The sequence below is a fragment of the Streptomyces longisporoflavus genome (assembly GCF_014649775.1).
In the GTDB taxonomy this organism is placed as follows: domain Bacteria; phylum Actinomycetota; class Actinomycetes; order Streptomycetales; family Streptomycetaceae; genus Streptomyces; species Streptomyces longisporoflavus.
In genome coordinates this window covers 170,648-284,221 of sequence record NZ_BMTR01000010.1, presented here as the reverse complement: position 1 = coordinate 284,221, position 113,574 = coordinate 170,648, and the positions used below count along the sequence as shown (strand labels likewise).

Here is a 113,574-nt window from a genome sequence, read left to right as displayed (position 1 = left end):
GCGGTGCGTCCGGGTTCCAGTCGGCCTTGGACCAGTAGAGGCGCTTGGGCTCCAGGAAGACGACCGGATCGTCGGAGGCGATGGAGGCCCGCAGCAGGCCATAGGCGTCGGCGACCGTGGCGGGCGTGACGACATGGAGCCCCGGAGTCGCCATGTAGTACGCCTCGGAGGAGTCGCTGTGGTGCTCGACGCCGCCGATGCCGCCGCCGTAGGGCACACGCACCGTGATGGGCAGCGGCATCGCGCCCTGCGTGCGGTTGCGCATCCGTGCCACGTGGGAGATCAGCTGCTCGAAGGCGGGGTAGGCGAAGGCGTCGAACTGCATCTCGACGACGGGCCGCAGCCCGTACATCGCCATGCCGACGGCCGTACCCAGGATGCCCGCCTCGGCGAGCGGCGTGTCCGTGCAGCGGTCCTCGCCGAACTCCTTGGTGAGTCCGTCGGTCACCCGGAAGACTCCGCCCAGCACCCCGACGTCCTCTCCGAGGACGTGCACGGTGGGGTCCTCGGCCAAGGAGTCACGCAGCGCGCGCCCGAGCGCCTGCGCCATGGTGGCCGGTTTGGCTGCCTTCTTGGCGGCTCGTTCCGCCGCGACCGTGCTCATCGCCCGCTCTCCTCGCCGTCCGCGCCGCCCGCGCCTTCTGCACCCTCTTCGGCCGACGCCTCCAGCTCGGCCCGCAACTGAGCCGCCTGCTCGCGCAGTTGACTGGTCTGCTCGGCGTACACATGGCCGAAGAGGTCCATGGGGTCGAGGTCGGGGTCCCTGTTCATGCGTTCACGCAGATCGGCCGCCATGGCCTCGGCGTCGTAGCGGACCGCCCGCGTCCGGTCCTCGTCCAGGAGCCCGCGCTCGGTCAGCTCTCGTTCCAGGAGAAGGATCGGGTCGTGGTCGCGCCAGGCCTCGACCTCGGCGTCCCCGCGGTAGCGCGTGGCGTCATCGGCGTTCGTGTGGGCTTCCATGCGGTACGTCACCGCTTCGACGAGTGTGGGGCCGCCGCCCTCACGCGCGCGGGACACCGCTTCGCTCAGCACCTCGTGCACCGCGGCCGCGTCGTTGCCGTCCACCAGACGTCCCGGCATTCCGTACCCCACTGCCTTGTGGGCCAGGGACGGGGCGGCCGTCTGCTTGTCGAGCGGCACGGAGATCGCGAAGCCGTTGTTCTGCACCAGGAACACGACGGGCGCCCGCCAGACGGCCGCGAAGTTCAGCGCCTCGTGGAAGTCGCCCTCGCTGGTGCCGCCGTCGCCGACCATGGCGAGCGCCACCACGTCGTCACCCTTCAGGCGGGCGGCGTGCGCGAGCCCCACGGCGTGCGGGAGCTGGGTCGCCAGAGGGGTGCACAGGGGCGCTATGCGGTGCTCGCGCGGGTCGTAACCGGTGTGCCAGTCGCCACGCAGCAGGGTCAGCGCCTGGACGGGGTCGAGGCCGCGGGCGACCGCGGCGAGCGTGTCGCGGTAGCTGGGGAAGAGCCAGTCCCGGTCCTGGAGGACCAGCGCGGCGGCCACCTCGCACGCCTCCTGGCCGGTGCTCGAGGGGTAGACGGCCAGCCTGCCCTGCTTCGTCAGGGCCGTGGCCTGCGTGTTGTACCGCCGGCCGCGCACCAGCTGTGCGTACAGGCGGCCCAGGAGCTCCTCGTCGGCCTTGCCCGCGGCTTCCGTGCCCAGGACGCGGTACGGCTCCGCGTCGGGCAGCAGCGGCGCGGGATCCGTCCTGAGCTGCCATGCGGGTGGCGGGGTGGGCCGGTAGACGCCCCGCTGCTCCATGACCGTCATGTCGGCACCTCCATGTGGAAGCGGTCTCCTCGTGGGAGCGGCAAGGAGGCGCACTGATGTGAGACGCCTCACCTACCGATTGTTCGGTCGCCGGCACATTTTGGCTACAGGCACCTCCAGGCTGTGGACAAACGGTTCTCCACAGCCTGGGATGGATGCAGTACGTCCATGGTAGGGAGGCGGGGGGACATGGCATCTGAACGAATGGCCGACGGGCGGGACGGCGACCGGCCGGAGAGCCGGGACGGTGATCGGCCGGAGAGCCGGTCCGGCGACCGCCAGGAGGGCCTGCCCCGGCCGCTGGACCCCATCGACCGCGACATCCTGCACATCCTGCACGCGGACGGACGCGCGTCGATACGGTCCGTGGCCGAGCGCGTCCATGTCTCGCGGGCCAACGCGTACGCGCGCATCAACCGGCTCATCGACGACGGCGTGATCCGCGGCTTCGGGGCCCGAATAAACCATGAACGCGCAGGTCAGGGCGCTTCCGCGTACATCACGCTGAAGATCGTCCAGAACACCTGGCGCACGGTGCGGGAGCATCTGCGTGCCCTGCCCGGCGCCTCCCACATCGCGCTGGTCAGCGGCGACTTCGACGTACTTCTCCTGGTGCACACGCCGGACAACCGCGCGCTGCGCGAGCTGGTCCTCACCCGGCTCCAGTCCATCCCCGAAGTGCTCAGCACGCGTACGTTGCTGGTCTTCGAGGAGGACGACCTCGATCCGGACAGCTGACCGTCAGCTCCCGCTGCGCAGCCCGGCGAAGGCCAGCTGGACGACGGCGTCGGCGACCTGCGCGCCCGACGAGGCGCCGCGCGCGTCCGGCCGGTACCACTCCACGATGGAGTTGATCATCCCGAAGAGCAGTCGGGTGGCGAGGCGCAGTTCGACGTCCGAGCGCAGGTCGCCGTCGGCCACGGCCTCCTTCAGGAGATCGGCCACCTGCTGGTCGAACTCCCTGCGCCGCTCCATGGCCCACCGCTCGGTGTCCGTGTTGCCGCGCACGCGAAGGAGCAGCGTCACATAGGGCAGTTCGGCGATCAGCACCTCGACGGTGCGGCGTGTGACGTGCTCCAGGCGCTGCACGGCGGTGCCCACGCGCGCGTGCTCCTCGGCGAGGATCCCGAAGAGCCCGTCGAGCGCACGGCTCACGGCCCGGCGAAGCAGCTCCTCCTTGCCCGTGACGTGGTGGTAGATCGAGGACTTGGAGATGCCGGCCGCCTTGGAGAGGTGCTCCATGGAGGTGCCGTCGTAACCGCGTTCGTTGAAGACCCGGACCGCCACCGCCAGGAGGCTCTCCGGGGTGTAGGTGTCACGCCTGGTGGTGGTCATGTGTAGAGGTCCTCTCGCGCTGCCGCGCGGCGAAGCGCCTGAGACGGTGCGTAGCGGCCGGTGGGGTACTCCTGGTGCAGGCGTTCCAGGATGTCGGCGGCCCAGCGCACGTTGAGCGCGTCGCCCCATTCGAGCGGGCCACGCGGGTAGTTGACGCCGAGGCGCATCGCCGTGTCGATGTCCTCCCTGCCGGCGACACCGCGCGCCACGGCGTCCTGCGCGAAGTCGACGAGCATGGCGACGGTCCGGGCCACGATCATCCCCGGCACATCGGCGATGACGCTGACCTGTTTGCCCAGCGCCTGGAAGAGGCCCACGGCCTCGCGGAGCTGGTCCTCGCTCACCGCCACGGAGGGGGCCAGGGCGATCCTGGTCGCGGAACGGTAGTCCAGCGCGAGATCGAACTGGATCGCCGCCGTCTCGGCGCCGTCAGCGGCGCGACCGTCGGCCAGATGCATTCTTGCGCCGCTGGGCAGTTCGATCCAGCCGGGCCGCTCGGGGTCGGCGGGCTCCTTGTACGCGACGTCGATCCCGGCTTCGTCGATCAGTCCGAGAAGGTCGTGCGCCTGGAACTGGTCTCCATGCACCGTGACGGACGCCGGGGCCGGCGCGGGCGCCGCTGTCTGCGGCTCGGGACACGACGCGTCGTCCCCGTACGCGTACCAGCCCTGCCCGGACTTGCGGCCGAGGCGTCGTGCTTCGACGAGGCGGCGCTGGGCGAGTGACGGCGTGAACTTGGGGCCCTGGAAGAAGGACTCCCACACGGAGCGGGTGACCGCTTCGTTCACGTCCTGGCCGATGAGGTCGGTCAGTTCGAAGGGGCCCATCTTGAAGCCGCCGGATTCACGCAGGACGGCGTCGATGGTGGCCGGGTCCGCGACCCGCTCCTCGTGGAGGCGCAACGCCTCGGCGTAGAAGGGCCGGGCGATCCGGTTGACGATGAAACCGGGGGTGTCCGCGCTGCGCACCGGCGTCTTGCCCCAGGCCCGTGCCGTCTCGTACGCGCGCGTGGCGGCCGTTTCGTCGGTCGCGAAGCCGCTGACGACCTCGACGAGGGGGAGGAGCGGCGCGGGGTTGAAGAAGTGCAGGCCGACGAACCGTCCGGGCTTCTTGAGCGTGCCCGCGATGGCGGTGACGGAAAGGGAGGACGTGTTGGTGGCGAGGAGACAGTCCTCGCCGACGATCTCTTCCAGCTCTTCGAAGAGGCGCTGTTTGACGGGTAGTTGTTCCAGGATCGCCTCGATGACGAGTCCGCACCCGGCAAGCTCGGCGAGGCCGTCGACCGGGGCGAGCCCGGCCCGGGCGGCGGACCGGGCGTCGGCCGTGAGCCTGCCCTTCTCGACGAGACGGTCCAGGCGGGTGCCGATGGCGGCGGCCGCGGTCTTCGCCTGCCCCTCCACGGCGTCGTACAGCCGCACGGGGTGGCCCGCCAGCAGGGCGACCTGGGCGATGCCCTGCCCCATGGTGCCGGTGCCGACCACGGCAACGGGGCTGCTGAGCTCGAGTGCTGTCATGCTCGCGATCCTCCCGCACGAGGTGTCCGCCGGAGGGTGCGGGGTGTCCGGCGAGAAGTTGTCCACAGGTTCGGCGGACCCTCTTGTCCCGACCGATCGTTCGGTTACTCTAGCTCTGTCCGTCTGTTCCTGCCCACTGCCCTGCCCAGCTCGCCGGCTCGACGAAGAGCCGGCTCGACGAGGAGTTGGTCCGATATGGCCGCCGAACTCACCGCGCACCAGCTGATCGCCACGCACCGGCCCACACTCGACCAGGCGCTGGAGACGATCCGCACGCGCGCGTACTGGTCGCCGCACCCCGAGCACCCCAAGGCCTATGGAGAGAACGGCAGTCTGAGCCTGCCCGAGGGCAAGGCCGCCTTCGACGCCCTCCTGGGCAGCCGCTTCGACCTCGATCAGCCGGGCACGGACGACTGGACGGGCTCGGAGGTCTCGCCGTACGGCCCGGAGCTGGGCATCACGTACCCCCACCCGGACATCGACACGCTGCTGCCCGCGATGCGCGCCGGAATGCGCGCCTGGCGCGACGCGGGTGCGGAAGTGCGGGCGATGGTCTGTCTGGAGATCCTGTCGCGCATCAGCGTCCGCACGCACGAGATGGCCCACGCGGTCATGCACACCAGCGGCCAGGCCTTCATGATGGCCTTCCAGGCGGGTGGACCGCACGCCCAGGACCGCGGGCTCGAAGCGGTGGCGTACGCGTACGTGGAGCAGTCCCGCACACCCGACGCAGCCGACTGGTCCAAGCCCCAGGGCAAGCGCGACCCGCTCGGCCTGAACAAGCGCTTCACGCCCGTGGCACGCGGCGTCGCTCTCCTGATCGGCTGCAACACCTTCCCGACGTGGAACGGCTATCCGGGCCTCTTCGCCTCCCTGGCCACCGGCAACCCCGTCCTGGTCAAGCCCCACCCGCGCGCGGTACTGCCGCTCGCGCTGACGGTGCGCATCGCGCGCGAGGCGCTCAGCGACGCGGGCTTCGACCCGAACCTGGTGTGCCTGGCCGCCGAGCGGGCGGACGAGGGCATCGCCAAGACCCTCGCCGTCCGCCCCGAGATCAAGATCATCGACTACACGGGCTCGACGGCCTTCGGTGACTGGCTGGAGGCCAACGCCCGCCAGGCGCAGGTCTACACGGAGAAGGCCGGCGTGAACACGGTCGTCGTCGACTCGACGGACAACTACAAGGGAATGCTGGCCAACCTGGCCTTCTCCCTGTCGCTGTACAGCGGCCAGATGTGCACGACCCCGCAGAACCTCCTGATCCCCCGCGACGGCATCACCACGGACGCCGGCGCCAAGTCGTACGACGACGTGGTGTCCGACCTCGCCGCCTCGGTGAACGGCCTGCTCGGGGACGACGCGCGGGCGAACGGCATCCTCGGTGCCCTGGTGAACCCGGACGTGAAGGCCCGCCTGGAGGCCGCGGCCGGACTCGGTGAAGTGGCCCTCCCGTCGCGGGAGATCAGCAACCCGGAGTTTCCCGGCGCCGTGGTCCGCACCCCGGTGATCGTCAAGCTGGACGGCGCGAAGCCGGACGCCGAGGCCGTCTATCTGAACGAGTGCTTCGGTCCCGTGTCCTTCGCCGTCGCGGTCGACTCGTCCGCGGACGCCGTGGAGTTGCTCCGCCGCACGGTGCGCGACAAGGGAGCGATGACGGTCGGCGCGTACACGACGTCGGACGAGGTGTCCGGCGCCGTGGAGGAGACCTGCCTGGAGGAGTGCGCCCAGCTCTCCTTGAACCTCACGGGCGGCGTCTATGTGAACCAGACGGCCGCGTTCTCGGACTTCCACGGCTCGGGCGGCAACCCCGCGGCGAACGCCGCACTGTGCGACGGCGCCTTCGTGGCCAACCGCTTCCGCGTGGTGGAGGTGCGCAGGGACGCCTGACGTCCGCCGGAAGGGTTCAGGCCTCCGCGCCCGGAGGCCTGCCCGCGGACCAGTGGAAGAGCGTCATCCCGACGCTGGTGGCCAGGTTGTAGCTGGAGACCTGGGGCCGCATCGGCAGCGATACCAGGTGGTCGGCGCGCTCGCGCAGCGGCGCGGACAGGCCGCTGCGCTCGGAGCCGAAGGCCAGGACGGCGTCGTCCGGCAGCTTGAGGCCCCGGATGTCATCGCCCTCCGCGTCGAGGGCGAACACCGGCCCGGGCGGCAGTTCGGAGACGTCCATCCGCTCGACCGCGGTGGCGAAATGCAGGCCGGCGCCACCGCGTACGACCGTGGGGTGCCACGGGTCGAGCGTGCCGGTCGTGACGACCCCCGTCGCCCCGAACCCCGCGGCGAGCCGGATCACGGCCCCCGCGTTGCCCAGATTGCGGGGGTCGTCGAGAACGACGACCGGTGCGGTCCTTGGCATGCGGGCCAGCGCATCGAGGTTGGCCGTACGAGAAGGGCGTACCGCGAGAGCGGCCACCCCCGTGGGGTGCAGACGCGGCACGAGGTCGCGCAGGGTGCCGTCGGCGACCTGCACGAGGAGCTCGTCGAGGCCGTCCTTCACGTCCGGCGCGAGGTCGTCGGCGAGGGCGAGGACGGCGGTCTTGTCGCTGGTCAGCGCCGAGGGGATCCGCGCTCCGAAACGCAGCGCGTGCTTGATGGCGTGGAAACCGTCGAGCAGCACGGAGGAATCGGCGAGCCCTCGCCAGGCACGCACGGCATCGTCCGAATCCCGCTGGTGCGTCCCGTTCATCCCGCGTACGTCCCGTTCATGAAGGGAAGCCTACGCGCGCGTGCTCGGTGGATTCCCTGGCCGGTTCCGCCTCCTGTGCGCGCTGCCCCGGTCCCGTCCGGCCGCGCGTGAACCGCGCGAACAGCGCTCCACGCGCGCGTGCCGCCCATCCACCGAGGCGCCGCAGGAACGACGTCGGCAGGAACACCGCGTCGGCCGCGATCATCGCGAGCGAGAAGAACGGCAGGCCGAGTATGACGGCGATGACCGCGTGCTCGAAGATCATGGCGGCAAGCAGGACGTTCTTGACCCGCCTGTTGAAGAGGGTGAAGGGAAAGGCGACCTGCACGGCGACCGTCCCGTACGTCACCAGCATCACCATGAGGCCGTGCGAGGCGAGCAGGTCGGAGAGCGCGGGCCAGGGAGAGAAGTAGTCCAGACGCAGCGGGTAGTAGATGGCCGTGCCGTCCTGCCAGCGGCTGCCCTGGATCTTGTACCAGCCTGCCGTCGCGTAGATCAGACACGCCTCGACCATGATCACCAGCAGCGCCGCGTTGTGCGCGAGCTTCACGGTCACGTCGAGCAGCTTGCGTGCCTCGCCGTCGGGCGCGCGCCGTCCGACCGCCCACCACAGGCCGTGCGTCAGCCACAGCCCCCAGAAGACCAGCAACCAGCCTCCGCTGAGCTCCCCCATGAACGTCACCACGGCGAGGCCGAGCCCGAGGACCCACCACAGCACGGGCCCGACCTTGTCGACCGGCTCCAGCGCCTTGTCGACCGGCTCCAGCGCCTTTTCCTGCCGCGCCGGTGCTCTACGCGCGCGTGCCGCACGCCGGGCGTCGAGCGACCAGACCTGGCCGCACCGCGTGAACACCAGATAGGTGGCCATCAGGTGGATGACGTTGTCGCCGCCGTCCCCCATGAAGATGGAGCGGTTCTGCAGCGAGAGCACGCCGATCATGAAGAGCACGGACATCGTGCGCGTGCGCCAGCCGAGCATCAGCAGGGCGCTGCTCAGGACGGCGAGCGCGTAGACGACCTCGAACCAGATGCGTCCGTCGGACCACATCAGGGCCGTGAAGGCGTCGTTCTCGGCGATGAGCTGCCGGGCCATGTCCCAGCTCCACGGGCTGTCGGGCCCGTACAGCTCGTGGCGGTGGGGGAGTTCGCGCAGCAGGAAGAGCAGCCAGGTGGCGGCGAATCCGATACGGACCACCGCGGTCTGGTAGGGGCCGAGGGCGGACGCGGAGACCCGTTCGATGCCGCGCCCGAGCAGGGAGCCGAAGCGGTTCATCGAGCATCCCCCTCGGGCTTCGAAGCCTTGCCCGGGGGCATGTCCTCGGGCGTCACGGACCACCACGGCAGCTGGCGGAACACCGGTTTGCTGCTGACTTTCTCGTCGCTCCACTCCGGGGGCGGCACGTTCGTGGTCCTGGAGCGGACCTGGACGCGTTCGATGGTCGCTCCGGGGCCCACTGCTTCCTCGCGCTCGACGCGCATCACCACGATGCGCCGGATGTAGTTCTCCGAGAGCTGTCCGCGCAGGCCGCGGGGACGATTCTGCGAGTCGTGCGCGCCGACGTAGAAGTCCCAGGCCCTGCGCAGTTCGTTCTGCTGCGTGTGGCTGGGCAGCAGATTGCCGTCGATGGCGGCGCCGTCGAGCGCGGAGAGGTCGTACCAGCCGGTGGTCCGGTTGGTACCGCCGGCGGTACGGATCTGGGCGCGGGCCTGCACCGCGATGTTCTGCTGCATCGGATTGGGCGCGAAGAGCTTCCAGTTCTGCTCGAACTCGGGATAGACCCAGTCGTCGATGGCCTGTCCGTGCTGCTTGGTCACGGTGTTCGAGGGGGCGACGTGGAGGAAGAGCATCCCGACGTGGACACAGGCCGTGACGGCGATGAGCACCAGCGCGAGCACGCCCGCCACCTGACAGCGCGGGGAGAGGGCGGCGATGCCGCCGCGGGGCGGGGACGCGGGCGCGGCCGGGACGCCGGTGGTGGCCGGCGGGGTGCCGGGAACAGCTCCGGGGATGGCGTCGGAGGGCGCGGACACGGCCCCAATCGGTGAGGGAGGGGGCACGACGCCCGAGGGCGTCGGGGACGCGGCGCCGGAGGATGGGGGCGGCGACTCGTTGGCGTTGTTGTCGTTCGCGTCCATTCCGCCCCGATTCCCGTTCCCGCACGGTGATGCGCCCGTCGGCCGACCCGTCACAGGAGCCTCTGCCGCCCGCTTCGCACCGGAACGGTACTCATGCCTGCGCGCCAGGCACAGCGTCCGTGAAGTTATCCACAGGGTTGACACCCTATGGCGCCGAGCCGCACCATTGAACTCGACGAACCGAACGATCGGTCGGTAGCTAGCTAAAGGTCGAGGGGGACCGCGATGGCGACAGCAGCCGAGCATCAGACGGCCCGGTCCGAGGCGGACCAGGCAGCGGCCGACGCCGCACGTACAGCAGCGCACACGGCGGCCTTCGACGCCGCGGTCGCGGCCGACGAGCGCATCGAGCCGCGCGACTGGATGCCCGACGCCTATCGCGCCTCACTGGTCAGGCAGATAGCGCAGCACGCCCACTCCGAGATCATCGGCATGCAGCCGGAGGCCAACTGGATCACGCGCGCCCCGTCCCTGCGGCGCAAGGCGATCCTGATGGCCAAGGTGCAGGACGAGGCCGGCCACGGCCTGTATCTGTACAGCGCCGCCGAGACCCTGGGCGCCAGCCGTGACGAGCTGCTCGACAAGCTGCACTCGGGCCGCCAGAAGTACTCGTCGATCTTCAATTACCCGACGCTGACCTGGGCCGACGTCGGCGCGATCGGCTGGCTGGTGGACGGCGCCGCGATCACGAACCAGGTCCCCCTCTGCCGCTGTTCGTACGGGCCCTACGCCCGCGCGATGGTCCGCGTCTGCAAGGAGGAGTCGTTCCACCAGCGCCAGGGGTACGAATCGCTGCTCGCCCTCAGCCGGGGCACCGAAGCGCAGCACGCGATGGCACAGGACGCGGTGGACCGCTGGTGGTGGCCGTCCCTGATGATGTTCGGCCCGCCAGACGACGAGTCGTCGCACTCGGAACAGTCGATGACCTGGAAGATCAAGCGCCACTCGAACGACGAGCTGCGCCAGCGCTTCGTGGACATCTGCGTCCCCCAGGCCGAGTCCCTCGGCCTGACGCTCCCCGACCCGGACCTCGTGTGGAACGAAGAGCGGGGACATCACGACTTCGGCGCGATCGACTGGACGGAGTTCTGGGCGGTCCTCAAGGGCAACGGCCCCTGCAACGAACAGCGGATCACCCAGCGCAGGAACGCGCACGAGGAAGGCGCGTGGGTGCGCGAGGCAGCGGCGGCGTTCGCCGCCAAGCACGGGGAGGCGAAGGCATGAGCAGCTCGACCGAGTGGCCGCTGTGGGAGGTGTTCGTGCGCTCCCGCCGCGGGCTCTCCCACACCCACGCAGGCAGCCTGCACGCCCCGGACGCGGAGATGGCCCTGCGCAACGCCCGCGATCTGTACACCCGCCGGAGCGAGGGCGTCTCGATCTGGGTCGTGCCGTCCGCGCAGATCACCGCCTCCTCGCCGGACGAGAAGGACTCCTTCTTCGAACCGGCGGGCGACAAGCCCTACCGCCACCCGACGTTCTACGACATCCCGGAGGGGGTGAAGCACCTGTGAGCACGCCACTGACCCCGACGGCCCCGACAGCCACAGCCACCGCCCTCGCCCTGGGCGATGACGCACTGGTGCTCTCGCACCGGCTGGGGGAGTGGGCGGGCCACGCGCCCGTCCTCGAGGAAGAGGTCGCCCTCGCGAACATCGCCCTCGACCTGCTCGGCCAGGCACGCGTCCTGCTCTCCCTGGCCGGGGACGAGGACGAGCTGGCCTACCTCCGCGAGGAGCGCGCCTTCCGCAACCTCCAGCTGGTCGAGCAGCCGAACGGCGACTTCGCCCGCACCATCGCCCGCCAGCTCTACTTCTCCACCTACCAGAACCTGTTGTACGGGCAGCTGGCGAGCGGCGACGGCACGTTCGCCCCGCTGGCGGCGAAGGCGGTCAAGGAAGTCGCCTACCACCAGGATCACGCGGAGCAGTGGACGCTGCGGCTCGGTGACGGGACCGCGGAGAGCCACGAGCGCATGCAGCGCGGGCTCGACGCGCTCTGGCGATTCACCGGAGAGATGTTCCAGCCGGTGGGGGGCCTCGACGGCGCGGACGGCACCGGGGGCGTCGTCTGGCCGGCGCTGCGCGAGAGCTGGACGGCCTCGGTGTCCGCCGTCATCGAGAAGGCGACCCTGACCGTGCCCACCGGCCCGCAGGAAGGGGCCTGGGCCGCGGGCGCGGGCCGCCAGGGCCTGCACACCGAGTCCTTCGGGCGGATGCTCGCGGAGATGCAGCATCTGCACCGCAGCCATCCGGGGGCGTCATGGTGACCACCGCGCTCGAGGAGGAGCTCCTTGCCCTCGCCGGTTCCGTGCCCGACCCGGAGCTGCCGGTCATCACGCTCGCCGAGCTCGGGGTCCTGCGCGGGCTCCGGGTCCGCGGCATCGGCAAGGTCGACGTCGAGCTGACCCCCACCTACACCGGCTGTCCGGCCATAGAGACCATGACCGCCGACATCGAGCAGGTGCTGCGCGAGCGTGGCATGGCGGAGGTCTCCGTGCGCACCGTGCTCTCCCCCGCCTGGTCGACGGACGACATCAGCGCCGAGGGCCGGCGCAAGCTGGCGGAGTTCGGCATCGCACCTCCGCGCCCGCACAGCGTCGACGGCCCCGGCACCGGCGGACCGATACCGCTGACCCTCTCGGTCCGCTGCCCGCACTGCGGCTCGACCGACACCGAACTGCTCAGCCGCTTCTCCTCGACGGCCTGCAAGGCCCTGCGCCGGTGCGTCTCCTGCCGTGAACCGTTCGACCACTTCAAGGAGTTGTGATGGCCCGCTTCCACCAGCTGCGGGTAGCGGCCGTCGAGCAGCTCACCGACGACTCCGTGACGCTGACCTTCGAGGTGCCGCCGGCCCTGCGCGAGGAGTTCCGGTACGCACCGGGGCAGCACCTCGCCGTGCGCCGCTTCGTCGACGGCACCGAGATCCGGCGTACGTACTCGATCTGCGCGCCCGCGCCCCACCCCGAGCGCCCTTCGGAGCCGGCGACGCTGCGGGTCGGCGTGCGCTTCGTCGAGGGGGGTGCCTTCTCGACGTACGCCCTGAAGGAGGTCGCCGTCGGTGACGAGCTCGAGGTGATGACCCCGGCCGGGCGCTTCACGCTCGAACCGGCACCCGGACGCTATGCGGCGGTGGTCGGAGGCAGTGGGATCACGCCGGTGCTCTCCATAGTGACGACGCTCCTGGAGCGCGACCCGAGCGCCACGTTCTGCCTCGTCCGGAGCGACCGCACCGCAGCGTCGACGATGTTCCTGGAGGAGGTCGCCGACCTCAAGGACCGCTGGCCCGAGCGGTTCCAGCTGGTCACGGTGCTCTCCCGTGAGGAACAGCAGTCGGGGCTCGACTCCGGACGGCTCGACGAGGAGCGGCTCGGCCGGCTGCTGCCGGCGCTGCTGCCCGTCGACGAGGTGGCGGGCTGGTTCCTGTGCGGCCCCTTCGGTCTGGTGCAGGGCGCGGAGAAGGCTCTGCGGCGCCTGGGCGTACCCCGCGAGCGGGTCCACGAGGAGATCTTCCACATAGACGACGGCCTCGCGTCGCCGACACCCGTCACCGCGTCGCCCGCCCCCGCGAACAGCACCGTGACGGCCACGCTCGACGGCCGCTCCGGCACCTGGCCGGTGCGGGACGGGGAGTCCCTCCTCGACACCGTGCTGCGCAACCGCGCGGACGCGCCGTACGCCTGCAAGGGCGGTGTGTGCGGGACCTGCCGGGCTTTCCGGGTCTCCGGCGAGGTGCGGATGAACCGCAACTTCGCGCTGGAGCCGGAGGAGACGGAGGCGGGGTACGTGCTCGCGTGCCAGTCCCATCCGGCCACGGCCACAGTGGAGCTGGACTTCGACCGCTGAGACGAGGGCCGGCCCGCCCACCCCGCCGCTGTTCTCCGCCCGCCGCTGTTCACCGCCCAGTCACTGTTCCCTTCCCGTAGAACCTGTTCTATCTTGACGGCCCGTCAGAAACTGCGGCGGACAGGGACAGGGACAACACGTCGGGCCGGGTGCACGGGAGGACGAGCAGTGGACTTCACCTTCACCGAGGAACAGCAGGCGGCCGTCGAGGCGGCGAAGGCGCTCTTCGCCTCCGTCGCCCCCGACGCAGTGCCGAGCCCCGCCCTCGTACCGGGCGCCGTCGCCGAGGACTTCGACCGCGCGCTGTGGGCCAAGCTGGCCGGAGCCGACCTGCTGAGCCTGCTTCTCGACCCCGAGTACGGCGGCGCGGACCTGGACGCCATCGCGCTCTGCCTGGTCCTGCGCGAGTCGGCGAGGAAGCTCGCCCGCGTCCCGCTCCTGGAGAGCAGCGCGGCCGCGTATGCCGTGCAGACGTACGGCAGCCCGGAATTGCAGCAGCGGATCCTGCCGAAGGCCGCCCGCGGAGAGCTCGTCCTGACCGTCGCGGCGAACGGACGCAGCGGACACGACCCCGCCGAACTAGCCGTCACCGCACGGCAGGACGGCGACGGCTGGCTGCTCGACGGCACGCAGACCGCAGTCCCCTGGGCGCAGAACGCCGACCACATCGTCGTACCCGCCCACACGTCCGCGGGTCGGTCCATCCTCGCCCTGGTCCCCCGCGTGTACGAGGGCCTTGGCATCGCCGATCAGGTGTCCACGAGCGGTGAGCGACTCGGCGAGCTCAGCCTGAGTTCCGTACGGATCGGCGGCTCCGACGTCATCGACGCCGACGGCGCTTGGGAGTGGCTGCGCGATCTGCTCACCACCGGGACCTGCGCCCTCGCGCTCGGCCTCGGCGAGGCGGTACTGAGCATGACCAGCGAATACACCGGAAAACGTGAGCAGTTCGGCTTCCCGGTCGCCACTTTCCAGGCCGTGGCGGTGCAGGCGGCCGACCGCTACATCGACCTGCGCGCGATGGAGGTCACCCTCTGGCAGGCCGCCTGGCGCATCAGTACCGGTGCGAGCGGCGCGCTGCCCGCCACGGGAGATGTGGCCGTCGCCAAGATCTGGGCGTCGGACGGCGTACGCAGGGTCGTGCAGACCGCCCAGCACCTGCACGGCGGCTTCGGCTCCGACACCGACTATCCCCTGCACCGCTATCACGCGTGGGCCAAGCATCTCGAGCTGTCCCTCGGCCCGGCAGCGGCCCACGAAGCGACCCTCGGCGACCTGCTCGCCGCCCACCCACTCGGCTGAGGAGACCACAGAGGCTGGGGAGACCGCAGAGGCCGAGGCACCGCCAAGAACGATCAGCCCCAAGCCCTGACAACCCTGACGACTCCGACGGGACTAACGGGACTAGACCACAGTGCCCGGCTGGCCCTTGTCGTCGACGACGGGACGGCCCGCCGCCTCCCAGCTCTGCATGCCGCCGTCGACGTTCACCGCGTCGATCCCCTGCTGTACGAGATACATGGTGACCTGCGCCGAACGCCCGCCGACCCGGCAGATGACATTGACCTTGCCGTCCTGCGGGGCGGCTTCGGTCAGCTCACCGAAACGCGCGACGAACTCGCTCATCGGGATGTGCAACGCACCTGCGGCGTGGCCCGCCTGCCATTCCTCGTCCTCACGGACGTCGAGGAGAAAGTCGCCGCTTGCGAGGTCGTCGACACCGACCGTGGGCACCTGGGATCCGAAAGCCATGCCCCGACGCTACCCGACGGCCCGAGAGATCAACTACGAGGTCAGCCGCGCGAGCTCGGCCTCGCGCTCGGTGACCTGCGCGAGCAGCTGCTCGGCGATCTCGTCCAGGAGCTGGTCCGGATCGTCCGGCGCCATCCGCAGCATCGCGCCGATCGCCCCTTCCTCCAGCTCCCGGGCGACCACGGTCAGGAGCTCCTTGCGCTGGGAGAGCCACTCCAGGCGGGCGTAGAGCTCTTCGCTCTTGCTCGGCCACTGCTGCTCGGTCACGGGCCCGGCGGCCCACTCCTCGGACAGCTCCCGGAGCACGGCCTCGTCACCACGGGCGTAGGCGGCGTTCACCCGCGTGATGAATTCGTCCCTGCGGCTGCGCTCCTTGTCGTCCTGGGCCAGGTCGGGGTGCGACTTGCGGACGAGCTCGCGGTAGAGCTTGCGGGCTTCGTCGCTGGGCCGCACCCGCTGCGGCGGCCGTACGGACTGATCCGTCAGCATCGCGGCCGCCTCCGGATAGAGCCCGTCGCCGTTCATCCAGCCGTGGAACAGCTCCTCGACACCCGGCATCGGCATGACCCGCGCCCGCGCCTCGTCCGCCTTGCGCCGGTCCTCCGGGTCGCCGCTGCGGGCCGCGAGGGCCTCGGCGATCTCCGCGTCCAGTTCGTCGAGGCGCGCGTACATCGGGCCGAGCTTCTGGTGATGGAGCCGGGAGAAGTTCTCCACCTCGACCCGGAACGTCTCGACGGCGATCTCGTACTCGATCAGCGCCTGCTCGGCCGCCCGGACCGCCTTCTCGAGCCGGTCCTCGGGCCGCGCGGCACCGCTCTGCCCCGCCGCCCCGTCAGTAGCTTCGCGACCAGCGGTCACGGGATCAGGATCAGGCGTCTGGGGCTGCGTCGGCTCGGCTTCCGGGGTCGTCACCCGTCCAGCGTAGGCCACCGCGACACGGCCCCGACCTCATGCCATCGCCGCCCGCCAGCAGAGCTCCGTCCTCCTGCCATTTCCCGACGCCGGCCAAGCCCCAACCTCAAACCACCCCCACCGCCGGCAGAGAGCCCCAACCCCAAGCCATCCCCACCGCGACCACACCCACGGCCCCCACAGCTCCCACAGCCCCCACAGCCCCCACAGCCCCCACAGCTCCAGCTCCCCCTCCCTCCCCCCTACACCCCCACCTCCGCCCCCACCCGCCCCTCCTTGACCGCGCGCACCAGTTCCTCGTGGTCCGCCTCCGTCCGGTCCGCGTACGTCACCGCGAACGCCGCTATCGCCGTGTCCAGCTCGTCGTTCTTCCCGACGTACCCCGCGATCAGCCGCGGATCGGCGCTGTGCGCGTGCGCGCGGGCCAGCAGAGCGCCGGTCATCCGGCCGTAGTCGTCGATCTGGTCGGCGGCAAGGGCGGCCGGGTCCACGCTGCCCTTGCGGTTCCTGAACTGCCGTACCTGGAAAGCCCGTCCGGCCACCGTCGTCCACCCAAGGAGGAAGTCGCTGACTACCTGCATCCGCTTCTGACCGAGGACGACGCGGTGTCCCTCATGCGCGACGTCCGGCACCTCGAAGCCCACCCCGGGCAGATGCGGGAGCAGTACGGAGGGTCGCGCCTCCTTGACCTGGAGCACCAGCGGCTCGCCCCGGTGGTCGAGCAGCAGTACGACATAGGACCGCAGACCCACGCTGCCCGTGCCCACGACGCGAAACGCCACGTCCTGGATCGCGTACCGCGCGATCAGCGGCAGCCGGTCCTCGGACAGCGTGCCCACGTACTCCTCGAGCGCGCCGGCGACCCCGGCAGCCTCCTCGTCCGGTATCCGCCGCAGCACCGGCGGCGCGTCGACGAAGCGCCGCCGCACCGCGCCGCCGTCCTCGTCCTCGACGCGCTCGGTCGACTTGGCGGCGAACCGGGCGCTCGTGTTGTGCCGGGCCTTCTCGGAGACGCTCTCCAGGGTGCCGAGCAGATCCCGCGCGTCCGTGTGCGAGACCAACTCCTCGTCCGCGATGGCGTTCCAGGCGTCGAGCGCGGGCAGCTTCGCGAGCAGCCGCATCGTGCGGCGGTAGGCCCCCACCGCGTCGAACGCCGCTTCCCTGCAGACGTCCTCGCTCGCTCCCGCCTCCCGCCCCGCGAGCACGAGGGAGGCCGCGAGCCGCTTGACGTCCCACTCCCAGGGCCCGTGCACCGTCTCGTCGAAGTCGTTCAGATCCATGACGAGTCCGCCCCGCGCGTCCCCGTACAGGCCGAAGTTCGCCGCGTGCGCGTCACCGCATATCTGGGCGCCTATCCCCGTGACGGGGGTGCGCGCGAGGTCGTACGCCATGAGGCCGGCGGCTCCGCGCAGGAAGGCGAAGGGGGAGGCGGCCATCCTGCCCACGCGGATCGGAGCCAGCTCGGGCAGCCTGCTGCGGTTGGTCTCCTGCACGGCCTCGACCGGGCCGGGGCGGCCGTCGTCCTCGGCGAACCGCTCGTGCGAGGCGCGGCTGACGCGCGAGCGCAGCGCCTTGCCCTCCCGCTTCGGCGATACGGCAGCCCCGCCGGCTCCCGAATCCGCCGCCCCCACAGACCCCGCCGACCCCGCTGACCCGGCCTGCCCGACCGACCCCGCAGTCCTCACCGCCCCCGCTGTCCCCGTCGGCCCCTGCGAGGCCCACTCCGCGAACCCCTTCACGTACGGCAACCGCGCACCGTTGATCCCCGCCATGACCTATGAACACCCCCACCGTCCAGGCCCTCGAAGGCGGTCCCCCGAAAGCCTCATCTGGCATGAAGGTACCGCCGGGCGCCGAAAGGCGTCAGAGCCTGTGGACAACCCGCGATCTGTGGACAACCCGGCGCACCGCCCCGCCGCCCGTGACATACATCACCGCGCCGAAGCACCCCTCCACACACAAGCCGCCCGCACAAGCCACCCCGCCCAAACCCCGCGCCCGAACACTCCCGGCACACCAGCCCACCAGCACAACGAAAAGCAGGCCCCCACCAGGACTTTCATCCTGGTGGAGACCCGCTCCACATGGTGCGCGAGGGGGGAGTTGAACCCCCACGCCCTTTCGGGCACTGGAACCTGAATCCAGCGCGTCTGCCTATTCCGCCACCCGCGCATGGGTGTTGTCCTCAGGCTTCTCACCACTTCGTGCGAACACCGTGTACAGAACACTTGGTGCGAACACTGTTTGGTGCGGCGCCTTCCGACATCCAGAAGATTAGCACGCTGCGGCGGGTGGATTCACATCCGTATCCGGGGGCACCTGCCCAGGTGATCCGGATGGAGAGGACCGGACCGACCGACTTCCGCCGTACACGGCGAAGCTCCGCAGTCCGGTGCGGGACACTGGTTTGAGGCCCCCTCTACGATCCCTGGTAGAGGAGCCTGAGAGGAGCCCGGAAGGATCCCCGAACCCTGGTGCGGGCATGCCTTGTGAGAGGCGACACTCATCGACTGGGCGGACAGGGGGAACCAGCCGATTTCCCGGCGCGTGGATACGATCAGTAAGCAGTACCAGGATGACTACGACGGAGGAGGTGCCCCATGGGAGTCATGAAGAAGTTCGAGCAGCGACTCGAAGGTCTCGTCAACGGCACCTTCGCCAAGGTGTTCAAGTCCGAGGTCCAGCCCGTCGAGATCGCCGGCGCCCTGCAGCGCGAGTGCGACAACAACGCGACGATCTGGAACCGCGAGCGGACCGTCGTTCCCAATGACTTCATCGTGGAGCTCAGCGCGCCCGACTTCGAGCGCCTGAGCCCCTACTCCGGACAGCTCGGCGACGAGCTCTCCGGAATGGTCCGCGAGTACGCCAAGCAGCAGCGGTACAGCTTCATGGGGCCCATCAAGGTGCACCTGGAGAAGGCCGAGGATCTGGACACCGGTCTGTACCGAGTGCGCAGCCGCACGCTCGCGTCCAGCACCTCGCAGAGCCCCGAGCGCGCCCCCGCCGGCCCCCAGGGCCCCGGCGGCGCCGGTCAGGGCCCCGCCAGACCCCCCGCGGGCGGCGCAGGCGGCGGCTATGGCTACCCGCAATCCCCTCAGCCCTCCAATGCGCCTCCCCCCATGCCCGCCGCGCCGCCCCCCGGCGGCCGTCCCGGCGGGGCCTCACCGGCACCGAGCCGCCCCCAGGGGCCCGGCGCGGGGCCCGGCGCAGGTCCTCTTCCGGGCGCGCAGGTGCGGCGTTGGATCGAGATCAACGGCAATCGCCATCAGATCTCCCGCCCGACGCTGGTGCTGGGACGCAGCACCGACGCCGATGTGCGGATCGACGACCCCGGCGTATCGCGCCGGCACTGTGAGATCCGGACCGGAACGCCCTCGACGATCCAGGATCTCGGGTCTACCAACGGCATCGTGGTAGACGGGCAGCACACCACCCGCGCTACGCTCCGCGACGGCTCGCGGATCGTCGTGGGCCAAACCACCATCGTTTACCGGCAAGCCGAAGGGTGAAGCGGGGGCAATGTCAGAGCTGACCCTGACGGTCATGCGGCTGGGTTTCCTAGCCGTTCTGTGGCTGTTCGTGATCGTGGCCGTCCAGGTCATCCGCAGCGACCTGTTCGGTACGCGCGTCACGCAGCGCGGTTCGCGCCGTGAGAACGCGCGACCGCAGCAGGCCGCACGCCAGCAACAGCAGGCGGCCGCACCACCTCCCCAGCGCCAGCAGCAGGGCGGCGGGCGGCAGCGCCGTGGCGCCCCCAGCAAGCTGGTCGTTTCCGAAGGAATCCTCGCGGGCACGACGGTCGCCCTGCAGGGCCAGACCATCTCGCTGGGCAGGGCACACGATTCGACCATCGTGCTCGACGACGACTACGCGTCAAGCAGGCATGCCAGGATCTACCCGGACCGTGACGGCCAGTGGATCGTCGAGGATCTCGGGTCCACCAACGGCACGTATCTCGACCGGACCCGACTCACCACCCCGACGCCCGTTCCGCTGGGCGCGCCGATCCGCATCGGCAAGACCGTCATCGAGCTGCGGAAGTAGTGCTACATCATGATTGAGCGCGAGCGGAGCGAGCGAACCGACGCGGTCCACACACTGGACGCCAGCGCGCTCCCGACCGGAGGGTGGGCACCGTGCGGATGTACCCGGAGCCGACGGGCGAGGTGCGCATGAGTCTGTCTTTGCGCTTCGCCGCCGGATCGCACAAAGGCATGATCCGGGAGGGGAACGAGGACTCCGGCTATGCCGGTCCGCGTCTCCTCGCGATCGCCGACGGCATGGGGGGCCAGGCCGCGGGTGAGGTGGCGAGCTCCGAGGTGATCTCGACGCTCGTCACCCTCGACGACGACGTGCCGGGATCGGACATCCTCACGTCGCTCGGCACCGCCGTGCAGCGCGCCAACGACCAGCTGCGCCTGATGGTCGAGGAGGACCCCCAGCTCGAGGGCATGGGGACCACCCTGACCGCCCTGCTGTGGACGGGTCAGCGCCTCGGTCTCGTACACGTGGGCGACTCGCGCGCCTACCTCCTGCGGGACGGCGTCCTCACCCAGATCACGCAGGACCACACCTGGGTGCAGCGTCTGGTCGACGAGGGCCGGATCACCGAGGAAGAGGCCACCACCCACCCGCAGCGCTCCCTGTTGATGCGCGCGCTGGGCAGTGGTGAGCACGTCGAACCGGACCTCTCCATCCGGGAAGTCCGCTCCGGCGACCGCTACTTGATCTGCTCGGACGGTCTCTCCGGCGTCGTCTCGCACCAGACGATGGAAGACACCCTCGCGAGCTACCAGGGCCCCCAGGAGACCGTGCAGGAGCTCATCCAGCTCGCGCTGCGCGGCGGTGGCCCCGACAACATCACGGTGATCGTCGCCGATGTCCTGGACATCGACAGCGGCGACACCCTCGCGGGACAGCTCTCCGACACCCCCGTGGTCGTCGGCGCGGTCGCCGAGAACCAGCTCCAGGCGCAGGACGACGGCGCCATGCAGACCCCCGCGGGCCGCGCGTCGGGCCTCGGCCGTCCGGTGCCGCCGCAGCCCTCCGGAGGCGGCTTCGGGCCGCCCGGCAGCGGTGACACGACGGGGTACGTCCCCGAGTCGAACTTCGGCGCGTACAGCGACGAGGACTTCGTGAAGCCCGGCGGCGGCCGCAAGTGGCTCAAGAGATCGCTCTACACAGCGCTCGCCCTGGCGGTCATCGGCGGCGGCCTGTACGGCGGTTACCGCTGGACCCAGACCCAGTACTTCGTGGGCACGAACGAAGAGAACGTCGCCCTTTACCGCGGCATCGACCAGGACCTGGCGTGGGTCAGCCTGTCGAAGGTCGAGGAGGACTACCCCAAGATCGAACTCAAGTACCTGCCGCCGTACCAGCGCAAGCAGGTCGAGGCGACCATCGCCGAGGGCAATCTCGACGACGCCAAGAGCAAGATCGAAGAGCTCAGCCTGCAGGCCTCGGCCTGCGAGAAGGCGGCCGAGCGCCGCGAGGCCGAGCGCGAGAACGCCAAGCCCGGCGAGGGCGAGGCGGGCGGCACCACCGGTCTGGCCGCCAAGGCTCCCACCGACGATCCGACGGACCCGGCCAAGCCGACCGATCCGGCGGACAAGAACGACAAGAACGACTCGGCCGACAAGAACAAGTCCAAGACCGCACCGACTCCCACACCCGGCCCCAGCCTCTCCGAGGACGAGGAGAAGCTGGTCCCACTGTGCGGTAAGCAGTAAGCAGCCGTTGGGGGCCTTTGCACGCCATGAGCAGTAGCACTACACATACGTCGACCATCGGCGCGATCGGGGCGCCGAGCAGGCGCAACACCGAGCTCGCGCTCCTCGCGTTCGCTGTCGTCATCCCGCTGTTCGCCTACATCAACGTAGGCCTCGCGATCGACGGCGAACTGCCCACAGGCATGCTCGGGTACGGGGCGGGGCTCGGTCTCCTGGCCGGTGTCTCGCACTTCGTGGTGCGCAAGTTCGCGCCGTACGCCGATCCTCTGCTGCTGCCCCTGGCGACGCTGCTCAACGGCCTCGGTCTGGTCGTCATCTGGCGCCTCGACCAGTCGGAGCGGCTGCAGCAGCTGCCCAACTTCAGCGCGGCGGCGCCGAACCAGCTCATGTACTCCGCGATCGGCATCGCCCTGTTCGTCGGCGTGCTGCTCCTGCTCAAGGACCACCGCGTCCTGCAGCGCTATACGTACATCTCGATGGTCGGCGCCATCATCCTGCTGCTGCTGCCCCTGGTCCCCGGCCTCGGCATGAACGTCTTCGGCGCCAAGATCTGGATCCGCGTCGGCGGTTTCTCCATCCAGCCCGGTGAGTTCGCGAAGATCGTCATCGCGATCTTCTTCGCGGGCTACCTCATGGTGAAGCGCGACGCCCTGGCCCTGGCCAGCCGCCGCTTCATGGGCCTGTACCTGCCGCGCGGCCGTGACCTCGGCCCCATCGTCGTCGTCTGGATCATCTCGATCCTGATCCTGGTCTTCGAGACCGACCTCGGTACCTCGCTGCTGTTCTTCGGCATGTTCGTCGTCATGCTGTACGTCGCCACGGAGCGCACCAGCTGGATCGTGTTCGGTCTGCTGATGTCCGCGGTCGGCGCGGTCGGCGTCGCCTCCTTCGAGCCGCACGTCAAGCAGCGCGTCGACGCGTGGCTCGACCCCATGCGCGAGTACACGCTGAGCCAGCAGGGCGTGGTCGGCCACTCCGAGCAGGCGATGCAGGCCCTGTGGGCCTTCGGCTCCGGCGGCACGCTCGGCACCGGTCTCGGCCAGGGCAACTCCGACCTCATCAAGTTCGCCGCCAACTCCGACTTCATCCTCGCCACGTTCGGCGAGGAGCTCGGCCTCGCCGGAATCATGGCGATCCTGCTGATCTACGGCCTGATCGTGGAGCGCGGTGTGCGCACCGCCCTCGCCGCGCGCGACCCGTTCGGCAAGCTCCTCGCGATCGGCCTGTCCGGCGCCTTCGCCATCCAGGTCTTCGTGGTCGCCGGCGGCGTCATGAGTCTGATCCCGCTGACGGGTATGACCATGCCCTTCCTCGCGTACGGCGGTTCCTCAGTGATCGCCAACTGGGCGCTGATCGGAATCCTGATCCGCATCAGCGATACCGCGCGCCGACCGGCGCCGACCCCAGCCCCGAACCCTGACGCCGAAATGACCCAGGTGGTCCGTCCGTGAACAAGCCCCTGCGCCGGATCGCGGTCTTCTGCGGGTTCCTCATCCTCGCCCTGATCGTCCGGGACAACTGGCTCCAGTACGTCCAGGCCGACACCCTGGCCAAGGACGAGAAGAACCGCCGCGTCACCATCGAGCGTTACGCCACTCCGCGCGGCGACATCGTCGTGGACGGCAAGCCGATCACCGGCTCCAAGGAGTCGGGCGACGGCAACGACCTCAAGTACCAGCGGACGTACACGAACGGCTCCATGTGGTCACCGGTCACCGGCTTCGCGTCGCAGAGCGTCGGCGCGACCCAGCTGGAGTCCATCGAGGACGGCATCCTGACCGGTAACGACGACCGTCTCTTCTTCCGCCGCAGCCTGGACATGCTGACCGGCGAGAAGAAGGAGGGCGGCAACGTCGTCACGACCCTCAACACCGCGGCGCAGAAGGCCGCGTACGACGGCCTCAGGGGCCGCGGCAAGGGTGCGGTCGCCGCGATCGACCCGTCCACGGGCGCGATCCTGGCGCTGGCCTCCGCGCCGTCGTACGACCCGTCCACCTTCGCCGGTGCCGACGGCAAGGCCTTCCAGAAGCTGGACAAGAACAAAGACAAGCCGATGCTCAACCGCGCCCTGCGCGAGACGTACCCGCCCGGCTCCACCTTCAAGGCGGTCACCGCCGCGGCGGCCCTGGAGCACGGTCTGTACGACGACATCGACGCGCCCACCAAGTCCCCGCTGCCGTGGACGATGCCCGACACCCAGACGCCGCTGCCGAACGAGGGCAACATCCCCTGCAAGAACGCCTCGCTGCGTGAGGCGCTGCGGGTGTCCTGCAACACCGTCTTCGGCAAGATCGGCTCGGACCTCGGCAAGGACAAGATGCTCGAGACGGCCGAGAAGTTCGGCTTCAACGAAGAGCAGTTCGTGCCGGTCCGCTCGAACGCCTCCGTCTTCCCCGAGAAGATGGACCGGCCGCAGACCGCGCTCTCCTCCATCGGCCAGTTCGAGACGGCCGCCACGCCGCTCCAGATGGCCATGGTCGCCTCGGCCATCGCCAACGACGGCAAGCTGATGGAGCCGTACATGGTCAGCGAGCTGCAGGCGCCGAACCTCGACGTGATCGAGAAGCACGCGCCCAAGGAGATGAGCCAGCCGCTCTCCGAGGAGAACGCGCAGAAGCTGCAGGACATGATGGAGACCGTCATCAACGACGGCACCGGCACGAACGCCAAGATCCCCGGTGTCACCGTCGGCGGCAAGACCGGTACGGCCCAGCACGGCGTCGACAACAGCGAGAACCCCTACGCCTGGTTCATCAGCTACGCCAAGACCGACTCCGGTTCGCCGGTGGCCGTCGCCGTGGTCGTCGAGGACAGCAAGGCCGGCCGCGACGACATCTCCGGTGGCGGTCTGGCCGCGCCCATCGCCAAGGACGTGATGCAGGCGGTGCTCGACAGCAAGAAGTGACCCGCGTCACGGCCTCTTCACATCAGTGCACGTTGCGATACCGGTCCTGTATCGGGTGACGGTGGCGGCCGGGTCTCGTAAGGCGAGCCGGGTACGGTATGCCCGGACAGCACACCGCCGGACCACACAAGGGTGCGGTCGGGACTGACGGAGAGGGCTGGAATAGCTATGGAAGAGCCGCGTCGCCTCGGCGGGCGGTACGAGCTGGGCCAGGTGCTCGGCCGAGGCGGGATGGCGGAGGTCTACCTCGCGCACGACACCCGGCTCGGACGCACCGTGGCGGTGAAGACGCTGCGGGTCGACCTCGCGCGCGACCCGTCGTTCCAGGCCCGGTTCCGCCGTGAGGCCCAGTCGGCCGCCTCGCTCAACCATCCTGCGATCGTCGCGGTCTATGACACCGGCGAGGACTACGTGGACGGGGTCTCCATCCCGTACATCGTGATGGAGTACGTCGACGGGTCCACCCTGCGTGAGCTGCTGCACTCCGGGCGCAAGCTGCTGCCCGAGCGCGCCATGGAGATGACCATCGGCATCCTCCAGGCCCTGGAGTACTCGCACCGCAACGGCATCGTCCACCGCGACATCAAGCCCGCGAACGTCATGCTGACGCGCAACGGCCAGGTCAAGGTCATGGACTTCGGCATCGCCCGCGCCATGGGCGACTCCGGGATGACGATGACGCAGACCGCGGCGGTCATCGGCACCGCGCAGTACCTCTCCCCGGAGCAGGCCAAGGGCGAGCAGGTCGACGCGCGCTCCGACCTCTACTCCACGGGCTGCCTGCTCTACGAGCTCCTCACCGTCCGTCCGCCCTTCGTCGGGGACTCCCCGGTGGCGGTCGCCTACCAGCACGTACGGGAAGAGCCGCAGGCCCCCAGCGTCTTCGACGGCGAGATCACGCCGGAGATGGACGCCATCGTCCTGAAGGCCCTCACCAAAGACCCGGACTACCGCTACCAGTCGGCCGACGAGATGCGCGCCGACATCGAGGCCTGCCTCGACGGCCAGCCCGTCCAGGCCACCGCTGCCATGGGCGCGGTCGGCTACGGCGGCCACCCGGAGGACCAGCAGACGGCGATGCTGCGCCCGCAGAACGGCGGCGCACAGACATCGATGATGCCGCCGGTCGGCCCGGACGACGGCTACGACGACCACTCGCGCCGCCGCCAGAAGAAGAGCAACACCTCCACGATCCTGCTGGTCCTCGCGGGTCTCCTTGTCCTGGTGGGCGCGATCCTGATCGGGAAGTGGGCGTTCACCGGGGGCGGCGGCGACGACTCGATCAAGGCCCCGAACTTCGTCGGTGAGAAGCTCGCCGACGCCAAGAAGTCCGCCAAGAACGTGGACCTCGTCCTCGACGCCTCCGAGCGCAAGCCGTGCGACAAGTACCCGGAGGGCGAGATCTGCGCCCAGGACCCGGGCGCGAACGCCACGGTCCAAAAGGGCGACACGATCAGTGTGACGGTGTCCACGGGGGCGCGGAAGGTCGCGGTGCCGAAGGTCGTCGGCCTGGACGTCGAAACCGCTACGGACAAGCTCGAGGGCGACAAGTACCAGTTCGACGTCGACATCAAGCCTGTGGAGTCCTCCGGTACGCCTGACGAGGTCCTCGACTCCGACCCGGTCTTCGGTACCGAGGTGGAGAAGGGCAGCAAGATCACCCTTGAGGTGGCCAAGGAGGCCGCCAAGTCCGTGGTCCCCGACGTCACCGGCAAGACCTGTGAAGAGGCCAAGGCCCAGCTGCAGAGCAACGACCTCGTCGGTACGTGCGAGGAAGAGGAGAACGCCGACGTCGAGGCAGGCAAGGTCTTCTCGCAGAGCCTCGCCCCGCAGACCGAGGCCGACCCCAACTCCACGGTCACGCTGAAGGTCGCCAAGGCGGCCGAGAAGGCCACCGTGCCCAACCTCGCCGGCCAGAAGCTCAAGGACGCCCGTAAGGCCATCGAGGACGCGGGCCTGACGGTCGGCAACATCACGGGCCCCCAGGAGGACGACGCCCTCGTGGTCCTCTCGCAGCCCACCGCCAACACAGAGGCCGAGCCCGGCAGCGCGGTCAACCTGACCACGGCAGGCGGGAACAACGGCAACAACAACGGCGGGGGCGACGGAGGCGGCTTCATCGAAGGCGGCATGGGCTTCTCCCGCAGCGACGAGGACTGACGCCCGGTCGGCTCCGCCGCAGTACTTACTGCGACACACAAGAAGAGCCCCGGACAGCGCCGAGCAGGCGGTGTCCGGGGCTCTTCCCGTGTGTGGTGCGAAGGGTGTGTGGCGCGGAGACTGTGTGCCGCGGTGGCTGTGTGGCGCCGAGGGTCAGTCAAGCTCCGCCGGCGGCGTGCGCTTGTTGTCGACCTTCTCGATCCGTTCCAGCTCGCCCCAGACCACGTAGCGGTAGTTGGAGGTGTAGACCGGCGTGCACGTCGTCAGGGTGATGTAGCGGCCCGGCTTCTTGGCGCCCGATTCCTTCGGGACCGGGTCCAGGACGTTCACGTTGTACTTCGAGGTCTCGGGGAGCGTCGAGTACACCTTGTAGACGTACCACTTGTCCCGCGACTCGAAGACGATCGCGTCGCCCTTCTTGATCTTGTCGATCTTGTGGAACTTCGCGCCGTGCCCGTCGCGGTGCGCGGCCAGCGTGAAGTTGCCTTCCTTGTCCTGCGGGAGCGCCGACTTGATCGGGTCCTGGTAGTAGCCCGCGACACCGTGGTTGAGCTCCTTGGCGCCGGTGCCCTTCGTCACCAGGATCTCGCCGCCGCCCATCGCGGGGACGTGGAGGAAGCCGATGCCGTCCTTGGTGTTCAGTTCCCCCGGGCCGCCCGCCCAGCGGTCGCGCACCCTGTCGCCCTGCTTGTTCGCCTCGCGGTCCGCCACGACGTTGGTCCACCACAGGGAGTAGACGACGAAGAGGCCGAGCACCAGGCCCGCGGTGATGAGGAGTTCGCCGAAGACGCTGACCGCCGTGGCGATGGGTCCGCGTCCCCGTGGCCGTGGTGTGCGGGAGGGCGCGGGCTTCTCGGCCTGCTCCTCGGACCGCTCCTCGGTCTGCTCCTCGTCGTTGTCGGTCGTGGCTGCCACTGGTTCCGCCCCGTTCTCACCGTTCTAGTTGACGAGCGCGCTCGGTTTGCCCTTGCCGCGCGGTCGTTCCTCGACCATCTTGCCCCAGACGATCATTCGATACTTACTCGTGAATTCCGGGGTGCAGGTGGTCAGTGTGATGTACCGGCCCTCTTTGGTGAAGCCCGAACCCGGAGGGACGGGACCGATCACCGAGATGTTGCTGGGCTGGGTCTGCGGCAGGATGCTCGCCATCTTGTAGACGAAGTACTTGTCCTGCGTCTCCACGATGATGGGATCGCCCGGTTCGAGCCGGTTGATGTACCGGAACGGCTCGCCATGGGTGTTGCGATGCCCGGCCACCGCGAAATTGCCCTTCTTGGCGTCCGGCATGGCCGTCTTGGTGCGGCCTTCGTTGTAGTGGCCGACCATGCCGCGGTCCAGGACCTTCGACTTGTCGATGCCCTCGGCGATCGGCACGACCACGTCGAGGCGGGGGATGTGCAGGAGCGCGAAGCCCTGGCCGGGCTCGAAGGCACCCGGCTTGCCCTTGCCCTTCGCCCACTCCTCCTGGAGGTCGCTGGCGGCGCCGTCGGCCTGCTGTTGGGCCCGGATGTTCGTCCACCACAGCTGGTAGGTCACGAAGAGCAGCATCAGGACGCCCACGGTGATGAACAGTTCACCGATGCCCCGGCTGAGCACGGCGCCCGTGGAGGGCCTGCGGGCGCGCTCGGCGCGGCGGGCCTCGACCCGGGAGAGAGGGGCGGGCGACGCTGCCGCAGGGCTTGTGGCGGCGCGTGAGGCGCCCTTCTTGGCGGCTCTGCGGCGGGCGGCCCGTCCGCCCTCCGGGGGGCGCTCCTGCTCGGGGTTCGCGTCAGTGTGCGGGGCGGTTATTCGGCGCGTGTCCGCCGTCCGCAGCCCGACCGTCTCGTCGTCGACAGGCGGCTGCGACTGGGCCCGGGCCGGGGGATGGGGCTGGACCGGGGCCCGGGACTGCTCCCGGGGGCGCGACTGGGGCTGCGCGGCCTCCGGTATCGGCTCGTACGCCGGTGCCGGCTGCTGAGGGGCGTACGCGCCGTACAACTCCTCGTACGTCGGTTCCCGCGCCCCGTACCAGTCACGGGCGTAACCCGCGGGGTCGTACCACTCCTGCTCTTGCGGCTGCTCCGGAGCCGGCCGGGGCTGTGGCTCAGGCTCTGGCTCGGCAGGCCCGCTGCGGAACCACGGCGAAGGATGCTGGCCCGGCAACGGATCGGTCAGCGGGTCGGCGAGGTGATCCACGGCCGCCTCGAACGCCCCGAGCTCCTCGGACGCCCCCGGCTCCCCGTACGACGCGTACTGGTCGTCGTACGGAAGGCCGGAGGAATCGGGCTCGGGGCGCAAGGCGGTCACGCCGAGACCCTGCCCACCACCGGGGCAAGACCGCTCGACCGTCCGACCGCCCCCGCGTCCCCGCACTCCACCAGCCAGTTGGCGAGCATGCGGTGGCCGTGCTCGGTGAGCACCGACTCGGGGTGGAACTGCACGCCCTCGACCGGCAGTTCCCGGTGGCGCAGGCCCATGATGATGCCGTCCTCCGTACGCGCGGTCACTTCCAGCTCGGCCGGAACCGTGGCCGGCTCAGCGGCGAGCGAGTGATAGCGCGTCGCGATGAACGGCGACGGAAGACCGGAGAAAACACCCTTGCCCCCGTGCACCACGGGGGACGTCTTGCCGTGCAGCAGCTCAGGAGCGCGGTCCACCACTCCGCCGTACGCCACCGCCATCGACTGCATGCCGAGGCAGACGCCGAACACGGGCACCCCGGTGCCGGCGCAGTGCCGCACCATGTCCACGCAGACGCCCGCCTGCTCGGGCGTGCCGGGGCCCGGCGAGAGCAGGACGCCGTCGAAGCCGTCCTGCGCGTGACGCAGCTCGACCTCGTCGTTGCGCACGACCTCGCACTCCGCACCCAGTTGGTAGAGGTACTGGACGAGGTTGAAGACGAAGCTGTCGTAGTTGTCGACGACGAGGATGCGGCTGGGGCGTCCATCGGGGCCGACCGGGCTCGTCGGACTCACAGGGCTCACCGCGCTCACTGGCCGTCCACCGTCACGTCGTTGAAGGGAAGCAGCGGCTCGGCCCAGGGGAACACGTACTGGAAGAGCACGTAGACCACAGCGAAGACGAGCACCAGCGAAAGCAGCGCCCTAACCCATGCGTTTCCCGGCAGATGCCGCCAGATCCAGCCGTACATGCCGTCCCTTCCGTAGCCGTACGGCACCAGACTAACGGCGCAGTGCCTCTGGTTTCCCGGCCTCCACGGGCTGGGTGGCGTCGAGGTGGGCCCAGACGATCAACCGGTGACTGTGGCCCCACTCTGGCTCACAGGTCGTAAGTGTGAGGTAACGGCCCGGACCGTCGAACCCCGACTTGCGCGGAACCGCGTCGATGACGCCGGTGTCGCCGGGCAGCGTCTTGTAGGGCTTCTTGTCGATGCGGTACGTGAACCACGTGGTGCCGTCGGTCAGCACCACGGGGTCGTTCGGGCGCAGCTTCGGGAAGTCCTTGAACGGGTCTCCGTAGGTGCGGCGGTGGCCCGCCACGGAGAAGTTGCCGCGCTGTCCGAGCTGCGCGGTCTCTCCGTAGTGACCGAGTCCCTTCTTGAGGGTCTCGGTCCCGGTGCCCTGGAGCACCGGCTTGTTCCACGTGAAACCAAACCGCGGGATGTACATGACGGCGAAGGGTTTGCCGTCCTCGTAGGGGGCGGGCTTCTTCGGAGAGGCCGTCCGCCCCGACTCCCGGTCCGTACCCGCGGGCACCGAGCCCTGCGCCCACTGGTCCTGGAGCGCGTCGATCTGGCTGTCCATGGCGTTGTCGGCCTTCACGCCCGTCCAGAACAGGACGTACACCACGAAGAGCACGATCAGCGTGCCGGCGGTGATGCACAGTTCGCTGAACGTCCTGACGAGCACTCGCACCGACACAGGCTCCCCCAGCGGCTTACTCCACGGGCGGTCTACTCCACGGGCTTGGCGTAGTGGAGATCCACTGTGCCCGAGTAGCCGGGAAGAGTCATCGCCCCGTCGTCATCGACTTTCCAGCCGAGGCCGTACGCGTTGACGTACAGCATGTAGTTCTGGATCTGCGGGGACGCGGCGAGCGCCGTCTTGAGCTTCTCCGGGTCGCCGATGGCCGTCACCTTGTACGGGGGCGAGTAGACGCGGCCCTGGAGGATCAGGGTGTTTCCCACGCAGCGGACGGCGCTGGTGGAGATGAGCCGCTGATCCATGACCTTGATGCCTTCGGCGCCGCCCTCCCAGAGCGCGTTGACCACGGCCTGGAGGTCCTGCTGGTGGATGACCAGGTCGTTGGGCTGGGGCTCGGGGTAGCCGGGGAGCTTGGCGGTGGCGTTCGGCGGGGCGTCGGCGAGGGTGACGGAGACAGCCTCGCCGCTGAGCTTCTTGGTGCCCGCGTTCTTCTCCAGGGCCTTGAGCCGCGCGTCGTCGGCCTTGGTGCCGCCGTTGTCGCGTTCGGCCAGGGACTCGACCTCGTCGCGCAGGGAACCGTTGGACTCGTCGAGCTTGCCGTTCTTGTGGCTACGCTCCTCGATCAGGTCGGAGAGCTTCAGCAAAGACGCGTCGGTGCGGATGTTCGTGCCCTTGGCGGTGTTGAAGCTGGTGAAGAAGATGAGGCCCGCGAGCGCGAAAACGGCGGCGGTGAGCAGCCGGACCGGCCGCCATCGAGGGCGTCGACCCGGACCTGTGGGGGAGTCGGCAGAATTGCTCAACGTACCCTTATCTCCTTCAGCGCCGCGGAAGCACTACGCTAACGGACGCCCGGGGGAGGGCTCAGCTCCCCGTATCGACAGGAGAGACCCTCGTGCCGAAGTCACGGATCCGCAAGAAGGCCGACGATTACACGCCGCCCCCGAAGAAGGCGACGAACATCAAGCTGACCAGCCGGAGCTGGGTGGCCCCGGTGATGCTGGCGATGTTCCTCATCGGGCTCGCCTGGATCGTCGTCTTCTACGTCACCGACGGCAAACTGCCGATCGACCCGCTGGGCAACTGGAACATCGTGGTCGGCTTCGGCTTCATCGCCGCGGGGTTCGGCGTCTCCACCCAGTGGAAGTAGTGCCGTTCCACACGCTGTGAGCGCACTGCCCACGGCGGCGGGAGCAAGCCTTGCCCTGAGTTATCCACAGCGCTATCCACACTGGGGACCGAACTGGGGAAAAGAAAGACGATCTGTGGATAACTCTCGTGACGTTGACGCCGGTGTGACTGGCAGATCGACATCCGAGCGGCTACTGGCCCCTTGTCCTTCCTGGGTAAACCCAGGTCAGTGACAAGGGGCACAGCTGTTCCACACAGCATGCACAAGATTCGGCACACGCTGTGGACAACAGTGGTCAGGGAGGCACTCCGGCCGGTCGGAGCGACCTTCAGCCGAGCTGGCCGGTCCTGATGACCACAGCCGCCAGGACCACGACCAGCACCACGGCACAGGTCCCCCACTGCACCAGCGCCCGCCGCTCGCGGGGCGCGTGCACCATCCCGTACGCGATCGCGACACCGGCGATCAGCCCGCCGACGTGCGCCTGCCAGGCGATGCCGGTCCAGGTGAAGGTGAAGAGCAGGTTCAGCGCGAGCAGCGCGATGACCGGACGCATGTCGTAGTTCAGGCGCCGCATCAGGACGGCGGTGGCGCCGAGGAGACCGAAGATCGCTCCGGAGGCCCCGAGCGAGGCGTCGCTCGCGTCGACGAGGACATAGGTGAGCGCACTGCCGGCCAGGCCGGAGAGCACGTACAGCGCGAGGTAGCGGGCGCGGCCGAGCGCGGCTTCCAGCGGGCCGCCGAGCCACCACAGACCCAGCATGTTGAACGCGATGTGCCAGATCTCCTGGTGCGCGAACATGGACGTGACCAGGCGGTACCACTGGCCTTCGGCGACGCCCTCGGTCGGAGCGTACGGGTAGGGCGGCCACTCACCGATCAGGGCGAGGTCGCCGACGAGCCGGTCGTTCACCTGGATCGCGATGAACACGAGGACGTTTATCGCGACCAGGATCTTGGTGATCAGTCGCGGGTCAGCGGTGATCGAGCCGCCCGCGATGGTGCGCGGCTGGTTGGCCGCGGGCGCGTGGCCGGTGCCCGAGCCCTCGCGCACGCACTCGGGGCAGTGGAAGCCGACCGAGGCGCTGATCATGCACTCCGGGCAGATGGGGCGTTCGCAGCGGGTGCAGCTGATGCCCGTCTCGCGGTCCGGATGCCGGTAGCAGCCGGGCAGGTTCGATGCGTCCTGTGGCCCCTGCGGGCTGCCGGGTGCCTGGTCCATGGGGTCCCCTCAATGTCCGTACGAAGGCACAGCTACGCCCACGCGCGCGAACGCACCGCCCCGCCCTTCCTTACGGATGGGCGGGGCGGTTTGGTTCCCTCGCGGGGTGCGCCGGTGTCAGGCGGCGCGGGTTTCGATGACGACCGACTCGATGATCACGTCGTTCACGGGGCGGTCCGTGCGCGGGTTGGTCGGCGTGGCAGCGATCTCGTCGACGACCTTCTGGCTCGCCGGGTCGGTGACCTCACCGAAGATGGTGTGCTTGCGGGTGAGCCAGGCCGTCGGGGAGACCGTCACGAAGAACTGGGAGCCGTTGGTGCCCGGGCCCGCGTTGGCCATGGCGAGCAGGTAGGGCTTGTCGAAGGCGAGGTCGGGGTGGAACTCGTCCTCGAACTCGTAGCCCGGACCGCCCGTGCCGTTGCCCAGCGGGTCGCCGCCCTGGATCATGAAGCCGCTGATGACGCGGTGGAAGATCGTGCCGTCGTAGAGCCGGCTCGTGGTCTTCTGCCCGGTCTCCGGGTTGACCCACTCGCGCTCGCCCTGAGCGAGCTCGACGAAGTTCTTGACCGTCTTCGGCGTGTGGTTGGGGTGCAGAAGCACCTCGATGTCGCCGCGGTTGGTCTTGAGGGTGGCGTAGAGCTGCTCGGCCACGGTCTGCCTTCCGTTGTCTTCTGTGACGTCCTGATACTCCCACGGACCGGATTGGGACGAGTAGTCACCGAGTGGGAGCGCGGCGCGACGATCCGTGGCATTGTCGGCGAAGAACTCTCCTTGTACCGATTTGATCAATTTCATGGCACCCGGATGCCCGCCCGCTCATGCCTCGGAGTCACCTGGAAGGCATGATCCTGTAAAGGGTGGAAAGGTGACATACCTATAAGCCACCGAGGAGGAGGATCCCGTGACCCGCATCGACAGCGTGCGCGCCGCGACCGGTTCGGCGAGGGACAGCGTGCGGCATGCCGCGGAGGCGGTGGCCCCCTACGCCGGCACGGCCAAGGAGCAGGCCGTCCTTTACGCGCACGAATCCCGCGCACGGCTCGCGCCCAAGGTGTCGCAGGCCGCCGAGCAGGCCCGTGCCCAGTACGGCGCTCACGTGGGGCCGCGCATCGAGCAGGCCCGTGCGCATGTGCCGCCGAAGGTCGACCACGCCGCGCACGAAGCCGCCGTCCGCACCCGCAAGGCCGCCGCACAGGCCCGCGAGGCCGCCCGGCAGGCCGCCGACTATTCGAAGCCGCGGATCGAGAGCGCCGTGGCCGCGGCCCAGCCCGTCCGTGACGAGGCGGCTGCCCGCGGATCCGCGGCGCTGTCCGCCCTGCGCGGCGAGGTCTCGCCCAAGGAGATCCGGCGGCTGGCCCGCAAGCACAACCGCCGGGCCCGCGCCGGACGCGTGGCCAAGGGCCTCATCGTCCTTGGCATCGTGACCGGGGGTGCGATCGCCGCCTGGAAGTGGTGGGACAAGCAGGCGAACCCGGACTGGCTCGTCGAGCCGCCGGCCGCGACGGAGGTGCCCGACAGCGCGCCGCTGGCTTCGGTCGACGGCACAGGTCAGGCCTCCCTCGACCCCGAGGTCCAGGCCAAGCAGGCCGAGACCGAGGCGTCGGAGCGCGACGACCTGCGCTGACCCGCGTCGGTCGGCGTCTGCGCTGACCTGCACAGAAGCGCGAACAGCAGCAAAAACACCGTAGGGCGGGACCACCTGAGAGGTGGTCCCGCCCTACGGCGTTTCTGTGGAGCCTAGGAGATTCGAACTCCTGACATCTGCCTTGCAAAGGCAGCGCTCTACCAACTGAGCTAAGGCCCCGAAAACGGGCGTACCCGACCGGAAGAACATCGCTCCGGTGGGCAACGCAGACCAGAGTACCGGGTCACCCCCCACATCTCGCAAAAGGATTGGGGGTCCCGGTGAACGACCACGCTCCGTAAGATGCTCGGCGTGGTTCGCGGCAGCGAACCACGGTTTTTTGGGGAAGCGATGGGGAGACGCAATGGACGCCGCACAACAAGAGACGACCGCGAGAGCACGAGAGCTCCAGCGGAACTGGTACGGGGAGCCGCTGGGGGCGCTCTTCCGCCGTCTCATCGATGATCTGGGCCTCAACCAGGCACGCCTCGCCGGCGTACTCGGTCTGTCCGCGCCCATGCTGTCCCAGCTGATGAGCGGGCAGCGAGCCAAGATCGGCAACCCTGCGGTCGTCCAGCGCGTCCAGCTCCTCCAGGAGCTGGCGGGCCAGGTCGCCGACGGCAGCGTGAGCGCCGCCGAGGCCACCGACCGCATGGATGAGATCAAGAAGTCCCAGGGCGGCTCCGTCCTGACCAACACCTCGCAGACGCCCTTGAGTTCGGGTGCGCCCACGGTGAAGCGTGTGGTGCGCGAGATCCAGTCACTGTTGCGCTCCGTCGCGGCGGCGGGCGACATCATCGATGCCGCGGACTCCCTCGCACCGACCCACCCGGAACTGGCAGAGTTCCTCCGGGTGTACGGCGCCGGACGCACCGCGGACGCGGTCGCCCACTACGAGGCGCACCAGAACTGAGCCGCCGGCCGGGCCACCGGGCGGCCCGGAGAGGAAGCAATGCGCGACCATGGGTGAGGTCTTCGCAGGCCGCTACGAACTGGTCGACCCGATCGGCCGTGGGGGAGTCGGAGCGGTCTGGCGCGCCTGGGACCACCGGCGGCGCCGGTATGTGGCCGCCAAGGTCCTGCAACAGAGCGACGCGCACGCGCTGCTGCGCTTCGTGCGGGAGCAGGCGCTGCGGATCGACCACCCTCATGTGCTCGCGCCCGCCAGTTGGGCCGCCGACGACGACAAGGTCCTGTTCACCATGGCCCTGGTCGCCGGCGGCTCGCTGGCCCATGTGATCGGGGATTACGGTCCGCTGCCGCCCCGCCTGGTCTGCACGCTCCTGGACCAGTTGCTCTCCGGTCTCGCCGCGGTGCACGCCGAGGGGGTCGTGCACCGTGACATCAAACCGGCCAACATTCTGCTGGAAGCGACGGGCACCGCGCGCCCGCATCTGCGGCTCTCCGACTTCGGTATCTCGATGCGGCTCGGCGAGCCGCGACTGACCGAGACAGACCGTGTGGTGGGTACGCCCGGCTACTTCGCTCCGGAGCAGATGCTGGGCGCCGACCCGGACTTCCCCGCCGATCTCTTCGCCGTCGGCCTGGTGGCCCTGTATCTCCTTGAGGGCGCCAAGCCGGACACCCAGGCCCTGATCGAGCACTTCGCCGCGCACGGCACGCCTGGAGCGCCGCAGGGTGTGCCCGAGCCGCTGTGGCAGGTCATCGCCACGCTCCTCCAGCCGGATCCGAACGCGCGGTTCAGCACCGCCACGGGCGCGCGCAAGGCGTTGCTCGCGGCCGCCGAGTTGCTGCCCGAGCCCGGACCCGACGACGTGATCGTCGAAATCTACGACCAACTGGGTCCGCTGCCACGGGGTTTCGGCCCCGAAGGCCCTCTAAAGGCCCCACCGCCGCCGGACTTCGCTCCCCCCGCCGTACCGCCCCCGCCCTTCTCTGCGCCGCAGACGGGCAGCTTCCCGCCTTCACGGCCACCGACTCCGCCGCCGCAGCAGCCACAGCCGCAGCAACAGCCGCAACCGCAAGCGCTGCCGCTGCCACAGCCGCCGGCGACACCGCCCCCGGTTCCGGCTCAGATCCCGGTGCCGGCACCGGCCCCTGCTCAGGTCCCGGTCCAGGTCCCGGCGCACGCCCTCAGCCAGTTACGGACCTACGAGCCGTCACCCTCCGTGACACCATCGGGGCATCACGTGCCCGCCGCTCCTTATCCGTACGCCGCCGAGACCCCGCAGGAGCCGCTCCAGGACCGGCCGGCTTCGCGACGGCGGAGGCAGAAACGACGAGCGGGACCGCCCGCGAAGGTGGCGATCCCGATGCTGCTGGCCGCGCTCGCCTGCTTCGCGGTGGGCTTCTGGGCCCTGGCGCAGACCTGATCAGCGCCCCGCATCAGTCCGCCCCCGCACCAGGCGCCCCGCATCAAGCCGCCCGCCTCCGCCCCACCAGCGTCCACACGCCCAGGATCATCAGCAGCAGGGTCCCGGCGCCGAACCCACCGGCGGCGATCACCTTCATGGCGCCACTGCCGCCATCACCACTGCCGCCCCCGCTTCCGTCATCGCCGCCCCCCGCTTCCGTCTCCCCCCGCTCGGCGGCATCCTCGTCCTGCCCCGTGACGCTGAACTGGTCCGCGGGCCGCGCCGCCCCCACGTACGCGGGCCCCTCCTTCGCGGTGCCGTCGACGCTCACCCGCAGCGTCAGGTCCAGCGCCCCCTCGCCGAACTGTTCCGCGACCTTCGGAGTGAGATGGACCGCGAGGTAGTACCACCCGGCGACCCGCGTCCCGGTCACGCCGTCGATCGGGGAGTAGCGATTCTCGTACGCGACGGGCGCCCTAGGGTCGAGAGCGGTCGTTTTCTGCCTGCCGTCGTAGGCCGTATCGGCTTCGTCGACGCGTGCGCGTACCGGATTGGACAGTGACAGGACGAGCGCCGCGGGGATGTACTCGTCCCCGCCCCCGCTCGCACTGCCCAGTTCGGCGCTCGCGGAGATCTGCTGCCCCCAGTCGACCGGCACCCGGTAGAAGAGCGTCTGGCCGGGCTCGATCCGGTCTCCCCAGACGCCCGTCCGCAGCGCGCGGGCGTCGTTGAAGCCCGTGCCGCCCCTGCGCTCCTTGCGCGCGCCTGCGGGAGGCGTGGGCGAGGCGGAGTTCCACGTGTCCGGCGGCGTCGTGGAGGCGCCCTTGGCCACCCCGGGCTCCGAGACGACCCGGAGTTCCGTGTCCCACGTCTCCGTACTGGATCCGGGCCGGGTGTTCCGCTCGACCACTACGTAGTACGTACCGGCCGCCTTGCACCTGTTCCCGGCGGGGCCCGCTTCCCGTACCGCCCAGGCGGTGATGGGCCGCGGGCTCTGCGACGTACCGAACCGGGCGTCCGATGAGTTGCAGTTGTTGCCGTTCGCGTCCTGTAAGGAAACCTCGACGCCGTCTCCGTAGACGACCCTGGAATCCGGGCCGGGAACGGCGGTCGCCGAGACGTACACGGTCTCCCTGGCGTCGAGTTGGAGCTGGTAGTAGACCTTCCCGCCGCGGGCGAGGGAGCTCTTGTACGTCGAGCCGGGCGAGAGTTTCGTGCTGCCCATGCTGTTCTTCGCGCCCTCGACCAGCACAGCCCGGTCGGCGAAGGCGTACGGGCTCGTGGTGTCCGCCGCGGCGGCCCCCGGCAGCGCCATCACCACGCACAGCGCCACCCCCGCGGCCGGAGTCGCCCGGCCCCTGCACAGCCGCCCCATCACGTGCCACCCCTCCCCGATGCCACAGCCGTCCCGCCCACTATGCCCCCGCGGACACTCGACAACCTTTGCTCACGCAAGGCGATGACTTGCGCACGCAAATCCAACGGGTGTGGAGCCCGGCGGGAAGGAAGAGATCCGGACAGCACAGGGCCCCGGCCGCAGAAGCGACCGGGGCCCTGTAAAGAGACTGTTGTCAGTACTCACGAACCCGTGGGCACGGAGTCAGTCGCCTCCGTCCACAGATCCTGCTCGGCGCGATCCGCCTGGATCTGGCGGTACACGAGGAGCCCGCCGATGGCGGCCAGTGCGACCAGGAGAAGCTTCTTCACCGCGCGACCTCGTCTTTCTTGACGTAAGGGACCTCTGGCGCCCGACTATACACACCGATCGATATCGATCGGTGACCTGGATCCACCCCAACTCCCGCCCCGAACACAGCAGTCGAATCGGGCATCGGCGCCCCTTCGCCGCCTCACGGCCCGCTGAGACGTTCGACGCTCCTGACCTCACCCGAGCCTCTCCCGGGCGCCTCAGGGGCCTTTTAAGGCCATTCGGGTGGTGTTCATCTGAACATCGCCGCGCCACGAGCGTCGGTCCCCCACTCTCGGCCCCACATACACATCATGAGGAAAGTACGCAAATCGCCCAACCCGAAAGTGAGAAGCCATGACCGGCTCCAAGGCCATGAAGCTGTGGACCACGCTCATCACCGCCTTCCTCGCGTTCTTCGCCACGCTGGGATTCACCACGACGGCAGCGGCGGCCACGCCGGTGCAGCAGGCCACGGAAACATGCAAGAGCGCGCCGACCATGACGGCTCCGCTGGCGGCCTACTGGGCAGCAGCGTACGAACGGTCCCTGCCGCCCACGATGAAGCAGCGCATCCGCGCCGAGGCACACGGATCATCGCCCAGCTGCCGCCACCTCCCCTCGGACGACACGGAGACGGCGATCGAGGCCGAGGCCCATCCGAGCAGACTCGCCGCAGAGCCGTAGTCACGACCCCGGCCGACCCGGCCGCAGCTCCCCGGAGCACCGCGGAGCGCCCCGCAGACATACGAAGAAGACCCCCGGCCGATACGGGCCGGGGGTCTTCTTCGTATCTGTGGGGCTAACAGGATTTGAACCTGTGGCCTCATCCTTATCAGGTCGATCACGGCCATCTTCAACCACGCCAAACCCTAAGGTGCCAAGGGGCGGCCTTCCGCTGAGGTACGGCCTTGGTCGGCAGTGTTCGCGCTTGTTGGTGTCATCCGCTGATGTCAGAAAGGCGGGTGCTCTTGACAACTCAGCCAAACGTCATCCGGCGGTTCGAAGGCTTCGAGCCTCTCCGCCTCTTCGCGGCAACGCTTCACAGCAGTCGGTTCCTCCGGGAGCTTTTCCCCTCGAAGATGTGCGCCTATGCACTCACCGGCATCGTCCACCGCGTGCCAAACGGGGTGTCCGGGGCCTTCGTTGAGATGTTCCCAGTACCACATGATCTGCGTCGCACCCCTTAGTCGGGCACGCAGCTCTGCCGAGGCAAGCACGAAGGCATAGGTGTCGATCGTGTGGATGTGGCGGCGAAGCTCTGCAACAGACTCCGGGGTCTCGTAGTAGGGGCCGGGGTCGGTCGTCAGGTCGGCCTTCATGTGGTGAATGGAGATCAAGGCTTGCCGAATCTCTCGGGTCGCCTCTTCCTGCCGAGCCTGAAGCCGCTCCGCTTCAAGGCCTTGGCGGTTCTGCCGGTTCGTCCACAACGTGGTCCAAGTGCTTCCGCCTAGGCCCAAGACGACACCGAAGAGCCCGATCAACGCCTCTTGCACAGCTCCCCCTGTACTTGAACGATCGACACCGCTCATGCTGCCAGATGCCGCACGTGGTCGACGGAGCATCTTCGGGCGGTGACAGCTACGGCTTGGGAAGCTCGGTGACAAAGGTCCCGATGCCCGGCTGCATCTGCGCGAGTCCAGCTTCCCGTAGCTCGGTGAGGACGCGCCGGGCCGTCATCTGCGCGATGCCGAACTCGTCCTGGATCGCGAGCACGCCCGGCAGCTGGCTCCCCGGCGGGTACTCCCCATCGGCAATCCGCTGCTCGAAGAGCGCGTACACCTGCTTCCATCGCGGGATGTCCGGCTTCCAATCCATGATCCGAAACTAGGCAGTACAGGCCTGATCAGCGAGACGAGATTGCCTGACTGGCCTAGCTACCCTAGCTAGCTAGTACTACGCTGCGTGAACGCACAGCACCCTGCGATCGCGCGAACGACCCAGGGGCGTGGACGACTGGGATGGAGTCGACGTGGACGAGGGTACGCAGGACCAGAACGCCCCGGACAGCCCGAACACGGCCACGATGGCGCCGGTCATCTACGGCTACTGCTCTTGGCACCGCGGCTATAGCGCCGATACCCGCGTCATCAACGTGCAGGAGCAGGGCTCCGGACCGGGCGGCGTGCAGTTCGCCTGCGTCCCCTGCCGCGAAGAGTACGAGCTGGTCCCCTACGCCGACCAGCCATGACTGAGGCCTGGCGGCCGAAGCCGCCACCCGCACGGGAACTCAACGCATGGCAGTACCTCGGCTGGTACTGCTGCTGGTGCGGCGAGCTTCTTGGGGAAGGAGCCAGGTCGGCCGGCCGCGCTGAAGGAAACGCCGATGCGCACGACTTGTCTATCGAGGTGTATGAGTGCGGCCCACACTGCCCGAAGCGCCCGACGCGGGGCGAACCCGAGTAGCCAATCCTTGGACCGTCGTACCGCGAGTCACCTTTGGGTCACATCACCCGCCGCGCGGCTTGAAGGCCCCTGACCGGGCAAACCAGACAGGGGCCTCCGCCGTAGCGCTATGGCACGGGCGTGCTTGGGCATGGGTGCCGTCGCGAGTCGGCTACTCCACGAGCGTCCTTTGCGCTCGACGCTCAAGCGTCGGGGCCAACGCACGCACGATGATCAGCACGCAGACAACCACAGCGAGCCGGGTGCTCTGCTCCAGGATGCTAGAGACCGTGTCGCCGTTGATCACGCAAGCGAGCACAACCCCCAAGATGATCAAGGAATCGTTGCGACTGTCAGTGGAGCGTGCGAAGGTACCAAGCGGGTGGTTGCCCGGTAGCGGGAAGCCACCAAGAGCCGGGAAGGGCATGAGTCCTCCAGGGTCGAAGTTGGGGCGCGCCTGTATTCCTTCGCCAAGGGGTGGGCGCGCCCTTCCTGTTGCCTCGCCACGTTAGGGCACTGCACTGACAGATTCGCGCCCCAAGCGTGTAGCCAACTTGACCTGGGTTTCTGCGAGTTGACCTCGCGCTGTGGGCGCCGATGTGGACAAGGTCGACCATCCTGTGGGCAAGTCGGCGTTTACGCTGCGTGAGGGCTTGCCGTTCGTGCACATGCCTGTGGGCGACCTGTGGCACAGACTGTGGATAACTCTCTGTAGTGACGTGCACCACATCTGGGTTACCCGGCGGTTCGCTTGCTGTCCAACATCAACTCACTACTCACCCCAGCTCCCATCCCGTCTGCCGTCGACCCACACACCGTGGAGCGGGCGTGGTTCAGGGCGTCAAGGTGGAGCGCCCCACTGTACGAACGACCTTGACGCCCTGGGCCGCGTCTGCTCGGCTCTGCCTGGGTCGATGGCAGACGGGATGGGAGCTCCCTACGCCCGCCCCATTCGGCCGGCACTCGCAAGCGGCGCCCCCGCCATCCCGGAGCCAGAGCGCCCCCGCCGGAGGCATGTCCTTGACCGGGGCCGCCGTGGTTACGATGTTCGGCTCATGGCCCCGGCCCCTATCCATGTGTGGGCGGGCGTCGGCGCAGCCGGGGCGGAGCGGGCCGGAGGCAGGAGCGGCAGCCCCGAGCGGAGCCGGGAAGCCCGCCCGGCGGAGCGGAGCGCAGCCGGGTGCTTGATGAGGTAGAGAAACTTGTAACAGCTCAGGCATTCATGGGCTGAGGACTGGGCGTCTCGTCGGCGAGGCCGTGGTCGGCTTCTGAGGTGGCACGTTGGGCTAGCCAGCCTGAGACACGTGGTCCGCCGTTGACGGCGTTGCCTTGTAGGACAGTGCGCACATGCTGGAAGCCGTGATCCAAGTAGTAGCGCTGGAGCGGCTCGTTGGTCGTCCAGGCGTCGAGGCGAATCCACTTGGCGCCTGCTCGGTACCCGCGGGCGCTCGCCCAATCCAGCAACCGACCGCCCCAGTTCTCGCCTGCGTAGTCGCGTGACACCGTCAGCTTGTTGACGAACAACGACGGCTCCGCCAACTCCTCCTCCGTCCACAACCCCTCTTCAGCTTCAGGGGTGAGGGTGAGGGTTCCGGCAGTCTTTGTGCCGTCCCTGAGCATGAACACGGTGCCCTGCTCGATGGTCTTCAACAGCCGATCAGCGGGATAGGGACGGCTCCACTGGTCAATGCCGAGACGGCTGATCCAGGCTGCGGCCTCCTGCCGAAAGGCGAGCAGGTGGTCCAGATCTTTGGGCGTGGCGCTGGTGATCTTCACTCGGATTCGTCCCCGTCCCTGCCGGACAGGTCGCCGATCTCGTAGTTCATGCGGTTCAGGTCCCCGCGCAACGTCGTGATCGTGCACCGAATGGGGCGGTCGTGTGAGTAGCCCGTCCTGGTCCAGAGCATCACGGGTACTCCGGCGCCGACCTCCAGAAGTCGAGCCTCCTCGGGTGTCGGCATGCGCGTCGAGATCTCGTCGCGGTAGCCGATCTGCTCGATATCCACGCTCGCGAGGTAGCGCGTCGTGCCCTCGGCGATGTCGCCCGGCTCTGCCAGGCGCGGGGCTTCGGCAAGGAGCCAGTCCGGATAGTGCGTGGCCTGAGTGGACCAAGGAACGTTGTCCACGAACCGGTGGCAGAACCGCAGCACCGAGCGAGACCCTGTCTCGACCTTCAAGCGCGTCGCCACGTACTCAGGTGTAGTGGTGAGCTCGACACGGAAGGTCTGGTGAGGGTGTCGGCCGGCGTTGGTCACGTCGGTGGAGAAAGCATCCCCGTTCTGCGGGAACGTTAGATTCTCGAAGCGAGAAGCGTTGAGTTCGAACACCTCGTGCTTGCTCACCTCGTAGCCCAGACCCTGGCTGGACGTGACGAGACCCTGGCTGACCAGCAGCTTCAGTCCCGCTCGCACGGTGTTACGCGAGGCATCGAACCTTGTGGCCAGCTCGGCTTCGGAGGGCAGCCGCGAACCAGGTCCGTAGGTGCCGTTGTCGATCTCCCGACGTAGCGCGTCGGCAACCTGCTCGTACTTCGGCTGCTTGCTCATACCCCCATCATGACGCACTCGGTCAACTTGTTGGTACATGTTCGCGCGAAGTGCTTGACGACTCACGCTCGGTGGCCCACTCTCTAGGTGTCAGCTTGTACCAACAAGTTGCGCAAGAGGTCCAAAGGGCCTGAGTCCGAATGCAAGGGGACAGCTATGCCTTCCTTCAAGATCGACCTTCAGACCGCCGTCGTCTTCGTGGCGACCGCGCCGGAACCGAAGCTGGCCAACAAGAGGACCGGTGAGCGGGCCATGGACCGGGAGACGAACGCACCGCTGTCCACCGTGGGCCTGCTGATCTCGGACGAGGGGGAGGGGAACCTCTACCAGGTGACCGTCCTGGAGACGGGTCTCCCCGAGAAGGGCCTGACGCCGGGCATGCCGGTGAAGGTGGTCGGGCTCAAGGCGCGTGACTGGGAGAACGAGTTCAACGGGCAGAAGCGGCACGGGATCTCGTTCCGCGCAGCTGCGGTCATGGAGGCCTGAGTCATGGCTGATCTGGCCGTGTGGTTCGAGGCGTCGGGCGTCTTAACCGGTGCCGGTGGCGTCACGTACGCCAAGTACAGGGCGCCTCGGGTGTTCTGGGCGACGGTGGGTCTGCCGGTGGCCTGGGGCCGGTTCGCTTTCTCGTACCGGAACACGATGGATGTGTGCGGGCTGACGGTGCAGCCGTCCGGCTTGCGGGCGTTCATGTCGCGCCGGATCGCTCGCAGCGAGGTGCGCCCGGTTCCGCCCAAGATCCGCCGGGTGTGGGGCACATCGTCCGGGCTTCGGGTGACGCTGCGGCTGCCCGCCGGTCTGGAGCCTGCCGACCTGGCCTCAGCTTCCGAGCGGCTTAGGCACGCCTGGGGCGTCCACGCGGTCCACGTGATCCCGAAGAAGCCCGGCTATGTCGAGCTGCGGATGACGGGCTATGACGTGCTGCGGCGGGTGCGGATGCCGAAGAAGGCTGTACCGCACGACCTGGTGGTGCCGGTCGCGCTGCGCGATGACGGTACGGCGTACGAGCGGAACTACCGGGAGATCCCGCATGCGCTGACCCTGGGGGCGAATCAGTCGGGCAAGTCCATGTACCAGCGCAACCTGGTCAAGGGCCTGGCCCGCCTGCCTCTCGCCCTGGTCGGTATCGACTGCAAGCGCGGTGTCGAGCAGTCCCGCTACGCCCCGCGGCTCTCGGCACTGGCCACGAACCCCGACGATGCCGCCTCGCTGATTGACGTGCTGGTGGCGGAGATGGAGGACCGCTTCGACCTGCTGGCCAAGCACGCGGTCTCGGACCTGTGGGAGCTGCCCGAGGACCTGCGCCCGGCGCCCGTGGTGGTCCTGGTCGACGAGATCGCGGAACTGTTCTTGATCTCCTCGAAGAAGGATGAGGAACGCCGGGAGAGGATCGTCACCGGGCTGATCCGGCTGGCCCAGCTCTCCCGCGCGGTCGGCATCTACCTGGAGATCTGCGGCCAGCGGTTCGGCTCCGAGCTGGGCAAGGGCGCCACGATGCTCCGGGCCCAGCTCACCGGGCGCGTGGTCCACCGGGTCAACGACAAGCAAACCGCAGAAATGGGCCTGAACGACGTCGCCCCCGATTCGGTCCCGGCCGCCTGCACGATCCCCGCCGACCGGCCCGGCCAGGCCGTCGCCGCCGATGCCTCCGGCGGCTGGGGACGCATCCGTACCCCGCTGACTTCGGTCGCCGACACCGTGGCGGTCTGCCGCGAGACCGTCGACCTGATCCCGGACCTTCCGGCCCTGGAGCCCTTCCGCCCGGCCATCGCGCCCGTCCCGGCTCCGGCGATGCCGCCCATGCCGACCGAGGCCCCGGTCATTCCCTGACACCTCCGCATCACCGGTCGGCGTGACCGCCTCACGCCAGGCCCCTACCCCACCCATGCCGAAAACGGAGTGATCCTCATGCGTGACTCCACCCGCCGGGCCCTGGAGCGCTCGGCCGAGCTGACCCGCGAGAACCGGTTCGTGGAGGCGGTCGAGATCGCGGAAGCGGCGTTCCAGACCGCCGACTACGACGAACACCGAGAGATCGAAGAGTGGCTGATCGCCCACGCCACCGACTTCACCCGCGACCCGGCCGACGACGACAAGGGCGAGTGATCACCCCGTGTCGCGCTCGATCCGCCTAGACGCCGTCCTCATCCAAGCCGTGATCGCCGGAGCCCTGTCCTTCTCCCACCTGCACGACCTGGCCGAAGCCGCCGGACAGACCGGCTGGCAGGCCTGGGCCTACCCGATCAGCGTCGACCTGCTCCTCGTCGCGGCCTGGCGCCGACTGCGCGCCTCCCGTGGCGACCGTGCCGCGTGGACCTGGTTCGTGATCGCCCTGTTCGCCTCGCTCGGCGCCAACATCGCCACCGCCGGACTCCTCGACCTGGACGCCGTTCCGGCCTGGTTGCGGATCACGGTCGCTGGCTGGCCCGCGCTCGCCTTCCTGGGCGGCACGCTCTTGGTCCACACCCCCGCCGACACCGCCCCAACTCCGGCACCGCAGCCGACCGAGGAACCGGCCGCCGTCGACCCGCACCGCACTACCACCCGGCCGGACCTCGACGAGAGGCCGGAGCTGCCGGAACCCGCTGGGCTCCCGACCGCCGAACCGGCCCCCCTCCCGGAGCCGGAGCCGGAGCCGAAGCCCGACGCGGTGGCCGTTCCGCCGGCACTTCTGGACCACGCCCGAAAGATCGCCGACAACCACCGCGTGGCCACCGGCACACCGCTCCCGGTCGCCAGTCTGCGCGCCCAACTCGGGCTCCCCGCGCCCGTCGTCGACGAGATCGCTACGCACCTTCAACTCGCCTGAGCAGAAAGGAAGACCCGTCATGACCGCCTACCGGCGCTTCCGCGACATCCGCCAGTTCGGACCGGTCCAGGTCGCCAGCTTCTTCGACGGCCGGGGCCGCGAGCGCCACGCCACCGCCTGCACCGCGCCCCGCTGCGACTTCTCCACCGAGTACGACAACCGCTCGGCCGCCGAACTCGCCGCCCGCACTCACCGCTGCCCCGCCTAGGAGACCTGGTCATGGACGTCCCGCTCTGGTTTGCCCTGCTCGTCGCCGGAGTCCTCGGCATCAAGCTCGTCCGCCCGCCGTGGTGGCTGGTGGCCCTGCTCCTGCTCGGCGGCTTCCTCATCGCCGACAGCTTCCTGAGCCCCGCCGTCAACTCCCTCATCAGCTAAGGAGTACGCACCGTGTTCACCCACAAGATCCCGGTCAACGAGCAGCCGACCGGCCAGATCATCCCGCTCGGCACCGCCCCGCTGGACGGCCACCAGCACGCCCCGGCCGCCTGCTCCTGCCAGCACCCCGCCCCCGCCCCGGCGACCACGTCCGCCCGACCTGGCGTGCAGCTCACCCCCGGCTCGCTGCTCCTCCTGATCGGCGGCGGCACAGCTGCGGTCCTCGTGGTCGGCGCCGTGCTGGTCTCCATGCTCCTCGCCGTCGCGATCACCGCCGGGTCCCTGGCGATCGTCGCGCTCGTCGTCCGCTCGCTCCTCACCCACGAAAGGAAGCACTGACATGGGCATCTTCAGCCGCCGTCCCGACACCCCGGATCTGATCGAAAAGATCGAAGAGGGCAAGCGAAAGGGCTCCGAACTGAGCCGCGAGATCTACGGACGCATCACGGACGGCACCGCCACCGACCACGACATGCGCGTCTGGAACGCGGGCCGCTACCGCAAGCCCCGCTCCTAAGCAGCCTCCGGGGCGGCCTCGGTCGCCAAACTTCCGCCGCCCCGGACGCCTTCCCACCTTCCAGATCCACCGGACCCGAAAGGGAAGCCTCATCATGCCCCAGCCCGTCCAGAACATGCCCGTCTGCCGCGATTGCGGCGGCTTCACCACCGTCGCCGTCACCACCGGCACCCGCAACCGCGACGGCTCCCGCACCACGCTTCACATCGACTGCCGCACCTGCAACGGCACCGCCCGCATCGCCCTCGCGAGCGAGCAGGAGGTGAAGGCGTGATGCCTCGACGCTGGAGCCGCGGAACGGACCGCACCCTGTCCGACGGACTGGACAGCGACTATGACCGCGCCAAGCAGGTAGCCAGTGCCCACCGGCGCAATGACGCCGACCGCTCCTCGCAGCGCTCCACCGGGAAGACCTCCGGGCCGTCCTGCGACTCGGCCAGCACCCCCAAGAAGCGCGGCTGGTTCTCATGACCGACACCGCCACCATGGCGGGCCTGGACCCGGCCACCCTCGCCGACGTGCTGAGGGTGGCCGGGTCCCCGGGCTTCGACCGCATCCAAGACCAGATCAAGCGCACCGGCGGCTGCTCCGACCCGATCCACCTCCAGGGCACCACCGTCACCCGCGACCGCACCACCGGCCAAGTCCTCTACTCCTACTCGACCGATGCCGAACCGGGCGGCCGACTCCGCCTCGCCTGCGGCAACCGCCGGGCCTCGCGCTGCCCCTCCTGTGCCTGGACTTACGCCGGGGACACCTACCACCTGATCCGCGCCGGACTGGTCGGCGCCCCCGACAAAGGCACCCCGCACACCCTGCGCGAACACCCCCGCGTCTTCGCCACCCTCACCGCCCCCAGCTTCGGCCCGGTCCACAACCGGCCCGGCACCCGGCCCTGCCGCTGCGGCGCCCACCACCCCGAGAACGCCGACGAGCTGGGCACCCCGCTCGACCCCGACACATACGACTACGCGGGCTCGGTCCTGTGGAACAACCACGCCTCCGAGCTGTGGCGCTACTTCACGATCTACCTGCGCCGAGAGATCGCCGCCCGCGCCGGACTCACCCAGAAAGCCGCCAAGGAACAGTCCCGGCTCTCCTTCGGCAAGGTCGCCGAATACCAAAAGCGCGGCGCCATCCACTTCCACGCCGTCATCCGCTTCGACGGCCCCGAAGGACCCGACACCCCGCCCCCGCACTGGGCCACCCTCGCCCTGCTCACCGATGCGATCCGTGCGGCAGCTGCTCGCGCCCGCGTCGACCTGGACGCCTCCGGCGACCATCCCGCCCGTGTCCTGTGCTGGGGTGACCGGCTCGACGTCCAGCCCATCAAGGCCTTCGGCGACGGTTCCGAGATCACCGAACAGGCCGTCGCCTCCTACGTCGCCAAGTACGCCACCAAAGCCGCCGAGACCACCGGCACCGTCGACCGCCGCATCGGCAACAAAGAGGCCCTGGTCCTCCTCGATGTGCCCGACCATCCCCGGCGCCTCATCGAGGCCTGCCTCGACCTCCACCACGCCTACCCGGACCGCAAGCTCCGCGACTGGGCCCACATGCTCGGCTTCCGCGGCCACTTCTCCACCAAGTCCCGCCGCTACTCCACCACCCTCGGGGCCCTGCGCCAGGTCCGCGCCGACTACCGCGCCGCCCAACACCGCGCCGCCCTCGGCCTCCCCGACCCCGACGAGATCCCCGAGGAGACCACCCTCACCCTCGCCCACTGGACCTACGCCGGACACGGCCACACCCCCGGCGAATCTTGGCTCGCCGCCAGCATCCGCCGGGACATCGCACAGAACCGAGAGATCGCCCGCGAGGAGAAAGCCACGCTCCTCGACATGGAAGGAGCCGTCACGTGACCACCGCCGTTCCCGAGCTGCTGACCGTGCCCGACGTCATGGCGCGACTCAAGGTAGGCCGGACCAAGGTCTACGACCTGATCCGCACGCACCGCCTGGTGTCCATCAAGGTCGACGGGTGCCGACGTATCCCCGCCGATGCCGTGGGCGACTTCGTCCGTAGTCAGATCGGTGAGGCTGCCTGATGGCGAAGCGTCGGCCCAACGGCGGAGGCACGATCACCAAGCGGTCCGATGGTCGGTACCAGGGCGCTGCCTATGTGACTGACACGGACGGCAACCGGGTCCGTAAGTACGTGTACGGCCGGACGTGGGACGAGGCCAACGAGAAGCTCGGCAAGCTCCAGGATCAGGAGCGCAACGGCGTCCCTGTGCCGTCTCGCTCGTGGTCGCTCGGTGAGTGGCTGGCCTACTGGCTGGAGCACATCGTGAAGCCGGAGAAGGAGCACAACACGTACGTGAAGTACGAGTCCAAAGTGCGGCTCTACCTCCTGCCCCACCTGGGCAAGAAGTCTTTGGTCAAGCTCACTCCGGCGCAGCTTCGTGCATTCATGGGCACTCTCACGCGCGAAAAGGTCGGCGCGGCAACCCGCTTCGAGGTGCTGCGGACCCTCCGGAACGCGCTGAACCGCGCCGTTCGAGAAGAGCTCCTGACGCGCAACGTCGCGCTGCTGGTCGACATGCCCAAGGTCAGCAAGGACAAGGGCAAGGCGTGGAATGCCCGCGAGGCGATCACCTTCCTTCGAGCATCGCGGGCCCACCGCTTCTACGCGGCCTGCGTCCTAGTGCTCGTTCTCGGGCTTCGCCGCAGTGAGGTCCTGGGCCTGCGCTGGCAGGACATCGACTTCGAGGCCGGCCACTTCACACCGACCAAGCAGGTTCAGCGCGAGAAGGGCGTCGGCCTGGTCCTCAAAGACCTCAAGACCGAGTCCTCACAGGCGGTGCTGCCGCTGCCGGAGTTCTGCGCCCGCGCCCTGGAAGAGCGGCGTGCGCTGCAAGAGCTGGAACGGAAGATCGTCGGTGATGCCTGGGGGCAAGAGCCGGATCATGACGTGATCTTCTCGTCCGAGCGTGGCGGGCTTACGGACCCCGTCGGGTTCTCCCGGACGTTCAACGCCCTGGTGAAGCGGGCCGGAGTCCGCCGGATCACGGTCCGGCTTGCTCGGCACACCTGCGGCACCCTGCTGGCGTTCTTGAAGGTTCATCCCAAGGTCGCTCAGGCGATCCTTCGGCACAGTCAGATCAGCATGACCATGGACGTCTATACACACGTTGTGGGCGACGGAGAGCGGGAAGCCGTCTCGCTGCTCGCCGACCTTTTGGAAGATCCATTGATCGGCTGATGTCACCCGTAGATGTCAAAGACCCCCAACCATGATCGGTTGGGGGTCTTTGCACTGGTGGGGCTAACAGGATTTGAACCTGTGGCCTCATCCTTATCAGGGATGCGCTCTAACCAACTGAGCTATAGCCCCGCCGCGCTGCGGTGTGTCCCGCGCGCTGACCTCTGAAGATTAGCGCACGTGCGGGCCAGTCCCAAAATCGATACCTCCGTGGGCACCGCACAGGCCGGTACACGCGACAGGGCCCCGCCTGGAACAGGCGGGGCCCTGGCCGCGAAGACCCCGGCGCGGAGCGCCGGAGGGGCGGTGGAGCTCGGTTGAAGCGCTACGGGAAGAGAGTCGAGAGAAGAAGAACTACTCGTCTTCGGCCAGCGTCAGCTCGACGCCGCCCACGAAGCCCGCGGAGAGGTTGTAGATGAAGGCGCCGAGCGTCGCGAGAGCCGTGGCGAGGACCACGTCGATGACCGCGATGATCGTCGTGAACATCAGGACACGCGGCAGCGACAGGAAGGACTGCAGGTCGAAGCCGTTGGACTCGTTCGAGCCCGTGGCCTCGGAGATCGTGCCGCCCACCGTCGAGAAGACGCCCATGGCGTCCATGACCATCCACAGCACGGCGGCCGCGACGATCGTGCAGATGCCGAGCGCGATGGAGAGCAGGAAGCTGACCTTCATCACCGACCACGGGTCGGCCTTGGAGACCCGCAGCCGCGCCTTGCGCGTACGAGGCGTCGTGCGCGCCCCTGTACGCGGCCTGCGCACGGAACCCGTCTGGGACCCCTGCTGGTAGGCCTGCGGCGGGTGATACGGCTGGGACGCCTGCTGCTGCGACTGCTGAGGCTGCCGCTCCCCCGGCAGCGCCCCGGCGCCGCCCTGGGGCGCCTCGGCCTCGGCGGCGTACTTCGGTGACTGAGCCGACTGCGGCCCTCGGGTGTCGGTCACGGTTCCCCCCTGGGATCCACGGGACTCTTGCGAGTCGGGAGAATCAGTGGCGGAGCCACGGACACCGTCTGTACCGGCTTGGCCGGTTCCACTTGCTCCGGCGCCCGTGGCTCCACTCACGATGACTCTCTCCTCGCGCTACTCGGCCGTGGACTCCGTGCCCTCGTCCGTACCGGCGGCCGGCTCGCCGTCTGCCGATTCGACGACGATGTCTCCGTCGACTTCCTCAGCCTCGCGTCCGGCCTCGGCGTTACGAGCGATACCGACCACGGCATCGCGCTTGCCCAGGTTGATCAGTTGGACGCCCATGGTGTCACGGCCCGTCTCCCTGACCTCGTTGACTCGCGTACGAATCACACCGCCGCTCAGGGTGATGGCGAGGATCTCGTCGGTCTCCTCCGTCACCAGAGCACCCACGAGTTCGCCGCGGTCCTCCACGATCTTGGCGGCCTTGATGCCGAGACCGCCGCGACCCTGGACGCGGTACTCGTCGACGTTGGTCCGCTTCGCGTACCCGCCGTCGGTTGCGGTGAAGACGAAAGTACCCGGCCTGACGACATTCATCGAGAGCAGTTCGTCGCCATCGCGGAAACTCATTCCCTTGACGCCCGACGTCGCACGGCCCATGGGACGCAGCGCGTCGTCCGTCGCCGTGAACCTGATCGACTGCGCCTTCTTGCTGATGAGCAGCAGATCGTCCTCGGAGGAGACGAGTTCGGCGCCGATCAGCTCGTCGTCCTTGCCGTCGTCCGTCTCGCGGAGGTTGATGGCGATGACACCGCCGGAGCGGGGCGAGTCGTAGTCCTTGAGCGGGGTCTTCTTGACGAGGCCGCCCTTGGTGGCGAGAACCAGGTAGGGCACCGCTTCGTAGTCACGGATCGCGAGGATCTCGGCGATCTGCTCGTCCGGCTGGAAGGCCAGCAGGTTGGCGACGTGCTGGCCGCGGGCCTCGCGGCCGGCGTCGGGCAGCTCGTACGCCTTCGCGCGGTAGACGCGGCCCTTGTTCGTGAAGAACAGCAGCCAGTGGTGCGTCGTCGACACGAAGAAGTGGTCGACGATGTCGTCCTGCTTCAGCTTCGTGCCGCGCACGCCCTTGCCGCCGCGCTTCTGCGAGCGGTAGTCCTCGGTCTTGGTGCGCTTGATGTAGCCGCCGCGCGTGATGGTGACGACGATGTCCTCTTCGGCGATCAGGTCCTCCATGGACATGTCGCCGTCGAAGGGCACGAGCGCCGAGCGGCGGTCCTCGCCGAACTTGTCGACGATCGCCGCGAGCTCCTCGCTGATGATCTGGCGCTGCCGCTCGGGCGAGGCCAGGATCGCGTTGTACTCGTTGATCTTCGCCTGGAGCTCGTCGTGCTCGGCGACGATCTTCTGGCGCTCCAGGGCGGCGAGCCGGCGCAGCTGCATCTCGAGGATGGCGTTGGCCTGGATCTCGTCGATCGAGAGCAGGCCCATCAGGCCCTCGCGCGCGACGTCGACCGTCTGGCTGGCCCGGATGAGCGCGATGACCTCGTCGATGGCGTCCAGGGCCTTGAGGAGGCCGCGCAGGATGTGGGCGCGCTCCTCGGCCTTGCGCAGCCTGTACTTCGTGCGCCGGACGATGACCTCGATCTGGTGGGTGACCCAGTGCCGGATGAAGGCGTCCAGAGAGAGGGTGCGCGGCACACCGTCGACCAGGGCCAGCATGTTGGCGCTGAAGTTCGACTGGAGGTCGGTGTGCTTGTAGAGGTTGTTCAGGACGACCTTGGCGACCGCGTCCCGCTTCAGGACCACGACGAGGCGCTGGCCCGTACGCGATGACGTCTCGTCGCGGACGTCGGCGATGCCGCCGACCTTGCCGTCCTTGACCAGGTCGGCGATCTTCTGCGCGAGGTTGTCGGGGTTGGTCTGGTAGGGGAGCTCGGTGACCACCAGGCACTGGCGGTTCTGGATCTCCTCGACCGCGACGACCGCGCGCATCGTGATGGAGCCGCGGCCCGTGCGGTAGGCCTCCTCGATGCCCTTGCGGCCCACCACCAGTGCGCCGGTGGGGAAGTCGGGGCCCTTGATGCGCTCGATGAGCGCGTCGAGCAGCTCGTCGTGCGAGGCGTCGGGGTGCTCCAGGGCCCACTGCGCGCCCGCCGCGACCTCGCGGAGGTTGTGCGGCGGGATGTTCGTCGCCATGCCGACCGCGATGCCCGCCGAGCCGTTGATCAGCAGGTTCGGGAAGCGCGCCGGCAGGACCGTCGGCTCCTGGTTGCGGCCGTCGTAGTTGTCCGTGAAGTCGACGGTCTCCTCGTCGATGTCACGGACCATCTCCATGGCCAGCGGCGCCATCTTGCACTCGGTGTACCGCATGGCGGCGGCCGGGTCGTTGCCCGGGGAGCCGAAGTTGCCGTTGGAGTCGACGAGCGGCATCCGCATCGACCACGGCTGGGCCAGGCGGACCAGGGCGTCGTAGATGGAGGAGTCGCCATGCGGGTGGTAGGTGCCCATGACGTCGCCGACGACGCGGGCGCACTTGTAGAAGCCCTTCTCGGGTCGGTATCCGCCGTCGTACATCGCGTACAGGACGCGGCGGTGGACGGGCTTCAGGCCGTCCCGTACGTCGGGCAGCGCACGCGACACGATGACGGACATCGCGTAGTCGAGGTAGGAGCGCTGCATCTCCGTCTCGAGCCCGACGGGCTCGACACGCATGCCCACGCCGGGGACGGCGGGCTCCTCTTCGGGCATCACAGGGGTGTTCTCGTCGGCCATTGCTGGTCAAAGTCCTTTCGAGGTGCGGCTCGTACGGCCGACTCAGATGTCGAGGAAGCGGACGTCCTTGGCGTTGCGCTGGATGAACGAGCGCCTCGCCTCGACGTCCTCGCCCATCAGCACCGAGAACAGGTCGTCGGCCTGCGCCGCGTCGTCCAGGGTGACCTGGCCGAGAACGCGGTGATCCTGGTCCATCGTCGTGATGCGCAGCTCCTCGGCGTTCATCTCGCCGAGGCCCTTGAAGCGCTGGACCGAGTCGTCCCTGATGCGCTTGCCGGCCTGGCGGCCGAGCTCGACCAGCGCGTCGCGCTCGCGGTCCGAGTACGCGTACTGGAAGTCGTCCCGGCTCCACTTGATCTTGTAGAGCGGCGGGCGCGAGAGGTAGACGTGCCCGGACTCGACGAGCGGCCGCATGAAGCGGAACAGGAACGTCAGGAGCAGGGTGTTGATGTGCTGGCCGTCGACGTCGGCGTCCGCCATCAAGATGATCTTGTGATAGCGGAGCTTCTCGATGTCGAAGTCCTCGTGCACGCCCGTGCCGAAGGCCGAGATGAGGGCCTGGACTTCCTGGTTGTGCAGGATCTTGTCGATCCGCGCCTTCTCGACGTTCAGGATCTTGCCTCGGATGGGCAGGATCGCCTGGTACATCGGGTCGCGGCCGGACTTCGCCGAACCACCGGCGGAGTCACCCTCGACGATGAAGATCTCGCACTTCGTCGGGTCGTTCGACTGGCAGTCGCTCAGCTTGCCCGGCAGCGAGGCGGTCTCCAGGAGCCCCTTGCGGCGGGTCAGGTCGCGCGCCTTGCGGGCGGCGACGCGGGCCGTGGCGGCCTGGATGCCCTTGCGGATGATGTCCGCGGCCTCGTTCGGGTTGCGGTCGAACCAGTCCGTGAGGTGCTCGTGCACGACCTTCTGGACGAAGGTCTTCGCCTCCGTGTTGCCCAGCTTGGTCTTGGTCTGACCCTCGAACTGGGGCTCGCCCAGCTTCACCGAGATGATCGCGGTCAGACCCTCGCGGATGTCCTCGCCCGTGAGGTTGTCGTCCTTCTCGCGCAGCAGCTTCTTCTCGCGCGCGTACCGGTTGACCAGGCCCGTCAGCGCGGCCCTGAAGCCCTCTTCGTGCGTACCGCCCTCATGCGTGTGGATCGTGTTCGCGAAGGAGTAGACACCTTCGGTGTACTGCGAGTTCCACTGCATGGCGATCTCGGCCGAGAGCAGGCGCTCCTTGTCCTCGGCCTCGATGTCGATGACGGTCTCGTGGATCACCTCACCCTTGCGGGAGTTGAGGTACTTCACGAAGTCGACGATGCCGCCTTCGTAGTAGTACGTCACCGTGCGGGCCTCGTCGGCGGCGTCGTCGGTCGCCTCGGCCGAGTCCGCGCCTGCCGTCGCCTTCGCCGACTCGCGCTCGTCGGTGAGCTTGATGGTCAGGCCCTTGTTCAGGAACGCCATCTCCTGGAAACGCCGTGCCAGCGTCTCGAAGGAGTACTCGGTCGTCTCGAAGACGTCCGGGTCGGCCCAGAAGGTGACCGTGGTGCCCGACTCGTCGACCGCCTCGTGCTTGGCGAGCGGGGCCGTCGGCACGCCCAGCTTGAAGTCCTGGGTCCAGCGGAAGCCGTCGCGCTTGATGTCCACGGCGAGCTTGGTGGACAGGGCGTTCACGACGGAGACGCCGACGCCGTGCAGACCACCGGAGACGGCGTACCCGCCGCCGCCGAACTTGCCGCCCGCGTGCAGGACGGTCAGGACGACCTCCACCGCGGGCTTCTTCTCCACCGGGTGCATGTCGACGGGGATGCCACGGCCGTTGTCGACGACGCGCACGCCGCCGTCGGCGAGGATCGTCACGTCGATGGTGTCCGCGTGCCCCGCGAGGGCTTCGTCGACTGAGTTGTCGACAACCTCTTGCACGAGGTGGTGCAGGCCACGCTCACCGGTCGACCCGATGTACATACCAGGTCGCTTGCGGACCGCGTCCAGACCCTCGAGGACGGTGATCGCGCTGGCGTCGTACGAGGCTGTGACCTCGCCGTTCTCGCCGGCGGCGGTGGACGGGATGTTCTCGTTGGGGTTGCCGGAATCGGCCACGAAGCGCCCTTTCTGGCACAGCACAAGCCAAGCACCCGGCGGTGGCCGGAGCGGCTGCGTCGTTCAGCGATAGTCAGCGTTGCTCGGTGCGTCCCACAAGTGGGGCGGGATTAGCTTCCAGTCTACCGGTAGCGCCGACAGTGATGGGGGTTTGCCGGTACCTGAGTCCGCATGTGCCGTCCTGAACCGGCATCATCCGACTCCCCATATGCGGCCTGGGGCTCTAAGAGGCTCACAGCGGCACTCAGCGCTTCGGGGTGTCAACCCCGAGCTACCACCCGGTACGGCCTCAGCCGTAGGTGTCCCCGGGGCCCGTGCTGCCCGGCGCTCGCAAGGGTCCGAAGCGACGCGCGGGGCCGCCGGGGCCGAGGACTTTGATGAGGCGCACGGTGCCGTGTCCCAGGTCTTCGTTGAGGCGCGCGACCAGCTGGGGCGCCATGAGGCGCAGCTGCGTCGCCCACGCCGTCGAGTCGCACTGCACGGTCAGGACGCGCTCGTTCTCGTCGTACCTCTGCGGGACGCAGTGATTGGCCAGGTCGTCGCCGACGATCTGCGGCCAGCGGCCCATCACCCCGCCGACGGCGGCCGGCGTCTCCCAGCCTCGCTCGGTGATCAAGCGGTTGATCGCGGAGCCCAGGGGCTGCGGGTCACGTCCGTCGGCGCGCGCGCCAGAGCGCAGGCCGCCCCTGCGGGCCTGCTTCTTCTGCTGCGCGGCATCGCCACGCGCGCGTGCCTGCTCCTTGGCGGCACGCAGGGCGACCCTGGCGAGATCGACGCCGGAGGGCTCGGGCGTCTTCTTCTCGGGCTGCTCCCCGTCGCTCATACGCGCTCCTGGCTCGGGGGCCTCATACGCGCTCCACCGTGCCGTCAGACACGTCGAACCGCGTCCCGGCGAGAACGCCGGGCACGTCGTCGTCCACAGCGGCCGTGACCAGGACCTGCTCGCCGGGCGCCACCAGCTCCGCGAGGCGCTCCCGGCGGCGCGCGTCGAGCTCCGCGAACACGTCGTCCAGGACGAGCACCGGTTCGTTCCCCTCGGCGCGCAGCAGGTCGTACGAGGCCAGGCGCAGCGCCAGGGCGTACGACCAGGACTCGCCGTGGCTCGCGTACCCCTTGGCGGGGAGCTGGCCCAGTTTCAGGGTCAGGTCGTCGCGGTGCGGCCCGACCAGGGTCACGCCCCGCTCGATCTCCTGCTTGCGCGCCTCTTCGAGGGCGGCGGCCAACTGCTCGTACAGGGCCTCGCGTGTGTGGCCCTCACCCGGCGCCGAGGGCTTGTATTCGAGCGTGACGGGGCCGCCGCCGGGTGCCAGTTGCTCGTACGCCTTGTCGGCCAGCGGTTGCAGCGCGGCGATCAGGTCGAGCCGCTGGGTGAGCAGTTCCGCGCCCACGCGCGCGAGGTGCTGGTCCCAGACGTCGAGCGTGGACAGGTCCATGGAGCGCCCGCCGTGCCGCCGCGCGAGGGCCGCCGACTTCAGGAGGGTGTTGCGCTGCTTCAGCACGCGGTCGTAATCGGAGCGCACGCCCGCCATACGGGGGGAGCGCGCCGTGATCAGCTCGTCGAGGAAGCGCCTTCGCTCGCCGGGGTCGCCCTTGATCAGCGCCAGGTCTTCGGGCGCGAACAGCACCGTGCGCACGATGCCCAGTACGTCACGGGGCCTGACCTGCGAGGACCTGTTGATGCGGGCGCGGTTGGCCTTGCCCGGATTGAGTTCCAGTTCGATCAGCTGCTGGCGTTCGCCCTGCCGGACCGCGGCCCGTACGACGGCACGCTCGGCGCCCATGCGCACCAGCGGGGCGTCGGACGAGACCCGGTGGCTGCCGAGCGTGGCGAGATAGCCGACGGCTTCCACGAGGTTGGTCTTGCCCTGGCCGTTCGGGCCCACGAACGCGGTGACGCCCGGATCGAGAGGGACCTCGACCCGGGCGTACGAGCGGAAGTCGGCCAGCGACAGATGCGTGACGTGCATGGTGTGCGCCGACCTCCCCCGGCTTGCCTCGCTTGCAAAGAGGCCTGTGGGAAACAGCTGGTGTTCCCCACAGGCTGTGGATCAGTTCTCGCTCTTGGACTCGACGGCGTGGCCGCCGAACTGGTTGCGCAGCGCCGCGATCATCTTCATCTGCGGCGAGTCGTCCTGCCGCGAGGCGAACCGGGCGAAGAGCGAGGCCGTGATGGCGGGCAGCGGCACGGCGTTGTCGATGGCGGCTTCCACCGTCCACCGGCCCTCGCCGGAGTCCTGCGCGAAGCCGCGCAGCTTCTCCAGGTGCTCGTCGTCGTCCAGGGCGTTGACCGCGAGGTCGAGCAGCCAGGAACGGATGACCGTGCCCTCCTGCCAGGAGCGGAAGACCTCGCGCACGTCCGTGACGGAGTCGACCTTCTCCAGGAGCTCCCAGCCCTCGGCGTAGGCCTGCATCATGGCGTACTCGATGCCGTTGTGGACCATCTTGGAGAAGTGGCCCGCGCCGACCTTGCCGGCGTGCACGGAACCGAAGTCACCCTCGGGCTTGAGGGCGTCGAAGATCGGCTGGACCTTCTCGATGTGCTCGGCGTCGCCGCCGTACATCAGCGCGTAGCCGTTCTTCAGGCCCCAGACGCCGCCGGAGACGCCGCAGTCGACGAAGCCGATGCCCTTGGCGGCGAGCTCCTCGGCGTGCTTCTCGTCGTCGGTCCAGCGGGAGTTGCCGCCGTCCACGACGACGTCACCCGGCTGGAGCAGCTCGGCGAGCTCGTCCACGGTGGACTGGGTCGCGGCTCCGGCCGGAACCATCACCCAGACGACGCGCGGGCCCTTGAGCTTGCCCACAAGCTCTTCGAGGCTGTGGACATCCGCGACGTCCTGGTTGCGGTCGTATCCGATGACGGTGTGGCCTGCGCGGCGGATGCGCTCACGCATGTTGCCGCCCATCTTGCCGAGGCCGACGAGACCGAGCTCCATCAGTGGTTCCTTAAGTAGCGATGTGGCGTGGAGGCACCTTCGTACCCGCGTCCGAGCCTACGCCCGGACGCTCGCTCACACCTGTGGGCTCAGCCGCTCAGACGTACGGGCATGATCAGGTACTTGTACGCCTCGTCGGCCTCCGCATCCAGCGCCGGCCTGCCGCTCAGGAGCGCGGGCTTCGTCGACGTCGTGAACGACAGCTGGGCGACCGGCGAGTCGATCGCGCTCAGGCCGTCGAGCAGGAACGTCGGGTTGAAGGCGATCGAGACGTCGTCGCCCTCGAGCTGGGCGTCGACCCTCTCCACAGCCTGTGCGTCGTCGCTGGAACCGGCCTCCAGGATGAGCACACCCTGCTCGAAGCTGAGCCGCACCGGAGTGTTCCGCTCGGCCACCAGGGCGACGCGCTTCACGGCCTCGACGAACGGGGCGGTCTCGATGACCGCGATCGAGTTGAACTCCGTGGGGAAGAGCGTCTTGTACTTCGGGAGGTCGCCCTCGAGCAGTCGGGTGGTCGTACGCCGCCCCGCGCCCTCGAAGCCGATCAGGCCCTCGCCGGCACCGGAGCCCGACAGGGCCAGGGTGACCGTGTCGCCGCTCGTGAGCGCCTTGGCGGTGTCCAGGAGCGTCTTGGCGGGCACGAGCGCCACGGCGGACGCCTCGGGGTTCTCCGGCTTCCACAGGAACTCGCGGACCGCGAAGCGGTAGCGGTCGGTGGAGGCCAGCGTGACCGTGTCGCCCTCGATCTCGATGCGCACACCGGTCAGGACGGGCAGCGTGTCGTCGCGGCCCGCGGCGATGGCCACCTGGGAGGCCGCCGAGGCGAAGACCTCACCGGGGACCGTGCCGGTCGCGGTGGGCATCTGCGGCAGCGCGGGGTACTCCTCCACAGGGAGTGTGTGGAGCGTGAATCGCGAGGAGCCGCAGACCACCGTGGCCCGTACACCGTCTGTGGAGATCTCCACCGGGCGGTTGGGCAGGGCGCGGCAGATGTCGGCGAGCAGCCGGCCGGAGACGAGGACCGTGCCCTCGTCGTCGACCTCCGCGTCCACGGAGACACGCGCCGAGACCTCGTAGTCGAAGCTGGAAAGGCTCAGTGCGCCTTCTTCGGCCTTCAGCAGCAGGCCCGCGAGGACAGGAGCCGGAGGCCGGGCCGGAAGACTGCGCGCCGCCCACGCCACCGCCTCCGCGAGTACGTCGCGTTCCACCCGGATCTTCACTTAGCCGCCCTCCTGCTGTTGCTGGCACTGGGGACCAGTCTGACGCACCGCACTGACAGTGGGTGCCTCTCGGGGTCAAGTCGTGACAAGCGGCGGCAGAGGTCCGGAGAGCGAGTTGTGCACAGGCCCCCCTTCCAAGCGAATTCCCCGGTGACTCTAAGTGGGAGTAGTAGTAGGGCCTGTGGAAACCGTGGATAACCGTGTTTGCGCAGGTCAGAGCCGGTTTTTTATCCACTGCGCCTGTGGGTGGGACCGGTGGACAACCAGGGGTTTCTGTGGACGGGCGAAAGTTCTGCACACCCGGTGCACAGGAAGGGGCTACTTCTCCCCAGCGCTGTCCCCAGCTTTACCCACCTTCCCCACAGGCCAACCGACCACCTTGGTGTGACGCCTTTCACTCGGCACGGTGACGGGGCGCGTTGCGTTGCCGAACAGTGGACAGCCGTGTGGAGAAGCTGGGGAAAGCTGGGGACAACCCGCTCGAGCCTGTGGGTTGCCGGTGGACAAGTTCATGCACACCCTGTGGACGAGATTTTCGTCCACAGGGTGTGGAGAGTCTTCGTCCACGAATCCACAAGCACCTGACCTGGCTTGATGATCCCTCAGCAGCGTCCCCTGTGGACATCATCTGGACAACTTCCCGGTCCCCGGGGTGTGGAAGGAAAAAAGGACGCACATCTGTGGAGAACACCCCTCTCAGCTGGGGAAATCGAACAGTGGAGAGGGACGGACGAGCTCCACGCGCGCGTGCACAACGGCAAAGGGCGCCCCGGAAGTTGCTCCGGGGCGCCCTTCAGAGGTGTTGCTCGGCGTCTGTCAGCCGTTCTTGATGCGGTTGGTGAGCTCGGTGACCTGGTTGTAGATGGAGCGCCGCTCCGCCATCAGCGCACGGATCTTGCGGTCCGCGTGCATGACCGTCGTGTGGTCGCGTCCGCCGAACTGTGCGCCGATCTTGGGCAGGGAGAGATCCGTCAGCTCGCGGCAGAGGTACATCGCGATCTGGCGGGCCGTCACCAGGACGCGGCTGCGCGAGGATCCGCAGAGGTCGTCGACCGTAAGGCCGAAGTAGTCCGCGGTCGCGGCCATGATGGCCGTGGCCGTGATCTCGGGGGCGGCGTCCTCGCCGCCGGGGATCAGGTCCTTGAGGACGATCTCCGTGAGACCCAGGTCCACCGGCTGCCGGTTGAGCGAGGCGAAGGCCGTGACCCGGATCAGCGCGCCCTCGAGCTCACGGATGTTGCGTGAGATACGGGACGCGATGAACTCCAGGACCTCCGGCGGGGCGTTGAGCTGTTCCTGCACCGCCTTCTTACGAAGGATGGCGATACGTGTCTCCAGCTCCGGCGGCTGGACGTCGGTGATCAGTCCCCACTCGAAGCGGTTGCGCAGCCGGTCCTCCAGGGTCACCAGCTGCTTGGGCGGCCGGTCACTGGAGAGCACGATCTGCTTGTTCGCGTTGTGGAGCGTATTGAAGGTGTGGAAGAACTCCTCCTGCGTCGACTCCTTGCTCGCGAGGAACTGGATGTCGTCGACGAGCAGGATGTCCATCTCGCGGTACCGCTTGCGGAAGGTGTCGCCCTTGCCGTCGCGGATGGAGTTGATGAACTCGTTGGTGAACTCCTCGGAGCTCACGTAGCGCACGCGCGTGCCGGGATAGAGGCTGCGGGCGTAGTGCCCGATGGCGTGCAGAAGGTGCGTCTTGCCGAGGCCGGACTCTCCGTAGATGAAGAGCGGGTTGTACGCCTTGGCGGGCGCCTCGGCGACGGCGACGGCCGCCGCGTGCGCGAAACGGTTCGACGCACCGATGACAAAGGTGTCGAAGAGGTACTTCGGGTTGAGGCGCGCGGTGGGCTCGCCGGGGGCCGAGGCGGGCGCCGGCTGCGCGGCGAGCGGGCCGGGCGCGCCGCTTCCGTGGACACCGTGGCCGTTGCCGTGTCCGTGGCCGCCGCCCCCGGGGCCGGAGTGCCCGCCGGAGCCGGGGCCCTGGTCGTGCCGCTCGCGCCGGTCGTGGTGGTCCTGCTGATCCTGGCGGTCCTGCCGCTCCTGGCGGTGCTGCTCGTACGCGGAGTGCCGCGGCGGCTGCGACCGGTAGTCGTGCTGGGGCTGCGGGGGGTTCGCGTACGGATCCCGCTCGGGGAAACCGAGCCGCTGCTGCTGCCAGCCGTAGTCGTCCTGCTGCGGGGCCTGCGGCTGGTGCTGGGGCTGGTGCTGTTGCGGCCAGGCACCCGGCGCCGGGCGCTGGTAGTCGGGGTACGCGGGGCGAGCGATCGGCAGCTGGTCTCCGGGCCCCCGGCCCTGGGAGTGCTCGTCCGGGGTGCGGCGCCCGTAAGCGTCGTACGAATCGTGCCCCTGGTGCTGCTCGGGCTCTTCGTAGCGCTGCTGCTGTTGCTGGCCGGGCTGCTGATGGCCGGATTGCTGATGGCCGGACTGCTGCTGGAGCGGTGGCGCCGGCGGCGTGGGCCGGTCCATGGGATCGCCCACCGAGTCGTCCACGGTGATGGCGATGCGGATCGGACGGCCGCACTCGCGGCTCAGCGACTCGCTGACAATGGGTGCGAGCCGCCCTTCGAGCACGCCCTTGGCGAACTCGTTCGGTACGGCGAGCAGCGCGGTGTCCGCGACCAGCGCGAGCGGCTGGCAGCGCTTGATCCAGCGCTCGTCCTTCGCGTCGACACCGTGTCCCCGCCCCTCACCCAGCAGCTCCTCCAGTACTCGTGGCCACACTGCGGCAAGATCGGCAGGTACGTCAGCCACAAGGCACGCTCTCTCACGGGGTCCCACGAAGGTGTGGTTTCTAGGGACGGAAATCGGGATGGGGAGGGAGAAGGGAATGAATCGGAGTTTGCCCACGGTAGTCAGGGCAACGGCTGCGGTTCAAGTTGTTGTCCACAGGCTGTGCACAGTGTCTCCCCCTGACGGTCGGTTTGACCGGATGGCGTAGCCCCGCGTACCGTGACCAGGTCGAGTTGTCGATGGCTGCTGCCGCCTGCCTCCGATGGGCAAAGATCACGATCTGTGATTGTGAAGCGGTGCACTCGGTGCGTATTCGCGAGCTTCTCGTGGGCGCACGGTGACAGCCAGGCGATGTCCCGCCACCACACAATCATTTCTGGAGCCCCCGAGTGAGCAAGCGCACCTTCCAGCCGAACAACCGCCGCCGCGCCAAGACCCACGGCTTCCGCCTGCGGATGCGCACCCGTGCCGGCCGCGCGATTCTCGCGAACCGTCGTGGCAAGGGTCGCGCCAGCCTTTCCGCCTGATCGCATTAGGTCATGACGTCGTGCTGCCTACCGAGCATCGGCTGAGGCGGCGCGAAGACTTCGCGACCGCGGTACGCCGAGGACGACGGGCCGGACGCCCGCTTCTCGTCGTCCATCTACGTAGCGGTGCAACGGACCCGCACGCGCCTGGGGAGAGCGTTCCCCCGACGCGTGCGGGTTTCGTCGTGAGCAAGGCCATTGGCGGAGCAGTCGTACGAAACAAGGTGAAGCGCAGGCTTCGCCACCTGATGCGCGACCGGGTGGCTCAGCTGCCCCCCGGTAGCCTGGTAGTCGTACGAGCGTTGCCCGGTGCGGGTGACGCCGCCCATGCACAGCTGGCCCAAGACCTGGATGCCGCTCTCCAGCGGCTGCTGGGAGGGGGCGCTCGATGAAGTACCCACTGCTGGCTCTGATCAAGCTGTACCAGTGGACGATCAGTCCATTGCTCGGCCCGGTGTGCAAGTACTACCCGTCGTGCTCCCGTTACGGCTACCTCGCCATCGACCGGCACGGTGCGATCAAGGGAACGGCGCTGACGGCATGGCGCATCCTGCGGTGCAATCCGTGGTCGCTCGGTGGTGTCGACCATGTCCCGCCGCGCAAGCGCCCGCGGTGGCACGAGATGCTGCGCGCCATGTGGCGCGAACGCAAGGGCGGGACCTCCGCCGCTGGCGTGCCGTCCGGGGAGAAATCCCCGGATACCCCTGGCCCGGCCGCCGAGACTCCGTCCCATGCTCAAGGAGCCTGATTAGTGGACACGATTGCCAGTCTGTTCAGCTTCATCACGACACCCGTTTCCTGGGTCATCGTCCAGTTCCACTCGTTGTACGGGGCCATCTTCGGCCCTGACACGGGCTGGGCCTGGGGCTTGTCCATCGTGTCCCTGGTGATCCTTATCCGTATCTGCCTGATCCCGCTCTTCGTGAAGCAGATCAAGGCGACCCGGGCGATGCAGACGCTGCAGCCCGAGATGAAGAAGATCCAGGAACGCTACAAGAGCGACAAGCAGCGTCAGTCCGAAGAGATGATGAAGCTGTACAAGGAGTCGGGTACCAACCCGCTCTCCTCGTGCCTTCCCATCCTGGCGCAGTCGCCGTTCTTCTTCGCCCTGTACCACGTGCTCTCCGGCATCGCGTCGAACGACACCATCGGCGTCATCGACAAGCCGCTGCTCGAGAGCGCGCAGAAGGCGCACATCTTCGGCGCCCCGCTGGCCGCGAAGTTCATGGACAGCGAGGAGAAGGTCCAGGCGCTCCACGCCTCGCTGACCGACGTCCGCGTTGTCACCGCGATCATGATCATCCTGATGTCTGCGTCGCAGTTCTTCACCCAGCGCCAGCTGATGACGAAGAACGTGGACACGACGGTCAAGACGCCGTTCATGCAGCAGCAGAAGATGCTGATGTACGTCTTCCCGATCATGTTCGCCGTGTTCGGCATCAACTTCCCCGTCGGTGTCCTCGTCTACTGGCTGACCACCAACGTGTGGACCATGGGTCAGCAGATGTTCGTCATCCGCAGGAACCCGACGCCCGGCTCCAAGGCCCAGGCCGCGTTCCTGGAGCGTCTGCAGAAGCAGGTCACGCACAACAAGAAGGTGCGCGGGCGCGGCAACGTGAACGTCATCAAGGCGATCGTCGCCAAGGGCCGGGACCGCAACGAGTTCGAGCGCAAGTTCATCAACGGTCTGAGCAAGGAAGGCCTGGTGGCCCAGGCCGACGGCACGGTCGCGCTCAGCGAGTCGTCCGTCGCCACGGAGACCGAGGACGGCACTCCGGCCGCCGGCGGCGCTCCGAAGCGACAGCAGCCCAAGCGCCAGAGCAAGTCGCAGCGCCAGTCCGCCGCCGCCCACAGCAAGGCGGACAGCGGCGGTGAGGCAGCTTCGGATGCGAAGACGTCACTGGAGAAGACTCAGGACGAGCCTGAGGACGCCGCGCCCAAGGGCAAGCCCGCGGGTGGCAAGTCCGGTTCGGGTAACGCACGCCAAGCCAAGTCGGGGCAGCGCAAGGGCCAGCAGCGGCCCAAGCACCCGTCCAAGAAGTAGAAGGAGTCCATCCCGTGACGGAAGGCACCACCGCCCCCGCCGAGGCCGAGGTCGAGGCCGGCGACACCCTCACCCGCCTTGAGCAGGAGGGCGAGATCGCGGCGGACTACCTCGAGGGTCTGCTGGACATCGCCGACCTCGACGGCGACATCGACATGGACGTCGAGGCCGACCGCGCCGCTGTCTCGATCATCAGCGACTCGAACAGCCGCGACCTGCAGAAGCTCGTCGGCCGTGACGGCGAGGTCCTGGAGGCGCTCCAGGAGCTGACGCGCCTCGCGGTGCACCGTGAGACCGGCGACCGCAGCCGCTTGATGCTGGACATCGCGGGCTACCGCGCCAAGAAGCGCGAGGAGCTCTCCGAGCTGGGCGCCAAGGCGGCGGCTGAGGCGAAGAGCTCGGGTGAGCCGGTCAACCTCAAGCCGATGACGCCCTTCGAGCGCAAGGTCGTGCATGATGCGGTCAAGGCCGCCGGTCTGCGCAGCGAGTCCGAGGGCGAGGAGCCGCAGCGCTTCGTCGTCGTGCTTCCCGCCTGATCGCACGTTGTTTTCCCCGGCCCCGTCTGTTCGCAGGCGGGGCCGGTCTTTGTCAGCCTGATAGTCAGCCACCCCAGTGCGGTACGGAAGGACGGTCCCCGTGACGGAGGCAGCAGAGCTCCCCTCGGCGCCCGAGCAGGCCCGGGCGGTATTCGGCGAGCGCTTCTCGGACGCGGTCCGGTACGCGGAGTTGCTGGCCGACGCGGGAGTGCAGCGCGGCCTGATCGGCCCCCGCGAAGTGCCCCGGCTGTGGGAGCGGCATCTGCTGAACTGCGCGGTCCTCTCCGAGGTCGTGCCCGAGAACGTGGTGGTGTGCGACGTCGGCTCGGGGGCGGGCCTGCCGGGCATTCCGCTCGCCCTTGTCCGGCCGGACCTGAAGATCACGCTGCTTGAACCACTGCTGCGGCGGACGACCTTCCTCACCGAAGTGGTCGAGCTGCTCGGCCTCGACCACGTGACCGTCGTGCGCGGCCGTGCCGAGGAGGTCCTTGGCAAGCTGCCTCCCGTCCACGTGGTGACCGCGCGGGCTGTTGCGCCGCTGGACCGTCTCGCGGCCTGGGGCGTGCCGCTCCTGCGTCCGTACGGAGAGATGCTGTTGCTCAAGGGCGACACGGCCGAGGAAGAGGTCAAGGCCGCGGGGGCCGCTCTGAGCAAGCTCGGCGCGGTGACCACATCTGTGCTGCACGTCGGGGAGGGCGTGGTGGACCCGCTGTCCACGGTCGTACGGGTCGAGGTCGGGGAGAGCCCCGGCGGTGTGCGCTTCGCGGCCAAGCGCGCGAAGGCGGCCCGAACGGGGCGCACCCGGCGCCGGCGCTGAGGGCGCGCATGGCGTCGGCGCTGGGAGGCTCCACACGGCACCCGCGCTGAGGGACGCCACACGCCTCGTTCATCCGTCCTGACGACGAGCCGTACTCCACAAAAGCTGCCAAACGTACGCATACCGGGGTGTCGCGCAAGCGGCACCCCGGCTGCCGTGCATCGTGTTTCACGTGAAACGTCGCTCACTGCTGCATGGCATCATCAGTCGCGGCCGCGCTGCGGAACCTCGCGATCGGCGGCCGCTCGGTTCCCTCGACAAGGGAACGGAGTTGTCCACAGAGGTGGATTCGTCCACAGAAGACCGGGCCTCGCTGGTTCATGACCCTCAAAGCATGGGAGGCTCTGTTCATTGCGAGCCTGAAGTCGAGGAGAGTGAATCCTTGCGGTCCGACGCCAACATCGCGGGACCGATGACCGATCCGGTCCCCGGTCCCCGTACCGAGTCGGCGGGGGAGGATGTTTCACGTGAAACACCGCCCCCGATGGACGACACCCCCATCGGTCGTGCTGCCCAACTGGCGGTGGAAGCCCTGGGGCGTGCAGGCGAGGGCCTGCCACGACCCGAGCAGACCCGAATCATGGTGGTGGCCAACCAGAAGGGCGGAGTAGGCAAGACGACGACAACCGTCAACCTCGCCGCTTCGCTCGCTCTGCACGGCGCGCGCGTCCTGGTCATCGACCTTGATCCGCAGGGCAATGCCTCTACGGCTCTGGGTATCGACCACCACGCGGAAGTGCCGTCCATCTACGACGTGCTGATCGACAGCAAGCCGCTCTCCGAAGTCGTGCAGCCGGTCCCCGATGTCGAAGGGCTCTTCTGTGCCCCGGCCACCATCGATCTCGCCGGTGCGGAGATCGAGCTGGTGTCGCTGGTAGCACGGGAGAGCCGACTCCAGCGGGCGATCCAAGCGTACGAGCAGCCGCTGGACTACATCCTCATCGACTGCCCGCCGTCACTCGGCCTGCTGACGGTCAACGCCCTGGTCGCCGGCGCAGAGGTGCTGATCCCCATCCAGTGCGAGTACTACGCACTGGAGGGCCTCGGTCAGCTCCTGCGCAACGTCGACCTCGTGCGGGGGCACCTCAACCGCCATCTGCACGTCTCCACGATCCTGCTCACCATGTACGACGGCCGTACCCGGCTCGCCTCACAGGTGGCGGACGAGGTGCGCACCCACTTCGGCGAAGAGGTCCTGCGGACGAGCATTCCCCGCTCGGTCCGTATCTCCGAGGCGCCGAGCTACGGCCAGACCGTGCTCACCTACGATCCGGGGTCGAGCGGTGCCCTCTCGTACTTCGAGGCGGCACGGGAGATCGCACTACGCGGCGTCGGCATTCGCTACGACGTACAGCACGCCCACATGGGCGCCCAGAATGATCAGCACAGCACGACGGAGGGGATGCAGTGAGCGAGCGACGGAGAGGGCTGGGGCGTGGCCTCGGCGCCCTGATCCCTGCGGCCCCGACGGAGAAGTCGACCGCCCAGTCCATGGGCGGAGCTACGGCCTCGCCCAGCGCCGTACCGGTACTCACGGCCGAGCGGGGTGTGGCAGCCGCGAAGGTGGCAGCGCTCCCGCAGAGCCCCGTTTCACGTGAAACGGAGCAGCCGCCGAGTGAAGTGGTTGACCCGGAGGAGACCCCGGTCGGCGCACACTTCGCCGAGCTGCCTCTCGACTCGATCACGCCCAACCCGCGGCAGCCTCGCGAGGTCTTCGACGAGGACGCTCTCGCCGAGCTCGTGACCTCCATCAAGGAGGTCGGGCTCCTCCAGCCTGTCGTCGTGCGACAGGTGGAGCCCTCACGCTACGAGCTCATCATGGGCGAGCGGCGCTGGCGGGCTTGCCGTGAGGCCGGTCTCGAGCGAATCCCGGCGATCGTCCGCGCGACGGACGACGAGAAGCTGCTCCTGGACGCACTCCTCGAGAACCTGCACCGTGCGCAGCTGAACCCCCTGGAAGAGGCCGCCGCCTACGACCAGCTGCTCAAGGACTTCAACTGCACGCACGACCAGCTGGCGGACCGGATCGGCCGTTCACGCCCGCAGGTCTCGAATACGCTGCGGCTGCTGAAGCTGTCGCCGGCGGTGCAGCGCAGGGTGGCTGCCGGAGTGCTCTCCGCGGGCCACGCCCGTGCCCTGCTGTCCGTCGAGGACTCGGAGGAGCAGGACCGCCTGGCGCACCGGATCGTGGCCGAGGGGCTCTCGGTGCGGGCCGTCGAGGAGATCGTGACCCTCATGGGATCGCGGCCGCAGAATGCTCCGCGGGCCAAGGGGCCGCGTGCGGGCGCGCGGGTATCGCCGTCGCTGACCAAGCTCGCCACTCGTCTCTCCGACCGGTTCGAGACCCGCGTGCGGGTGGACCTGGGGCAGAAGAAGGGCAAGATCGTCGTCGACTTCGCCTCGCTCGAGGATCTGGAGCGCATCCTCGCGACTCTCGCTCCGGGCGAGGGCCCGGTCCTGACGAACGGGCTCGCTGAAGACTCTGCCGACTCTGCCGAGGACGACACGGCCGAGGGCGAGAAAAGCTGAGTCTCCCCAGTTGGTGCGCTGAGAGCGGGCCGTGTCCGGTGTGTACCGGAACACGGCCCGCTCTTTGCTTTCTTACGGTATCGGTGCAATCGCATCGTGGATACGATGCGATTGGGTATGGCGCATCCAGCCAACGGCACCTCATTGGGGAGGGGGAGGGCCATGCGTTCGGTGAGCCGCACCGGATTGATGACTGCGGGTCTTGGGCTCGGAGCGGTCGGCGGATTCGTCGGCAGCCTGCTCAAGGAACGGAGCGCTCTGACTGCCGCCCGTGATGCGGCGGGCGAAGGAAGTGAGGAACAGCCTTCATGGGGCGTCGGCTCGTACCGCTCACGCTGGACAACCTTACGGACCTTCCCCAGCGTTGCCGGGCGTGTGTCTTCTGGGAGCTGGACCCGGTCAGTGGCCAGGCCGCGGTAAAGGCCGGTACGCCGGAGCTCGAAAAGGAGGCGTGGATCTCCGCCGTCCTGCTGGAGTGGGGTTCTTGCGGCCGGGTCGTCTACGTCGATGATGTCCCGGTCGGCTTCGTGCTGTACGCCCCACCGGCGTATGTGCCGCGCGCCACCGCTTTCCCGACGAGCCCTGTATCGCCCGATGCCGTGCAGCTGATGACTGCCTGGATCATGCCCGGCTATCAGGGCCAGGGGCTCGGCCGCGTCATCGTTCAGACGGTGGCGAAGGATCTGCTGCGGCGCGGGTTCAAGGCGATCGAGGCTTTCGGGGATGCCCGATGGGAGAAGCCGGCCTGCGTGCTGCCGGCGGATCACCTGCTGGCGGTGGGGTTCAAGACCGTCCGCCCCCACCCCTCGTATCCGCGGCTGCGGCTTGAGCTGCGTACGACGCTCTCCTGGAAGGAGGACGTCGAGATGGCGCTCGACCGGCTGCTCGGGGCGGTTCAGAAGGAGCCTGTGCTCCGGCCGCTCTGACTTCGCCCCGCCTCCCGCTGGGCGCCGTCTCCCCTGGGCCTCATCTCCCCCTGACATGCGAATGGGCCAACCCTCCGGGGGTTGGCCCATTCGTGTTTCACGTGAAACATCGCGCGCCGCTTGTGCCGCGGCGTCGCTGACTACTCGCTGATGAAGTCCTCGAGGTCGCGCTCAAGAGCAGCCTTCGGCTTGGCGCCGACGATCGTCTTGGCCACCTCGCCTCCCTGGTACACGTTCAGGGTCGGGATGGACATGACGCCGTACCTGGCAGCGATGCCGGGGTTCTCGTCGATGTTGAGCTTGACGATCTCGATCTTGTCGCCGTGCTCGGCCGCGATCGCCTCGAGGGAGGGGGCGATCTGGCGGCACGGGCCGCACCAGGCAGCCCAGAAGTCCACCAGGACGGGCTTGTCGTTCTTCAGGACGTCTTCCTCGAAGGAGGCGTCGGTCACGTTCTTCAGAGTGCCGGCCACGGCAGGCTCCTTAACTCGGTGATGCGGTGGGGAGGATGGAATGTCAGACGGTCGCTGCGGCCGTCTCGCTGTCCACGAGGGCAGCGAGGAACCGCTCGGAGTCGAGGGCGGCGGAGCAGCCGGTGCCGGCCGCCGTGATCGCCTGGCGGTACGTGTGGTCGACGACGTCACCGGCGCCGAAGACACCGGGCACGTTCGTCCGGGTCGAAGGCGCGTCGACCTTCAGGTAGCCCTCGTCGTCCAACGTGAGCTGACCCTTGAAGAGCTCCGTGCGCGGGTCGTGACCGATCGCGATGAAGAGACCGGTGACGGGCAGCTCGGAGGTCTCGCCCGTCTTCAGGTTGCGCAGCGTCAGTCCGGAGAGCTTCTGCTCGCCCTTGATCTCGGCGACCTCGCTGTCCCAGATGAAGCTGATCTTCGGGTCGGCCAGCGCGCGCTCCTGCATCGCCTTGGACGCACGCAGGGTGTCGCGGCGGTGCACGATCGTCACGGACTTCGCGAAGCGCGAGAGGAAGGTCGCTTCTTCCATCGCGGTGTCTCCGCCGCCGATCACGGCGATGTCCTGGTCCTTGAAGAAGAAGCCGTCGCAGGTCGCGCACCAGGAGACGCCGCGGCCGGAGAGTGCGTCCTCGTTCGGCAGGCCGAGCTTGCGGTGCTGGGAGCCCGTCGTCACGATCACGGTCTTCGCACGGTGCACGGTTCCTGCCGTGTCCGTCACAGTCTTGATCTCTCCGGTGAGGTCAACGGAGACCACATCGTCCGGCACCAGCTCGGCGCCGAAGCGCTCGGCCTGCGCCCGCATGTTGTCCATGAGGTCGGGGCCCATGACGCCGTCCTGGAAGCCGGGGAAGTTCTCCACCTCGGTGGTGTTCATCAGCGCACCGCCCGCGGTGACGGCGCCCTCGAACACCAGGGGCTTCAGCGACGCTCGCGCGGTGTAGAGCGCCGCCGTGTAGCCGGCGGGCCCGGAGCCGATGATGATCACGTTACGGACGTCGGTCACGGCTTGATTCCTCGTCTCTGGAGACTGCTGCGTACTGCTGGTGGGTGCCTGTCTCAGGTCTCTCACCCCACCCAACGGATCCTACGGGGCATGCATTCCCGACGTGTCCGAGCGCACGGAAGCATGTCAGGGACGCCAGGATGCCACGCTCAGCCGTGTCTCCCGCCGAGGCGGTGTGAGGGTCAGGGCCGCGCGTACGAGTCCGTCAGCAGCACCTTGCCCGCAGCGGCGGCGGAGGACGCCTTGTCGACGCACGCCGCGTCGATGACGTACGCGGAGACCTTGGTGTTGTCGGAGTCATGGGGCGCCACGACGAGGTAGGCGTCCTTGCCCTTGTAGGTGCCCTCTTCGGCGGCGAGCGGAATCCTGTTGCCGAGGCCGAGCTGGATGCAGTCCGGAACGGTGACCGTGGCCTCACGCTTCGGCACGGTCTTGTCCTTCGGGGACTCCGGGCTGGACCGCACGTCGAAGGACGGCTTGTCGCTGCCGGTATCGGGACCAACGGTGGGTGACTTGGCGAGCAGGTCGGTCACCTGACCCTTGAGCTTGTCTTCGGAGAAGGCACGCGCGGAGTCGCCGTGGTCCGAGGCCGTGTCGTTCTTGCCGCCCGAGTCGCCGCCCATGTTCTGCATCAACAGGGAGCCGATCCCGATGGCGGCCGCCGTGAGGACGGCTCCGAGCACCACGTTGCGCCGGCGCCCATTCCGGAAGCGGCTTCCGCGTCCGGGCCCGGTAGCGGCCCGAGGTCGCCCCGCAGGCCGGTCGGTGGACGGTCCGGAGGCGGGGGCGCGAGAAGAGGAGGGCTCGGAGGGTTCGCGGGGTTCACCGGAAGCGGCCGATGTTTCACGTGAAACACGACCGGCGGTCGCAGGCTCGAGCTTCGAATCCGACTCGATCGTCTCGACGGAACCGGGCTCGACCACCTCGGCGGAGCCGGGCGCGATGGAGTCCAGGAGCGCCTCCGCCGCCAGCGCCGCGTCGATACGTCCGGCGACATCGGCCGGCATCCGCGGCGGCCCCGGCAGCGTGCCGAGGATCCCCCGGATCTCCTCCAGGGAGTCGTACACGTCGGCGCAGAGCTCGCAGCCGTCCAAGTGCTGGCGAACGTCGAGGGTCCGGGACGGGGTCAGCAGCCCTTCGGTGAGGTCGGAGATCTCAGCGACTTCCGGGTGCCCGGCCGAGTCGGTCGTGGTTGTCACGCTCGCCCTCCTCCGCCCTTCACAGCAGCTGAATCGCTTGGTCCCGCATCCCGTGGTCCCGCTGCAGGTGGGACGGATGCCCCCTGCGTCCGGTTCCTTTCCGGGCCCGACTTATTGCCGTCCTTGTCCTCGCCGCTGTCCGAACGCTGCACACGCGCCTCCGTGCGCAGATGGGTGAGCAGCGGCAGCAGTCTCGCTCTGCCGCGTGCGCAGCGGCTCTTCACGGTGCCGGTGGGAACGTCGAGCACTTGGGCGGCTTCGGCCACCGGGTAGCCCTGCATGTCCACCAGAACGAGGGCGGCGCGCTGGTCGTGCGGCAGGGTGCCGAGCGCCTCGAAGAGCTCGCGGTGCAGATCGCCCCGTTCCAGCGGGGCCGCCGCCGACTCGTGCGGTTCGAGGAGCTGCTCGAGCCGTTCGGTGTCGTCGATGGGGGAGGTCTTCCGGGACGCGGCCTTGCGCGCCCGGTCGAGGCAGGCGTTCACGGTGATCCGGTGCAGCCACGTCGTGACCGCCGACTGTCCGCGGAAGGTGTGCGCGGCACGGTAGGCGGATACAAGAGCGTCCTGGACCGCGTCAGCGGCCTCCTCGCGGTCGCCCAGCGTGCGCAGAGCCACGGCCCACAGGCGATCGCGGTGGCGGCGGACGAGCTCGCCGAAGGCGTCCTCGTCCCCTGCCACGTGGCCGGCCAGGAGGTCCTGATCGCTCATCTCGCTGTGCGTGGTGTCATCCACCGTCGAACCCCCTCCCCCGGCGAGCCCTGGCCTCAGCCCGCGAACTTCACGTCCGTGATGGCCTGCTTGTACCCAGCGCCGCTGTACTCATCGCGGGGCGAGCTCGGCACATCGGTGAGCCAGACGAGTACGTACCGCGTCGCGACGGGCTTCTTCGCCTTGATCTTCGCGGTCCTGCCCTCGGTCGTGACGGTCCCGATCTTCTTCATCGAGCTCGGAGGCGTCGACGACGACATCGAGTCCGTGGCGTACAGCTCGATCGTCGTGTGGTCACCGATGTAGCGGAGACCGATCGACGCCGACGACACTTCCTGCTCCTTGCCGAGGTCGTAGACGATGCCGACACCGGGCTTGTAGGGGGCCAGCTTGGGGCCTCCTATGAAGCTGTTGGTCCGCCAGTACGTCGAGCTGTCCCCGTCGTAGGTGTTGGGGACGCCTTGCAGGTCCTGGGCGTCGCCCTTGAGGACGTACTCCTGACCCTTCGCGATGTCGATCGGCTGCGTGGGCTTCGGCTTGTTCTTGTCGCCGCCCTCGGAGGTCTCCGACTTGCCGGGATCCTCGGACTTGCCCCGGTCCATCAGCGCGTCCGCCAGCTGCCAGCTACCGAGGCCCAGGGCCGCGATCAGAAGAGCGGAGACGGTCCACTTGAGGGCCTTGCCGGTACGGCTCTGCAGCGGAGGCGGCGGAGGCGGAATCGGCTGGGTGGCGCCAGGAGGCGTGGTGCGACCGTAGCTGCCCTGTTGATAGGTCGTGCGCTGGTACTCGGGCGGTGCCGTGAACACGGGCTCGGGCGGGCGGATGCGCGGCATCTCACCGATCGCCTTCACCAGCTCCTCCGGCGTCGTGCACGGCGGTTCCTGGCGGGAGGCGGTCGCGCCGTCGTTCACGAGCGCGCGCATGGCGAGCTCGGAGAGGCCCCTGTGCACGCCCGCGCGCACCTGGTCGGGTGCGATGAGGCCGACGCCCTTGGGCAGCCCGGAGAGGCCGTACGCGTCGTCCTCGTACGGCCAGCGCTGGGTCAGCGAGGCGTACAGCAGTGCGCCGATCGCTTCGGTGTCCGTGCGCTGCGGGGTGTCCGAGCTGATGCCGCGAAGCGCCGCGTTCACCGCGAGGCCGCGGATGCGGTACTGGCCGGTAGACGTCCGCAGCACCGCGCTCGGAGTCAGCCGCAGGTGGGCGAGCCCCTCACGATGGGCGGCCGCCATGGCCTGGGAGACCTGGCTGACGAGTTGGTACGCGTCGTGCGCCTCGAGAGGGCCCGCGGCGAGCAGTGCGGTGAGTTCCGTGGCGTCGGGCAGCCACTCGTGCACCACGTAGACGAGGTCGTTCTCCTCGACCGCGTCCAGGACGTGCACAAAACGGGGGTCGCCGAGCAGCGCCGAAGAACGGGCCGCGGCGAGCACCGATCTGGCGCGGGGGTGGTCGGCGGGAAGCAGATGCACGCCGACGGCCCGGCGGAGCTTCTCGTCCACCGCACGCCAGCTGCTGAATCCGTCCAGACGGGTGACGCACTCTTCGAGTCGGTAGCGTCTGGCGAGCTTGTGACCGCTGTGCAGCTCGGGGGGTGATGCCGCCCCCGGGTCTGCGGGCTCGCCAGTCTCCGCCGCGCCTTCTTCTGCCGTTTCCCGCTCCCGGGTCTGGGCCACCCCGTCGGCCGTGGCCTCGTCCGCCTTCGCGGTCAGCGGCTCATCGCCGCTGTTGTCTGCCACGTCGACGGCAGCCGTGCTCCGTTCCGCCACCGTCGTTCCTGCCTCCCCATCCATTGCGCTTCGTCAGACGCCAAAGCCAATTGTGCCCACAGTCTGGCCCTATGCACGACACGCAGTGGCCGGTGATGGTTGTGCGAACCGCAGGATCTCACCGTCCGAGACGGCCGCGGACCATCCCGACCATGGAATTCAGCTCCGCAATCCGCATCTTTCGGGCGGCGACGAAGAAGACGCCCCCGAGGACGACTCCGCCGACCACCAGTGCGATGAGGGAACCCCCTGCGCCGTCCCCCAGAGCCTTGAGAATCCCGTAACCGACGGCTCCGGCGAGGAGGGCGGCCGGGATCGAGGCGCCGATGAGCCTCGTGTACGTACGTGCCACCTGCGCGCCGTCCAGATCGCCGCCCAGCCGCTTGCGCAGCCGACGCCAGGCGACGCCTACACCGACGGCGTAGGCGAGGCCGTAGGACGCGGCCATGCCCACGACGGCCCACCGTGCGGGCAGGACGAAGAAGCAGAGGGCCGACGCCGCGGCGTTGACGGCCGCGACGATGACCGTGTTGTAGAACGGCGTGCGCGTGTCCTCGTAGGCGTAGAAACCCCTGAGGACGACGTACTGGACCGAGTACGGGATCAGGCCGAGGCCGAAGGCCATCAGGGTGTAGCCGATGTTCAGCGCGCCCGAGCCGGAACTGGCGTAGAGCAGCGTCGCCATCGGAACGCCCAGGGCGACGAAGGCGAAGGCGCACGGCACGATCGCCACGGCTGAGGTGCGCAGGCCGTAGGAGATGTCGTCCCGGACAGCTGCGGGGTCTCCGTCGTTGGCGGAACGGGAGATACGGGGCAGTACCGCGGTCATCACCGAGACCGTGATGATGGCCTGCGGCATCTGCCACAACAGCAGCGCGTAGTTGTACGCGGTGATGCCGGTGCCGGGGTGCCCCAGTTCCTCTGCGGTCGCGCCCGCGCTGGTGGCCAGCTGAGTGACGACGACCATGCCGAGCTGGTTGGCGAGAACGAAGAAGAGCGTCCACTTGGCGAGTCGGGCGGCCTTGCCGAGGCCGTGGCCACGCCAGTCGAAGCGGAGCCGGATCTTGAACCCTGCCTCGCGCAGGTACGGGAGCATCGCCAGAGCCTGCACGGCGAGGCCGAGCAGGGTGCCGATACCCAGCAGGCGGGCGCCTTCGGGAGTGATGGTGGTGGCGTCGATGCGAGTGTCGTTGAAGCTGCCGAAGGCCCAGATGAACGCCGCGAACGTGGTGATGACCACGATGTTGTTGAGAACCGGCGTCCACATCATCGCGCCGAAGCGGCCGCGTGCGTTGAGGACCTGGCCGAGCACGATGTGCACGCCCATGAAGAACATCGTCGGGATGCAGAAGCGCGCGAACGTGACCGTGACGTCCATCTTGACGGGATCCGCGGCGATCGTCGGCGACATCATGCGCACAAGCAGCGGCGCGGCCACCACACAGATGACGGTGACACCCGCGAGCAGGACCATGACGAGCGTCAGCAGGCGGTTGGCGTAGCCCTCGCCTCCGTCGTCGTCGTTCTTCATGGCGCGTACGAGCTGCGGGATGAAGACCGCGTTCAGGGCGCCGCCGCCGACGAGGACGTAGATCATCGTCGGAAGGACGTTGGCTACCTGGTACGAGTCGTTGAGAGTGCCGACGCCGATGGCCGCGGCCATGACGAGGGTGCGCGCGAAGCCGGTGATCCTGGATACCAGCGTCCCCGCTGCCATCACCGCGCTCGACTTCAGCAAGCTCGTCGCGCGTCCGCCGCCGCCCGACTTCGGGGGGGCCGGGGCGGGTGCCGGGGGAGCTGCCGGGGCCGGGACCATCGGGGGCTCGGAGGGCTGGTAGCCGCCCTGCTGGGGGTAGCCGCCCTGCTGCTGGTAGCCGTTGCCCTGGGGGTAGCCGTCCTGCTGGTAGCCGCCGTGCTGCTCGTGGTAGCCACTGGGCTGCTGGTCGCGGAAGAGGTGGGCGAAGGCGTCCGGCTCGTGGCGTTCCTCGCCGGAGTGGGTGACCAGGTCGTCGACGCCCACGAACTGCGTCGTACGGGCATCGTCGCCGTACGGGAGGTGCTGGGTCGGGCCTTCGGGTTCGGGGGCCGGGGTCTGGGCCCACACGCGGGGGTCCGGGGCGTGCTGCGGGGAGGGAGGCTGGGCGTAGAGCGGCTGTGGGTCCTGGTAGTAACCGGGAGGCGGCGGGGGGTGCGCGGCGCGGTCGTACAGCGCCTCGGTCACCGGGTCCTGGGCGGTGAGGTCCTGTGCCCGGTAGGGATCCTGGTCGTAGGCGTCCTGGAGGTACAGGTCCGGGGCAGGCTGCGGTGGCACCTGCTCGCCCTCAGGAGGGCCGGCATCGCCGGCCCCCTGGCCACGGTCACCGTCGTACGGCGCGTTCATGGATTACCCCACCTCATCGTCCCCGGGCCCACCGGCCACGACATCGCTCAACGGTCCACTCTCTCACCCGTGTCCGACGGGTCCGCGCTTTCCGGAGCGGTGTCCGGTGTCGGGTCACTCGGCTGCTCGGGGTCGTCCTCACCGGGCTCCGTGCCGGACTCGTCGTCGTCGCCGTCCTCCGGTCCCTCCTCTGCCTGCTGACGGGCGGCCCGCTTGCGCTGGGTGTACATCCGGAATCCCGCGAGCACGAGGAGCAGCACACCGCCCGCGATGACGAGCATCACGGTGAGGGTGATCTCGGTGACCTGCACGTCGAAGCGGACTTCCTCGCCGTACGGCTCGCCGTCCTGGGTGTAGAGCTGGGCATAGACCTCGACCGGGCCGTTGGCATTGGCCGTGGTGGTGAACTTCACCGACTGGGCGTGCCCGCCCGCGACCTTGACCGGCTGCTCCCAGTAGGCCTTGTCGCCGATCTTCAGGCGGGTGGGGTTCGACGACGTCAGGCGCAGAACCAAGTGGTCGACGCCCTGGACGAGGTTGTTCTGCACCGTCACCGGGATCGTCGCGCTGCGCCCGGAGAGCTTCGCGTCCGACTTCGAGATCAGCGCCACCTGGTCGACGAGCGTGCTCAGGTACGTCTCCACGCTCTGGCGGAATGTTCCCGCCTCGCCGGCCCGGCCACGCCAGGACGTCGACATCTCGCGATCTATGGCCCGCCCGAAGGGCGTGATCACGCGGTCGGGCTCGCTGAGGATCGTCTGGAAGCGGTCGAGCTTGTTCTGGGTGTTCTGGATGGACCGGAAGGCCGCCTTCGGCAGCTCCTGCTTGCGCAGCGATGCCGGATACGACCGCGCCGAGGGCACCTGGGTCGAGGCTGCCGGGTCCGGCTTCGCCTTGGCCGCCGCCGACAGACCCTGGGGCTCCGACCAGCGTTCGTCGTCGAGGGCGGTGAGTGCCTTCGCCATCGTCTGGGCCTGGCTGGCGGACGGCATGCGCTGCGGGGCGACGACGATGCTTCGCTGCTTGTCCGGATTCTGCAGCGTGACCATCAGGCTCTGGGAGAGGAACTCCTGCGCGGCGAGCGTGGAGTCCTCGGCCTGCGTCATGTCGCCCTGGAAGGCCGTGGAGAGTCGGGCGTCGGCCACCACGGCCGTGGTGCCGCCGCCGATGGGCCGGGCCGCGTTGGGCGTGTACGGCAGCCCGCTGGACTCACGCAGGCTGTCGCTCCGGGCGATCACCGTGTGGGCGCCCGCGGAGGTGGAGACATCGACGATCGACGGATCGAGGGCGCCGTCCACGGGCCACGCGAAGTCCGACTGCGGCTTGACGTGGAGGATGACCTCCACGGCCTTCGCCCCCACATCGGTGGCGTCCTTGAGCTGGCCCAGTGAGCCGGTCACAGCCCGGCCGTTGTGGGCGAGCGAGGCGAGGTCGGGATCGGCGAAGGGGAGCGCGACGACCTTCTTGTCCTTCACGGTCTGCTCGAGCTTGTTGAGCCACTCCTTGGCGACCGCCTGGTGCTTGCCGGCGGTGGTGCTCTTGCCGTCGGCGGTCTGCACCCGGTAGTTCCGCGTCATGTGGTCGACCGAGGCCAGCAGGTCGGGGTCGATTACCCAGGTGACGTCGAGCTCGCTGCCCCTGGACAGCATCTGCTCGAGGCGACCGCCCGGGGCGAGCTCCTTGGCCAGGTTGTCGTCCGTGAAGACGGGCGTCTGCTGCTCGTCCGAGCCGGTCTCCGCCGTGAGGTGCGAGGTGGAGATGAGCGGCCACAGGAAGGTCGTCCTGGTCTTCGTGTCGGCGGCGTCCGGCTGCCACGGCAGGAAGGTCCGCTGGAAGCCGAGTACCTGGGACCACGGCTGGGCGGTGGTCCGGCCCGTGAGGGAGACACCGAGCTGGTAGACGCCGGCGTCGCCGAGGTCCAGGGCCTTGACCGGTACGGAGATGCTGAAGTCCTGCGGGACGCCGGGAGCGAGCTTGGAGAACTTCTTGACGTACTTGCCGCCGACCTCCGTGCCGTCTGCTCCCGGCTGGTAGCCGGTGCGCTTGGCGGCGGAGTCGATCGCGCTGCGGCCGTTCACGACCGGCCCCAGGCGCAGCCCGACCTCGGCTCCCGACACCGTCTGCTTGCCGTCGTTGGTGACCGTCCCGCGCACAGTGACGGTGTCCCCGTCCGATGGGGCGGCGGGTGTGAGCGCGTTGAGCGCGACGTCCACGGTTCTCGAACCAGTGGCACTCGCCGCCGCGCTCGGTGTCGCGGCGTGCGCCGTCGGCTCCGCCGACAGCTGCAGCATGCCGGTCAGCAATGGGGCCGCAGCCAGCAACGCTGCCGTACGCCGCAGCCACCGGCGGGCAGGTGAGGGACTGGTCCCCGGGAAGTCTGCCGCCTCGGCCACGCGTTGCCCGTCCTCGTCGTCGTCAGTGGTCGTCGGTTGTGCGTCCACGCATGGTAACGAGGTGCGCTGTGGCGAAGTGCCGCGGACTGCTCCACATGATCGGAAGACCTGGCCGGGAGGGGCGCGCGGCGCCGGCGGCCCGCCGAAAACCGGGCGGCCGGCGGCGTCCGGGGCACGTACCCTTTTCTGTTGTGCCGAACGCCAATGAAGAAAATCCCAGCGCACTGAGCCAGGTGCAGCGCCGCGCGGTCAGCGAACTGCTGCGTGTGTCCCCTGTCGCGGACGACCTCGCCCGCCGTTTCCAGGAGGCCGGGTTCTCCCTCGCCCTGGTCGGCGGATCGGTCAGAGACGCGCTCCTTGGCCGGCTCGGCAATGACCTGGACTTCACGACCGACGCCCGCCCCGAGGACGTACTGAAGATCGTCAGGCCGTGGGCGGACTCGGTGTGGGAGGTCGGGATCGCCTTCGGCACGGTCGGGTGCCAGAAGGACGCCCGCGTCGGAGACGCTGACCAGCGCTTTCAGATCGAGGTCACGACCTACCGGTCCGAGGCGTACGACAGGACGTCGCGCAAGCCCGAGGTGTCGTACGGCGACTCCATCGAGGAAGATCTCGTACGCCGTGATTTCACCGTCAACGCGATGGCCGTCGCGCTCCCGGAGAAGGACTTCATCGACCCGCACGGCGGTCTTGAGGACCTGGCGGAGCGTGTCCTGCGCACTCCTGGCACCCCCGAGGAATCCTTCTCGGATGATCCGCTGCGGATGATGCGGGCCGCGCGGTTCGCCGCGCAGCTGGACTTCGAGGTGGCTCCGGACGTCGTCGCCGCGATGAAGGCGATGGCCGAGCGCATCGACATCGTCTCCGCGGAACGCGTCCGCGACGAACTGAACAAGCTGCTCCTCTCGCCGCACCCGGCGAAGGGACTTGCTCTACTTGTCGACACGGGCCTCGCCGACCGCGTGCTGCCCGAGCTTCCGGCTCTGCGTCTGGAGAGTGACGAGCACCATCGCCACAAGGACGTCTACGACCACTCGCTGATCGTCCTTGAGCAGGCGATGGCGCTGGAGGAGGACGGCCCGGACCTGACGCTGCGGCTCGCGGCGCTGCTCCACGACATCGGGAAGCCGCGGACGCGACGCTTCGAGGACGACGGGCGGGTCTCCTTCCACCACCACGAGGTGGTGGGCGCCAAGATGGCCAAGAAGCGCATGACGGAGCTGAAGTATTCGAACGAGCTGGTCAAGGACGTCTCGCGACTGGTGGAGCTGCACCTGCGCTTCCACGGCTACGGGACGGGTGAGTGGACGGACTCCGCCGTGCGCCGTTACGTACGCGACGCGGGCCCCCTCCTCGGTCGGCTGCACAAGCTGACCCGGTCCGACTGCACGACGCGCAACAAGCGCAAGGCCAATGCGCTGTCGCGCGCGTATGACGGCCTTGAGGAGCGCATCGCGCGGCTCCAGGAGCAGGAGGAACTGGACTCGATCCGCCCGGACCTCGACGGCAACGAGATCATGGAGATCCTGGATGTACGGCCGGGTCCGGTGATCGGCCAGGCGTACAAGTTCCTGTTGGAGCTGCGGCTGGAGAACGGGCCAATGGAGCGTGACGCGGCGATCGCGGCCCTCAAGGAGTGGTGGGCCGCGCAGGAGTGAGGCGTGAAACGGTGCGATGTTTCACGTGAAACATCGCACCGGATCCGGATATGCGAAGGGGCGCTGTTTCACGTGAAACAGCGCCCCTTCTGCGTAACCGTTACTTGTTCTTCAGGCAGAGCACCACGTCGTGGCCGCCACCGGTCTGGTAGTAGGAGACCTCGGTCCCCTTGACCGCTTCGCACTTGCTGACGCTGCTCGTGTCGTCGAACTTCTCGATGACCTCGAACTCGGCGTCGCTGGAGGAGCAGTCGGTGTTCTTCAGGTCCGGCTGCGACTGCGTGCCCTTGTTGTGCAGGCAGTCACCGACGGCGGTGGTCTCGGCGTCGCTCTTGCCCAAGTACCACTTGCCGACGGCGATAAGGATGGCGACGACTATGAAGCCACCGATGCGCAGCATGATCTTCTTGCCGCGACCACCACTCGGTGCGGCCGGAGGAGGAACCGGCGCCCCCTGGTTGTACGGCGGGTAAGGCTGCTGCGGCACGGTGGGCTGGCCGGGCTGGCCCGGCTGCCCGGGGTGCGGCTGCACGCCCTGGCCGTACGGATTCTGGCCCTGGGGCGGAGTAGTCACTTGGGGGTCCCCCTCGAACGGAAGCGCAATGGCGCGGATACGACGTCCGTAAGTTATAGGGATGCAGGGACATCTCTGAAGCCCAGAGATGCTCTGTGTCACTGATGTGACACTTACTGCACGCCAAACCTGGCCATAGCGGCAGCAATTGCTGCGTAGATAACGGCCACCGTCACCACCAGCGGCACCGATCGGCCGTCAGGTGGCAGCATCAGCGCCGCCACCCCCGCCGCGCCGACGAACGCGACGTTGAACAGGACGTCGTAAACCGAGAAGATCCGGCCACGGAAGTTGTCGTCCACCGCCGACTGCACCACCGTGTCCGTGGCGATCTTCGCCCCCTGCGTCGTCAGCCCCAGCAGGAACGCGGCGATGAGTAGCGGCGTCGGTGCGAAGGGGAGGGCGAGCGCCGGCACCAGGATCGCCGCGGCGCCCGCGCAGGTGACGATCCAGCCGCCGGCCGTCAGGCGGCTCACCGCCCAGGGAGTCAGCACGGCCGCAGCGAAGAATCCCGCCCCCGAGGCCCCCACGGCGAGCCCGAGCAGGGCCAGCCCGTCGGACTCCGACGACGACCACGCGTACCGGCAGAGCATCAGGACCATGACCGTCAGGGCGCCGTAGCAGAACCGCATGAACGTCATCGCGAGCAGCGCGCGGGCGGCCGGGCGTCTCTGCGACAGATGCCGCACCCCGGCCACCAGATCCCGCGCCGTGCCGGACAAAGCCGCGACGAGGCGAGGCTGCACCACCTCCGGGTCCGGACCCAGCAGCTCACGCGCCATCCGCAGCGAGGCGAGCGCCGCGCACAGATACAGAGCAGCTCCGAGGAGCACCACCGCCGCATCCGAGTCGGGACCCACCAGGCGCACGACGAAGGCGAGACCACCGCCCACGGTGGCGGCCAGCGTCCCCGCAGTCGGTGACAGGGAGTTGGCAAGGACCAGGCGCTCGTCGTCGACCACACGCGGCAGCGCCGCCGAGAGCCCGGCGAGGACGAAACGGTTGACGGCCGTGACACAGAGCGCGGAGGCGTAGAAGAGCCAGTCCGGTACGCCGCTCAGCATCAGCACCGCGGTCCCTGAGGCGAGAGCGGTCCGCAGCAGGTTGCCGTAGAGAAAAACCTGTCGGCGCGGCCAGCGGTCGAGGAGGACGCCGGCGAAGGGGCCGATCAGGGAGTACGGAAGGAGCAGCACCGCCATCGCGGAGGCGATCGCGGCCGGCGAAGTCTGCTTCTCCGGGGAGAAGACGACATACGTGGCGAGGGCCACCTGGTAGACGCCGTCGGCGCCCTGGGAGATCAGCCGGACGGCGAGCAGGCGTCGGAAATCCCGCAGGCGCAGCAGTACGCGCAGGTCACCGACGACAGCCATGGGGCCAACCCTCACTTACGAGGAGGGCCCCCGGGCGGATTGCCCAGGGGCCCTCAACAGCCGTTCGAAGGGACGAGCCTCAGCGCTCGACCTCGCCCTTGATGAACTTCTCGACGTTCTCGTACGCCTCGTCGTCGAAGTACTGCACCGGCGGGGACTTCATGAAGTACGAGGACGCGGAGAGGATCGGGCCGCCGATGCCGCGGTCCTTGGCGATCTTCGCGGCACGCAGGGCGTCGATGATGACACCGGCGGAGTTCGGGGAGTCCCAGACCTCGAGCTTGTACTCGAGGTTCAGCGGGACGTCACCGAAGGCGCGGCCCTCGAGGCGGACGTACGCCCACTTGCGGTCGTCGAGCCACGCGACGTAGTCCGACGGACCGATGTGGACGTTGTTCTCGCCCAGCTCGCGGTCGCGGATCTGCGAGGTGACGGCCTGCGTCTTCGAGATCTTCTTGGACTCGAGGCGGTCGCGCTCCAACATGTTCTTGAAGTCCATGTTGCCGCCGACGTTGAGCTGCATGGTGCGCTCGAGACGGACACCGCGGTCCTCGAACAGCTTCGCCATCACGCGGTGCGTGATGGTGGCGCCGACCTGGGACTTGATGTCGTCACCGACGATCGGGACGCCCGCCTCGGTGAACTTGTCGGCCCACTCCTTGGTACCGGCGATGAAGACCGGAAGGGCGTTGACGAAGGCGACCTTGGCGTCGATGGCGCACTGCGCGTAGAACTTCGCGGCGTCCTCGGAGCCGACCGGCAGGTAGCAGACGAGGACGTCGACCTGCTTGTCCTTGAGGACCTGGACGACGTCGACGGGGGCCTCGGCGGACTCCTCGATGGTCTGGCGGTAGTACTTGCCCAGGCCGTCGTGGGTGTGGCCGCGCTGGACGCTGACGCCCTTGTTCGGCACGTCGCAGATCTTGATGGTGTTGTTCTCGCTGGCGCCGATGGCGTCCGAGAGGTCGAGGCCGACCTTCTTGGCGTCCACGTCGAAAGCGGCGACGAACTCGACGTCACGGACGTGGTAGTCGCCGAACTGGACGTGCATCAGGCCCGGGACCTTGGCGTCCGGGTCTGCGTCCTTGTAGTACTCGACGCCCTGGACCAGCGAGGCGGCGCAGTTGCCCACGCCGACGATGGCTACGCGAACCGAACCCATTCCGGTTGCTCCCTGTGTGATTCGTGTATTCCGGATGAGACCCTGCGGATCGCGGGGTCTCACTTGGCGGTGTCATCGGACGGATCCGGCGGCGGGATGTCGTCCCGCCGCCGGGGCAGGCCGCCCGACTCCCCAGATGTGCTGTCGTGCTGAGCGGAGCTGTCCGGGGCGGACCGTTGCTGGTCCCGTCCCGCTCGCTCGCTCTCGATGAGCTCGTTCAGCCAGCGCACTTCGCGCTCCACGGACTCCATTCCGTGCCGCTGCAGCTCAAGCGTGTAGTCGTCCAGGCGCTCCCGGGTACGGGCCAGGGAAGCGCGCATCTTCTCCAGACGCTCCTCGAGGCGGCTGCGGCGCCCCTCGAGCACCCGCATGCGTACGTCCCGCGATGTCTGCCCGAAGAAGGCGAAGCGGGCGGCGAAGTGTTCGTCCTCGTACGCGTCGGGGCCGGTCTGTGAGAGCAGTTCCTCGAAGTGCTCCTTACCTTCCGCCGTCAGCCGGTAGACGATCTTGGCGCGGCGTCCGGAGAGAGGGGCCGCGAGGGCCTCCTCGGGGTTGCCGCTCGTTTCCTCGATCAACCAGCCGTTGGCGACCAGCGTCTTGAGGCAGGGGTAGAGCGTCCCGTAGCTGAAGGCGCGGAACACTCCCAGCGAAGTATTGAGTCGTTTACGCAGCTCGTAGCCGTGCATCGGGGACTCGCGCAGCAAGCCGAGGACGGCGAACTCGAGGATGCCGGAGCGCCTGCTCATCTTCGCCTCCCGTCTGCCAGCGTCTGTCGACACGGTCTTTATGCCGAGCTGATGTATCGACTCGATACATCGAGACGATAGAACGGCCCGCCTGTTGAGACAAGAGGGGAATCGGTGAACGGCGTCACATCACCGATTCGTAGGAAGTAACTTGCCTGATTTGGGGTGAACTTCTGCGCTAAGAGGGTTTTGACGGTGCGTAGTCTGTGCGCCATGCAGACCGCCGGGAACCAAGTGACACCTGTGGGCGTCGTTGTCCCTGGTGTAGTGCGGATGAGTGCCAGGACGGCCTCATACGTACTTCGGGGGGACCGGAAACCAGCCGCCGTTTCCAGGCGCGGATACCTGCGCCTGCCCGAGGAGTAATCGTTCGATGAGCGAGCACCGTCGCAAACCGCCGCAGCCGCAGGGCGGCGGACGCGCCGCGGCCAGACGCGGCGTCCCAGGCGCGTCGTCGGGTCGTCGCGCGGCACCGCGTGGCGCCACTGGATCGCCCACTTCCTCAACCGGCTCGCACGGATCAGGAGCCCCTGACGACGGGGACCGGTCCTACGGCGGCCGTGCCGAGGCCCGTCGTGCCGCGCAGCGCAGTGGTTCCGTGGGTGCCGGCGGCGGCCGCCGCAGAGCAGCCGACGGGGCCGGTGCCGGGCGCGGCGGCGGTCGGCGAGGCGGCGGCGGCCCGAATGGGCCCGGCCGCGGCCGAGGACGTACGGGCCATGAGCCCCGCAAGAAGCGGTTCGTCGACTACCCGCGCGCGGACAAGGACGGTCTGCGGCGCTGGGTGCCGTCATGGCGTCTGGTCACCGGCCTGTTCGTCGGGCTCCTCGGAAGCCTGATGGCGGTCACGGGGATCGCGTACGCCCTGGTGGGGGTGCCGAAGGTGGACGACGCGGCCACGGCGCAGAACAACGTCTATTACTGGGCCGACGGCAAGCAGATGGTCGCGACCGGTGGTGAGACGAACCGCCAGATCATCGACTATGACGACATTCCCAAGGAGATGCGTACCGCCGTCATCTCGGCCGAGAACAAGACGTTCGAGGACGACAAGGGTGTCGACCCCATGGGCATCGCGCGTGCCGTGGTCAACATGGCCAAGGGCGGAGAGACCCAGGGTGGCTCGACCATCACTCAGCAGTACGTGAAGAACGCGCGCCTGGGTGACCAGTCGCAGACGTTCACGCGTAAGTTCAAAGAGCTCTTCATCTCCATAAAGGTCGGCCGGCAGGTCTCCAAGGAAGAGATCATGGCGGGGTACCTCAACACCGCCTACTACGGCCGCGGGGCGTACGGTATCCAGGCTGCCGCCCGCGCCTACTTCGGCGTGGACGCCAAGGAACTGGACCCCAGCCAGAGCGCTCTCCTGGCGACGGTACTCAAGGGCGCCACGTACTACGACCCCGCGGGATCCGCCGCGGTCGACCCCGCGGCAACCGCGGAGGCCAACACCGAGCGGGCCACGAAGCGGTGGAAGTGGATCCTCGACGAGGAGGTCAAGGACGGCCACCTGACCGCCGAGAGGCGGGCCAAGTACACCAAGTTCCCGAAGCTGCAGAACCCTCGCTCCAACGCTCAGCTGGGCGGGCAGGTCGGATACCTGGTCGACCTGGCCAAGGCGTATGTGATCAACAACAGTGAGGGCCGCATCACGGCCAATGACCTCCAGCAGGGCGGCTACGAGATCCACACGACCTTCGACAGGGCGAAGGTCGAGAAGCTCGAGAAGTCTGTGGCCAAGGTCCGTAAGGCGAACCTCAACCGCAAGCTGCGGCCGGATAAGGACACTCACGTCCAGTTCGGTGGCGCGTCCGTGAATCCCAAGGACGGCGCGATCGAGGCCATCTACGGCGGTGAGGACGCGACCAAGCACTTCACCAACAACGCGGACCAGACCGGTGCGCAGGTCGGTTCGACGTTCAAGCCCTTCGTCCTCGCGGCGGCGTTCAAGGACGGAACGCGCGACCCGGACGGGTTGCCGGACCAGGACGAGGGCCAGCGCACCATCGTCAACCCCAAGAGCCTCTACAGCGGCAAGAACAAGCTCAAGATCCAGAACTATGACGGCAGTATCTGGAAGGACAAGAACGGCAAGGAGTGGCTGCAGACCAACGATGGTGGTGCGGACTACAACCCGCCGACCTATCAGATTGATCTCCGCGAGGCGATGCGGGAGTCGGTCAACTCGGCCTACGTACAGCTGGGCATGGACGTCGGTCTGGACAAGGTGAAGTCGGCGGCCATCGACGCCGGCATCAAGGAGAACAGCCTGGCCTCCTCCAATTACCCGTCCTTCTCGCTCGGTACGTCTTCCCCGAGCGCGATCCGGATGGCCGGTGCGTACTCCACCTTCGCGACCAGCGGCAAGCAGAACGAGCCGTATTCGGTGAAGGAAGTCGAGCACGAGGGCGACACTGTCTACCGGCACGAGACGCAGACCAAGCGGGCCTTCGACGAGGAGGTCGCCGACAACGTCACCGACGTGCTCCGTACCGTCGTCGACAAGGGCACGGGCACCTCGGCCAAGCTGAGCGGTCGCCAGGTCGCGGGCAAGACCGGTACGACCGACGGCAACAAGTCGGCTTGGTTCGTCGGGTACACCCCGCAGCTGTCGACCGCGATCAGCATGTACCGCCTCGACGACAACGAAGGGAACAAGAAGCGGGAGTTCCTGGAGATGTTCGGCACGGGTGGTCAGAAGAAGATCCACGGCGCCTCGTTCCCGGCGGAGATCTGGAAGGACTACATGGAGAAGGCCCTCAAGGGCGAGCCCGTGATGAACTTCCCCGTGCCGCAGGAGATCGGTACGGTCGTGGGTGAGACCCCGCCGCCGGCCCCGAGCCCGACCCCGTCGAAGACCGAGGAGCCGGAGAAGTCGCCTTCGCCGACCCCCTCGGACACCGGGCCCTCCCCGAGTCCTTCAGGGAGCCCCAGCCCCAGCGAGTCCTGCTCCGACTGGGACTGGCAGTGCAACAACAACGGTGGTGCGTCGGAGGGCGGGGACACCGACGGCAGTACAGGCGGGGAGTCGCCACCGGCCACGCCTGATCCGCCGGGCCAGAACGGTGGAGACGACGGAGGCTTCATCCGCGGATCGTCAGGCTGATGGAGTTTCTCCGCGCGGGTGTTTCACGTGAAACGTACGGTTTCACGTGAAACATGCGCCGGGGAATGCCGATGAGGGTTGATGAGGGCCGCCACACCGCACCGGTGTGGCGGCCCTCTCCGTGTTCTCAGGTGCGTACGGCAGGATGTGCGGCATGCCCAGTGCAGAGACGACGCGCACGAGCGTGCACAAGACCACTAGTGCACAACAGCCGGACCCCGTACGTCCGACCAAGGAGGATGAGGTCGCCGCAGCCGGCAGCGAGCTGATCGGTGGTCCCATCGGTCGCAGAGTGCTGTACGCGGCGACGTGGTGGACTCCCGTACGCGTCATTGCGCTCATTGCCATCGGAATGTTCGCGCTCGGCATGGTGCAGAAGCTGCCGTGCTACGACGGCGCCTGGTTCCAGGGCGCGAGCTCGCAGTACACGCATGCCTGTTACTCCGACATCCCGCACCTCTACCAGGGGCGAGGCTTTGCCGACGGGCTCGTGCCCTACTTCGACAAGCTGCCGGGCGACATGGAGTACCTGGAGTACCCGGTGCTCACCGGCGTGTTCATGGAGGTGGCCTCCTGGCTGACGCCGGGCAGCGGCAGCATCCAGCACCAGGAGAAGTTCTACTGGATGGTCAACGCGGGGATGCTCATGGCCTGCACGGCGGTCATCGCCGTCTGTGTCGCCCGCACCCACCGCCGCCGTCCCTGGGACGGCCTGATGGTCGCCCTGGCGCCGGCCTTCGCGTTGACCGCCACCATCAACTGGGATCTGTTCGCCGTCGCTCTCACGGCCGCCGCGATGCTGATGTGGGCCCGCGGGGGGACGCTCTCCGCGGGAGTCCTGCTCGGCCTGGCGACCGCCGCGAAGCTGTACCCGGCGCTGCTCCTGGGGCCGCTGCTCATCCTGTGCTGGCGGGCGGGGCGCTGGCGGGCCTTCTTCACGACAGCGGGGGCCGCGGTCGGCGCCTGGCTGGTGGTGAACCTGCCCGTCATGATCACGCACGACGCGACGGGTTTCCACATCCGCGAGGGCTGGGCGAAGTTCTACACCTTCAGCCAGGAGCGGGGCGTCGACTTCGGCTCGTTCTGGTTGATCCTCTCCCAGCGCATGGACGACCCGCTGTCCACGGACACGGTCAACACCCTGGCGACGGCGCTGATGCTCCTCGCCTGCCTCGGCGTCGGCGCGCTGGGCCTGACAGCGCCGCGCCGTCCGCGCTTCGCGCAACTCGCCTTCCTGGTGGTTGCCGCGTTCATCCTCACCAACAAGGTCTACTCGCCGCAGTACGTCCTGTGGCTGATCCCCCTCGCCGCGCTCGCCCGGCCGCGCTGGCGTGACTTCCTCATCTGGCAGGCGTGCGAGGTCGCGTACTTCCTGGGGATCTGGCTGTACCTCGCGTACACGACGAGCGGAGACGCCCACAAGGGTCTGCCGACCGAGGGCTATCAGCTCGCCATCGCGGTCCACCTGCTGGGGACGCTGTACCTGTGCGCCGTGGTCGTGCGCGACATCCTGATGCCGGAGAGAGACCCCGTACGGCGATCCGGCGACGATGACCCCTCAGGGGGCGTTCTGGACGGTGCGCGGGACGTCTTCGTCCTCGGGCAGGCGGCTCGCCCACCGCGGCACGCGGCACACTCCACCGAGGCCGCACCGGTGCGGTGGGGAGCGACGCCGACCGACGTTTCACCCTGAGCGAACAGGCCGCGAAGGCGGCGAGGGAAGACCGAAGGGCCGGGCGCGACGGTTGTCGCTCCCGGCCCTTCGGCCTGTGTCCGATCCGGCCGCGATCAGCGGTCGACGATGCGGTCGAACTGGGTGGTGGTGTGCCGCAGATGGGCCACCAGCTCCTCGCCCACCTTCGGCTCGGGCGCGTCCGAGGGCACGAAGAGGATGGAGACCTGCATGTGCGGCGGCTCCGCGAACCACCGCTGCTTGCCGCCCCAGACGAACGGCGACAGGTTGCGGTTGACCGTTGCGAGGCCCGCGCGGGCCACGCCCTTGGCGCGCGGCACCATGCCGTGCAGCGCCTTCGGCGCCTCCAGGCCGACGCCGTGCGACGTACCGCCCGCGACGACGACCAGCCATCCGTCGGAGGCGACCTTCTGCTGGCGGTAGCCGAAGCGGTCGCCCTTGGCCACCTGAGTGACGTCCAGGACGGCGCCGCGGTACTCCGTGGCCTCGTGGTCCCCCAGCCACAGATGCGTGCCGATGCGCGCGCGGAAGCGGGTCTGGGGGAACTGCTGCTGCAGGCGGGCGAGTTCATTGGCCTTGAGGTGGCTGACGAACATCGTGTGCAGGGGAAGGCGGGCGGCACGCAGCCGGTCCATCCAGCCGATGACCTCCTCGACGGCGTCCGAGCCGTCGGTGCGGTCCAGCGGCAGGTGGATCGCGAAGCCTTCGAGCCGTACGTCCTCGATGGCCGCGTGCAGCTGTGAGAGCTCCTGCTCGCTCACGCCGTGCCGCTTCATCGAGGACATGACCTCGATGACGACGCGGGCGCCCACGAGGCCGTGTACGCCGTCCAGGGACGACACGGAGCGGATGACGCGGTCGGGCAGCGGCACCGGCTCCTCGCCCCGCCGGAACGGGGTCAGGACCAGCAGATCGCCGCTGAACCAGTCCTTGATCCGGGCGGCTTCGTACGTGGTGCCGACGGCGAGGACGTCGGAGCCGAAGCGGGTCGCTTCCTCCGCGAGGCGCTCATGGCCGAAGCCGTAGCCGTTGCCCTTGCAGACCGGGACGATTCCCGGGAACTGCTCCAGCACGTGCTTGTGGTGTGCCCGCCAGCGCGCGGTGTCGACATAGAGCGTGAGCGCCATGGCCGGATCCCGGAACCTTTCTCGTGGCTGCGGTGTATCAGAGGTATGAAGACTATTTGTGGCTCAGTGAATTGTGCCGGGTCAGCGCGGTCAGCGGCGCGACATGTAAATGTCGAGGGCCTTGTGGAGCAGCTTGTTGAGCGGGAAGTCCCACTCGCCGATGTACTCGACGGCCTCTCCACCCGTTCCCACCTTGAACTGGATCAGACCGAACAGGTGGTCCGTCTCGTCCAGTGAGTCGGAGATACCCCGCAGGTCATAGACGGTGGCGCCGAGCGCGTAGGCGTCCCGGAGCATCCGCCACTGCATCGCGTTCGAGGGCCTGACCTCGCGGCCGATGTTGTCCGACGCGCCGTAGGAGTACCAGACGTGCCCGCCGACGACGAGCATCGTCGCCGCGGACAGGTTCACGCCGTTGTGCCGCGCGAAGTACAGCCGCATGCGGTTGGGGTCCTCGGAGTTGAGGGCCCGCCACATCTGCTGGAAGTAACCCAGCGGACGCGGACGGAACTTGTCGCGGATCGCGGTGATCTCGTAGAGACGCTGCCATTCGGCAAGGTCTTCGTAACCGCCCTGGACGACCTCGACGCCGGCCTTCTCCGCCTTCTTGATATTGCGTCGCCACAGCTGGTTGAAGCCCTTGAGGACCTCGTCCAGGGAGCGATTGGCCAGCGGCACCTGGAAGACATAACGCGGCTGTACGTCACCGAAGCCGGCGCCGCCGTCCTCGCCCTGCTGCCAGCCCATCTTCCGCAGCCGGTCGGAGACCTCGAAGGCACGCGGCTCGATGTGCGAGGCCTCCACGTCCCGCAGACGCTTCACCTCGGGGTTCTGGATGCCCGACTTGATCGCGGGAGCGTCCCAGCGCCGGATGACGACCGGCGGGCCCATCTTCACGGAGAACGCGCCCTGCCGCTTCAGATGCGCGAGCATCGGCTGCAGCCAGTCGTCCAGGTTCGGTGCGTACCAATTGATGACCGGGCCCTCGGGAAGGTAGGCCAGATAGCGCTTCACCTTGGGCAGCTGCCGGTAGAGCACGAGGCCCGCGCCGACGAGTTCGCCGGTCCGGTCGTCGAACCAACCCAGGTTCTCCGAACGCCATTCACTCTTCACATCCGCCCATGCCGGGACCTGGCAATGACTTGCCGACGGCAGGCTCTGGATATACGCCAGATGCTGCTCGCGACTGATGGTCCTCAGGGTCAGACTCATTCGGGGCGCTCCTCGGGCTGGTGTGTCCCCATGGGTACAGGGGCTCCGGCTCTCGCGCCGAAGCCTACTGTGCCCCGAGAGCGCCCCGTCTGGGCGTACGGAACCTACGCCCCCGGCCTATGCCGGGCAGCGGTGTCGAGGGGCGGTTACCAGAGCCCGCCGAAGAGGCCGCCGTGGGCCATGCCCAGGAAGAAGCCGACCGCCGAGGCGCCGAGCCCGAGGATCAGGCCGAAGCGCTCGCGAGTCGTTTCGGAGATGACATGTCCCCACGTACCCGTGGCGATCCCCACCAGGCCGGCCCACGAGCTGAGCAGGTGGAGGTTGTGGAACATCGCCGTGACGAAGGCGACGACACCCAGCACCAGGGTCACGCCGAGCAGCGCGTCCTGCATGGGATGGCCCTTGCCGTCCGTGGCGAAGAGAGAACCAGCGGTGTTCGGTCGCAATGTCTGTGCCATGAGGGCACCTCCTGCGTGAGGCGGCGCATCGTAGCGCCATGCACACCCGATGTGTACAGATTCTCCCCGCCCGCCGCCGGATTTCAACCGGAAGCCCGGGTGCGGGTAGTGTGTACCGTCTGCACCGGTGTCTGCCCATGCCCTGGCAGGGATTCACGATCGGCCCGCTGATCGAGAAGCCCGATTGTCAGTGGCTGCCGATACCGTTGCGTACGCATCACGACCCTCCTGCCACGGAACGACCGTGGCCGCTGAGTCCAAAGGAGGTGGGTTCCACATGCGTCACTACGAAGTGATGGTCATCCTCGACCCCGATCTCGAGGAGCGCGCTGTCTCCCCGTTGATCGAGAACTTCCTCTCCGTCGTCCGTGAGGGCAACGGAAAGGTCGAGAAGGTCGACACCTGGGGCCGTCGTCGTCTCTCGTACGAGATCAAGAAGAAGCCCGAGGGCATCTACTCGGTCATCGACCTGCAGGCCGAGCCTGCGGTCGTCAAGGAGCTCGACCGCCAGATGAACCTGAACGAGTCGGTCCTCCGGACCAAGGTCCTCCGTCCCGAGACCCACTGAGCTTCCCAGCTCAGCGGTACTCGGGATCCGAGTAGCAGCAGCAAAAGCAGCCAGCAGCAAACCCGCCGAGAGGTTCCCCCATGGCAGGCGAGACCGTCATCACGGTCGTCGGCAATCTTGTCGATGACCCCGAGCTGCGCTTCACCCCGTCCGGTGCGGCGGTCGCGAAGTTCCGTGTCGCGTCCACTCCCCGCACCTTCGACCGTCAGACCAACGAGTGGAAGGACGGCGAAAGCCTCTTCCTCACGTGCTCGGTCTGGCGTCAGGCGGCGGAGAACGTCGCGGAGTCGCTTCAGCGAGGCATGCGCGTCGTCGTGCAGGGCCGGTTGAAGCAGCGGTCCTACGAGGACCGTGAGGGCATCAAGCGCACGGTCTACGAGCTGGACGTCGAGGAAGTCGGCGCCAGCCTGAAGAACGCTACGGCCAAGGTCACCAAGACCACCGGTCGAGGTGGCCAGGGCGGCGGCGGATTCGGCGGCGGTGGCGGCGGCCAGCAGGGCGGCGGCAACTGGGGCGGCGGCTCCGGTGGCGGTCAGCCGCAGGGTGGCGGCGGTGCTCCCGCCGACGACCCCTGGGCGACCGGTGCGCCGGCCGGCGGCGGCCAGCAGCAGGGCGGCGGCGGTGGCTGGGGCGGAAGCTCCGGCGGCTCCGGCGGCGGCTACTCGGACGAGCCCCCCTTCTAGGCCTCAGGGCCAGGGGTGGGCCGTTCCCACACTTCTTGATCACACAGGAGAAACACCATGGCGAAGCCGCCTGTGCGCAAGCCTAAGAAGAAGGTCTGCGCATTCTGCAAGGACAAGGTCACGTACGTGGACTACAAGGACACGAACATGCTGCGGAAGTTCATTTCCGACCGCGGCAAGATCCGTGCCCGCCGCGTGACCGGCAACTGCACGCAGCACCAGCGTGACGTCGCCACGGCCGTGAAGAACAGCCGTGAGATGGCGCTGCTGCCCTACACGTCCACCGCGCGATAAGGGAAGGGTGACCGAATAATGAAGATCATCCTCACCCACGAGGTCTCCGGCCTCGGTGCCGCCGGCGAGGTCGTAGACGTCAAGGACGGCTACGCCCGCAACTACCTGATCCCGCGGAACTTTGCGATCCGCTGGACCAAGGGTGGCGAAAAGGACGTCGAGCAGATCCGTCGTGCTCGCAAGATCCACGAGATCGCGACCATCGAGCAGGCCAACGAGGTCAAGGCCAAGCTCGAGGGCGTCAAGGTCCGTCTGGCCGTCCGCTCCGGCGACGCCGGTCGTCTCTTCGGTTCCGTCACCCCGGCTGACGTCGCTTCGGCGATCGAGGCTGCCGGTGGCCCGAAGATCGACAAGCGCCGTGTCGAGCTGGGCTCGCCGATCAAGACGCTGGGCGCCCACGCGACGTCCGTGCGTCTGCACCCCGAGGTTGCCGCTCAGGTCAACATCGAGGTCGTCTCCGCCTAAGCACTTCGCTTGGCAGAGCTGAAACAACCGTTGGGCCGCACCCCTCAGGGGTGCGGCCCAACGTATTTCGCGGCTGCGGCTGTTTCACGTGAAACAGCCGGGTGTGCGTCAGCGAGTGGCGCCGGTGACGATCCAGTTCCCGGAGCGCGTACGTAGCCACAGCGTCAGCATGCGGATCGCCATCATCAGCGTCATCGCTCCCCAGACAGCGGTCAGGCCGCCGCCGAAGACCGGCACAAGGAGTGCCACCGGAGCGAAGACCGCCAGCGTGGCCAGCATCGCCCACGCCAGATAACGGCCGTCGCCCGCTCCCATGAGGACACCGTCGAGTACGAAGACGATGCCGCACACCGGCTGCGCGATGGCCACCACCACGAGCGCGGGCAGGGCGGCGCCCTGAACGACGGAGTCGCCGGTGAAGAGCGGGATGAACAGCGGCCGGGCGAGAACGATCACCGCACCGAGCACGACCCCCGCGCCGATGCCCCACTGCACCATGCGTCGGCAGGCGTCGCGGGCGCCCCGGGCATCGTTCGCACCGAGATAGCGGCCGATGATCGCTTGTCCGGCGATGGCAATGGCGTCGAGGGCGAAGGCCGTCAGATTCCACAGGGACAGGATGATCTGGTGGGCGGCCACGTCGGCGTCACCGAGGCGTGCGGCCACCGCGGTCGCGATCATGAGGATTGCCCGCAGCGAGAGCGTACGGACGAGAAGGGGCGCGCCTGCTTGGGCGCAGGCCCTGATGCCGGCGGCGTCGGGTCGCAGGGAGGCGCCGTGGCGTCTGGCGCCGCGTACGACGACGAAGAGATATACAGCTGCCATCGCGCACTGGGCGATGACGGTGCCCCAGGCGGAACCGGCGATACCCAGGTCGGCGCCGTAGACGAGGCCGACGTTCAGGAGGCCGTTGGCGACGAAGCCGCCGATCGCCACGTAGAGCGGGGTCTTCGTGTCCTGTAGACCGCGCAGCACACCGGTGGCGGCGAGGACGACGAGCATGGCGGGGATGCCGAGCGAGGAGATGCGGAGGTACGTGATCGCGTACGGGGCCGCGGTGTCCGACGCGCCGAAGAGCTCCACGAGCGCGGGGGCGGTGGGAAGGACGACGGCGATGACCGCGGCGCCCAGGAGCAGGGCGAGCCAGATGCCGTCCATGCCCTGGCGGATGGCGGACTGGAGATCTCCGGCGCCCACTCGGCGGGCGACGGCGGCAGTGGTCGCGTAGGCGAGGAAGACGAAGATGCTCACGGCGGTGGTGAGGAGCGCCGAGGCGACGCCGAGACCGGCAAGCTGCGCGGTGCCGAGATGGCCCACGATGGCACTGTCGGCCATCACGAAGAGAGGCTCGGCGACGAGTGCGCCGAAGGCGGGAACGGCGAGGGCGATGATCTCTCGGTCATGCTGTCGCCGAGCGGCCTTGGTCGCCGCGGGAGCCTGTGTCATGGGCACCAATCTAATCTTCCACAGGTAAGAGATGCAACGCTCAAAAGACCCTTACTCATGGCCGAGCGGCGCACACTCGGGAGCGCTGTTCGGCAGGATCTTGGGCCGGTGGGGAAAGTTTTTCTTCTGCACAGCCAGTGGACGGGAAAGACGCAGGTCAGGGTGGGTTTCTCTAGAACGCTGAGTGCTTGTTCACAGGCCTGTCCACCGAGCCGTACACAGGTTTGGCGGAGTTCTCCACAGCAACGCGCCCGTCATCCACACCGCCTGTGGATAACCAGATTGGCTGACGGTGGCCGCGGGCCTACCGTTATGCGGCGCCCCCCTCGTGATCCGACCTCGGAAAGCCCGTAAAACCGACGCGTCAGAACCGGAGTTGGGCCGCTCATTTGTCAGTGTCGTGCCGTAAGAAAGAAGGGCACGGCGAGGTCCGCTCGGCGGACGTGAGGGAGGTGGCCCGGTGAGTATTTCCGAGCCCTTGGACGACCCCTGGGCCGACAGCGGTCCCAGTGACCGTCTGCCCGCCTCCCGTCAGCGCCGGGACGGAGGCAGGAACCGAGACGAGCAGCACGACCGCGGCCGGGAAGGTGGCTGGGACGGCGGAGGCACCGCTTTCGAACGCGTACCGCCGCAAGATCTCGACGCGGAGCAGTCGGTGCTCGGCGGAATGCTGCTCTCCAAGGACGCCATCGCCGATGTGGTCGAGGTGCTCAAGGGCCACGACTTCTACCGCCCGGCGCACGAGACGATCTTCACGGCGATTCTCGACCTGTACGCCAAGGGCGAGCCGGCCGACCCGATCACCGCCGCCGCCGAACTCACCAAGCGCGGCGAGATCACCAAGGTGGGCGGGGCCTCGTATCTGCACACGCTGGTGCAGACAGTGCCGACGGCGGCGAACGCCGAGTACTACGCGGAGATCGTCCACGAGCGGGCGGTCCTGCGCCGCCTCGTCGAGGCGGGCACACGCATCACCCAGATGGGATACGCGGCCGACGGCGACGTCGACGAGATCGTCAACAGCGCCCAGGCCGAGATCTACGCGGTGACCGAGCAGCGCACCAGCGAGGACTATCTTCCGCTCGGTGACATCATGGAGGGCGCCCTCGACGAGATCGAGGCGATCGGTTCGCGCAGCGGCGAGATGACCGGTGTGCCCACGGGCTTCACCGACTTCGACTCGCTGACGAACGGCCTGCACCCCGGCCAGATGATCGTCATCGCCGCCCGTCCCGCCATGGGTAAGTCCACGCTCGCGCTCGACTTCGCGCGCGCCGCGTCCATCAAGCACAACCTGCCCAGCGTCATCTTCTCCCTGGAAATGGGGCGCAACGAGATCGCGATGCGTCTGCTGTCCGCGGAGGCACGGGTGGCGCTGCACCACATGCGCTCCGGCACGATGACGGACGAGGACTGGACGCGGCTCGCACGACGGATGCCCGAAGTCTCGGCGGCTCCGCTCTACATCGACGACTCCCCGAACCTGTCGATGATGGAGATCCGCGCGAAATGCCGTCGTCTCAAGCAGCGCAGTGACATCAAGATGGTGATCATCGACTATCTGCAGCTGATGCAGTCCGGTGGTTCCAAGCGCGCCGAGAGCCGCCAGCAGGAAGTCTCGGACATGTCGCGAAACCTGAAGCTGCTCGCCAAGGAGCTCGAAGTCCCGGTCATCGCGCTCTCCCAGCTGAACCGTGGTCCCGAGCAGCGCACGGACAAGAAGCCCCAGGTCTCCGACCTCCGTGAATCCGGCTCGATCGAGCAGGACGCGGACATGGTGATCCTGTTGCACCGCGAGGACGCGTACGAGAAGGAGTCACCGCGCGCCGGCGAGGCGGACATCATCGTGGGCAAGCACCGTAACGGCCCCACGGCGACGATCACTGTCGCCTTCCAGGGCCACTACTCGCGCTTCGTGGACATGGCGCAGACGTAGCAGGCACGGCAGTACGTCGGCGCAGGTGCCGGAAGGTTTCGCCGAGGATGGCCATGCCCTCGGTGATGTCGGTGGCGGTGGGCGCGGCGTAGCCGAGCACCAGGCCGGGGCGGTGCGGTCGCTGGCTGTGCCAGGACAGGGGCTGGACCTTCACACCGCGGGCCAGGGAAGCCGCCGCGAGGTCCGTGTCGCGGAAGTCGGCGTCGAAGGTGATGGTCAGATGCAGGCCCGCCGCGGCGCCGTGCACGACTGCGTTCGGCAGATGGGTTCTGACCGCGGCGATCATCGCGTCCCGGCGCCGGCGGTGGCGGCCGCGCAGAAGGCGCAGCTGGCGTTCCAGGGCTCCCGATTCCATCAGGCGGGCCAGGACCAGTTGGGGCAGTACGGCGTTGCCGAGATCGGCGAAGCGTTTCGCCGCGACCAGCGCGTCCCGGTATTTCGGCGGCGCGAGGACCCAGCCGATGCGCAGGGCGGGAGCAAGGAGCTTGGACACGCTCCCGGCGTAGCAGACGTGCTCGGCGAGCAGGGAACGCAGGGCGGGGACGGGAGCGCGGTCGTAGCGGTGCTCGGCGTCGTAGTCGTCCTCGATGATCAGTCCGTCGCGTTCGGTGGCCCAGCTCATCAGGTCACGTCGCCGTTCGCCGCCGAGCACCACCCCGGTAGGGAACTGATGCGCCGGAGTCAGCAGGGCCGCGGAGGCGTCCATGGCACGCAGTTCGTCGACGCGGACGCCGTCCGTGTCGACCGGCACCGGTGGAGTGGCGAGGCCGCTGTTGCGCAGATGCTGGCGGGCGCCGAGCGAGCCGGGGTCCTCGACGGCCACCGCACGGATGCCGTCGTCGTGCAGCACCCGGCCTAGCAGGGTGAGGGTCTGGGCTGTGCCGGAGGCGATGACGACGTCGCCCGGGTCGGCAGGGATGCCCCGGTTGCGGGCCAGCCAGTCGGCGACGGCGATGCGTAGCGCGGGCGCCCCGCGCGGGTCCCCGTAGCCGAAGGCGGACGCCGAAAGCTCTCTGAGTACGGTGCGCTCGGCGCGCAGCCACGCGGTGCGGGGGAACGCGGTGAGGTCGGGCACGCCGGGTGAGAAGTCGATGCGGGCCGGAGTGCCCCGCAGGGCGTCGAAGATGTCCGTGCCGGGCGCGGCGGCAAACAGGGAGCCCGGAGACGGAGACGGAGGCCGGGCCGTGGAAGCGGCGGGCCGGGCCTTCGCCGGTGCGGCGACCACCACGGTGCCGTTCCTTCCGCGTCCTTCGACGTGTCCGTCCTCGCTCAGGCGTTGGTAGGCCTCGGTGATCATTCCTCGGGACACGCGGAGTTCGCCTGCCAGGACCCGGGTCGCCGGAAGCCTGCTGCCCACCGGCAGACGGCCGTCCGCTATGGCGAGGCGAAGGCGCCGGGCCAGCCAGTCCGCGCGGCCGCCCGGCGGTGCCTCGTCGATGCGCAGTTGGAGGAAGTCCGCGCCGGCGGGTGTCTCGTACGTTCCGGGGCCGGAGGCGGAGCCATACGGAGGGCCCGATGGAGAGTCGGAGAGGGAGCCCGACTGAGAGCCGAACAGAGAGACGGCTGGAGAGCCGGACGCGGAGTCTGTCCCGTTGGCTGCGCGTGCCGCCCCGCGAGTTATGGACCGGTCGGCAGCATGGTCATTGGACCTGTTCACCGGGCCATAGTGACAGCAGGGTGAAGTCATGCAGACAGCAGCAGTCCCACCCGCCGACACCACCATTCCGGCGCGAGAACCCATCGCTCGGACGGCAGTTGACTACGTACACGGATACTCGCGCCGTGAAGCAAGCAGGCTGGAGGACCAGGCAGACACACTCGCCGCGCTGCTCCACGGCGGCACGGCGTATCCCGCGGGAAGCCGGGTCCTGGAGGTCGGTTGCGGGGTCGGCGCCCAGACCGCCCACCTGGTCGACTCCAGTCCCGATGCGCACTTCGTGGCCGTGGACCGGTCGGCGGACTCACTGGCGAAAGCCCGCGCCCGCGTCACGGCACACGCGCCCGACGCACACGTGCGGTGGTGCCGTGCCGACCTCTTCGCTCTCCCCTTCCCTGATGCCGAGTTCGACCACATCTTCGTGTGCTTCGTCCTGGAGCATCTTGCGGCGGCTCAGCAGGCGCTCGCCGCACTGCGGCGGCTGCTGCGGCCCGGCGGCACCATCACCGTCATCGAGGGGGACCACGGTTCGGCCTTCTTCCACCCCGACAGTGCCTACGCCCGTGCGGCGATCGACTGCCTGGTCAGGCTACAGGCCGACGGCGGTGGAAACTCCCTGCTCGGGCGTCAGTTGCAGCCGCTCCTCGCACAGGCCGGATACGAAGACGTCAGCGTGCGGCCGTGCACCGCCTACGCGGACAGGACCCGGCCCGAGCTGGTCGACGGCTTCACCCGCAGCACGTTCATCGCCATGATCGAATCCGTCAGGAACGACGCGCTGGCCGCAGGCCTGATGACCGAGGCCGACTGGGACCGCGGGATCGCCGATCTGCGCAGGACCGCGGACGACGACGGGACCTTCCACTACACGTTCTTCAAGGCCACGGGTACGCGTTCCGCGTAGGGACGCCAGGAGGAATTCGCTCGACTCCCGGCTTCCGCGCGGGTGGACTAGGGGCCATGACATCTCCCCGTGAAGAACTGCTGCCCGCCACCCGCCGATCCCTGCTGCACCGCGTCGCCACCGCGCAGGCGGAGGGACGAGCGCCTTCGCTCGTCGCCTCGGTGCTCAGGGACGGCGAGCTGGTGTGGACAGCGGGGCGCACCTGCGTCGAGGGGCACGCACCGGACGAGAACGTGCAGTACCGCATCGGCTCGATCACCAAGACCTTCACCGCCGTGCTGGTGATGCGGCTGCGCGACGAGGGCGCCCTCGACCTCTCCGACCCCTTGGAGAAGCACCTTCCGGGAACGGCCGCGGGGGACGTCACCATCGCGGAACTTCTCGCGCACACCAGCGGGTTGGCGGCCGAGACGCCCGGCGAGTGGTGGGAGCGCACGCCGGGTGCGCAGCGCCCCGAGCTCGGGGACGTACTCGGCGAACACCCCTTCAAGCACGCCACCGGTCGGCGTTTCCACTATTCCAACCCCGGCTACACGTTGCTCGGTTCGCTGATCGAGGCGCTTCGGGGCGACTCGTGGGAAGCCGTGTTGCGCCGCGAGATCCTGGAGCCGCTGGGCTTGGACCGTACGAGCGCGCAGCCACAGGCGCCGCACGCGGGAGGCTGGGCCGTCCATCCGTGGGCGGACGTGATGATGCCCGAGCCGGCCGAGGACCTGGGCCTCATGGCACCGGCCGGGCAGCTGTGGTCCACGACGGCGGATCTGGCGCGCTTCGGCGCCTTCCTCCTGGAGGGCGACAAGCGAATTCTGTCCGCGGACTCTGTACGGGAGATGCGGGTTCCTGCGTCGCCCCCGCTGCCGGGGGACTGGAACGTGACGTACGGCCTGGGCACGCAGCTGATCCGCGGGGACGGACGCACCCTCGTCGGGCACGGGGGCTCATTGCCCGGCTTCATGGCCGGCCTGTGGGCGAGCGAGGAGGACGGCCTGGTGGCGGTCACGCTGACCAACTGCACGTCCGGACCCGCCGTGACGGCGCTGGCCTTCGACCTCCTGAAGACCGTCGCCGAGGCCGAGCCGCGCATCCCCGCGGCATGGCGGCCCCTGCCCGAGCTGGACGCGGCGCTCCTGGAGCTTGCCGGGCCCTGGTACTGGGGGACGAGCACTTACGTGGTGCGACCGAAGGCCGACGGGGCGCTCGAGCTTGCGCCCCTCACGGGCTGGGGCCGCGGGTCGTGGTTCCGGCCGAACGGGGACGGCACCTGGACCGGGCGCGACGGCTACTTCGCCGGGGAGCAGCTGCGAGTGGTGCGTCGCCCCGACAAGTCGGTGAGCCACCTCGACCTGGGCTCGTTCTTCTTCACGCGGGAGCCGTACGACGCGGAGGCTCCCGTGCCGGGCGGCGTTGACCCGGAGGGGTGGCGAGGGCTTTCCCGCTGAGAACAGCGGAGGACGTCCAGAGCTGTTGAGAACACACCGGTGGGGCGTCGTGTTTCACGTGAAACACGACGCCCCACCGGTGTGTATGCCACGGCAAGGGCAGCTTCAGAGCTGCAGCTTGAAGCCCACATGCGATGCCGTGAAACCGAGCCGCTCGTAGAAACGGTGGGCATCGGTGCGGGATGCGTCGGAGGTCAGCTGCACCAATTGGCAGTTCTGGCGCCGGGACTCATCAACGGCCCATTCGATGAAACGGGTACCGAGGCCGCTGCCGCGTTCGTCGGCGTGGACGCGTACGCCTTCGATGATCGACCGCGTCGCCCCCTTCCGGGACAGGCCCGGAACGATCGTGAGCTGAAGCGTTCCGACGACGCGTCCCTCGCGCACGGCGACGACCACGTGCTGGTTCGGGTCTCCGGCAAGGCGCTCGTACGCGGCGAGGTACGGGGTGAGGTCGTCCGGCGACTCGCGCGTGCTGCCCAGGGGGTCGTCGGCGAGCATTTCCACGATGGCGGGGATGTCGTCGGCGATGGCCGGGCGTATCTCAAGATCTCCCATGAGGGCAGCCTATGCAGCCGCCGGCTTCCCGGGCGGAACACTGCGCCCACGGGACGCCCAGCGCGGTTTCGCTCCGCTGCTGGAGAACGCCCTACGCAGTTACGCGCACCGCTGCTGGAGACGCGCACCGCTGCTGGAGACGCGCACCGCTGCTGGAGACGCGCTGCGCGGGTACGCACCCCGCTTCCACGGGCGTCCTACGCGGGTACGCGCACCGCTTCCACGGGCGTCCTACGCCGGTACGCGCACCGCTTCCACTGCCCTGACCAGCGGCGTGAGCTCCGGGTTCAGTGCTGCTTCGTCCAGCGCCTCGCGCAGTGCGGCGTCGTTGGTGGGACGTGCTTCGGCCAGGAGCGCGGCGCCCGACTCGCTGACGTCCGTGTAGATGCCGCGGCGGTCGGTGGGGCACAGGTAGCGGGAGAGCAGCCCGCGGTCCTCGAGCCGGGTGACCAGGCGCGTGGTGGCGCTCTGGCTGAGCACGACGGCGTCGGCGACCTGCTTCATCTGCAGATGGCCACCCTCGCCGTCGTGCTGACGGCTGAGCACATCGAGCAGGGAGTACTCGCGCACGCTCAGGTCGTGCTTGGCCTGCAGGGCGCGCTCGATGTGGGTCTCGATCTTCCCGTGGAGCAGGGAGAGCGCGCACCAGCCCTGCGCAAGGGCGGTCAGTGCGGGGTCCGTCGCTGTCATGGCTCTTGTTCCTCCGTCCCGGAGCTACTGACGACCAGGGTAGTCCACCTGTGCAATATCCGGCGGTTGCAAGTAACCCGCGTATGCAACTATTGTGGACGCAAGCTAAGCGCACCTGCAATCGTCTTGGAAGGTAGAACCATGCCTCTCGCGCTATTGGCCCTCGCGATCGGGGCCTTCGGAATCGGGACCACAGAGTTCGTGATCATGGGACTGCTCCCTGAGGTCGCAGGTGACTTCGGCGTCTCCATCCCCACAGCCGGTCTCCTGGTGACCGGCTACGCACTCGGCGTCGTACTCGGCGCTCCCCTGATGACGGTTCTCGGCACCCGCATCTCCCGCAAGCACATGCTGATGCTGCTCATGGGCCTGTTCATCGCGGGCAACCTGCTCTCCGCCGTGGCCCCGGTCTTCGGCGTCATGCTGGCGGGTCGGGTCGTCGCCTCGCTCGCCCACGGCGCCTTCTTCGGCATCGGCTCGGTCGTCGCGGCCGAACTGGTGGCGCCGGAGAAGAAGGCGGGAGCCATCGCCATGATGTTCACGGGCCTGACCGTGGCCAATGTGGTCGGCGTGCCGCTCGGCACGCTTGTCGGGCAGACCCTCGGCTGGCGCACCACCTTCGCGATCGTCGCCGGACTCGGCGTCATCGGCCTGGCCGGTATCGCGAAGCTCGTACCGGACCTTCCCAAGCCGGAGGGCGTACGGCTGCGCCATGAGCTGGCCGCGTTCCGTAACGTGCAGGTCCTGCTCGCCATGGCGATGACCATCCTGGGCTTCGGCGGTGTCTTCGCCGCCGTCACCTACCTCGCGCCGATGATGACGGACGTCGCCGGTTACGCGGACTCCTCCGTGACCTGGCTGCTCGTCCTCTTCGGCCTCGGCATGGTCGCCGGCAACCTGATCGGCGGAAAGTTCGCTGACCGCGCCCTGATGCCGCTGCTCTACATCTCGCTGGGCGCACTGGCCGTCGTGCTCGCCCTCTTCACCCTGACCGCCCACAACAAGATCGCGGCAGCCGTGACCATCACGCTGATCGGCGCCCTGGGCTTCGCCACCGTGCCGCCGCTGCAGAAGCGGGTGCTCGACCAGGCCTCCGGCGCGCCCACGCTCGCCTCGGCCATGAACATCGGCGCCTTCAACCTCGGCAACGCGCTCTCGGCCTGGCTCGGCGGCCTCGTGATCTCCGCGGGGCTCGGCTACACCGCCCCGAACTGGGTGGGCGCTGTCCTCGCGGGCTCCGCGCTCGTCCTGGCCGTCCTCTCGGCCGTCCTGGAGCGCCGCTCGTCCGCTCCCAGCCTGGTCGTCACGGGCGCGACCCCCGTCGAGCAGGCACTGCCCGTCCACCACTGACCCCCTCCCGAACGTCCGGCCAGACACCGCCGGACGAGGCACCACCGCACAAGGAGCACCACCATGAGCACCACCACCCCCGCCGTTGCCCCGCTGACCATCCAGGACGCCGAGGCGCTCGTCACCGCGGCCCACCGTGCGGCCGAGGCGGCCGACGTCACGGTCAGCGTCACCGTCCTCGACGCGGGCGGCCACCTGCTCGCCTTCCGGCGTGATGACCGGGCCGTGCTGATCTCCGGTGAGACCAGCACCCGCAAGGCGTACACAGCTCTCCAGCTCAACGCACCGACCGCCGACCTCGTCGACCTGGTCAAGCCCGACGGCCCCTTCCACACTCTGCCCACCGCTCTCGACCGCCCGTTGCTCTTCATCGCGGGCGGCGTCCCGGTCCACCGTGACGGACGTCTGATCGGCGCCATCGGCGTCGGCGGTGGAGCGCCCGAGCAGGACCACGGCTTCGCCGTCGCGGCAGTGGAGGCTCTCGCGTAGTACTTCACCGCGCGAAACATGACGAAGGCCCGCCCGCACGCACCGGTATACCTCCGGCGCTTGGGGGCGGGCCTCTGTGCGGCAGCGGGCTTCTGCCCGCGGTCAGCCGGCCGCGACCGTCAGCGGCGCGAAACGACGGGTCCAGTCACCGGGCAGTCCGGGGATGCCATACGTCATCACGTCGTTGAAGGCGATCGGCTCCAGGCCGCGCTCCTTCACCCAGGCGAGCAGCTCTTCATGGCGTACGTCGATGTCGGTGCGCAGCGGTCGGTCGGAGCCTGCGGCAAGCGAGGCGATCAAGGCCTTCGCCGTCTCGGTGTCCGGGGCGATCAGGGGACCGATGACATGGGTCTCCATGTTCGGCCAGGCGCCTGCGTAGCCGGTGATCGTGCCGTCCGCCTCCGCGACTCTCAGCTGGTCGACGAAGGCAGGAAGCCGGGTGAGTACGTGCGTGCGGTCGAGACCGAAGACCTCGGTGTCGAGACGCACGATCGCGGACAGGTCCTCCGCGGTCGCCGGACGGGTGGCGCCATCGGGCAACGGGCCTCCGGGAGTGAACCTGCCGCGGACCATTTCGGCGCGGCCGGTGGTCTTGAAGCCGAGTTGCTCGTACAGGGGGCGGCCGTTCGGCGTCGCATGGAGGGCGAGCGGGGTGGTGCCCGCGCCTTCGACGACGTACCGCATCAGGCGACGGCCCAGGCCCTTGCGGGCGTACCGCTCGGCGACAAGGACCATGCCGATGGCTCCGAGGCCGGGGCGCTCCTGCGGTCCGTACTGGGTCACCACGCACGCGGCGATGAGGCCGCCGGCCTCGGGGTCGTCGATGCCGTAGCCCGTACCGGCCGAGAGCAGCAGCCCCCATTTATGGTCCTCGCGTGGCCAGCCGCGGTCCTCCGAAAGGTCGGCGCAGGCGGTGAGATCACGGAGGGACAGTCGGCGGATGGGCAGCGTGGAGAGGGTAGGTGTCGACACTCTGCTCAGGCTGTCTGACGCATGACCTTGGCGTCCACCGGTTTGTGGGTAGAGGCACGCTTCTTTTGGTCACGCTTCATTTGGTCACGTTGCTTCTGACCACGACGGGTGAGACCCCACGGCTTGAGCACCGAGATGACCGTCATGAAGAGGTAGGCGCTCAGGGAGACCACGGGTCCGGCGATCAGGCCGCTCGGGTCCGTCACGGGGGAGCCCGCGGACACGGCTGCCATGGTGTCGTTGAGGCCTGGACGCAGCGCGAAGGCCGACGCGGCGGTGGTGGCCAAGGTCAGCCAGAACTTCGCGTAGACCCAGCGATGCCTGGCGAGGCCCCAAGGAGTTCCGAGAGACAGGACGAGGCCGCTCAGCAGCGTGGACAGGGCGATCGGGATCACCAGCCAGTCCGCGAAGAGCTTCATGGAGCGGACGGCGGCTTCGGTGGTCGCGGCGGAACCCGTGGTGATGGCCGCGAAGGCGAGCGCGAGCAGCCCGAGCGTAAGCCCGAGCCAGCCTGCGGCGGCAGTGACATGGACGACGAGGGTGGCCCGGCGAGCGGGGCGGCTTAGTTTCACGTGAAACACGGTGCCGGGAGCGGTGGTCGGGGGCGTCTGACAGCGGGAGTAACCGCGGGTACTAGCCTCGGCGTACATGGCACGCCTTCACCTGTTCGACCTGGACGGAACGCTGCTGCACGGCACAGCGGCCCCCGTCGAAATCTCGCGCCAGCTCGGCCTGGAAGCGGAGATCGCCGAGCTGGAACGGGACTTCGTCGCGCAGCGGATCGACTCGCCGCAGTACGCCGTCCGCGTGCACGCGCTCTGGGCGGACCTCACGGACTCGCAGGTCACAGCCGCCTTCGAGGGGGCGCCGTGGCTGATGGGGATCCGGGAGACCTGGGCCGAGATCAGGGAGGGTGGGGACTACTGCGCGGTGATCTCACTGTCGCCGTCGTTCTTCGTGGAGCGGCTGCTCGGCTGGGGTGCGCATGCCGCGCACGGGTCGCGGTTCCCCGCCGTACCGTTCACCGAGCCCGTGAATCCGACGGGCATTCTCAATGCCGCGGCCAAGGTGGAGATCACGGAACGGCTCTGTGAAGAGTTCGGTGTCGGGCGGTCCGATTGCGTCGCTTATGGCGACTCGCTCTCGGACCTGGATCTGTTCGGAACCGTACCTGTTTCGGTCGCCGTCAATGCGGATCAGCGGCTGGTCGGGCTCGCTACCCACTCTTATGTCGGTCGGGATCTGCGTAAGGCGTATGAATTGGTGCGTGGTGTTGGGTAGTTGGGGCATGAGGCGGGCGATGGCCGCTGTATTCCCCGTGCGGCGCGACAGGACTTGTGTGCCGCACGGCTGCCGGTATGGTCGAGTCCGGTTCGGGCCGGGTGCGCGTCTCGGCGCACCCTACGGGGCACGGGTGGAGGTCAACGCAGCCTAACGGGGCGAAAAGATCGAAGACCTGAACTTTCCGTTATGCGACCGGCGTGACGGTGAGGGATGAGACGCTGCGATGAGGTGACTGCGGGCAATGTCACATTTGCCACCTACTTGTCCGTAGGGTCCGGTAATTCGAGGTTCAATGTGGCCACATTGGCTGACGGGGCGGAGCGGGGAAAGTAAGCGGCTTCCTTCAGGGAAGTGCATGGACCGACTGAGAGATGTTCGAGGCGAGGCACAGCATGGACGCTCCGACCACCACGTCGGCGGGCAACGGCACTTCCGGCGACAGCGGCGGTGGTGGCGGCTGGTTCACCCCACGCAAGGCGCCGAAGCCGGCGGAGGGCGGCGAGCAGACACGGCCCGAGAGCGGTGAGGCCGAACCGCCCGAGACGTCAGAAGGACGCCGAGTGTCGGCCATACGTCCACTGGGCAGGTCGGGACCCGCCGCGCCCGCCCCGGAGAACGGCCCCGTACCCACCCCCGAGCACCGCCCCGCGGCCGGACCCGAGCACGCGGCCGAGGAACGAATACCGACCGCCCGACAGTCATCTGACCCGGCGCCCGCATCTGACTCTGCGCCCGCAACCAACCCGGCGCCCGTGCCGGCCCCGGCATCCGCACCGGGCCCTGTGCAGTCCGGCCCCCCGGCCCTGTCCCGCCCCGCGGCGGAGCTCTCCCCCAAGGGTTCGCCCGACGCGATCCGCGTCCAGCGCACGATGGCCGAGATAGAGCCCGTCGCCGACAAGGTGACCTCGTACTTCTACGCGCTGCTCTTCACCCGGCACCCCGACCTGCGGCCCCTGTTCCCCGCCGCCATGGACACCCAGCGAGACAGGCTGCTCAAGGCGCTGCTGACCGCGGCCGAACTCATCGACGACTCCGACGTACTCGCCGACTACCTGAAGAACCTCGGCCGCGGTCACCGCAAGTACGGCACCCGGGCCGAGCACTACCCGGCTGTCGGCGAATGCCTGATCGGCTCGCTCAGCCGGTACGCGAGCGCGGTCTGGGACGAGGAGACCGAGGCCGCCTGGGTGCGGACGTACACCCGCATCTCGCAGATCATGATCGACGCGGCTGCCGCGGACGAACTGCGCGCCCCTGCCTGGTGGCTCGCCGAGGTTGTCTCCCACGACCTCAGAACGCCTGACATCGCTGTCGTCACCGTCCGCCCCGACCAGCCGTACCCCTTCCTGGCAGGCCAGTACACGAGCCTGGAGACGCCTTGGTGGCCGCGGATCTGGCGGCACTACTCGTTCGCGTCGGCGCCGCGCCCCGACGGGCTGCTCTCTTTCCATGTGAAGGCCGTCCCGGCGGGCTGGGTCTCCAACGCTCTGGTGCACCACGCGCGTCCGGGCGACGTCCTGCGTCTCGGCGCGCCCGCCGGCTCGATGACCGTCGATCACACCACCGACAGCGGCTTGCTCTGTCTGGGCGGCGGGACGGGCATCGCCCCCATCAAGGCGCTCGTCGAGGACGTCGCCGAGCACGGCGAACGGCGGCCGGTAGAGGTGTTCTACGGCGCCCGCACCGACCACGACCTGTACGACATCGACACGATGCTGCGACTCCAGCAGACCCACCCGTGGCTCTCGGTCCGCCCGGTCGTCGACGATCACGCCCAGTTCCCGGAGGCCGTGCGCGAGTACGGCCCCTGGAACGAGTACGACGCCTACCTCTCGGGCCCGCCCGGCATGATCCGCAGCGGCGTGGACGCCCTGCGGGACGTCGGCATTCCGGCAGGCCGCATCCGCCACGACTCCGTGGAGGAACTGATGGCGACGGCCGACTGAGACGCAGCCCGGGGCTGGAACAGCCCCGGACGGTTCAGAAGCGGATCAGCCAAGGTCAGGGGCGTGCATCGCGCGTACGCCCTCGATGTTGCCGTCCAGGTAGTGCCGCAGCGACAGCGGCACCAGATGGACCGAGGCGATCCCGACTCTGGTGAAGGGCACGTGGACGATCTCGTACTCGCCGAGGGGCTCCTCGATCTCGGGGCCGTGCCGCTGCGAGACATCCATGGATTCCAGGCGGCAGACGAAGAAGTGCTGCACCTTGACGCCGGTCGTGCTGCTGTCTTCGCCGATGTGCTCGACGGTGTCCACGAAGCAGGGCACTACGTCGGAGATCTTGGCGCCGAGTTCCTCGTGCACCTCACGATGGAGTGCGTCGACCACGGTCGCGTCCTCAGGCTCCACACCGCCACCAGGGGTGAGCCAGTAGGGATCGACGCCGGGCTTGGTCCGCTTGATCAGGATCAGGTCGTTTCCATCGAGCAGGACGGCGCGTGCGGTGCGCTTGACCACGGGTCGGACGGTCATGGGAGAAATGTGGCCCGGACTGTTCCACGTGAAACATCGTGAATCAGCCGGAGTCCCGCTCAAGCCCAGTCGACGGCAGCACGCAACAGCCACTCGTGCGCCCGCGCGATATGCGGCATCGCGAGTGTGCCGGTGCGTACGGCAAGGAAATACGTGCGCAGCGGAGGCACCGCCGGGTCCAGCAGGGCCACGACCTCACCACTCTTGAGCGCGGACGCACAGAGATAGCGCGGCAGCACGGCGAGCCCTGCCCCGTTGGAGACGCAGGCGAGCACCGCCCGCAGGTCCGGCACAATGACGGCGCCCGATGCGGCCGGACGGGTGTCGAAGACGGCGGCCCAGTAACGCGCGACCAGCGGGAGCGACTCGTGCACCTCCACCACCGGCAGGTTCTCCAGCACGGAGGCGCATTTGCGGCGCAGATTGCCTGGGCCGATGCGGGCGGCCCAGTGCGGGTCCGCGACCAGGACGTGCTCCTCGTCGCAGAGGGGGGTCGCGGTGAGCAGCGCGCCGCGCGGCCGGGCCGTCGTGATGCCCAGATCGTGGTGCCCGGCGGAGAGCCCTTCCACGACATCCTCCGCGTTGCCGAACGAGGCACGCAGCGCGAGGCCCTGTCCGTCCTGCCCGGTCAGCGTGGTGAGTGCGGGTAACGCGCGGGCGGCGGTGAACTCCGGAGGACCCGCGAGATGCAGGGTGCGTACCGACGAGTCCTCTTCGAGTCCCGTCTCGGCGATCTCCACCAGCGCGTCGAGATGCGGAGCGGCCTTGTGGGCGAGTTCGTCCCCGATGGTCGTGGGCGTCACGCCACGCGCCTGGCGCAGGAACAGGGGGCGGCCCAACTGCCGCTCAAGGGTGCGTATCTGCGAGGTGACGGCAGGTTGGGACAGGCCGAGCAGGGCGGCCGCGCGGGTGAAGGAGCCGGACCGGTGCACGGTCACAAACGTGCGCAACAGGGCCAGATCCACGGCGGTGCCCTCCACTCCCGGCCCGAAGGCCGTGCCCAACTATAAATATGTCGATAGGTCTCTGCCGCTACTGTGATTGGACACTGACACAGAGTCAACTAGCCTTGTTCGCGCGGTTCTTCGCGCGCAGAACCGGAACGGTCCGAGCCACGAGGGGGGAGGCTCGGACCGTTCGTTGTGCGTAGCCCGGTACTAGCCGCGCTGTGCGCGCCCCGTGCGGACCGGCAGCGGCCAGGCCCGTCAGCCCGCCGACTCGTCCAGCGCGCGCAGCACGTCCGCGACCAGGTCAGCGGGGTCCTCGGACCCGGCGGAGAGGCGGATGAAGCCCTCCGCCACCGCGTCCCCGCCCCAGCGGCCACGCCGCTCGGCGGTGGAACGCACGCCGCCGAAGCTCGTCGCGTCGTCCACCAGACGCAGCGCGTAGAGGAAGCGGTCGGCACGTTCGCGCGAGGGCAGCGTGAAGGAGACCACGCACCCGAAACGACGCATCTGCTGCGAGGCGATCTTGTGCGAGGGGTCGTCCGGAAGCCCGGGATAGCGGAGCCCGGTCACCTCACCGCGGCCGCGCAGCGCCTCGGCCACGGCCAGGGCGTTGGCGTTCTGCCGCTCGGCGCGAAGCTGGAGCGTGGCGAGCGAGCGGTGCGCCAGCCAGGCCTCCATCGGGCCCGGAATGGCCCCGACGATCTTGCGCCAGCCTCGTACGGAAGCGGACAGCTCCGCATCGCGGCAGGCGACGTAACCAAGGAGGATGTCGCCGTGGCCGGTGAGCATCTTGGTGCCGCTGGCCACGGAGAAGTCCGCGCCGAGTTCGAGGGGGCGCTGGCCGAGCGGTGTGGCCAGGGTGTTGTCGACCGCCACCAGTGCGCCACGCGCGTGGGCCGCGTCGGCGAGGCGCCGCACGTCGCACACGTCGAGACCCGGGTTCGACGGCGTCTCGATCCACAGCAGCTTGGCGCCGTCCAGGACGTCGAGCTGGGCGTCGTTGCCGGTCGGGGCGGTGCGCACCTCGATGCCGTACGCGGTGAGCTGCTCCTTGACCAGGGGCAGCGCCTGATAGCCGTCGTCCGGCAGGACCACCGCGTCACCGGCGCGCAGCTGCGAGAAGAGCACCGCCGAGATGGCGGCCATCCCTGAGGCGAAGACCAGGGTCTCGACGCCTGCTCCGGCCTCCCCGCCACTCCCCTCGCCGGTCGCCGCACCCGCCGACCCGACCGGCGCCTCGAGCTCACCGATGGCCTGTTCGAGAAGCGTCCAGGTCGGGTTGTCGTCCCGCCCGTAGGTGTACGGACCTGTGGGATCGCCCGGCAGGTGGAAGTGCGCGGCGAACACCGGCCCCGGAAGGGTCGGCTCGTGCTTCACCGGCTCGGGGAGGCCGGCCCGCACCGCATTCGTGCCGTCGCCAAGGCCGGCGTTCGTGCCGGCGCCTGCGCCCGGTTCTGCTCCGGTACCTGCGGCTATTGCTGCGGAGTCCGTCATGCCGCCCGCCTTTCGCTTGCTTCACGTACCGCGTCGAGCAGTCCTTCGCTCGCCGCCTCCACCATTCTCAGGCACGTCTCGAACCCCTCGTCGTCGCTGTAGTACGGGTCGGGGACGTCCAGGTCGTCCGAGGCGGCGGCCGCGGGGTCGTACGAGCGGAGCAGCCGCACCTTGTCCGCGTCGGCAGCCGTGGGAGCGAGGCGCCGCAAGGCCCGCAGATGGCCGGAGTCCAGGGCGATCACCAGATCGAGCCGCGAGAACCAGGAGGCATCGAAACGGCGTGCCACGTGATCGCTCTCATAGCCGGCCGCCGTCAGGACGGAGACGGTGCGCGGATCGGCGCCGTCCCCCTCGTGCCAGCCGTCGGTGCCGGCGCTGTCCACCCGGACGAGCCCGTCGAGTCCGGCCTCGTCGACCCGTGCGCGGAAGACGGACTCGGCCATGGGGGACCG

At 68.7% G+C, this 113,574-nt stretch carries 111 protein-coding genes, 3 tRNA genes and 2 pseudogenes (2 of these 116 only partly in view); 56 read left to right on the top strand and 60 right to left on the bottom strand.

Annotated elements, in window-relative coordinates:
• Together IE226_RS22165 and pdhA are read right to left on the bottom strand one after the other, a co-directional pair.
• A protein-coding gene (locus IE226_RS22165) for an alpha-ketoacid dehydrogenase subunit beta (protein WP_190083049.1) crosses the window boundary here: on the bottom strand, positions 1-604 show its 5' portion. The gene continues 425 nt to the left of window position 1, outside the view; 604 of the gene's 1,029 nt are visible here — the first part of the coding sequence; the start codon lies at positions 602-604; its stop codon lies beyond the left edge, outside the window.
• Positions 601-1,773, bottom strand: coding sequence for a pyruvate dehydrogenase (acetyl-transferring) E1 component subunit alpha (gene pdhA, locus IE226_RS22160; RefSeq protein WP_190083048.1), 1,173 nt, complete (start codon positions 1,771-1,773; stop codon positions 601-603). Before pdhA ends, IE226_RS22165 begins: the two co-directional genes overlap by 4 nt.
• Before the next feature lie 189 nt (positions 1,774-1,962).
• On the opposite strand from pdhA, the gene IE226_RS22155 reads away from it, so the two are divergent.
• On the top strand, positions 1,963-2,511 hold the full coding sequence (locus IE226_RS22155; RefSeq protein ID WP_229871417.1) for an Lrp/AsnC family transcriptional regulator: 549 nt from the start codon (positions 1,963-1,965) through the stop codon (positions 2,509-2,511).
• Positions 2,512-2,514: 3 nt separating this feature from the next.
• Here the strand turns inward: IE226_RS22155 and IE226_RS22150 are convergent, their stop codons facing one another.
• Both IE226_RS22150 and IE226_RS22145 read right to left on the bottom strand, forming a co-directional pair.
• Positions 2,515-3,108: a TetR/AcrR family transcriptional regulator gene (locus IE226_RS22150; protein ID WP_190083046.1), complete on the bottom strand. Its 594-nt coding sequence runs from the start codon at positions 3,106-3,108 to the stop codon at positions 2,515-2,517.
• Entirely contained in the window at positions 3,105-4,622 is a 1,518-nt protein-coding gene (locus IE226_RS22145) for a 3-hydroxyacyl-CoA dehydrogenase (protein WP_190083045.1), read from the bottom strand. Before IE226_RS22145 ends, IE226_RS22150 begins: the two co-directional genes overlap by 4 nt.
• Positions 4,623-4,817: 195 nt before the next feature.
• Here IE226_RS22145 and paaN point away from each other — a divergent pair, with 195 nt between their 5' ends.
• Positions 4,818-6,509: a phenylacetic acid degradation protein PaaN gene (gene paaN, locus IE226_RS22140; protein WP_190083044.1), complete on the top strand. Its 1,692-nt coding sequence runs from the start codon at positions 4,818-4,820 to the stop codon at positions 6,507-6,509.
• 16 nt (positions 6,510-6,525) lie between these two features.
• On the opposite strand, the gene IE226_RS22135 is transcribed toward paaN, so the two are convergent.
• The 3 genes from IE226_RS22135 to IE226_RS22125 are packed head-to-tail and all read right to left on the bottom strand — an operon-like array spanning position 6,526 to position 9,336.
• On the bottom strand, positions 6,526-7,305 hold the full coding sequence (locus IE226_RS22135; RefSeq protein ID WP_190083043.1) for a TrmH family RNA methyltransferase: 780 nt from the start codon (positions 7,303-7,305) through the stop codon (positions 6,526-6,528).
• Positions 7,306-7,321: 16 nt separating this feature from the next.
• On the bottom strand, positions 7,322-8,578 hold the full coding sequence (locus IE226_RS22130) for an HTTM domain-containing protein (protein ID WP_190083042.1): 1,257 nt from the start codon (positions 8,576-8,578) through the stop codon (positions 7,322-7,324).
• Positions 8,575-9,336, bottom strand: a complete 762-nt coding sequence (locus tag IE226_RS22125; RefSeq protein ID WP_373307008.1) for a DUF5819 family protein — start codon at positions 9,334-9,336, stop codon at positions 8,575-8,577. The genes IE226_RS22130 and IE226_RS22125 overlap by 4 nt, the downstream gene beginning before the upstream one ends.
• A gap of 330 nt (positions 9,337-9,666) precedes the next feature.
• On the opposite strand from IE226_RS22125, the gene paaA reads away from it, so the two are divergent.
• The 6 genes from paaA to IE226_RS22095 all read left to right on the top strand — a co-directional run bounded on the left by paaA (position 9,667) and on the right by IE226_RS22095 (position 14,585).
• The gene (gene paaA, locus IE226_RS22120; RefSeq protein ID WP_190083041.1) at positions 9,667-10,665 is read left to right on the top strand and encodes a 1,2-phenylacetyl-CoA epoxidase subunit PaaA; all 999 of its coding nucleotides are present in this window, start codon (positions 9,667-9,669) and stop codon (positions 10,663-10,665) included.
• The gene (gene paaB, locus IE226_RS22115; RefSeq protein WP_190083040.1) at positions 10,662-10,952 is read left to right on the top strand and encodes a 1,2-phenylacetyl-CoA epoxidase subunit PaaB; all 291 of its coding nucleotides are present in this window, start codon (positions 10,662-10,664) and stop codon (positions 10,950-10,952) included. Before paaA ends, paaB begins: the two co-directional genes overlap by 4 nt.
• A complete protein-coding gene (gene paaC / locus IE226_RS22110) occupies positions 10,949-11,707 on the top strand; it encodes a 1,2-phenylacetyl-CoA epoxidase subunit PaaC (protein ID WP_229871411.1) in 759 nt (252 codons plus the stop codon). Before paaB ends, paaC begins: the two co-directional genes overlap by 4 nt.
• Entirely contained in the window at positions 11,701-12,207 is a 507-nt protein-coding gene (gene paaD, locus IE226_RS22105; RefSeq protein ID WP_190083039.1) for a 1,2-phenylacetyl-CoA epoxidase subunit PaaD, read from the top strand. The genes paaC and paaD overlap by 7 nt, the downstream gene beginning before the upstream one ends.
• Entirely contained in the window at positions 12,207-13,283 is a 1,077-nt protein-coding gene (locus tag IE226_RS22100) for a 2Fe-2S iron-sulfur cluster-binding protein (RefSeq protein WP_190083038.1), read from the top strand. Before paaD ends, IE226_RS22100 begins: the two co-directional genes overlap by 1 nt.
• A 168-nt stretch (positions 13,284-13,451) precedes the next feature.
• Positions 13,452-14,585: an acyl-CoA dehydrogenase family protein gene (locus IE226_RS22095; protein ID WP_190083037.1), complete on the top strand. Its 1,134-nt coding sequence runs from the start codon at positions 13,452-13,454 to the stop codon at positions 14,583-14,585.
• A 102-nt stretch (positions 14,586-14,687) separates the two neighbouring features.
• On the opposite strand, the gene IE226_RS22090 is transcribed toward IE226_RS22095, so the two are convergent.
• The 4 genes from IE226_RS22090 to IE226_RS22075 all read right to left on the bottom strand — a co-directional run bounded on the left by IE226_RS22090 (position 14,688) and on the right by IE226_RS22075 (position 18,119).
• Positions 14,688-15,035 carry a rhodanese-like domain-containing protein gene (locus tag IE226_RS22090; RefSeq protein ID WP_190083036.1) on the bottom strand — a complete coding sequence of 116 codons (348 nt, stop codon included), beginning with the start codon at positions 15,033-15,035 and terminating at the stop codon, positions 14,688-14,690.
• Positions 15,036-15,068: 33 nt separating this feature from the next.
• Positions 15,069-15,947: a J domain-containing protein gene (locus IE226_RS22085; protein WP_373307007.1), complete on the bottom strand. Its 879-nt coding sequence runs from the start codon at positions 15,945-15,947 to the stop codon at positions 15,069-15,071.
• A gap of 242 nt (positions 15,948-16,189) precedes the next feature.
• On the bottom strand, positions 16,190-17,719 hold the full coding sequence (locus IE226_RS22080) for a DUF2252 domain-containing protein (RefSeq protein ID WP_190083034.1): 1,530 nt from the start codon (positions 17,717-17,719) through the stop codon (positions 16,190-16,192).
• 313 nt (positions 17,720-18,032) lie between these two features.
• Positions 18,033-18,119, bottom strand: a tRNA-Leu gene (locus tag IE226_RS22075).
• Between the two features lie 428 nt (positions 18,120-18,547).
• Between IE226_RS22075 and IE226_RS22070 the strand changes: the two genes are divergently transcribed.
• From IE226_RS22070 to pknB, 6 genes are all read left to right on the top strand, one after another.
• Positions 18,548-19,456 (top strand): FHA domain-containing protein, encoded by a 909-nt coding sequence (locus IE226_RS22070; RefSeq protein WP_190083033.1) that lies wholly within the window; start codon positions 18,548-18,550, stop codon positions 19,454-19,456.
• A gap of 10 nt (positions 19,457-19,466) precedes the next feature.
• Positions 19,467-19,991, top strand: a complete 525-nt coding sequence (locus tag IE226_RS22065; protein ID WP_190083032.1) for an FHA domain-containing protein FhaB/FipA — start codon at positions 19,467-19,469, stop codon at positions 19,989-19,991.
• 128 nt (positions 19,992-20,119) lie between these two features.
• Positions 20,120-21,676 (top strand): Stp1/IreP family PP2C-type Ser/Thr phosphatase, encoded by a 1,557-nt coding sequence (locus IE226_RS22060; protein ID WP_229871406.1) that lies wholly within the window; start codon positions 20,120-20,122, stop codon positions 21,674-21,676.
• Between the two features lie 26 nt (positions 21,677-21,702).
• Positions 21,703-23,127, top strand: coding sequence for an FtsW/RodA/SpoVE family cell cycle protein (locus tag IE226_RS22055; protein ID WP_190083031.1), 1,425 nt, complete (start codon positions 21,703-21,705; stop codon positions 23,125-23,127).
• A complete protein-coding gene (locus IE226_RS22050) occupies positions 23,124-24,581 on the top strand; it encodes a peptidoglycan D,D-transpeptidase FtsI family protein (protein WP_190083030.1) in 1,458 nt (485 codons plus the stop codon). The genes IE226_RS22055 and IE226_RS22050 overlap by 4 nt, the downstream gene beginning before the upstream one ends.
• Before the next feature lie 168 nt (positions 24,582-24,749).
• Positions 24,750-26,741: a Stk1 family PASTA domain-containing Ser/Thr kinase gene (pknB, locus tag IE226_RS22045; RefSeq protein ID WP_190083029.1), complete on the top strand. Its 1,992-nt coding sequence runs from the start codon at positions 24,750-24,752 to the stop codon at positions 26,739-26,741.
• A 153-nt stretch (positions 26,742-26,894) separates the two neighbouring features.
• Here pknB and IE226_RS22040 read toward each other — a convergent pair whose 3' ends face one another.
• The 6 genes from IE226_RS22040 to IE226_RS22015 are packed head-to-tail and all read right to left on the bottom strand — an operon-like array spanning position 26,895 to position 31,404.
• Entirely contained in the window at positions 26,895-27,656 is a 762-nt protein-coding gene (locus IE226_RS22040; protein WP_190083028.1) for a class E sortase, read from the bottom strand.
• A gap of 24 nt (positions 27,657-27,680) precedes the next feature.
• The gene (locus IE226_RS22035; protein ID WP_190083027.1) at positions 27,681-29,027 is read right to left on the bottom strand and encodes a class E sortase; all 1,347 of its coding nucleotides are present in this window, start codon (positions 29,025-29,027) and stop codon (positions 27,681-27,683) included.
• Complete coding sequence (locus tag IE226_RS22030) at positions 29,024-29,695, bottom strand: aminodeoxychorismate/anthranilate synthase component II (protein WP_190083026.1); 672 nt, start codon at positions 29,693-29,695, stop codon at positions 29,024-29,026. The genes IE226_RS22035 and IE226_RS22030 overlap by 4 nt, the downstream gene beginning before the upstream one ends.
• 14 nt (positions 29,696-29,709) lie before the next feature.
• Positions 29,710-29,871 (bottom strand): hypothetical protein, encoded by a 162-nt coding sequence (locus IE226_RS22025; protein WP_190083025.1) that lies wholly within the window; start codon positions 29,869-29,871, stop codon positions 29,710-29,712.
• A gap of 31 nt (positions 29,872-29,902) precedes the next feature.
• Positions 29,903-30,595: a class E sortase gene (locus tag IE226_RS22020; RefSeq protein ID WP_190083024.1), complete on the bottom strand. Its 693-nt coding sequence runs from the start codon at positions 30,593-30,595 to the stop codon at positions 29,903-29,905.
• A 38-nt stretch (positions 30,596-30,633) separates the two neighbouring features.
• Positions 30,634-31,404, bottom strand: coding sequence for a DUF881 domain-containing protein (locus tag IE226_RS22015; protein WP_190083023.1), 771 nt, complete (start codon positions 31,402-31,404; stop codon positions 30,634-30,636).
• Between the two features lie 92 nt (positions 31,405-31,496).
• On the opposite strand from IE226_RS22015, the gene crgA reads away from it, so the two are divergent.
• On the top strand, positions 31,497-31,751 hold the full coding sequence (gene crgA / locus IE226_RS22010; RefSeq protein ID WP_190083022.1) for a cell division protein CrgA: 255 nt from the start codon (positions 31,497-31,499) through the stop codon (positions 31,749-31,751).
• A 310-nt stretch (positions 31,752-32,061) separates the two neighbouring features.
• On the opposite strand, the gene IE226_RS22005 is transcribed toward crgA, so the two are convergent.
• Both IE226_RS22005 and IE226_RS22000 read right to left on the bottom strand, forming a co-directional pair.
• Entirely contained in the window at positions 32,062-32,955 is an 894-nt protein-coding gene (locus tag IE226_RS22005; protein ID WP_190083021.1) for a rhomboid family intramembrane serine protease, read from the bottom strand.
• Positions 32,956-33,072: 117 nt separating this feature from the next.
• On the bottom strand, positions 33,073-33,606 hold the full coding sequence (locus tag IE226_RS22000) for a peptidylprolyl isomerase (RefSeq protein ID WP_190083020.1): 534 nt from the start codon (positions 33,604-33,606) through the stop codon (positions 33,073-33,075).
• A gap of 250 nt (positions 33,607-33,856) precedes the next feature.
• On the opposite strand from IE226_RS22000, the gene IE226_RS21995 reads away from it, so the two are divergent.
• Positions 33,857-34,579: a DUF5324 family protein gene (locus IE226_RS21995; RefSeq protein ID WP_190083019.1), complete on the top strand. Its 723-nt coding sequence runs from the start codon at positions 33,857-33,859 to the stop codon at positions 34,577-34,579.
• Positions 34,580-34,686: 107 nt separating this feature from the next.
• Here the strand turns inward: IE226_RS21995 and IE226_RS21990 are convergent.
• A tRNA-Ala gene (locus IE226_RS21990) sits at positions 34,687-34,759 on the bottom strand.
• 184 nt (positions 34,760-34,943) lie between these two features.
• On the opposite strand from IE226_RS21990, the gene IE226_RS21985 reads away from it, so the two are divergent.
• Entirely contained in the window at positions 34,944-35,492 is a 549-nt protein-coding gene (locus IE226_RS21985; protein ID WP_190083018.1) for a helix-turn-helix domain-containing protein, read from the top strand.
• Positions 35,493-35,541: 49 nt separating this feature from the next.
• The gene (locus tag IE226_RS21980; RefSeq protein ID WP_190083017.1) at positions 35,542-36,912 is read left to right on the top strand and encodes a serine/threonine-protein kinase; all 1,371 of its coding nucleotides are present in this window, start codon (positions 35,542-35,544) and stop codon (positions 36,910-36,912) included.
• Positions 36,913-36,955: 43 nt separating this feature from the next.
• Here the strand turns inward: IE226_RS21980 and IE226_RS21975 are convergent, their stop codons facing one another.
• Positions 36,956-38,269 carry a hypothetical protein gene (locus IE226_RS21975; RefSeq protein ID WP_229871457.1) on the bottom strand — a complete coding sequence of 438 codons (1,314 nt, stop codon included), beginning with the start codon at positions 38,267-38,269 and terminating at the stop codon, positions 36,956-36,958.
• A gap of 203 nt (positions 38,270-38,472) precedes the next feature.
• Entirely contained in the window at positions 38,473-38,601 is a 129-nt protein-coding gene (locus tag IE226_RS44180; RefSeq protein ID WP_003999697.1) for a DLW-39 family protein, read from the bottom strand.
• A gap of 337 nt (positions 38,602-38,938) precedes the next feature.
• Here IE226_RS44180 and IE226_RS21965 point away from each other — a divergent pair, with 337 nt between their 5' ends.
• Complete coding sequence (locus tag IE226_RS21965) at positions 38,939-39,268, top strand: DUF6344 domain-containing protein (protein ID WP_190083016.1); 330 nt, start codon at positions 38,939-38,941, stop codon at positions 39,266-39,268.
• Between the two features lie 266 nt (positions 39,269-39,534).
• Here the strand turns inward: IE226_RS21965 and IE226_RS21960 are convergent, their stop codons facing one another.
• Both IE226_RS21960 and IE226_RS21955 read right to left on the bottom strand, forming a co-directional pair.
• Complete coding sequence (locus tag IE226_RS21960; RefSeq protein ID WP_190083015.1) at positions 39,535-40,113, bottom strand: hypothetical protein; 579 nt, start codon at positions 40,111-40,113, stop codon at positions 39,535-39,537.
• 49 nt (positions 40,114-40,162) lie between these two features.
• Entirely contained in the window at positions 40,163-40,399 is a 237-nt protein-coding gene (locus tag IE226_RS21955; RefSeq protein ID WP_190083014.1) for a GntR family transcriptional regulator, read from the bottom strand.
• 154 nt (positions 40,400-40,553) lie between these two features.
• Between IE226_RS21955 and IE226_RS21950 the strand changes: the two genes are divergently transcribed.
• Positions 40,554-40,772: a hypothetical protein gene (locus IE226_RS21950; RefSeq protein WP_190083120.1), complete on the top strand. Its 219-nt coding sequence runs from the start codon at positions 40,554-40,556 to the stop codon at positions 40,770-40,772.
• 1,406 nt (positions 40,773-42,178) lie between these two features.
• Here the strand turns inward: IE226_RS21950 and IE226_RS21945 are convergent.
• Positions 42,179-42,742, bottom strand: coding sequence for a GNAT family N-acetyltransferase (locus IE226_RS21945; RefSeq protein WP_190083013.1), 564 nt, complete (start codon positions 42,740-42,742; stop codon positions 42,179-42,181).
• Positions 42,739-43,512: a GntR family transcriptional regulator gene (locus tag IE226_RS21940; protein ID WP_190083012.1), complete on the bottom strand. Its 774-nt coding sequence runs from the start codon at positions 43,510-43,512 to the stop codon at positions 42,739-42,741. The genes IE226_RS21945 and IE226_RS21940 overlap by 4 nt, the downstream gene beginning before the upstream one ends.
• Before the next feature lie 156 nt (positions 43,513-43,668).
• On the opposite strand from IE226_RS21940, the gene IE226_RS21935 reads away from it, so the two are divergent.
• From IE226_RS21935 to IE226_RS21875, 13 genes are all read left to right on the top strand, one after another.
• Complete coding sequence (locus tag IE226_RS21935; protein ID WP_190083011.1) at positions 43,669-43,998, top strand: SCO3933 family regulatory protein; 330 nt, start codon at positions 43,669-43,671, stop codon at positions 43,996-43,998.
• 3 nt (positions 43,999-44,001) lie between these two features.
• Positions 44,002-45,342 carry an FtsK/SpoIIIE domain-containing protein gene (locus IE226_RS21930; protein WP_190083010.1) on the top strand — a complete coding sequence of 447 codons (1,341 nt, stop codon included), beginning with the start codon at positions 44,002-44,004 and terminating at the stop codon, positions 45,340-45,342.
• A 78-nt stretch (positions 45,343-45,420) separates the two neighbouring features.
• A complete protein-coding gene (locus tag IE226_RS21925) occupies positions 45,421-45,618 on the top strand; it encodes a hypothetical protein (protein WP_190083009.1) in 198 nt (65 codons plus the stop codon).
• A 7-nt stretch (positions 45,619-45,625) separates the two neighbouring features.
• Positions 45,626-46,321 (top strand): DUF2637 domain-containing protein, encoded by a 696-nt coding sequence (locus IE226_RS21920; protein ID WP_190083008.1) that lies wholly within the window; start codon positions 45,626-45,628, stop codon positions 46,319-46,321.
• A 19-nt stretch (positions 46,322-46,340) separates the two neighbouring features.
• Entirely contained in the window at positions 46,341-46,529 is a 189-nt protein-coding gene (locus tag IE226_RS21915; protein ID WP_190083007.1) for a mobile element transfer protein, read from the top strand.
• 11 nt (positions 46,530-46,540) lie between these two features.
• Positions 46,541-46,696, top strand: a complete 156-nt coding sequence (locus IE226_RS21910; protein ID WP_190083006.1) for a hypothetical protein — start codon at positions 46,541-46,543, stop codon at positions 46,694-46,696.
• A 12-nt stretch (positions 46,697-46,708) separates the two neighbouring features.
• Positions 46,709-47,035, top strand: a complete 327-nt coding sequence (locus tag IE226_RS21905) for a SpdD-like protein (RefSeq protein WP_190083005.1) — start codon at positions 46,709-46,711, stop codon at positions 47,033-47,035.
• A 1-nt stretch (position 47,036) separates the two neighbouring features.
• Positions 47,037-47,213 carry a hypothetical protein gene (locus IE226_RS21900; RefSeq protein WP_190083004.1) on the top strand — a complete coding sequence of 59 codons (177 nt, stop codon included), beginning with the start codon at positions 47,037-47,039 and terminating at the stop codon, positions 47,211-47,213.
• A 94-nt stretch (positions 47,214-47,307) separates the two neighbouring features.
• The gene (locus IE226_RS21895; RefSeq protein ID WP_190083003.1) at positions 47,308-47,487 is read left to right on the top strand and encodes a hypothetical protein; all 180 of its coding nucleotides are present in this window, start codon (positions 47,308-47,310) and stop codon (positions 47,485-47,487) included.
• Entirely contained in the window at positions 47,484-47,684 is a 201-nt protein-coding gene (locus IE226_RS21890; protein WP_190083002.1) for a hypothetical protein, read from the top strand. The genes IE226_RS21895 and IE226_RS21890 overlap by 4 nt, the downstream gene beginning before the upstream one ends.
• Positions 47,681-49,075 carry a replication initiator protein RepSA gene (gene repSA, locus IE226_RS21885; protein ID WP_190083001.1) on the top strand — a complete coding sequence of 465 codons (1,395 nt, stop codon included), beginning with the start codon at positions 47,681-47,683 and terminating at the stop codon, positions 49,073-49,075. The genes IE226_RS21890 and repSA overlap by 4 nt, the downstream gene beginning before the upstream one ends.
• Entirely contained in the window at positions 49,072-49,260 is a 189-nt protein-coding gene (locus tag IE226_RS21880; RefSeq protein WP_190083000.1) for a helix-turn-helix domain-containing protein, read from the top strand. Before repSA ends, IE226_RS21880 begins: the two co-directional genes overlap by 4 nt.
• The gene (locus IE226_RS21875; protein WP_190082999.1) at positions 49,260-50,417 is read left to right on the top strand and encodes a tyrosine-type recombinase/integrase; all 1,158 of its coding nucleotides are present in this window, start codon (positions 49,260-49,262) and stop codon (positions 50,415-50,417) included. The genes IE226_RS21880 and IE226_RS21875 overlap by 1 nt, the downstream gene beginning before the upstream one ends.
• Positions 50,418-50,472: 55 nt before the next feature.
• Here IE226_RS21875 and IE226_RS21870 read toward each other — a convergent pair.
• From IE226_RS21870 to IE226_RS45525, 10 genes and pseudogenes are all read right to left on the bottom strand, one after another.
• Positions 50,473-50,549: transfer RNA gene (locus IE226_RS21870), tRNA-Ile, on the bottom strand.
• A gap of 222 nt (positions 50,550-50,771) precedes the next feature.
• Positions 50,772-51,479 carry a DUF3566 domain-containing protein gene (locus tag IE226_RS21865; protein ID WP_190082998.1) on the bottom strand — a complete coding sequence of 236 codons (708 nt, stop codon included), beginning with the start codon at positions 51,477-51,479 and terminating at the stop codon, positions 50,772-50,774.
• 18 nt (positions 51,480-51,497) lie between these two features.
• Complete coding sequence (gyrA, locus tag IE226_RS21860) at positions 51,498-54,098, bottom strand: DNA gyrase subunit A (RefSeq protein WP_190082997.1); 2,601 nt, start codon at positions 54,096-54,098, stop codon at positions 51,498-51,500.
• 42 nt (positions 54,099-54,140) lie between these two features.
• A complete protein-coding gene (gyrB, locus tag IE226_RS21855; RefSeq protein WP_308429508.1) occupies positions 54,141-56,210 on the bottom strand; it encodes a DNA topoisomerase (ATP-hydrolyzing) subunit B in 2,070 nt (689 codons plus the stop codon).
• A 265-nt stretch (positions 56,211-56,475) separates the two neighbouring features.
• Positions 56,476-57,009 (bottom strand): DciA family protein, encoded by a 534-nt coding sequence (locus IE226_RS21850; protein ID WP_190082995.1) that lies wholly within the window; start codon positions 57,007-57,009, stop codon positions 56,476-56,478.
• A 22-nt stretch (positions 57,010-57,031) separates the two neighbouring features.
• Positions 57,032-58,153 carry a DNA replication/repair protein RecF gene (recF, locus tag IE226_RS21845; protein WP_190082994.1) on the bottom strand — a complete coding sequence of 374 codons (1,122 nt, stop codon included), beginning with the start codon at positions 58,151-58,153 and terminating at the stop codon, positions 57,032-57,034.
• 81 nt (positions 58,154-58,234) lie between these two features.
• Entirely contained in the window at positions 58,235-59,119 is an 885-nt protein-coding gene (gene gnd / locus IE226_RS21840) for a phosphogluconate dehydrogenase (NAD(+)-dependent, decarboxylating) (protein ID WP_190082993.1), read from the bottom strand.
• 89 nt (positions 59,120-59,208) lie between these two features.
• On the bottom strand, positions 59,209-60,339 hold the full coding sequence (gene dnaN / locus IE226_RS21835) for a DNA polymerase III subunit beta (protein ID WP_190082992.1): 1,131 nt from the start codon (positions 60,337-60,339) through the stop codon (positions 59,209-59,211).
• A gap of 816 nt (positions 60,340-61,155) precedes the next feature.
• Positions 61,156-62,676 (bottom strand): annotated as a pseudogene (gene dnaA, locus IE226_RS21830) (chromosomal replication initiator protein DnaA); the annotation flags it as partial.
• A gap of 128 nt (positions 62,677-62,804) precedes the next feature.
• A pseudogene (locus tag IE226_RS45525) lies at positions 62,805-63,093 on the bottom strand (chromosomal replication initiator protein DnaA); the annotation flags it as partial.
• A 368-nt stretch (positions 63,094-63,461) separates the two neighbouring features.
• Between IE226_RS45525 and rpmH the strand changes: the two are divergent.
• The 9 genes from rpmH (at position 63,462) to IE226_RS21785 (ending at position 70,451) form a co-directional block, all read left to right on the top strand.
• Positions 63,462-63,599, top strand: coding sequence for a 50S ribosomal protein L34 (gene rpmH / locus IE226_RS21825; RefSeq protein ID WP_006381191.1), 138 nt, complete (start codon positions 63,462-63,464; stop codon positions 63,597-63,599).
• A gap of 20 nt (positions 63,600-63,619) precedes the next feature.
• Entirely contained in the window at positions 63,620-63,991 is a 372-nt protein-coding gene (gene rnpA, locus IE226_RS21820) for a ribonuclease P protein component (RefSeq protein ID WP_190082990.1), read from the top strand.
• The gene (gene yidD / locus IE226_RS21815; protein ID WP_190082989.1) at positions 63,988-64,347 is read left to right on the top strand and encodes a membrane protein insertion efficiency factor YidD; all 360 of its coding nucleotides are present in this window, start codon (positions 63,988-63,990) and stop codon (positions 64,345-64,347) included. Before rnpA ends, yidD begins: the two co-directional genes overlap by 4 nt.
• 3 nt (positions 64,348-64,350) lie before the next feature.
• The gene (gene yidC, locus IE226_RS21810) at positions 64,351-65,643 is read left to right on the top strand and encodes a membrane protein insertase YidC (RefSeq protein WP_190082988.1); all 1,293 of its coding nucleotides are present in this window, start codon (positions 64,351-64,353) and stop codon (positions 65,641-65,643) included.
• A 14-nt stretch (positions 65,644-65,657) separates the two neighbouring features.
• Positions 65,658-66,179, top strand: a complete 522-nt coding sequence (locus tag IE226_RS21805; RefSeq protein WP_190082987.1) for a Jag family protein — start codon at positions 65,658-65,660, stop codon at positions 66,177-66,179.
• A 100-nt stretch (positions 66,180-66,279) separates the two neighbouring features.
• Complete coding sequence (rsmG, locus tag IE226_RS21800) at positions 66,280-66,996, top strand: 16S rRNA (guanine(527)-N(7))-methyltransferase RsmG (RefSeq protein ID WP_190082986.1); 717 nt, start codon at positions 66,280-66,282, stop codon at positions 66,994-66,996.
• A 334-nt stretch (positions 66,997-67,330) separates the two neighbouring features.
• Entirely contained in the window at positions 67,331-68,407 is a 1,077-nt protein-coding gene (locus IE226_RS21795; protein WP_190082985.1) for a ParA family protein, read from the top strand.
• A complete protein-coding gene (locus IE226_RS21790; RefSeq protein WP_190082984.1) occupies positions 68,404-69,525 on the top strand; it encodes a ParB/RepB/Spo0J family partition protein in 1,122 nt (373 codons plus the stop codon). Before IE226_RS21795 ends, IE226_RS21790 begins: the two co-directional genes overlap by 4 nt.
• Before the next feature lie 308 nt (positions 69,526-69,833).
• Positions 69,834-70,451 carry a GNAT family N-acetyltransferase gene (locus IE226_RS21785; RefSeq protein ID WP_190082983.1) on the top strand — a complete coding sequence of 206 codons (618 nt, stop codon included), beginning with the start codon at positions 69,834-69,836 and terminating at the stop codon, positions 70,449-70,451.
• A 140-nt stretch (positions 70,452-70,591) separates the two neighbouring features.
• Here IE226_RS21785 and trxA read toward each other — a convergent pair whose 3' ends face one another.
• The 7 genes from trxA to IE226_RS21750 all read right to left on the bottom strand — a co-directional run bounded on the left by trxA (position 70,592) and on the right by IE226_RS21750 (position 80,369).
• Positions 70,592-70,924, bottom strand: a complete 333-nt coding sequence (gene trxA / locus IE226_RS21780) for a thioredoxin (RefSeq protein ID WP_190082982.1) — start codon at positions 70,922-70,924, stop codon at positions 70,592-70,594.
• A gap of 43 nt (positions 70,925-70,967) precedes the next feature.
• Positions 70,968-71,927 carry a thioredoxin-disulfide reductase gene (gene trxB, locus IE226_RS21775; RefSeq protein ID WP_190082981.1) on the bottom strand — a complete coding sequence of 320 codons (960 nt, stop codon included), beginning with the start codon at positions 71,925-71,927 and terminating at the stop codon, positions 70,968-70,970.
• Between the two features lie 182 nt (positions 71,928-72,109).
• Positions 72,110-73,126: an RsmA family anti-sigma factor gene (locus IE226_RS21770; protein WP_190082980.1), complete on the bottom strand. Its 1,017-nt coding sequence runs from the start codon at positions 73,124-73,126 to the stop codon at positions 72,110-72,112.
• Positions 73,123-73,857, bottom strand: coding sequence for an RNA polymerase sigma factor SigM (gene sigM / locus IE226_RS21765; protein WP_268251288.1), 735 nt, complete (start codon positions 73,855-73,857; stop codon positions 73,123-73,125). Before sigM ends, IE226_RS21770 begins: the two co-directional genes overlap by 4 nt.
• Before the next feature lie 32 nt (positions 73,858-73,889).
• Complete coding sequence (locus IE226_RS21760) at positions 73,890-75,596, bottom strand: protein kinase family protein (RefSeq protein ID WP_190082979.1); 1,707 nt, start codon at positions 75,594-75,596, stop codon at positions 73,890-73,892.
• Positions 75,597-75,714: 118 nt separating this feature from the next.
• Entirely contained in the window at positions 75,715-77,976 is a 2,262-nt protein-coding gene (murJ, locus tag IE226_RS21755) for a murein biosynthesis integral membrane protein MurJ (RefSeq protein WP_190082978.1), read from the bottom strand.
• 47 nt (positions 77,977-78,023) lie between these two features.
• Positions 78,024-80,369: a DUF6049 family protein gene (locus IE226_RS21750; protein WP_190083107.1), complete on the bottom strand. Its 2,346-nt coding sequence runs from the start codon at positions 80,367-80,369 to the stop codon at positions 78,024-78,026.
• Positions 80,370-80,560: 191 nt separating this feature from the next.
• Here IE226_RS21750 and IE226_RS21745 point away from each other — a divergent pair, with 191 nt between their 5' ends.
• Positions 80,561-82,027 carry a CCA tRNA nucleotidyltransferase gene (locus tag IE226_RS21745; RefSeq protein ID WP_190082977.1) on the top strand — a complete coding sequence of 489 codons (1,467 nt, stop codon included), beginning with the start codon at positions 80,561-80,563 and terminating at the stop codon, positions 82,025-82,027.
• 100 nt (positions 82,028-82,127) lie between these two features.
• Here the strand turns inward: IE226_RS21745 and IE226_RS21740 are convergent, their stop codons facing one another.
• The 4 genes from IE226_RS21740 to IE226_RS21725 all read right to left on the bottom strand — a co-directional run bounded on the left by IE226_RS21740 (position 82,128) and on the right by IE226_RS21725 (position 85,879).
• Positions 82,128-82,601, bottom strand: a complete 474-nt coding sequence (locus IE226_RS21740) for an LppU/SCO3897 family protein (protein WP_190082976.1) — start codon at positions 82,599-82,601, stop codon at positions 82,128-82,130.
• 113 nt (positions 82,602-82,714) lie between these two features.
• Complete coding sequence (locus IE226_RS21735; RefSeq protein ID WP_190082975.1) at positions 82,715-83,971, bottom strand: MFS transporter; 1,257 nt, start codon at positions 83,969-83,971, stop codon at positions 82,715-82,717.
• A gap of 79 nt (positions 83,972-84,050) precedes the next feature.
• Positions 84,051-85,133, bottom strand: coding sequence for an inositol-3-phosphate synthase (locus IE226_RS21730; RefSeq protein WP_190082974.1), 1,083 nt, complete (start codon positions 85,131-85,133; stop codon positions 84,051-84,053).
• A gap of 59 nt (positions 85,134-85,192) precedes the next feature.
• Positions 85,193-85,879, bottom strand: a complete 687-nt coding sequence (locus tag IE226_RS21725; RefSeq protein WP_190082973.1) for a PadR family transcriptional regulator — start codon at positions 85,877-85,879, stop codon at positions 85,193-85,195.
• Positions 85,880-86,252: 373 nt separating this feature from the next.
• On the opposite strand from IE226_RS21725, the gene IE226_RS21720 reads away from it, so the two are divergent.
• A complete protein-coding gene (locus tag IE226_RS21720; RefSeq protein ID WP_190082972.1) occupies positions 86,253-88,982 on the top strand; it encodes a transglycosylase domain-containing protein in 2,730 nt (909 codons plus the stop codon).
• Positions 88,983-89,127: 145 nt separating this feature from the next.
• A complete protein-coding gene (locus tag IE226_RS21715) occupies positions 89,128-90,675 on the top strand; it encodes a glycosyltransferase family 87 protein (protein ID WP_190082971.1) in 1,548 nt (515 codons plus the stop codon).
• A gap of 95 nt (positions 90,676-90,770) precedes the next feature.
• Here IE226_RS21715 and IE226_RS21710 read toward each other — a convergent pair whose 3' ends face one another.
• The 3 genes from IE226_RS21710 to IE226_RS21700 all read right to left on the bottom strand — a co-directional run bounded on the left by IE226_RS21710 (position 90,771) and on the right by IE226_RS21700 (position 93,472).
• Positions 90,771-91,802 (bottom strand): alanine racemase, encoded by a 1,032-nt coding sequence (locus IE226_RS21710; protein WP_190082970.1) that lies wholly within the window; start codon positions 91,800-91,802, stop codon positions 90,771-90,773.
• A gap of 90 nt (positions 91,803-91,892) precedes the next feature.
• Positions 91,893-93,014, bottom strand: a complete 1,122-nt coding sequence (locus IE226_RS21705) for a lipid II:glycine glycyltransferase FemX (RefSeq protein WP_190082969.1) — start codon at positions 93,012-93,014, stop codon at positions 91,893-91,895.
• Between the two features lie 146 nt (positions 93,015-93,160).
• On the bottom strand, positions 93,161-93,472 hold the full coding sequence (locus IE226_RS21700) for a hypothetical protein (protein WP_190082968.1): 312 nt from the start codon (positions 93,470-93,472) through the stop codon (positions 93,161-93,163).
• A gap of 277 nt (positions 93,473-93,749) precedes the next feature.
• Here IE226_RS21700 and rpsF point away from each other — a divergent pair, with 277 nt between their 5' ends.
• From rpsF to rplI, 4 genes are all read left to right on the top strand, one after another.
• Positions 93,750-94,040: a 30S ribosomal protein S6 gene (gene rpsF / locus IE226_RS21695; protein WP_006604399.1), complete on the top strand. Its 291-nt coding sequence runs from the start codon at positions 93,750-93,752 to the stop codon at positions 94,038-94,040.
• A gap of 80 nt (positions 94,041-94,120) precedes the next feature.
• A complete protein-coding gene (locus tag IE226_RS21690; RefSeq protein WP_190082967.1) occupies positions 94,121-94,723 on the top strand; it encodes a single-stranded DNA-binding protein in 603 nt (200 codons plus the stop codon).
• A 57-nt stretch (positions 94,724-94,780) separates the two neighbouring features.
• Positions 94,781-95,017: a 30S ribosomal protein S18 gene (gene rpsR / locus IE226_RS21685; RefSeq protein WP_003949403.1), complete on the top strand. Its 237-nt coding sequence runs from the start codon at positions 94,781-94,783 to the stop codon at positions 95,015-95,017.
• Positions 95,018-95,035: 18 nt separating this feature from the next.
• Entirely contained in the window at positions 95,036-95,482 is a 447-nt protein-coding gene (gene rplI, locus IE226_RS21680) for a 50S ribosomal protein L9 (RefSeq protein ID WP_190082966.1), read from the top strand.
• Between the two features lie 108 nt (positions 95,483-95,590).
• On the opposite strand, the gene IE226_RS21675 is transcribed toward rplI, so the two are convergent.
• Positions 95,591-96,928 (bottom strand): MATE family efflux transporter, encoded by a 1,338-nt coding sequence (locus tag IE226_RS21675; protein WP_190082965.1) that lies wholly within the window; start codon positions 96,926-96,928, stop codon positions 95,591-95,593.
• Between the two features lie 460 nt (positions 96,929-97,388).
• Between IE226_RS21675 and dnaB the strand changes: the two genes are divergently transcribed.
• Positions 97,389-98,864 carry a replicative DNA helicase gene (gene dnaB, locus IE226_RS21670; protein ID WP_190082964.1) on the top strand — a complete coding sequence of 492 codons (1,476 nt, stop codon included), beginning with the start codon at positions 97,389-97,391 and terminating at the stop codon, positions 98,862-98,864.
• Here the strand turns inward: dnaB and pdxR are convergent.
• Complete coding sequence (gene pdxR / locus IE226_RS21665; RefSeq protein ID WP_229871452.1) at positions 98,809-100,308, bottom strand: MocR-like pyridoxine biosynthesis transcription factor PdxR; 1,500 nt, start codon at positions 100,306-100,308, stop codon at positions 98,809-98,811. The genes dnaB and pdxR overlap by 56 nt on opposite strands.
• A gap of 241 nt (positions 100,309-100,549) precedes the next feature.
• Here pdxR and IE226_RS21660 point away from each other — a divergent pair, with 241 nt between their 5' ends.
• Together IE226_RS21660 and IE226_RS21655 are read left to right on the top strand one after the other, a co-directional pair.
• Positions 100,550-101,425 carry an L-histidine N(alpha)-methyltransferase gene (locus tag IE226_RS21660; protein WP_190082962.1) on the top strand — a complete coding sequence of 292 codons (876 nt, stop codon included), beginning with the start codon at positions 100,550-100,552 and terminating at the stop codon, positions 101,423-101,425.
• 56 nt (positions 101,426-101,481) lie between these two features.
• Positions 101,482-102,864 (top strand): serine hydrolase domain-containing protein, encoded by a 1,383-nt coding sequence (locus IE226_RS21655; protein ID WP_190082961.1) that lies wholly within the window; start codon positions 101,482-101,484, stop codon positions 102,862-102,864.
• Between the two features lie 105 nt (positions 102,865-102,969).
• Here the strand turns inward: IE226_RS21655 and IE226_RS21650 are convergent, their stop codons facing one another.
• A complete protein-coding gene (locus IE226_RS21650) occupies positions 102,970-103,422 on the bottom strand; it encodes a GNAT family N-acetyltransferase (protein WP_190082960.1) in 453 nt (150 codons plus the stop codon).
• Positions 103,423-103,653: 231 nt separating this feature from the next.
• The gene (locus IE226_RS21645) at positions 103,654-104,112 is read right to left on the bottom strand and encodes a MarR family winged helix-turn-helix transcriptional regulator (RefSeq protein WP_190082959.1); all 459 of its coding nucleotides are present in this window, start codon (positions 104,110-104,112) and stop codon (positions 103,654-103,656) included.
• Positions 104,113-104,253: 141 nt separating this feature from the next.
• Between IE226_RS21645 and IE226_RS21640 the strand changes: the two genes are divergently transcribed.
• Both IE226_RS21640 and IE226_RS21635 read left to right on the top strand, forming a co-directional pair.
• Complete coding sequence (locus IE226_RS21640; protein ID WP_190082958.1) at positions 104,254-105,462, top strand: MFS transporter; 1,209 nt, start codon at positions 104,254-104,256, stop codon at positions 105,460-105,462.
• A 63-nt stretch (positions 105,463-105,525) separates the two neighbouring features.
• On the top strand, positions 105,526-105,951 hold the full coding sequence (locus tag IE226_RS21635) for a GlcG/HbpS family heme-binding protein (protein WP_190082957.1): 426 nt from the start codon (positions 105,526-105,528) through the stop codon (positions 105,949-105,951).
• 102 nt (positions 105,952-106,053) lie between these two features.
• Here the strand turns inward: IE226_RS21635 and IE226_RS21630 are convergent, their stop codons facing one another.
• Both IE226_RS21630 and IE226_RS21625 read right to left on the bottom strand, forming a co-directional pair.
• A complete protein-coding gene (locus IE226_RS21630; protein ID WP_190082956.1) occupies positions 106,054-106,923 on the bottom strand; it encodes a GNAT family N-acetyltransferase in 870 nt (289 codons plus the stop codon).
• A gap of 5 nt (positions 106,924-106,928) precedes the next feature.
• Positions 106,929-107,495: a DUF2269 domain-containing protein gene (locus tag IE226_RS21625; RefSeq protein ID WP_190082955.1), complete on the bottom strand. Its 567-nt coding sequence runs from the start codon at positions 107,493-107,495 to the stop codon at positions 106,929-106,931.
• Between the two features lie 76 nt (positions 107,496-107,571).
• Here IE226_RS21625 and IE226_RS21620 point away from each other — a divergent pair, with 76 nt between their 5' ends.
• Both IE226_RS21620 and IE226_RS21615 read left to right on the top strand, forming a co-directional pair.
• A complete protein-coding gene (locus IE226_RS21620) occupies positions 107,572-108,204 on the top strand; it encodes an HAD family hydrolase (RefSeq protein WP_190082954.1) in 633 nt (210 codons plus the stop codon).
• Positions 108,205-108,599: 395 nt separating this feature from the next.
• On the top strand, positions 108,600-110,153 hold the full coding sequence (locus IE226_RS21615; RefSeq protein ID WP_229871401.1) for a globin domain-containing protein: 1,554 nt from the start codon (positions 108,600-108,602) through the stop codon (positions 110,151-110,153).
• A gap of 45 nt (positions 110,154-110,198) precedes the next feature.
• On the opposite strand, the gene IE226_RS21610 is transcribed toward IE226_RS21615, so the two are convergent.
• The 4 genes from IE226_RS21610 to IE226_RS21595 form a co-directional block, all read right to left on the bottom strand.
• A complete protein-coding gene (locus tag IE226_RS21610) occupies positions 110,199-110,681 on the bottom strand; it encodes an NUDIX domain-containing protein (RefSeq protein ID WP_190082952.1) in 483 nt (160 codons plus the stop codon).
• 59 nt (positions 110,682-110,740) lie between these two features.
• On the bottom strand, positions 110,741-111,646 hold the full coding sequence (locus tag IE226_RS21605) for a LysR family transcriptional regulator (protein WP_190083106.1): 906 nt from the start codon (positions 111,644-111,646) through the stop codon (positions 110,741-110,743).
• 240 nt (positions 111,647-111,886) lie between these two features.
• Positions 111,887-113,122, bottom strand: a complete 1,236-nt coding sequence (locus IE226_RS21600) for a cystathionine gamma-lyase (RefSeq protein ID WP_190082951.1) — start codon at positions 113,120-113,122, stop codon at positions 111,887-111,889.
• On the bottom strand, positions 113,119-113,574 hold the 3' portion of the coding sequence (locus IE226_RS21595) for a low molecular weight protein-tyrosine-phosphatase (protein WP_190082950.1). Its footprint extends 42 nt past the window's final position; the window shows 456 of its 498 coding nt (coding positions 43-498); its start codon lies off the right edge, out of view; it ends in the stop codon at positions 113,119-113,121. Before IE226_RS21595 ends, IE226_RS21600 begins: the two co-directional genes overlap by 4 nt.

Bases quoted from the DNA above. Each gene is read 5' to 3' on its own strand.
- pdhA (WP_190083048.1), bottom strand. From the start codon at position 1,773: ATGACGGTCATGGAGCAGCGGGGCGTCTACCGGCCCACCCCGCCACCC.
- IE226_RS22155 (WP_229871417.1), top strand. From the start codon at position 1,963: ATGGCATCTGAACGAATGGCCGACGGGCGGGACGGCGACCGGCCGGAG.
- IE226_RS22150 (WP_190083046.1), bottom strand. From the start codon at position 3,108: ATGACCACCACCAGGCGTGACACCTACACCCCGGAGAGCCTCCTGGCG.
- IE226_RS22145 (WP_190083045.1), bottom strand. From the start codon at position 4,622: ATGACAGCACTCGAGCTCAGCAGCCCCGTTGCCGTGGTCGGCACCGGC.
- paaN (WP_190083044.1), top strand. From the start codon at position 4,818: ATGGCCGCCGAACTCACCGCGCACCAGCTGATCGCCACGCACCGGCCC.
- IE226_RS22135 (WP_190083043.1), bottom strand. From the start codon at position 7,305: ATGAACGGGACGCACCAGCGGGATTCGGACGATGCCGTGCGTGCCTGG.
- IE226_RS22130 (WP_190083042.1), bottom strand. From the start codon at position 8,578: ATGAACCGCTTCGGCTCCCTGCTCGGGCGCGGCATCGAACGGGTCTCC.
- paaA (WP_190083041.1), top strand. From the start codon at position 9,667: ATGGCGACAGCAGCCGAGCATCAGACGGCCCGGTCCGAGGCGGACCAG.
- paaB (WP_190083040.1), top strand. From the start codon at position 10,662: ATGAGCAGCTCGACCGAGTGGCCGCTGTGGGAGGTGTTCGTGCGCTCC.
- paaD (WP_190083039.1), top strand. From the start codon at position 11,701: ATGGTGACCACCGCGCTCGAGGAGGAGCTCCTTGCCCTCGCCGGTTCC.
- IE226_RS22100 (WP_190083038.1), top strand. From the start codon at position 12,207: ATGGCCCGCTTCCACCAGCTGCGGGTAGCGGCCGTCGAGCAGCTCACC.
- IE226_RS22090 (WP_190083036.1), bottom strand. From the start codon at position 15,035: ATGGCTTTCGGATCCCAGGTGCCCACGGTCGGTGTCGACGACCTCGCA.
- IE226_RS22080 (WP_190083034.1), bottom strand. From the start codon at position 17,719: ATGGCGGGGATCAACGGTGCGCGGTTGCCGTACGTGAAGGGGTTCGCG.
- IE226_RS22070 (WP_190083033.1), top strand. From the start codon at position 18,548: ATGGGAGTCATGAAGAAGTTCGAGCAGCGACTCGAAGGTCTCGTCAAC.
- IE226_RS22065 (WP_190083032.1), top strand. From the start codon at position 19,467: ATGTCAGAGCTGACCCTGACGGTCATGCGGCTGGGTTTCCTAGCCGTT.
- IE226_RS22060 (WP_229871406.1), top strand. From the start codon at position 20,120: ATGAGTCTGTCTTTGCGCTTCGCCGCCGGATCGCACAAAGGCATGATC.
- IE226_RS22055 (WP_190083031.1), top strand. From the start codon at position 21,703: ATGAGCAGTAGCACTACACATACGTCGACCATCGGCGCGATCGGGGCG.
- pknB (WP_190083029.1), top strand. From the start codon at position 24,750: ATGGAAGAGCCGCGTCGCCTCGGCGGGCGGTACGAGCTGGGCCAGGTG.
- IE226_RS22025 (WP_190083025.1), bottom strand. From the start codon at position 29,871: ATGTACGGCTGGATCTGGCGGCATCTGCCGGGAAACGCATGGGTTAGG.
- IE226_RS22005 (WP_190083021.1), bottom strand. From the start codon at position 32,955: ATGGACCAGGCACCCGGCAGCCCGCAGGGGCCACAGGACGCATCGAAC.
- IE226_RS21985 (WP_190083018.1), top strand. From the start codon at position 34,944: ATGGACGCCGCACAACAAGAGACGACCGCGAGAGCACGAGAGCTCCAG.
- IE226_RS21980 (WP_190083017.1), top strand. From the start codon at position 35,542: ATGGGTGAGGTCTTCGCAGGCCGCTACGAACTGGTCGACCCGATCGGC.
- IE226_RS21975 (WP_229871457.1), bottom strand. From the start codon at position 38,269: ATGGGGCGGCTGTGCAGGGGCCGGGCGACTCCGGCCGCGGGGGTGGCG.
- IE226_RS21965 (WP_190083016.1), top strand. From the start codon at position 38,939: ATGACCGGCTCCAAGGCCATGAAGCTGTGGACCACGCTCATCACCGCC.
- IE226_RS21960 (WP_190083015.1), bottom strand. From the start codon at position 40,113: ATGAGCGGTGTCGATCGTTCAAGTACAGGGGGAGCTGTGCAAGAGGCG.
- IE226_RS21955 (WP_190083014.1), bottom strand. From the start codon at position 40,399: ATGGATTGGAAGCCGGACATCCCGCGATGGAAGCAGGTGTACGCGCTC.
- IE226_RS21940 (WP_190083012.1), bottom strand. From the start codon at position 43,512: ATGAGCAAGCAGCCGAAGTACGAGCAGGTTGCCGACGCGCTACGTCGG.
- IE226_RS21935 (WP_190083011.1), top strand. From the start codon at position 43,669: ATGCCTTCCTTCAAGATCGACCTTCAGACCGCCGTCGTCTTCGTGGCG.
- IE226_RS21930 (WP_190083010.1), top strand. From the start codon at position 44,002: ATGGCTGATCTGGCCGTGTGGTTCGAGGCGTCGGGCGTCTTAACCGGT.
- IE226_RS21925 (WP_190083009.1), top strand. From the start codon at position 45,421: ATGCGTGACTCCACCCGCCGGGCCCTGGAGCGCTCGGCCGAGCTGACC.
- IE226_RS21915 (WP_190083007.1), top strand. From the start codon at position 46,341: ATGACCGCCTACCGGCGCTTCCGCGACATCCGCCAGTTCGGACCGGTC.
- IE226_RS21910 (WP_190083006.1), top strand. From the start codon at position 46,541: ATGGACGTCCCGCTCTGGTTTGCCCTGCTCGTCGCCGGAGTCCTCGGC.
- IE226_RS21900 (WP_190083004.1), top strand. From the start codon at position 47,037: ATGGGCATCTTCAGCCGCCGTCCCGACACCCCGGATCTGATCGAAAAG.
- IE226_RS21895 (WP_190083003.1), top strand. From the start codon at position 47,308: ATGCCCCAGCCCGTCCAGAACATGCCCGTCTGCCGCGATTGCGGCGGC.
- repSA (WP_190083001.1), top strand. From the start codon at position 47,681: ATGACCGACACCGCCACCATGGCGGGCCTGGACCCGGCCACCCTCGCC.
- IE226_RS21875 (WP_190082999.1), top strand. From the start codon at position 49,260: ATGGCGAAGCGTCGGCCCAACGGCGGAGGCACGATCACCAAGCGGTCC.
- gyrA (WP_190082997.1), bottom strand. From the start codon at position 54,098: ATGGCCGACGAGAACACCCCTGTGATGCCCGAAGAGGAGCCCGCCGTC.
- IE226_RS21850 (WP_190082995.1), bottom strand. From the start codon at position 57,009: ATGAGCGACGGGGAGCAGCCCGAGAAGAAGACGCCCGAGCCCTCCGGC.
- recF (WP_190082994.1), bottom strand. From the start codon at position 58,153: ATGCACGTCACGCATCTGTCGCTGGCCGACTTCCGCTCGTACGCCCGG.
- gnd (WP_190082993.1), bottom strand. From the start codon at position 59,119: ATGGAGCTCGGTCTCGTCGGCCTCGGCAAGATGGGCGGCAACATGCGT.
- yidD (WP_190082989.1), top strand. From the start codon at position 63,988: ATGAAGTACCCACTGCTGGCTCTGATCAAGCTGTACCAGTGGACGATC.
- IE226_RS21795 (WP_190082985.1), top strand. From the start codon at position 67,331: ATGGGAGGCTCTGTTCATTGCGAGCCTGAAGTCGAGGAGAGTGAATCC.
- IE226_RS21785 (WP_190082983.1), top strand. From the start codon at position 69,834: ATGGGGCGTCGGCTCGTACCGCTCACGCTGGACAACCTTACGGACCTT.
- murJ (WP_190082978.1), bottom strand. From the start codon at position 77,976: ATGAACGCGCCGTACGACGGTGACCGTGGCCAGGGGGCCGGCGATGCC.
- IE226_RS21735 (WP_190082975.1), bottom strand. From the start codon at position 83,971: ATGGCTGTCGTCGGTGACCTGCGCGTACTGCTGCGCCTGCGGGATTTC.
- IE226_RS21730 (WP_190082974.1), bottom strand. From the start codon at position 85,133: ATGGGTTCGGTTCGCGTAGCCATCGTCGGCGTGGGCAACTGCGCCGCC.
- IE226_RS21725 (WP_190082973.1), bottom strand. From the start codon at position 85,879: ATGAGCAGGCGCTCCGGCATCCTCGAGTTCGCCGTCCTCGGCTTGCTG.
- IE226_RS21720 (WP_190082972.1), top strand. From the start codon at position 86,253: ATGAGCGAGCACCGTCGCAAACCGCCGCAGCCGCAGGGCGGCGGACGC.
- IE226_RS21715 (WP_190082971.1), top strand. From the start codon at position 89,128: ATGTGCGGCATGCCCAGTGCAGAGACGACGCGCACGAGCGTGCACAAG.
- IE226_RS21710 (WP_190082970.1), bottom strand. From the start codon at position 91,802: ATGGCGCTCACGCTCTATGTCGACACCGCGCGCTGGCGGGCACACCAC.
- IE226_RS21705 (WP_190082969.1), bottom strand. From the start codon at position 93,014: ATGAGTCTGACCCTGAGGACCATCAGTCGCGAGCAGCATCTGGCGTAT.
- IE226_RS21700 (WP_190082968.1), bottom strand. From the start codon at position 93,472: ATGGCACAGACATTGCGACCGAACACCGCTGGTTCTCTCTTCGCCACG.
- rpsF (WP_006604399.1), top strand. From the start codon at position 93,750: ATGCGTCACTACGAAGTGATGGTCATCCTCGACCCCGATCTCGAGGAG.
- IE226_RS21690 (WP_190082967.1), top strand. From the start codon at position 94,121: ATGGCAGGCGAGACCGTCATCACGGTCGTCGGCAATCTTGTCGATGAC.
- rpsR (WP_003949403.1), top strand. From the start codon at position 94,781: ATGGCGAAGCCGCCTGTGCGCAAGCCTAAGAAGAAGGTCTGCGCATTC.
- rplI (WP_190082966.1), top strand. From the start codon at position 95,036: ATGAAGATCATCCTCACCCACGAGGTCTCCGGCCTCGGTGCCGCCGGC.
- IE226_RS21675 (WP_190082965.1), bottom strand. From the start codon at position 96,928: ATGACACAGGCTCCCGCGGCGACCAAGGCCGCTCGGCGACAGCATGAC.
- IE226_RS21660 (WP_190082962.1), top strand. From the start codon at position 100,550: ATGCAGACAGCAGCAGTCCCACCCGCCGACACCACCATTCCGGCGCGA.
- IE226_RS21655 (WP_190082961.1), top strand. From the start codon at position 101,482: ATGACATCTCCCCGTGAAGAACTGCTGCCCGCCACCCGCCGATCCCTG.
- IE226_RS21650 (WP_190082960.1), bottom strand. From the start codon at position 103,422: ATGGGAGATCTTGAGATACGCCCGGCCATCGCCGACGACATCCCCGCC.
- IE226_RS21645 (WP_190082959.1), bottom strand. From the start codon at position 104,112: ATGACAGCGACGGACCCCGCACTGACCGCCCTTGCGCAGGGCTGGTGC.
- IE226_RS21640 (WP_190082958.1), top strand. From the start codon at position 104,254: ATGCCTCTCGCGCTATTGGCCCTCGCGATCGGGGCCTTCGGAATCGGG.
- IE226_RS21635 (WP_190082957.1), top strand. From the start codon at position 105,526: ATGAGCACCACCACCCCCGCCGTTGCCCCGCTGACCATCCAGGACGCC.
- IE226_RS21620 (WP_190082954.1), top strand. From the start codon at position 107,572: ATGGCACGCCTTCACCTGTTCGACCTGGACGGAACGCTGCTGCACGGC.
- IE226_RS21615 (WP_229871401.1), top strand. From the start codon at position 108,600: ATGGACGCTCCGACCACCACGTCGGCGGGCAACGGCACTTCCGGCGAC.
- IE226_RS21610 (WP_190082952.1), bottom strand. From the start codon at position 110,681: ATGACCGTCCGACCCGTGGTCAAGCGCACCGCACGCGCCGTCCTGCTC.
- IE226_RS21600 (WP_190082951.1), bottom strand. From the start codon at position 113,122: ATGACGGACTCCGCAGCAATAGCCGCAGGTACCGGAGCAGAACCGGGC.